Raw genomic sequence first — 115,343 nt, 5'->3', positions numbered from 1 at the left:
TTGTACATGGTGATGCGGCTATTGCTGGTCAAGGTCTTATATATGAATTGGTTCAAATGGCTAATCTTGATGGCTATAAAACAAATGGAACTATACATATAGTGGTAAATAACCAAATTGGTTTTACTACAAATTATTTAGATGCTCGTACATCTACTTATTGTACAGATGTTGGGAAAGTAACTTTGAGTCCGGTATTACACGTAAATTCTGATGATGCAGAAGCTGTAGTACATGCGTCGCTTTTTGCCTTGGAGTATCGTATGCGTTTCAATAGAGATGTATTTATCGATTTATTGGGGTATAGAAAATATGGTCATAACGAAGGTGATGAGCCTCGCTTTACGCAACCAAAATTGTATAAGGCCATAGCTAAACATCAAAATCCGCGTGATATTTATGCGGAGAAATTGTTGGCAGAAGGAGTTATTGAAAAAGACTATGTAAAAGGGTTAGAAGAAGAGTACAAGGCTTCTTTGGAAGAAGAATTGGTAGATTCTCGTAAAGAAGATAAAACGGAGATAACTCCTTTTATGGCGGATGAATGGAAAGGCTTTGCCAACGTTCGTGAGTGGGAAATGATGGAGAAAGTAGATACCACTTTCGATAAAAAAGAACTTACCAAAATTGCCAAGGTCATTACGGAGCTTCCAAAAGATAAAAAGTTCTTGCGTAAGGTTGATAAGCTGATAAGAGATCGCAAGAAAATGTTCTTCGAGTCTGATAAGTTAGACTGGGCTATGGGTGAATTGTTGGCCTATGGTACATTATTGCAAGAAGGTTATGCGGTTCGTATGTCAGGTCAAGATGTGGAGCGTGGTACGTTTTCTCACAGACATGCCGTAATGAAGGTTGAAGAAAGTGAAGAAGAAGTAATCTTGTTAAATCATATTAGTGATAAGCAAGCTAAATTTCAGATATATAACTCATTATTGTCTGAGTATGGTGTAGTAGGTTTTGATTATGGTTATGCCATGGCCAGTCCTAATACATTAACGATTTGGGAAGCACAGTTTGGTGATTTTAGTAATGGTGCCCAAATTATGATTGATCAGTATATTTCGGCTGCTGAGGATAAATGGAAATTACAAAACGGTTTGGTGATGTTACTTCCACATGGTTATGAAGGACAAGGAGCAGAACATTCTTCTGCTCGTATGGAGAGATACTTACAGCTTTGTGCAAGAGACAATATGTATATTGCCGATGTTTCTACGCCAGCGCAGATGTTCCATATTCTTAGAAGGCAAATGAAAGTAAATTTTAGAAAGCCACTAATTATTTTCACGCCAAAAAGTTTATTAAGACATCCAAAAGCGATGTCTACGGTAGATGAATTAGCGTCGGGAGGTTTTCAAGAAGTTATTGATGATACTTCTGTTACGGTAAGCAAAGTAAAATCTGTTGTATTCTGTACAGGTAAATTTTATTATGATTTGCTAGCGGTAAAAGAAGAACAGAAAAGAGATGATGTGGCCTTGGTTCGTGTAGAGCAATTGTTCCCGGTTCCTTCTGAAAAGATGAAAGCAGTTATTGCAAAATATAAAAAGGCCGACGATTTGGTCTGGGCTCAAGAAGAACCAAGAAATATGGGTGCTTGGAGTCATATGATGATGCATTTTAGTGATGCGAATAAATTTAGAGTAGTTTCAAGAAGGTTCTATGCTTCTCCAGCTGCCGGTAGTTCTGTTCGTTCAAAAAATAGACATCAACAAGTAATCGATTATGTATTCGATAAGAGTAAGGATAATATGTCAAAACCAATGCCTAAACCAAGTAAAGGTTAAGGATTGGTTGTTCAAATAGTTAAGATAACACAGCAAATAAGTATAGCATGATATTAGAAATGAAAGTCCCATCTCCGGGCGAATCTATCACCGAAGTAGAAATTGCGGATTGGTTGGTTGAGGATGGTGATTACGTTGAAAAAGACCAGGCCATTGCCGAGGTAGATTCAGATAAGGCTACATTAGAACTTCCTGCTGAGGAAAGCGGAATAATTACATTGAAAGCTGAGGTAGGTGATGCTGTTGCCGTTGGTGCCGTAGTTTGTTTGATTGATACTGACGCAGCTAAACCGGCTGGTGACAGTGCTGAAAAAGATGTGGCGGAACAGAAGAAAAGTGAGCCTAAGAAAGAAGAGGCTAAAGCACCACAACCTGTTCAGGCTAAAGAAACTTACGCTTCTGGTGTAGCTTCTCCTGCTGCTAAAAAAATATTAAGTGAAAAAGGCATCGATTCTTCTGCTGTAAAAGGAAGTGGAAAAGATGGTAGAATCACTAAAAACGATGCTGTAACTGCTGTTCCTTCAATGGGTACACCTACAGGAGGAAATAGAGGGGAGTCCCGTTCAAAACTATCTATGTTGCGTAGAAAAGTTGCAGAGCGTTTGGTATCCGCTAAGAATGAAACTGCTATGCTTACGACTTTTAACGAAGTTGATATGTCGGCTATTTTTGAACTTAGAAATAAGTATAAAGAAGATTTTAAAGCTAAGCACGGTGTTGGTTTAGGTTTCATGTCTTTTTTTACTAGAGCTGTAGTGCGTGCATTAGAAATGTATCCATCAGTGAATTCTATGATAGATGGTAAGGAAATGATTTCTTATGATTTCTGTGATATCAGTATTGCCGTTTCTGGACCAAAAGGATTAATGGTACCTGTTATTAGAAATGCAGAAAACTTAACTTTCAGAGGTGTTGAAGCAGAGGTGAAGAGATTAGCTATTCGTGCTCGTGAAGGTGAGATTACTGTTGATGAAATGACCGGAGGTACATTTACGATCACCAATGGAGGTGTTTTTGGGTCTATGTTATCCACACCAATTATCAACCCACCTCAAAGTGCTATTTTAGGCATGCACAATATAGTAGAAAGACCCATCGCTAGAGATGGAGCTATCGCTATTGCGCCTATTATGTATGTGGCCGTGTCTTATGATCACCGTATTATTGATGGTAAGGAATCAGTAGGGTTCTTGGTAGCTATAAAAGAAGCATTAGAAAATCCAGAAGAATTATTGATGGATGGTAATGTAAAAAGAGCTTTAGAGATGTAGAATTACAACTCTTTAAAATACGGCCCCAAAGATTTTTAGCGTAGTTGCACTAAAATCTTTGGGGCTTTTTTATGGGGTATATTAATAGGATACGACCTTTGGAGTTCTGCAGGAACTACATTTTAAGGTAAACGCAATACTTGTCATAGTCAATAACTGCTTTTGCTTTTTTTAATACATCGGCGCCTATGATGCCGTCAACTGGCAAAGTATTATGAGCGGTAAGGGCTTGATTTACGTGAACAAGGTCAAAAAGTACGATTTTCAATTTTTTCTTCTTCCAATTGCCAATTTTAATCTTGTTTTTCGTGGATATTAAAGTTTCCATGTCAGTGGCTCCCGCTCCAGCAGCTTTTATTTCTGAAACTTCTGAAGCCAGTCCAAATTGCTCTATTTTATCAATTCCGATACAGGTGTTAGATGCTCCGGTATCTAAAATAAATCGTCCGGGAACACCATTTATTTTGGCTGATATTTCAAAATGATCTGTTTGAGTAAGTTTTAGGGGGATTTGGGTATATTTTTTTTTCCAAAGAAATTTTTTCAGAGAAGACATGTATTCTTTTTATCAAAGATAAGGCTATTTTTGCAGCATGATATTAACAGATACCCATACCCATTTATACAGTGAAGCCTTTGATGAAGATAGGGCAGCGGCCATTGAGAGGGCAATAGCTCTTGGTGTTAAGCGGTTTTTCATTCCAGCTATAGATTCAACTTATACGGAATCTATGTTTGATTTAGAGAAGTCTTTTCGGGACAATATTTTTTTAATGATGGGCTTGCATCCTACGCATGTAAAAGAAAATTATAAAGAGGAATTGAGGCATGTAAAAGAGATGCTTGAGCAGCGAAAATTTTATGCTGTAGGTGAAATTGGCATTGATCTATATTGGGACAAAACTTTTTTGAAAGAGCAGCAGGAAGCCTTTCGTGCGCAGATACAGTTGGCTAAAAAGTACAAATTACCTATAGTTATTCATTGTCGTGATGCTTTTGATGAAGTATTTGAGGTTTTGGAAAGTGAAAAGGGAGCCGATTTGTTCGGTATTTTTCATTGTTTCACTGGTGATGTTGAACAAGCAAAAAAAGCGATATCTTATAACATGAAACTTGGTATTGGGGGTGTTGTTACATTTAAGAATGGAAAAATAGATAAATTCTTAGCGGAAATTCCAATAGAAAATATTGTTCTTGAGACGGATTCACCTTATTTAGCACCAGTTCCTTACCGTGGAAAACGAAATGAAAGTGCATATCTTGTAAATGTTGCAGAGAAACTTGCAGATATTTATGATATTTCTGCTGAGGCTGTAGCGGATTACACTACGATGAATTCAAAGAAAGTATTTGGAATTTAAAAACGCTCAGTTGCACTCAATTATTTTAGTAAAAAATTAAACATTCTAGGTTTGACAGATAAAAGTAGCATCCTTTTAATATATACCGGCGGTACTATAGGTATGGTCAAAGATTATGAATCTGGCGCGTTAAAGGCTTTTAATTTTGATAAACTGCTTAAAAATATACCGGAGCTTAAGCTGTTGGATTGTCATATTAATTCGGTTTCTTTTGATGTGCCAATAGATTCGTCTAATATGAATCCTGCGCATTGGGCTGAAATAGCAACTATTATTGAAGAAAATTATGATACTCATGATGGTTTTGTTGTATTACATGGCAGTGATACAATGAGTTATACGGCATCTGCTTTAAGTTTTATGCTAGAAAATTTAGGGAAACCCGTTATTTTTACCGGTTCTCAATTGCCTATTGGGGATTTGCGAACAGATGCAAAGGAAAATCTTATTACCTCAATTCAGATTGCTGCTTTGCAGCATAATAAAAAACCTGTGGTGCAAGAGGTAGGCCTCTATTTTGAGTATAAATTGTATCGTGCCAATCGTACTACAAAAATTAATGCGGAGCACTTTCAGGCATTTGCCTCACTTAATTATCCTGAATTAATAGAGTCTGGGGTATACTTAAAGGTTAGTGAAGAATATTTGTTACCTTATGTGAAGCGTAAAAAGTTCAAAGCACATAAACATATGGATACCAATGTGGCTATCCTGAAGTTGTTTCCCGGTATTGGTCCGGCTGTTTTGCAAGGTGTAGTCAGTATTCCGGGTTTAAAAGGACTTATTTTGGAAACATATGGTGCAGGAAATGCTCCAAATGAGCCTTGGATGATCAATATTCTCAGAAAGGCAAAAGAAAATAACATTCATATTATTAATGTTACGCAATGTTCAGGAGGCAGCGTTTCTATGGGTCGCTATGAAACCAGTAAGCAGTTAGAAGAATTGCAAGTAATTAATGGTAAAGACATTACGACTGAGGCTGCTGTTGCTAAGTTAATGTATCTTCTGGGTAATAATGTTTCGGTCAAATTGTTTAAAAGTATATTTGAGACTTCACTACGTGGTGAAATTCAAGAAAATTAGCAGTTTTAATTTCATCAACTAACATTTTTTTTGTTATTTGGCCACCCCGTAAAAAAGGTGATCTTGTTTAGTTAGTTTATTGTTTAAACTAAAGGATAAGTGAAATTTAGAGAGGTGGCCGAGTGGTCGAAGGCGCACGCCTGGAAAGTGTGTATACACCAAAAGTGTATCGAGGGTTCGAATCCCTTCCTCTCTGCAGAACAAAAAGATTTTTCAGTATTAATTAGTTTAGACTGGAAATATTTGTAAGTTTAGTTTTTATATGCAAAATAGAAGTCTGTGCTTGATTATGTCAGGCAGAGGCACTGGTGTAACAGCCCGTTTCGATGTCATGACCCCTATTTGGGCCCCACTTCTCCGATGCAACGAAGTTTTACTTTTTTTATTGTGATTTTTTTTTATCTTTAACCCTATTAAATAACTAATTTAAGTTTGAACAAATGAAAAAATTATCCTCTATCCTAGCCGTGGGCGGGTTGTTTGTAATGAGTACAAATACTGTTAACGCAATGGCAACTACAGCAACAATGATGCAAGATGCACCTGCTGAAGCCGAAGTAGGTTTTACACAGATGTTGAAAGAAATGTTTATACAAGGTGGTGCCGGCTTTATGGGTATTGTTCTTTTGTGTTTGATTCTTGGTTTGGCAGTTGCAATTGAAAGAATTATTTATTTAAACATGGCAACCACTAATACTGGTAAGCTAAAACAACAAGTAGAAGATGCATTGGCCTCGGGTGGTGTTGAAGCTGCTAAAGAAGTTTGTAGAAATACAAAAGGTCCTGTTGCTTCTATATACTATCAAGGTTTGGATAGAGCAGGAGAAAGTATCGAATCTGCTGAGAAAGCTGTTGTAGCTTATGGTGGTGTTCAAATGGGTCAATTAGAGAAGAACGTTTCTTGGTTAGGCTTATTTATTGCTGTTGCGCCTATGCTTGGTTTCATGGGTACGGTAATTGGTATGATTCAGGCCTTCCAAAAGATTAGTGCTGTTGGTAACCTTAGTGCATCTCTTATTGCAGGTGATATCCAGGTTGCATTATTAACAACTGTATTTGGTCTTATTACTGCTATTATCCTTCAAATCTTTTATAATTACATCATTGCTAAAATTGATAGCATTGTTAATGATATGGAAGACTCTTCTATCGTTTTGATAGATATGTTGGTGGATCACAAAAAATAAGTCGCACACATAATACCTTAAATTATGCACAAAATTGTAAAGATTATTTTGGTTGTTGTGGGCTTAATAGGCGCTGCCTTGTGGTTCATGCTTCCAGAGGCTGAAATGCCGGCTGCTGAGGCAGCCAATAATGGGGCTCTTAATGCAATGTTCGCTATTACATGGTTGCTTTTAGGCGTAGCTGTAGTTTTTAGTGTGGCGTTTGCCCTCAAGAACCTTTTGTCAAATCCTGCGAATTTAAAGAAAAGTCTTTTTATACTAGTTGGTTTTCTTTTAGTTGTCGGAATTGGTTTTGTTATGGCTAGCGGTACAGATGTTAGTATCGAAGAAATGGCAAAAAGAGGCATAGAAACCGATGAATCTGAAATTAAGAAAATCGGTGCTGGTCTAAATGTATTTTTCATATTGACTCTTGTAGCTGTAGGAGCTATGCTTGCGGGTGGTGTGAAAAAAATGATTAAATAAATAAAGAACTAAATTATGTCTAGAAGAGGAGGACCAGCAGAGGTAAACGCCGGATCAATGGCAGACATAGCATTCTTGCTACTTATATTTTTCTTGGTCACAACGACCATTGAGACTGATGCAGGTTTAGATCGTATGTTGCCACCTATTGAGCCGCCTACGGAAGAACCGCCAGTTATTAAGCAGAAGAATATATTTACGGTTAATATTAACCGTAATGGTCAGTTGTTAGTTGAAGACGAGCTTATCGATATCAAAAAGTTACGAGAGAAGGCTATGGCTTTCTTGGATAACGGAGGAGCCCCATCAGGTTCTGCAGATTACTGTAGCTACTGTAAAGGTAAAAGACTGTCCGAGTCATCTGACAATCCAGCAAAGGCTATTATATCTTTGAAGAACGATCGTGAAACAAAGTATAGTACTTATATTACAGTTCAGAATGAATTGGTAGGTGCTTACAACGACCTTAGAAATCGTGAAGCACAGCGTTTGTATAAGAGAAACTTTACTGATATGGAAGCAGAATATCTTAATCCTGAGACCGAACCTAGTAGAAAAGAGGATCTCAAAGAAAAGGTTAAGCGGATTCAAGAGTTGTTTCCACAGAAGTTGTCAGAAGCTGAGACAGGTACAAGTAATTAATAAGAGCTAAAACAGAATATAATATGTCAAAGTTTGCAAAGAAAAAGGATGCCGGTTTACCAGCTGTGAACACTGCATCGTTACCTGATATTGTATTTATGCTTTTATTCTTCTTTATGACCGTAACGGTTATGAAAGATAGCTCTTTGAAAGTAGAGAATACTTTGCCAAATGCTAGTGAGACCAAGAAATTGGAAAAGAAGGATAGGGTTATATACATTTATGTTGGGCAACCAACTTCACAGTATAAAGCTCAATTTGGAGAAGAAGCTAGAATTCAATTGAATGACAAATTTTCATCTCCTAACGAAGTTGGTGATTACATTTTATCTGAAAGAGCAAAGAAGCCGCAGGAAATTCAAAACGTTTTGACTACAGCTTTAAAAGTAGATAGGAATGCGAATATGGGATTGATATCCGATATTAAGTTGCAGTTAAGAGAAGTAAATGCACTTAAAGTCAATTATACGACTTATGATGGTGATGCTTTCAATAACTTGCAGTAGTAGTTCTTAAACTTGTAAGTACAAGCGCCTCGGAATTTTTTCCGAGGCGCTTTTTATTTGCTTAATTTTGACTTTATGATGCGTTATTTATGTGGATTACTTTTTTTGTGCTGTACAGGTGCAGTTGCTCAGTCTGGTATTGATTCAACGAATGTTGACTCCAAGTACTTAGAGGATCAGTTCTATATTGGAATCACTTATAACTTTCTTCTAAATCAACCCGAGGGTGTAAGCCAACGTAATCTTTCCTATGGTCTACAGGCAGGTTTTATAAAAGATATTCCATTAAATCAAAGCCGGACTACCGCTATGGGTATTGGTGTAGGTTACGGTGTATATTCTTATTACTCCAATCTTATGGCAGAGGAGACATCCTCCGGTAATTTATATAGTATTCTTGAAGATGATGATTTCAATAGGAATAAGGTAGAAACACATATGCTAGAGGTTCCTTTTGAATTGCGTTGGAGAAACTCTACGGCATCTGAGTATAAATTTTGGAGATTATACGCCGGAATGAAATTGGGTTACGTATTTGGAGGGCGATCAAAGCTGGTGCCTACTGATTCAGGAAAAGTATCATTTTATAATGAAGACATTAGAAGTTTTCAATATGGATTGACCTTAAATTTTGGGTATAATACTTTTAATCTTCATGCGTATTATTCGTTAACTAGCCTTTTTAATGATAATGTTGTGGTCGGGTCGGAAAGCCTGAATGCGAAAGCCCTTAGAATTGGACTCATTTTTTATATTTTGTAGTTTAATCTTGGCAAAAGAACTATCTACAACCAGAAACGGACGGTAAGTAATTGGGAGAGAAGACCAATGAAGAGGCCAAGGACAACTTCAATTGGTGTATGTGATTTCAAGTACAATCTGGAAGTGGCTACAAGTCCCGTTAGTAAAGTAAAAATACTTAAACCTAGAGTTATGTTCACTTCAAAGTGAATACTCATTGCTACTAAAAACATGAGAAGACTTCCCATGCCCATAACGTGAATGCTCACTTTGAACTTCAAGATTAACAGTAATAATGTTGTTAATGCCGATATGATCAGGCCAATAAAGTAGAAATGTAGCTCAACAGTATTTGAATTTGGTATAACTTTATAGATAACAAATAGGAGTAATATAATATGAATATATAACGGGTATCTGCGTTCCTTTACCGTGGACATAAAAATACTTTGCGCCATGCCTAAATTTCTTAGTATAAAATAAGCAATTATTGGAATGATTACGGTAAGGATGAAAGTAGGTAAAATAGTGGTGCCTTGAATGGCTAAAGGACTATATTTTGGTGTAATTAGAAAGTAGGCTAGAGTGCCTGCTATCGGGATGAACAAAGGGTGGAAAATATAGGATATAACCTTTAGAAAAACCTTCATTAAATTTGTTTGCGCAATCTTGCAACGGGAATGTCTAGTTGTTCTCTGTATTTTGCGACAGTTCTTCGTGCTATGGGATATCCTTTTTCTTTAAGTATAGCTGCTAATTTATCGTCTGTAAGTGGCTTTTTCTTGGACTCTTCGCCAATCACTGTTTCAAGAATCTTCTTGATTTCTTTTGTTGAGACATCCTCACCTTGGTCGTTTTTCATCGATTCTGAGAAGAATTCCTTGATTAATTTGGTACCGTAAGGAGTGTCAACATATTTGCTATTGGCAACTCGCGATACCGTTGAAACATCCATCTGAATCTCGTCTGCAATGTCTTTTAGGATCATTGGGCGAAGATTGCGTTCGTCACCGGTAAGAAAGTACTCGGATTGGTAATGCATAATGGAGTTCATTGTAATGAACAAGGTCTGTTGCCGCTGTCTAATAGCGTCTATAAACCATTTTGCAGCATCTAGTTTCTGCTTAATAAAAAGTACGGTATCTTTCTGTGATTTTGATTTTTTCTTAGCGTCCTTATACCCTTTTAGCATGTTGTTGTATTCTCTAGATACATGCAATTCTGGAGCATTTCTTCCATTTAAGGTAAGTTCTAATTCTCCATCTACAATGCGAATGGAAAAATCAGGAACTACATGCTCTACTACACGGTTGTTTCCAGAATAAGAGCCACCTGGTTTTGGGTTTAATTTTTCAATTTCAGAGATAGCATCTCTTAACTGTTCTTCTGAAATATTGTATTTCTGAATAAGTTTCTTGTAATGCTTTTTTGTAAACTGTTCAAAAGATTTTTCAAGAATAGTAATGGCTAGTTCAATATTGGGAGTTGCCTCTTTCCGTTTTAGTTGAATTATAAGGCATTCTTCAAGTGAGCGTGCAGCAACACCGGGAGGATCTAACTTTTGAACTAATTTTAAAACCTTTTCTATGGTTTTTTCTTCGGTGTAGATATTTTGGGTAAAAGCAAGGTCATCAGTAATATCTGCAATAGGCCTTCGGATATAGCCGCTTTCGTCTACACTACCCACTAGAAACTCTGCAATGCTCCATTCTTCATCATTTAGATAAACCGTGTTAAGTTGGTTTAATAAATATTGATTGAATGAAGTTCCTGCAGCATATGGTACATTCTTTTCCTCATCGTCTGCACTGTAGTTATTGGTTTTGGTGCGGTAATCCGGAATTTCATCGTCACTTAGGTAGTCATCAATGTTAATATCATCAGTAGCGATAATCTCACTGTCAGATTCGTTGCTATCATCATAAGAGTCCTCAAACTCATCATCAATTGAGTCTGACTCCTCTTTCCCGCCTTCCAATGCTGGGTTCTCTTCCAGTTCTTGCTTAAGTCGTTGCTCAAATGCCTGTGTGGGCAATTGAATCAACTTCATAAGCTGTATCTGCTGTGGAGATAGCTTCTGTGATAATTTAAACTGTAAGTGTTGTTTTAGCATTGAGATCTAATATAGCTTGCCTTCTAAGTTAACGAATTCTAGCTAAAATTCTGCATTTTGAGGCGTTCGTGGGAATGGGATGACGTCGCGAATATTACCCATGCCGGTAGCAAAAAGCACCAAACGCTCAAAACCAAGTCCAAAACCACTATGAACAGCGCTACCAAACTTTCTAAGGTCTAGGTACCACCAAAGTTCTTCCTCGTCAATACCTAATGCGGCCATTTTTTCTTTTAAGACGTCTAAGCGTTCTTCTCGTTGTGAGCCTCCTACTATTTCCCCAATACCTGGGAAAAGAATATCCATAGCGCGAACGGTCTTTCCGTCTTCGTTTAGACGCATGTAGAATGCTTTAATCGTTGCGGGATAGTCAAACAAAATAACAGGACACTTAAAGTGTTTTTCAACTAAAAAGCGTTCGTGTTCACTTTGTAAGTCCGCTCCCCATTCATTAATAGGGTATTTGAATTTTTTCTTTTTATTGGGTTTGCTATTTCTTAAAATGTCAATAGCCTCTGTATAGGTAACTCTTTTAAAACTGTTTTCCGAAACAAATTTAAGCTTTTCGATTAACGGCATTTCGCTTCTTTCGGCCTGAGGTTTAGTTTTCTCTTCGTCTAAAAGTCGTTTTTCTAAAAACTGAAGGTCGTCTTGGCAGTTCTCTAAAACATACTTAATGACGTTTTTTATAAAATCTTCGGCAAGATCCATATTGTCGTTAAGGTCAAAAAAGGCCATTTCTGGCTCTATCATCCAAAACTCGGCTAAGTGTCTAGAGGTATTACTGTTTTCCGCACGAAACGTTGGTCCAAAAGTATAAACCTTACCTAATGCCATAGCATAGGTTTCAGCTTCCAATTGACCAGAAACGGTCAGATTGGTTTCCTTTCCGAAAAAATCTTCCTTATAATCAATATTTCCATCCTCAGTTAATGGAGGATTTTTGCTATCTAGCGTACTTACCTTAAACATCTCTCCGGCACCTTCGGCATCAGAACCGGTAATGATGGGAGCATGAAAATAGTTGAAGCCGTTTTGTTGAAAATATTGGTGAACTCCAAAAGATAATGCGGATCGGACACGCATTATCGCAGCAAATGTATTGGTCCGTATGCGTAAATGTGCTTTCTCTCTTAAAAACTCTAACGAGTGCTTTTTAGGTTGAATTGGGTACGTTTCCGGATCAGCACCACCATGAATCGTAAGACCGGTTACTTGGATTTCTACTTTTTGACCCTTGCCTTGGCTCTCTACCAAAGTTCCGGTAATTTTTACAGCGGCACCCGTATTTACCTGTTTTAGAACATCCTCATCAAATGACTCAAAATCTACAACACACTGTATGTTATTAATAGTTGATCCATCGTTTAGAGCTATAAAACGATTGCTTCTGAATGTTTTTACCCATCCATTTATGGTTACTTCTTGTAATAAGAGGTTTTCTGAAAGTAGTTCTTTTACGCTGTAAGAGTTCATTGTAGTCACTTGAAAATTGATTGCCAAAGATAAGTTTTTGATAAAAAGAATCAATGCTTATGACTGGTTAAATCAACCTCAATTTTCTCCTACTTCGTCTTCGCCTTGCGGAAGAATGTCTATTTGTGGTTTTTTTAATATTTTTTTACTTGCAATATTCCTTTCCAAGGATAGTAATAACGATGGTAAAAGAATAAGATTAGCCAACATAGCAAACATTAATGTGGCCGAAACTAGTGCGCCAAGTGCTACAGTACCTCCAAAGTTTGAAATGATAAAAACGGAGAAACCAAAGAAAAGAACAATTGAAGTATAGAACATACTTACCCCTGTTTCACGAAGCGAAGCGTAAACAGATTTCTTAATTTGCCATTTGTTTGCAATAAGTTCTTGCCTGTATTTTGCCAAAAAGTGAATAGTATCATCTACCGAAATTCCAAAAGCAATACTAAATACCAAAATAGTAGAAGGTTTAATAGGTACGCCTACAAAGCCCATAATACCTGCAGTTATGACCAGAGGAAGCAAGTTTGGAATCAATGAAATTATAATCATTCTAAACGACCTAAAAAGATAGGCCATAAATAGCGCAATCAAGAAGATTGCAAAAGCCAATGAGAGGATTAGATTTTTTACCAGATATTTTGTGCCTTTCAGAAATAAAAGCGCACTTCCCGTCATATATACATTGTAGCGGTCTGGAGGGAAGATTTTGTTTATATTTTCATTAAGCCTTTCCTCAATTTGCTCCATACGGTCCGTTTTCACGTCCTTCATAAAAGTGGTGATTCGGGCAGTCTGACCGGTACTGTCTACAAAGTTTTTAAGCAGGTTGCCGTTTCCATCAGAATTTTGGGCAACTTTCATTATAAAGTTGTTTTCTTGGGCAGTGGGTAATTGATAATATTTGGGTATGCCGTTATAAAAGGCCTGCTTTGAATACTTAACTAAGTTTACGACCGAAATAGGTTTTGAAAGCTCGGGTATATCCGTAACGACCTCGCTTAATTGGTCTAAGCGTTTTAAATTGGCAGGTTTCAAAACACCTTTAGGTTTTTTAGTATCCACGACTATTTCAATAGGCATAATACCATCAAATTCTTTTTCGAAAAAGCGAATGTCTTTAAAGAACTGGGCGTTCTTGGGCATATCTTCTATAGGGCTTCCGGAAATTTCTATTTGGTAAATACCAATAATACTGGTGATAAGAAGAATCAAAGAAACGATGTAGACAGCAATCCTGCGGTGTCTAACTATATGTTCCATCTTATTTACAAAGGCATCTATCCAGCGTTTGTTAAGATGCTTTAAATGTCTTGTTTTTGGAAGGGATAAAAAGCTGTAGATAATAGGTATTATCAAAAGTGATAGTATGAAAATACCAATAATGTTAATGGAGGCTACGATACCAAATTCCTTAAGTAGCTTGCTATCCGTGATTATAAAAGTGGCAAAACCAGACGCTGTAGTCATGTTTGTCATCAGCGTAGCGTTACCTATTTTAGATATTACACGTTGTAGAGAAAGAGCTTGATTCCCATGTTTTTTAACTTCTTGCTGGTATTTATTAATCAGAAAGATACAGTTGGGGATACCTATAACAATAATGAGAGGAGGGATTAAAGCAGTAAGTACTGTTATCTCATACTGTAAGAGACCTAGAATACCAAAAGCCCACATTACTCCAATGATTACAACACACATGGATATAAGGGTGGCTCGGAAACTCCTAAAGAAGAAAAAGAAAATTAGAGAGGTGACTCCAAGAGCTGCCAAAATGAACTTTCCTATTTCATCAATGATGTTTTGGGAGTTCATGGTTCGGATGTACGGCATACCGGATACCCGTACATCTAACCCTGTTTCTGCCTCAAAATTGTCAATAAGATGGTTAAGGTCTTCTAGAATGAAATCTTTGCGGACACTGGTGTTGATGATGTCTCCATCCATATTTGCTATGGTCCTAACCGTTCCCGTTTCTTTATTGAACAGGAGATTGTCGTAAAAAGGTAGGTCTTTAAATAGATGATTTTTTATGCTATCTATTTCTTTCTTGGTCTTTATTTCAGAACTAATGAGAGGTTCAAGAATGAACTTCTGATTTACGTTATCTTTTTTAAGTTCTTGAAGATTATCTAAAGAGAGAACAAAATCTACTTCAGGAAAAGCGGCAAGTTGCTTACTGAATTTGTTCCATCTGTTAATATTGGTAGGGGTGAAGAGTGTAGAATCATGAATTGCAAATACAATGGCATTACCTTCTTCGCCAAACTGATCTAAGAAATCCCGATATTCCAAGTTAACAGGGTGGTCGTCTGGTAATAGATTTGCCTGGGTATTGCTGAAGCGCATATTTTTCCATTGCATACCCAAGAAAACGGTGAATGCAGCAATTAAAATAAGTATCAATATGCGGTTACGGAGAATTATGCTTGCTGTTTTCTCCCAAAAACCTTGTTTATGTTTGGCTGCCATCGTTCAATTTTTCCGAGCGCAAAGGTATATAATGATTAGGTGTGTTCCTAAAATGTGATATTTAATTAACTTATTGGTGCTGAATAAAAAAAAGCAGCCATGTGGGCTGCTTTTTTATTTTAAGAGAAAATCTAAAACTAGATTTTCATTATCTCTGCTTCTTTGACAACCAAGAATGCGTCTATTTTCTTGATATATTTATCTGTAAGTGCTTGAATATCGACTTCAGCATTTTTTTGTAAATCTTCTGAAACGTCTTCAAGGTCGCGAATTTCTTTATTGGCATCTTGGCGAGCACTACGGATACCTACTTTAGCATCTTCAGCTTCGGCTTTAGCTTGTTTTGTTAATTGAATTCTTCTTTCCTCGGTCAGTGGTGGTACATTGATGATTACGAAATCACCATTGTTCATAGGGTTGAAACCTAAGTTAGAATTCATGATTGCCTTTTCAATCTCATGTAACATGTTCTTCTCCCAAGGTTGTACGGAAATAGTACGACCATCAGGGGTGTTTATATTCGCTACCTGAGATAAGGGCGTCTGTGATCCATAATATTCTACCATAACGGAAGAAAGCATTGCGGGGCTTGCTTTTCCAGCACGTATTTTAACAAATTCCTTTTCTAAATGCCTCATTGCAGCATCCATGCTTTCCTTAGAGGAGTCAAGTATAAACTGTATATCTTCGTTCATAATTCAAATATAATATGCAAATAAAAATAAATTAAGGTTAGATATTTACGACTGTGCCAATATTTTCACCTTCTATTAACTTCATTAGGTTACCTGTTTTGTTCATGTCAAAAACTACAATAGGTAGTTCGTTCTCTTGGCTCAAGGTAAAAGCAGTGGTGTCCATTACTTTTAGACCCTTTAAAAGTACATCTGCAAAAGAGATAGTATCAAATTTAGTCGCGTTCTTATCTTTTTCGGGGTCTGAAGTATAGATTCCATCTACACGAGTACCTTTAAGAATTACATCGGCTTCAATTTCTATAGCGCGTAAAACGGCTGCAGAATCAGTTGTAAAATAAGGGTTTCCTGTTCCTCCTCCAAAAATAACAACTCGGCCTTTTTCTAAATGACGCATGGCACGTCTTCTAATAAAAGGTTCGGCTACCTCATTAATTTGAATAGCAGATTGTAATCTTGTTTGCACACCTTGCATTTCAAGCGCACTTTGCAGAGCAAGACCATTTATAACCGTAGCAAGCATGCCCATATGGTCTCCTTGAACACGATCCATACCTGTGGCGGCACCTGTGAGGCCTCTAAAAATATTTCCGCCGCCTATAACTATGGCAACTTCAATACCTTTTGCTGCTACATCTTTAATTTCTTCAGCATATTCCGCTAGGCGTTTGGAGTCTATTCCGTATTGCTTTTCACCCATTAAGGCTTCACCGCTTAATTTTAAGAGAATTCTTTTATATTGCATGGCTAGTATTTCGTTGAGGCAAAAATAATCAAAAAATATTAGGGTTTGTTTTTGAAACCGCAGATAAAGTTAACCTTAATTATTTCCTAATAATGATGTGGTATTCTGTTAAATTTTATAATCTTGCAACCCCTTCAAAAACTAGGGTATTACTTACAATAAAGTATTAAAATATATACAATGAGAAAATTACCCTTACTTGCCTTTGCTATACTAATAGCTAGTTGTGGGGCAACAAAAACTGCTTTAACAGCTGATAAGACACCAGTATTGGCTACGTTGGATTTGAAAAATGTAGTAGATGATAAAGTTTCTGTAACAGTAGATCCTGGTGCTTTTACAACAGATGAAGTTTCATTTTACATACCTAAAACTGTACCTGGCACGTACAGTACCGATAACTATGGACAGTATATAGAGGGGTTTAAAGCTTTTGATTATGATGGAAAAGAACTAGCTTTTTCTAAAACAGATGACAATACATGGAAAATTTCCAATGGAACAAATCTGGATAAGGTTACTTATTTTGTGAATGATACGTATGATACGGAAGGCGAAGTAAAGAGCAAGGTTTTTTCTCCGTCAGGAACCAATATAAATGCAGGAAAGACTTTTATGCTTAATCTGCATGGCTTTGTAGGGTATTTTAATACCTTAAAGGAAGTACCCTACCAATTATCCATTACAAGACCTGCAGATTTAATAGCGTCAACATCTTTAACTACTAAAAAGTTAGAAACATCAGTAGCTAACGTTGATGTCTTTACGGCTAACAGGTATTTTGATGTGATTGATAATCCAATTCTTTATGCGAAACCAAACACGGAGACCTTTGAGATAAATGGAATTACGGTAACATTAAGCGTGTATTCGCCAACCGGAATTTATTCGGCTTTGAGTTTAAAAGACCGAATGGAAAAAATGATGGGTGCTCAGAAGACTTTTTTAGGTGATATTGATGGCACCAAAATATATAATATTCTATTATACTTATCTACTATGGAAGCAGATGATGCTTCTGGTTTTGGAGCTTTAGAGCATCATACTTCTACTGTAGTTGTATTGCCTGAGGCAATGCCAAAGGAAAGGTTGGAGCAGGCTATGGTAGATGTAGTTTCTCATGAATTTTTTCATATTGTTACTCCGTTGAGTGTACACTCTAAAGAAGTTCAGTATTTTGATTTTAACGATCCTAAAATGTCTCAACATTTATGGATGTATGAAGGAACAACGGAATATTTCGCTAATCTTTTTCAAATTCAGCAAGGTCTTATTGATGAAGCTGAGTTTTATCAACGGATGATGGATAAGGTCAATAATGCAAAATTATATGACGATGCAATGTCCTTCACTGAGATGAGCAAAAATATATTAGAAGAGCCTTATAAAAAGAACTATGCCAATGTATATGAAAAAGGAGCTCTTATTAATATGGTATTGGATATTCAGTTACGTGAGTTGAGTAATGGCGAAAAAGGAGTGCTTTGGTTAATGAAGGAACTAACAAAAAAGTACGGGAACAATACTCCTTTTGAAGATGATAAGTTGATTGATGAAATTGTATCCATGACTTATCCTGAAATCCGCGGTTTTTTCGATACTTACGTTATTGGTAATACACCTATTAATTATAATGATTATTTGTCTAAAGTAGGCTTGAAAGCTGATTTAGTAGAGCAGGAAACAGGTTATTTCTTAAACGGTGAAGATCCTTTTATTGATGTTGACCAAGGTGATGAAACCATTGTTTTTGTGCGAAAAGGAATAGAGCTTAATAGCTTTTTTAAAGATTTGGGAGCCGTAGGTGGTGATGTTATCAAAAGCATTAATGATGAGCCTGTAACCTTAGAATCTATACGTCCTATTATTGGTAAGAGTTTTGGCTGGTCTCCGGATACTGAGATTAAAATGACAGTTAAACGAGGTGATGAAGAGATTGAACTAGAAGGAAAAGTAGGTAGTCCAACTTTAAATGTTGAAACTATCACCTCTGTTGAAAATGCTAGTGCTGAAGCAATAAAATTGCGAGAAGTCTGGATGAAAGGGTAGTGGTAAAAAGAAAATGTAAAGGATAAAAAAACCGTCATACTTAAGTATGGCGGTTTTTTATTTGCAATACTCAAAAAAGTAAATGCATTAAAAAATAAAACCGCACTAACGATTAAGTTAATGCGGTTTCTATTGAATTAGATTGATATAGGATTATCCTACTGTCGCACGCTTAAAGCCTGTAACAGAAACATCTCCGTAAGAAGCAACGTATTTTGCAACGTTGATTTTCTCATCTTTGATGAAATTTTGGTCCAATAAACATTGTTCTTGATCTAAAGTAGTGTTATCAGAAACAAATCTTTCTATTTTACCGGGAACAATTTTATCCCAGATTTGCTCTGGCTTGCCTTCAGCTTTCAATTGTGCTTTCGCATCTTCTTCAGCTTGAGCCATAACTTCATCAGTTAATTGAGCCATTGAAATATATTTAGGAACGTTTTTAAGCGTTTTTCCTAAACGACCAAGTTCTTCGTTGTCTTTTTCAATAACAGCAATTCTAGCTTCTGTTTCAGCAGCAACGAAGGCAGGATCAAAATCTTTGTAAGACAAAGTTGTTGCACCCATTGAAGCTACTTGCATAGAAACATCTTTTGCAAGAATTTCAGCAGAATCTACTTTAGATGATAGACCAACTAAAGCAGCAATTTTGTTAATGTGAACATAAGTCCCAACATAAGGAGCTTCTAGTTTTTCAAAAGCGGTGATTTCTAATTTCTCACCAATAACTCCTGTTTGCTCAATTAATTTTTCAGCAACAGTCATTCCTCCAAAATCCGCTTCTAAAAGAGCTTCTTTAGAATCACAGTTTAAAGCTATATCAGCAATTTGATTCGCTAGTGCTAAAAAGTTTTCGTTTTTTCCAACAAAATCAGTTTCACAACCTAATACGATTGCAACACCAACTGTTTGGTCAGCATTCAATTTAGAAACTGCAGCACCTTCAGATGAATCTCTGTCGGCTCTTTTTGCAGCTACTTTCTGTCCTTTTTTACGAAGACCTTCAATTGCTTTGTCAAAATCTCCTTCAGCTTCAACTAAGGCATTTTTGCAGTCCATCATTCCTGCGCCTGTAGCTTTTCTTAATTTATTTACTTCTGCGGCTGTAATTTTTGCCATCTTGTGTCCTATTTTTCAATTTGCTCTAAGATAGAGTGAATTCTCAGCGCTATCTTAAAGCAAATGTTATGTTATTATTTTATTTACTATAAGGTAGAATAGAAATTACTCTACACCTCCTTTAGTATTGTCTTGCCATACTTTAAGTTCATCCCAATTACCATCGGCAGCCATTTTAGCTTGCTTTGGCCATGAAGTTGGATCAAGGTGTGCCATTCTAGAACTTGCCTCAGTAAGGATTTCTTTGATTTTTTCTGGATTGCCTTCAGCTAATTTAGCGTAAGAATCAAAACCAGCGTTAACCAATGCTTCAGCGGCTTTTGGGCCAATACCTTCTACTTTAGTAAGGTCAACCGGTGTGCTATCTGCTGCTACTGCTTCTTTTGTAGCCTCAACATTTACTGTAGGTTCAGGTGTTTTAGCAACAACTGGTGCAGGTTTAGTATCTACTGCTTCTGGAGTAGGTTTAGCAGCAGCTTTTTCTTTTTTCTCAGCTTTAGGCTCATCAGAACCTTCTTTGCCTGATTGTTTTTCAGATTTACGCTCAGCAAGACCTTCTGCAATTGCATTGGTTACCTCTGTCATGATAATATCGATTGATTTTGAAGCATCATCGTTAGATGGAATCAAATAATCAACATCTCTTGGGTCAGAGTTAGTATCTACCATTGCAAAAATAGGAATGTTCAATTTCTGAGCTTCCTTAACAGCAATGTGCTCACGCATAGTATCAACAATGAACAAAGCGCCAGGTAGACGTGTCATTTCAGAAATAGAACCTAAGTTTTTTTCTAGTTTAGAACGAAGACGATCAACTTGTAGACGTTCTTTTTTAGACAAAGTCATGAATGTACCGTCTTTTTTCATACGGTCAATAGTTGCCATTTTCTTTACCGCCTTACGGATAGTAACAAAATTGGTCAACATACCACCAGGCCATCTTTCTGTGATGTAAGGCATGTTTACGTTTGCTACTTTCTCAGCAACGATATCTTTTGCTTGTTTTTTTGTAGCTACGAAAAGAATTTTTCTTCCAGATGCGGCAATTTTCTGAAGGGCCTCATTAGCCTCGTCTAATTTTGCAACTGTTTTGTAAAGATTGATAACGTGAATACCGTTACGCTCCATGTAGATGTAGGGCGCCATGTTAGGGTTCCACTTTCGTGTAAGGTGACCAAAATGTACACCTGCTTCTAATAACTGTTTTACTTCGACTTTCGCCATTTGAATTTAGTTTACGTTCTTATGAATTGGCAATGCCTAAGTGGTATTCCTTTAAAAAAGGAAAGCCTCAAGCATTTAGATGCTAAACTATCGGTGCCTTTAAACATGAGATGTTCTTAGGTCTCCCGAATAACTATTCTCTAAAAGAAAATAGTATTTAATTTATCCGCTTAGAGCGAACTTTCAATGAACTTTGATTAAAAAATATAAAAAATGATACCCACCAAAGGGCGGGTATCGATATAATCGTATTGTAATATTAACGTTTAGAGAACTGGAATTTCTTACGGGCTTTCTTCTGACCGAATTTCTTACGTTCTACCATTCTAGGGTCACGAGTTAATAAACCTTCTGGTTTAAGAACTAGTCTGTGCTCCTCGTCAATCTCACACATAACTCTAGAAAGAGCTAAGCGTATAGCTTCTGCTTGACCAGTAATACCACCACCGTATACGTTTACACTTACATCGTAAGCTTCTTCGTTTTCGGTAAGAGCAAAAGGTTGTTTAACCTTGTACTGAAGAGTCGCTGTTGGGAAATAATCGTTAAGATCTCTCTGGTTTACGGTAATGTTTCCTTTTCCTTCTGAAACATACACACGAGCAACCGCTGTCTTTCTTCTGCCGATTTTATGAATGATCTCCATTACTTAAATTCTTTTAAATTGATAACCTGTGGTTTTTGTGCTTCGTGATCATGAGCAGTTCCAACAAAAACTTTAAGGTTTCTGAAAAGTTCAGCACCTAGTCTGTTTTTTGGAAGCATTCCTTTAACCGCTTTTTCTACGATTTGCTCAGGTTTCTTGGCCAAAAGCTCTTTCACAGAAGTCGCACGTTGGCCACCAGGGTAACCTGTGTAACGCAAATAGGTTTTATCATCCCATTTGTTTCCGGTCAAATTGATTTTCTCAGCATTGATAACAATCACATTATCACCACAATCAACATGAGGGGTGAAATTTGGCTTATGTTTTCCTCTAAGCATTTTGGCGACTTTAGAAGCCATGCGGCCTAAAGTCTCTCCTTCTGCATCAACTAATAGCCATTGCTTATCAACGGTTGCTTTATTGGCAGAAACGGTCTTATAACTTAATGTATCCACTACGGTTACTTTTTAATTAAACACTTCAATCCCGTTAAACGGGCTGCAAATGTACACTAATTCTATTGAAAAACAAGTGGTGTTTCACTATTATTTTTAGTTAAAAACGCTCTTGTTCAATTTCTTGGGCGAATTTAGATAAAAACTAAGACTTAGAACGAATGTTTCTTGGTAATTGAGAATTATTTGATGCAATAGTAGTGAGGAGAGGTATCTTATAATCCAATTCAGATTATACCTTATTATATGGAATACATCAAAAAGCTAAAAGTATTATAGCGCTTTATTGTTTGTAAAATTTGGTATGAACTTTTTGTTCATTAGAATGTATGGTAATAATGTATGCTCCAGAATCAAGTGAAGATACAGGAATGCTAATTGCGTTTCTACGAATCTCCCAAGAATGGGAAAGTACAGTGTTACCGTAAATATCCATTATAGATATATCTGCTTTAGATGTATTTTTTAGGCCTAGAAGATTTACTACATTACTTGCAGGGTTTGGAAAGACCTTTACTTTTTTCTCTAAAGACACAGTTGTGTTGTGACCAATACTACGTTCTGTGCCATCCTGTGCTTGGCTGTTACAGACGAAAAAAAGAATGATAAAAAGTGATGCTAATATTTTCATTGAGTAAATTATAACCCTATTTGATATAATATAGGACCGTAAAAATACCTCTGAAAAGCCCGTTCAACGAATAATTGTTGTGAAACAGCGGGTTTTGTATGTCAATGCGCCTCCAGCCAATCTTGCCCAATACCAACTTCTACGTCTAATGGCACCGATAATTTGTAAGCATTCTCCATTTCAGATTTTATGACACCTTTTAACTCATCTAATTCCGGTTTGAAAATATCGAATACCAATTCATCATGTACCTGTAAAAGCATTTTGGATTTGTAGTTGCCTTCATCAAGTTTTTTATGGATGTTAATCATCGCAATCTTTATAATATCCGCAGCACTACCCTGTATAGGTGCGTTAACCGCATTACGTTCTGCAGCTCCACGTACTATGGCATTACTTCCGTTGATATCTTTTAAATAACGTCTTCGGCCTAAAACGGTTTGTACATAGCCATTATCTCGAGCAAAATTTACTTGATCGCTCATGTAGCTACGAAGCTTTGGATAGGTTTTGTAATAGGTGTCAATAAGCTCTTTGGCTTCCGAACGGGATAAGTCGGTTTGGTTGCTCAATCCAAAGGCGGAAACTCCATAAATGATTCCGAAGTTAACGGTCTTGGCATTGCTACGCTGCTCTCGGGTAACTTCTTCAATAGGCACATTAAATACTTTTGAAGCAGTAGAAGCGTGAATATCTTCGCCATTTTTGAAAGCTTCAATCATGGTGGTTTCTTCGCTTAATGCAGCAATAATCCGTAATTCTATTTGGGAATAATCCGCTGCCAATAAAATATAATTTTCGTCACGAGGTACAAAGGCTTTTCGGACTTGGCGACCTCTTTCCGTGCGAATCGGAATGTTCTGTAGGTTTGGATTGTTACTGCTCAATCGGCCGGTAGCGGCTACAGTTTGCATATAATCCGTATGTACTCTTCCTGTTGTTGGTTCTACTTGTTCTGGCAATGCATCTACATAGGTGCTTTTTAGCTTTGCTAGCCCTCGGTAATCCAATACATTTTTAATGATTTCATGGTCCTTAGCTAGATAAGAAAGTACATCTTCGGCTGTAGAAAACTGACCTGTTTTGGTTTTTTTAGGCTTATCTACCAATTTCATTTTGCTGAAGAGAATTTCGCCTAGTTGCTTTGGTGATGCTATATTAAACTCTTCACCAGCTGCTTCATAGATTTTTTCTTCCAGATTTTTTATATCGTTATTAAGGTCTTCGGAAAGGGAATTCAAGAATTTCTCATCTAGATTGATGCCTTCTAGTTCCATATCCGCCAAAACGTGTAGCAATGGTATTTCAATATCTTTAAAAAGCACGTCTGTCTTTGCTTCCGCAAGCTCAGGTCTGAAGTGTTCAGCCAATTGATAGGTAACATCGGCATCTTCTACTGCGTATTCTGTTTGCTTTTCCAAGGGAACATCGCGCATGTTCAATTGGTTCTTGCCTTTTTTTCCAATGAGTTCGGTTATTGAAATAGGGGTGTAGTTCAAATATGTTTCTGAAAGTACATCCATATTGTGGCGCATATCAGGATTAATAAGGTAATGCGCCAACATAGTATCAAAGAACATTCCTTTTACTTTAATAGCATACTTATCTAAAACCTTGATATCATATTTGAGGTTTTGACCTATTTTTTCAATGTTTTCTGCCTCAAAGAAAGGGCGTAAAATTTCTATAAGTTCTTGGGCTTCTCCCTTGTCTTCTGGAAATGGAATATAATATCCTTTTGTGGCCTCCCAAGAAAAAGCAATACCTACAAGTTGGGCCTCCAACGGATTTAACGAAGTGGTTTCCGTATCAAAACAAACGGAAGTCTGTTTCATCAAATTTTGAACAAATAGTTTCATGGCCATGCTAGGAGCCACACTTTGGTAAACATGAGATATGTCCTTAATCGTTTTTCTACTAGAGCTGTCTGTTATTGTAGCAGCACTTGCTCCATCGCCACCGAAAAGAGAGAATTGTCCGCTACCGGCAGATGATGATGTTACTGCTTCTTTTTTTGCGGTATCAGTGCTAGTTACTTGTGTCTGGGGTTCTGCTTCTCCCGAAAATATTTTTATGAACTGATCTTTTAACCTTCTAAATTCAAGTTCTTCAAAAATGACTTGTACTTTCTCGCTGTCGGGAACGGACATTTCGTAATCTTCTGCATTGAAGGTAACATCGCATTCGATACAAATGGTAGCAAGCTTTTTGGAAAGAAGACCTAGTTCCTTATTATCTTCAACTTTTTCTTTCATTTTACCTTTCAGCTTATCGGTATTAGCTAAAAGGCCTTCCATAGAGCCAAATTGTTCAATAAATTTCTTAGCGGTTTTGTCACCAACCCCCGGTAATCCCGGTATGTTATCACTCGCATCACCCATCATTCCCAAGTAATCAATTACCTGTTCGGGACGTTCCACGCCAAAACGTTTTTGTATTTCTGGAATTCCCCATATTTCTATACCGTTACCCATTCTTGCTGGGCGATACATGAATATGTTTTCCGAAACCAACTGACCAAAATCTTTATCAGGAGTAACCATGAAAACTTTGTAATCTTCTTTTTCAGCTTGTTTTGCCAAGGTGCCAATAATGTCATCTGCTTCCCATCCTTCAAGAACAACAGATGGAATATGCATGGCCTTGAGTATGTCTTGTATATAAGGTACGGCAATTTTTATGGCATCAGGTGTCTCATTTCGGTTTGCCTTGTACTCCGGAAATAATTCTGTTCGCTCGGCGCTTCCTCCTTTATCGAAGCAAACAGCCAAGTGGTCAGGTTTTTCACGTTTGATAACATCAAAAAGTGAATTCATAAAACCCATAATAGCGGAAGTGTCCATACCCTTAGAATTTATTCTTGGGTTTTTTATAAGGGCATAGTAACCCCGAAAAATAAGTGCGTAAGCGTCTAGTAAGAAAAGTCGTTTTTGTTCTGGCATTTTATAGTTTTTCAAAAGGTTCCAAAGCTAGTTAAGTTTTTGAACTCTTTTTAATGTTTTAAGATTTGATATAAATTTTTTGAGGATTATCTATATGATCTTATATTATATACCCCCTAATATATGAATGTGGAGTGAATGCACAATAAAAGCTATTTTCCTTTTTTGTAAAAAGTTATAAATTAGATGCGGAAAAATTTGTGATTACTTTTGCATAATATCCTTCATTCTAGGGTCTCTAGTTTAAGAATTCCAAAAGAGTTCGGAACGTGAAAGTTGGGTCTTTCAGTACTGGTAACTACCCAGCTAATCCATTTTATAGAAACTTTATTATCGGCGTTACTGTAATATTCACCTCTATATAATCCGGTGTTTAAAAATCCATCGTCTTTATAAATACCCAATGTACGAAGCGATTCTAAGCTTATTGACCCTTCTACTGTATAGCCTTTTGAATGTTGTGATGCTTTCAAGACAAAATCATTGGTAGGCCAATCCCAATCTAAATCAATATTGTTTTTATAAAAATCCGCATCTGAATCTAAATGTCTTCCTAGTGCATCCATTTCAAGAGAATAATAGGGTTTGGTTTCATCGTCAGGCTTAAAGAATATTTCAACACGGTCTGATTTAGCAGTATCTAATTCTTCAATACCTCTTTGTTGGGTTATTATCTCATGATCTTCAACGTAGTAAAGAAAATATAAATGAGTAGTTGACCATAAGGCCTTAAAATTGGTTTCAGGTAAATTTTTGGGTTGGTATTGATTTGAAAAATCACTAAGTACTATGGCATTCTCCCATTCCTTGGCAGAACCATCTCCGGTAACTAAGAAATCATTGGGAGTTTTACGAACTACGTAGGTTTTGGTTTGCGCCAATATTGGTAAATAACATAACAGCATAAAACCTAACAAATATTTCATGAATTCATGTTTACCAATATTTTTATATTCTCATCCAATTTTGCCATAATATATAAATACAGTTTTACTCCTTCTTGTAAAAAGAATTAACTGGGGTATTTACATGTTCTTCTTCAGAGTATGACCGATATGTGAATCCTGAATGAACACAATAACCACCAGTTTCTCCTTTTTTATTAATAGCTATAAACCCGATCTGAAAATCATCTCGGCCTTTATTCTTGGCCATAATACGCTCTACACCTTCCTTACAAGCTTCTTGGGGAGATTTCCCTTGTCGCATTAATTCAACAATAAGAAAGCTGCCTACCGTGCGAACAACCTCTTCGCCTACACCTGTTGCAGTAGCTCCGCCAACTTCATTATCAACAAAAAGTCCAGCTCCAATAATTGGGGAGTCGCCTACTCGGCCAGCCATTTTATATCCCATACCACTTGTGGTACAAGCACCGGAAATATCGCCGTTAGCATCAATGGCGAGCATACCTATGGTATCATGGTTCTCAATGTTAATAATGGGTTTGTATTGTGAGGTCTTCTTCCATTCCATCCATTCTTGTTTTGATTTTTCGGTAAGAAGATTGGTTTTTTTAAATCCCATTTCATAAGCAAATTGTTCTGCACCTTTTCCGGCAAGCATGACATGTGGAGTTTCTTCCATAACCTTGCGAGCAACTAAAATAGGATTGGCAATATTTTGCATGGCCAGTACAGCACCACAATTACCATCTTTGTCCATAATACAGGAATCCAAAGTAACATTGCCGTCCCGGTCAGGTCTTCCGCCAACACCAACGGTTTGGTTGTCTACATCATTCTCTTCTACCATTACTCCTTCGGTTACGGCATCTAATGAAGAGCCGCCATCTTTTAATACGTCCCATGCTTTTGAAGATGCATTAAAAAAATCCCAAGTACATATTACTATAGGTTTTATGGGTGTTATTTCATTCGTTGATAGGGCGGGAGATATATTGTTTTGGGCAGCCAATAAAGGAGCTGAAATTAGACCGGCCGTTGCGGCGGTCGAATTTTTTAAGAACTTTCTTCTTTGCATGGTCTTGAGATTTCTATTTTAGGTGTAGTTTTAAAATGCCACTTAGGCATTAAATATAAGTAAAATGCTAGTAGAAGTCTGTGCCAATTCCTTGCAATCTGCATTAAATGCTCAAAAGGCTGGTGCCCACCGTATAGAGCTTTGCTCTGAACTTGCTGTGGGTGGAATTACTCCATCATATGGTTTGTTAAAAAGCGTGCGTGAGCGAATTTCAATCCCTATTCATATTTTGATACGCCCGCGTAGTGGAGATTTTACCTATCCTGCCGATGAGTTGAAAATTATGAAGGAAGATATTGCCTTATGTGTAGAATTGGGGTTTGAGGGAATTGTTTCAGGTGTTTTAAAAACGGATTTTTCGTTGGATATAGACCGAACGGAAGAGCTGATTAAAGCTTCCGGGAACTTAAAGTTTACTTTTCACAGGGCATTTGATTGGGTGAAAGAGCCTTTTGAAACCTTGTCCCAATTGGAAGCTTTAAATGTAGATTATATATTAACGTCAGGGCAACAAAAATCCGCTCCTGAAGGATTAGACCTTTTGAACAGGCTTCATAAGAAAGCTTCAACATGTACTATAATGCCTGGTGGAGGAGTGAGACCAACCAATGTTATGGATTTTAAAAATGGAGGATTCAAGGCTGTTCATCTTTCGGGAACAAAATTTTCAAGAACCTTGCCCAATACTAGTAAGGTTTCCATGAATTCTTCTTCCTTTTTGCGAGACACAGAAATTGCCGTAACCGACTCAGAAACAATCGTGAATATAGTAAATAGGGTTAAATAAACTCTAAATGGGGTGATCCTCATACCAGATTAAAATACCTTTGTATCTATGCTACGTTGGATTATATTTGTTATCGCTTATTTTGTGTTGGGCCTCTATACTTTGCAGGCTCTAAAAACCGTAACCAGATACCCTTGGGTATACTACCTTTTTATAACGGTAGCTGTTGTGGTACTTGGGAATTTTATCTATCAATTTACATTTGGAGAGGAAGAAGGAAGGGTGCTTAGTAGGCCAAAAAGCTATGCTTTTGGATTTTTGTTAACCGTTCTGTCTTTTGAGTTAGTGACTATTTTGTTCTTGTTTTCGGAAGATATATTCAGGTTTTTATCAAGTGTTTATTATAAATTTTCAGGAGAATCAAAGCAATTCACCTTCCCCGAACGCAGGAAATTCTTAAGTATGATTGGTCTTGGTCTGGCGGCAATTCCTTTTGGTGCCTTACTTTATGGGATGTACAAAGGGAAGTATAATTTTAAGGTTCTTAAATATAATTTGGAGTTTGATGATTTGCCCGATGGTTTTGATGGCTATCAAATCACCCAAATATCCGATGTACATAGTGGTAGTTTTGATAATAGAAAGAAGATTGAATATGCTATTGACCTTGTGAATAAGCAGAAAAGTGATGTTATTCTTTTTACCGGTGATTTGGTAAATAATATGGCTACCGAAATGGAACCTTGGGCGGACCTTTTTGCAACTCTTGATGCGAAAGACGGTAAGTTTTCAATTTTAGGAAACCATGATTATGGAGATTATGTAGATTGGGATACAGAAGAGGCGAAGCATCAGAATTTAGAGGATTTGAAAACCCTTCAACGTAATATAGGTTTTGACCTCTTATTGAACGAAAACCGATATTTAAAGAGAGGCGATGATAAGATTGCTTTAGTAGGTGTAGAAAATTGGGGTCGTGGCGGCTTCAAAAAAGCAGGTGACCTTAAAAAAGCAGTTGCTGATATTAATAAAGACGATTTTAAAATACTGATGAGTCATGACCCATCTCATTGGGAAGATGTGGTATTGCATGATGAGTATCATTATCACCTTACATTAAGCGGCCATACACATGGTATGCAGTTTGGTATTGAAATACCTGGTTGGATAAAATGGAGTCCTGTAAAATGGCGTTATAGATATTGGGCAGGTATATATAAAGAGCTGGGTCAGTATATAAATGTCAACAGAGGTTTTGGCTTTTTAGGGTATCCGGGTAGAGTTGGTATTTGGCCTGAGATAACGGTAATTACGCTTAAAAAGAAAGCTTAACACGATTTTAACGCCTCCAAAAGTCTATAAAATTGGGGCTATAGGTGGCAATTTAACAATTTTTCTTACTTTTGGCTCCTAACCCAATAACTACTTATGTCAAAGTTTGGTGAACTAATAGATTTAAAAATTCCTGTTCTTTTGGATTTTTATGCGGATTGGAACGAGCAATCTAATGCAATGCATGCCGTTCTACGCGATGTAGCTGCTGCCTTAGGTGATAAAGGCAAGGTTATAAAAATTGATGTAGATAAGAATAAAGAGCTTGCCCAGGCACTTCGTGTTAAAGGGTTGCCTACTTTAATGATTTACAAGAAAGGCGAAATGGTATGGCGCCAGAGTGGTGAGCAAGATGCTAATACGCTTATTGGGATTCTAAACGAATACCTATAGTGCTTTAATAATATTATTTCTCATGAAGTCTCAGGGTAATTTTATCCTCTTCATATTAAAATAAAAAAAACGCCGCTACATTCATTATGTAGCGGCGTTTTTTAGTTCGCTTAAATGCGGATGAACTTAATTGGTGCTTGGTACTAGAGTGGTATCCAATGTCTTTTCCTCTGTGGTAGCGGCATCTATAGCAGTGGTGTCCGAAATAGAAACGCTATCTTCTAAGTCAGGGTTTTGACTAGGCTCCATATCATCTTCCTTTAGAATATTATCTTTATAGAAGTGCTGAAACTTGTCTATATATTCATTGAATATTAAGGTTTCTTTCTCAGCCATATCACGATCATTATTGCCTATTAGGATATCTATGTTTCTTCTATATCCTTCCATGTCGGCTATGATTTCGTCTATTTTCTCGTACTGCTCTTCCAAAGGAATACCTGAGTAGTAATCCAGACGATCTTGGTAGATGTATTTTAATTTTCCAAAAAGCTCTCGTGCTTTTGTTGTTTCGCCAACTTTGTAATAACCATCAACAAAAGGTTCAACAAAGGTGTAGTATCCAAAATCTTCTACCGGAAGGTTTTTAATAGAGATGTCTATGATGTTTTTTGCCCTCTCTATGTCATCTTCTTTCAATAGCTGCTCAAGTAGTCTAGCTAAGTTGCTACGGTAAGACAGCCCTTGAATACGCGTTTGCGGATCATGGTAGATGTCTTCGCCAGAGTTACCCCAATCCCAATTGGTGACTACGTCGTACATTAGGTCAGAATCTATACGGCCCATTTCAAAAGAATTTCTTCGTTCTGTTTTAATCGGTACCAATTTGTAGGCCATTCCATCTAATTGTAAATAGTCTTTCATCCAAATAAATTCGGCATCATCAAAACTACCTCCAGAGAAGTAAATAGGGCGTTTCCAGTCATTATTAGCTATGATGTCTAACATCATCATGCTCTTTTTGGTAATTGCGCTTTTAGGTAGGTCAATATCTATATAGTCAACGATTAACGCAGAATCCTTCTCTTTTACCAGTCCACTTTCTAGAACATTCTTTTTGTTTACCGGTATACGGAGCAGGTTCGTAGGGTAATAAACAATGTTTTGGCTACTTTCGGAATAAGCATCTAAATCAATGTTCTCTTGCCTTTCTAAAATGTATTTCAATTTCGTCTGGGGATTGTCACTATCTACCCACTTTATGAAATCTTGAATAGACCAACGGCTTTCAGATATTTTTTTGTTGAAAAGTGGATCTACCGTTTGGTAGTATAGTACGTCACGAGATCCCCAACGGTACTTGTCGTGGGCAATTTGTGAAGGTATGGCTTCGCTCTCGTAAGCCTTTCTCTTCATCTGGTCTATATACCAATCTGTTTCAAAAAGGCTGGTACAGATAATACGCACATCTGTCCGATAACCCTCAATTTCTTGAGCATACCAAAGCGGGAAGGTATCATTATCTCCAATAGTAAAGAGTATAGCGCCAGTATCTTCTTGGCAAGAATCTAAATAAGCTTTAGCCGATGAATTAGCGGTAAAACGATTAGATCTATCGTGGTCATCCCAGTTCTGTATTGCCATTACCGTAGGAACGGCCAAAAGGCAGGTTATAGTTACTGCTGGTGCCAATATTTTTGGAGTGAGGTATTTTTTAAGTTCATCAAAAAGGCCATAAACCCCAAGACCTATCCATATTCCAAAAACATAAAAAGAACCAACGAGCGAGTAATCTCGCTCACGCGGCTGAAAGATGTATGGATTGGTATAAAATTGTATAGCGAGACCAGTGAATAAAAAGAATATTAAAAGTACCCAAAACTGTTTTGGGTTTTTACTTATTTGAAACAAGATGCCCACAATACCTAATATAAGGGGTAAAAAGAAATAAGTATTTCTGGCTTTGTTATTCTTAACTTCATCAGGTAAGTTGTCTTGGCTCCCCAAACGAGGGCTATCAACTAAGTCAATTCCGCTGAGCCATTCTCCGTTTCCGTTGTAGCGACCTTGAACGTCATTGTTTTTTCCTGTAAAATTCCACATAAAATAACGCCAGTACATGTATCCAAACTGAAATTGCACCATGTACTTTACGTTTTGCCAAACTGATGGTGGCTGTACTTCAATGTAATCACTAAACCTTCTTAGGAAGCTAATATATTGTTCGGCATCTATTTCGCCATTGGCAAAACCATCTTTTACTTGGGATACCGCTTTTCTTAGCTCTTCATTAGATTGTGTCATCTTAAAATCTAATGGGCCAAAATACCGCATGTAATTTTCTGCATTCTGACCGCTCCACATACGTGGTAAAAAGCCAATATGTTTAGGGTCATCTCCCGGTATGGCTCCTTTGTAGTAATTTACAATTACGTATTTACCTGTTTTTTCGTCTTTTTCATATTTAGGGGCCTCGTCTTTGTCTTCGCCACCTGCTCCAAAAGTATTGGAGTAGTAGGTTCCGTAAACGGGACTGTCAACACCTGGGTATTGTTCACGATTGTAATAGGCTAGCAAAGCACGTGCGTCTTCTGGGTTATTTTCGTTAATGACTACTCTTGCATTTGCACGAATAGGAAGCATCATCCAAGAAGAAAAACCTAAGAATAGAAACATCAAACAAAGAACAATGGTATTTGCTATTTTAAAATTATTCTTTCGGGTGTAGTTTAATCCAAAATAGAATGCGGCTATAAATATGAGCCCCATAATTATAGTTCCTGAGTTGAATGGAAGACCAATATTGTTGATAAAGAAGACTTCTGCCCAACCAAAAAGGTTTAAAACATAGGTTAGCGAGAATTTGTAAACCAACATTAATACCGCAATTACGGCAATATTCGCAATTAGAAAGTTCTTTACGGTCGTTGTTTTGTACTTTTTAAAATAGAAAAGTAATCCAATTGATGGTATGGCTAAAAAGCCCATAAACTGAACACCAAAAGTAAGTCCCACTACATACGAAATAAGAACAATCCATTTGTTTCCTCTCGGGTTTTCAAGATCATCTGTCCATTTTAGACCTAGCCAAAGCAATAGAGCCATGAGTAGGCTAGCTGTGGAGTAAACTTCTGTCTCTACTGCGTTAAACCAAAAACTATCAGAAAAGGTGAAGGCAAGAGAACCAACAATACCGCTACCAAAAATGGCGATAGCCTTACTATTCGTTATAACATCATCTTTACTTTTTATAAGTTTTTGGGTAAGATTGGTAATCGTCCAAAACATAAAAAGAATAGTAAATGCGCTTGATACACCAGAAACGTAGTTCACCATGCGAGCCACTTGATCGGGTTCAATAGCGAACATTGCAAAAAAGGCGCCGATCATTTGAAGCAACGGTGCTCCGGGTGGGTGACCTACCTGAAGTTTTGCCGAAGTGGCAATGTATTCACCGGCATCCCAAAAGCTGTTCGTGGGTTCAACAGTGATTGCATAGGTAATTAGGGCTATAAAAAAGACGGACCATCCAAGAAGATTGTCCCATTTTTCGAAGTTCTTTGAAAACATGTACTATGAGGTTTAACCAATGCGGCGAATTTACTAATTAATATAGATATGGATGGTCATTTTTGATAAACCTTTAACAAGCTCTTTGTAAGATGAATATAGATTTGCACACAGTTACCGCCTTGTGAGCTGGTCTTGCTGGATAGAAATGAATTTATTTGTTAATTTTATAATGCTGGAAATCTGTGAGTTGTGAGGATTTTGATTTTTTGTTGTAAAAAATGTTTGTGTAAACAAAACTTTGTTTTAAATTTGCACGCTCAAATGCTGAACTTGTTTCAGCGATATTTACGGTAATGGCCTATGGTGTAATTGGCAACACAGCTGTTTTTGGTACAGTCGTTCTAGGTTCGAGTCCTAGTAGGCCAACAGAAATTTTAAAACCCGATACTGCAAAGTATCGGGTTTTTTGTTTTTCACACTAAATAGGAGTGTTGTCCAGTCCTGTGCCTTCTATCTCTCCGGGAGTGTCTTCCTTATTTTTTATGGTTTCTTCGTTTAGTTCTGTTTCTAGAGTTTCGGAGTTATGTTCGTTAAGTTGATCTTCGGCTTCATTACGGGCTAAAATTTCTTCATCAATCTCATCTAGCATCGTACCCATTTTCTTTTTGTCCCGTATCATGGCCCAGGTCATAATTAAACTTGTGGCAATAATAACAAACAACAGAATTCCAGATTCAAACCCTGCAACTTCTGCTTCTGTGGGAATAGCATAGAACAATAATATGGTAATCAACCCTCTTGGGGCTATAAAAGCCTGTGGTAAAATATCTTTTCCGATAAAAATTCTTAAAATAAGGAACCGAATAACATATATAGATGCGATAATCAGAATACTCACCATAGCAACATTAAGACTCATAAGCGAGGCAAGTACGATTGTAACTCCAAAAATCACGAAGAAAAAAGTACGGACTACAAACGCTGTTTCTAGGGTAATGATATGTAGTTCGTGAAAAACCTGTTGCATTTTTTCCTTTTCAAGAAAAATGGCGGTCTTACCGGGAAAAAACAATTTTACGTTCGCAATCACCAAGCCAAATATCAAAATTATGATAAGTGAGGAGAGGTGCATCTTTTTCCCAATAGCATATAAAAGAAGTAATACGGCTATTAATAAAAATTGTTTAGCCTGACTTTTAATTTTCTGAAAAATGAGTACTAGTGCATAACTGGCAATTATGGCAATAACTATGGTTAGGACAATGTTTCCTGCAAAAGCAACGGGCCCAGAATCAGTTTCAGGGTCTAGTCCTCCTGTAAGGAAATAGAACATCATAATACCCATGATGTCTGAAAAGGTACTTTCGTAAATATGGAATTCCTTCTTGTCCTCCTTTAGGCTACTGACACTGGGGATGATTATAGCGCTCGATAGAATGGAAAGGGGGGTGGCGTATAGCCATGCGGACTGCATAGTCATACCGTCAATAAACTGATAAAGTACTAGGGCGGCTACCCAGGCAGAAGCAACAAGACCTATAAGGGCAATAGCCATAGATTTAAGTATGGGTATTAGTTTTTCGCGTTTTAGCTCAAGCTCTAGGGCGGCTTCAAGTACAATCATAATCAATCCAACAGTACCTATTATCTCTAAAGTGCCACGAAGATTTTTCTCGAAGTCTATTTCGGTTCCAATAACATATTTAAGACCAAATTGAAGGGCAACACCCAAAACAATTAGCATGAGAACGGACGGGATGTTGGTTTTTTTTGAGATGCCGTTGAACCAAAAAGAGATAATGACTATGGCGGAAGCGCCAATAATCATATTATAAGATGAGAGTATTTCCATGGTTATTAGTTTGGTTGAGATGTTTAAAAGTACTATTAAATCGTTAATTTAGCATGAATTGATATGATATAGAACTCTTTAGGTGAATCGGATATTGCGGGAAACAAAAAAATTGTATATTTGCGGGACTGAAAGGATATAAAAGTATTCATGAGGGGACAATTTAGTCCTCTTTTTTATTTCTAAATGTTATGTTGAAGAGTAAGGTTGAAACCCTTTTAAGTGATGCCCTGGAAGAAGATGGCTCATTGTTTTTAATCGAATTTTCGATGTTAGCGGACAATACCATTAGGGTGGTTTTGGATGGTGATGAAGGGGTGACAGTGCAAGATTGTGTTAGAATTAGTCGGGCAATCGAGAATGAATTAGATCGAGAGGAGTATGATTTTTCGTTAGAGGTTACTTCCTCGGGAGCGGCATCCCCACTAGTAATGCCAAGGCAGTACGTAAAGAATATTGGTCGAAAGCTTGCGGTAAGAACCCAAGGGGGTGAGTTTGAGGGGAATTTAACCGGAACTAACGATGAAGGTATTGTGCTGGAATGGAAGGCACGGGAGCCCAAACCTATTGGAAAAGGGAAAGTTACAGTTCAGAAAAAAGAGCAAATCAATTTTTCTGATATTAAAGAAGCAAAAGTCATTTTAAAATTTTAAAGGTAATAGTAGCATAATGGAAAATATTGCACTGATTGAGTCTTTTTCGGAATTTAAAGACGACAAATACATAGATAGAGTAACCTTAATGGCCATTTTGGAAGATGTTTTCCGAAGTGCTCTTAAGAAGAAATTTGGTTCTGATGACAATTTTGACATCATTATCAACCCTGATAAAGGTGATTTAGAGATTTGGAGAAACCGTATAGTTGTAGAAGATGGTGAGGTAGAAGAGCCAAACGAAGAGATATCACTTACGGAGGCACGTAAAATTGAGCCGGATTTTGAAGTTGGTGAAGATGTTTCTGAAGAGGTGAAGCTTATAGATTTGGGAAGAAGAGCTATTTTGGCGCTTCGTCAAAACTTGATTTCAAAAATTCACGAGCACGATAATACAACCATTTACAAGCACTTTAAGGAACTTGAGGGTGAGATTTATACTGCAGAGGTGCATCATATTCGTCATAAAGCAATTATTTTGTTAGATGATGAGGGTAATGAGATTATTTTACCAAAAGATAGACAGATACCATCTGACTTCTTTAGAAAAGGAGATAATGTTCGTGGTGTAATCGAGAGTGTAGAGTTAAAGGGTAGCAAACCAACGATTATTATGTCTAGGAGCTCTCCTAAATTTTTGGAACAATTATTTTTTCAAGAAATTCCAGAAGTTTACGACGGTCTTATTACAGTCAAAAAGGTTGTTCGTATACCAGGTGAAAAAGCAAAGGTTGCTGTTGATTCATATGATGACCGTATTGATCCTGTAGGAGCCTGTGTAGGTATGAAAGGTTCTAGGATTCACGGGATAGTTCGTGAATTGGGTAATGAAAATATTGATGTTATCAATTGGACTGCCAACCCGCAGTTAATGGTGACTAGGGCGTTGAGTCCTGCAAGAGTGTCTTCTGTGAAGTTGAATGACGAGAAGATGACGGCGCAAGTCTACTTAAGACCTGAAGAGGTTTCTAAAGCTATTGGTCGTGGTGGGCATAACATTCGATTAGCTGGTCAGTTAACTGGTTATGAGATAGATGTGTTTAGAGAAGGTGTTGAGGAAGATGTTGAGTTGACAGAGTTTAGAGATGAGATTGATGCTTGGATTATTGAAGAATTCAAGAAAATAGGATTAGATACAGCTCGTAGTATTTTAGAGCAAGATGTAGCTGATTTAGTAAAACGTACCGACTTGGAAGAGGAAACTATTTCAGAAGTTGTGCGTATTCTGAAAGAAGAATTAGAAGATTAGCTATGAACTCGTCACGGGTTTTAATACTTTAGCGGAAAATTCTGCTAATGTGTTGGATTGTAAAACCCCATTGGAGTTCTGTATATTAGCAAGGATTAAAGAGAATTAGGAGAAAGTATTTATGGCAGACATTGCAAAAATTAGGCTTAATAAGGTCCTCAAAGAGTTTAATATTTCTTTGGATAGGGCTGTTGATTTTCTTGCCTCAAAAGGGCATGATATCGATGCGCGACCTACTACAAAGATTTCCGATAAGGTTTACGAAGTACTTCAAGGAGAATTTCAGACCGATAAGAGCAAAAAAGTCGCCTCCAAAGAAGTAGGTGAAGAAAAGCGTAAGGAAAAAGAGGCTTTGCGATTGCAGTTAGAGCAAGAGCAAGAAGATAGACGTACAGCTAGAGAAAAACGTGCTGCTGAGGCGGAGAAAACTCTGGTTGGCAAAGTTGAGCTTCAGGGGCCTAAGACAGTTGGCAAAATTGATCTTGATGCTGATAAGAAGCCTAAAGTTGATGCTACTACTGATCCCGTTGAGGAAAAAGTAGAAGAAGTAGAGAAGATAGAGAAAGAAGTTGTCGCCGAGGTTGAGAAACCAAAAGAGGTAGAGCAACCAAAGAAGGTAGAACAGAAACAACAACCTGTTGTTGAAGATAAGCCTGCTAAAAATATAGTTGAAAAGCCTAAGGTCATTGCAAAAATTGATCTTGATGCTGTTAAGAAACCAAAAGCTAAGCCAGCTCCCGTTGAGGAAAAGCCTAAAGCTCCTGAAGAAAAGAAAGTAGAGCAGGTAAAAACCGAAGCTCCTGCGGCAGAAGCGTCAACAGAAGAAGGTTCTGAAGATAAAAAGGATGATGGTGTCTTAACCACAAAATACAAGAAACTTACAGGTCCTAAGATTACGGCTAAAATTGACCTTTCCCAGTTCAATAAACCTAAGAAGAAGAAAGAAGATGCTAAGGCGGGTTCTGATTCTAATGCTGATCGTAAGAAGAGAAGAAGACGTATAGTAAGTAGCCCTGGTAGTAATGCCAAGCCTAATGCACCAAGACCTCGTGGTACTGGTCCAGCAGCTAGGAAAAGTCCAGGTGGAGGAAATTCACGTTTTGGAGCTCCTAAGGTAGAGCCTACTGAAGTAGACGTACAAAAACAGATTAGAGAGACCTTAGAGAAATTACAGGGTAAATCTAAAAAAGGTAAAGGAGCTAAGTACAGAAGAGATAAAAGGGATCAACACCGTCAACAAACGGAAAAAGATCTTGAGCAGCAAGAATTAGAGAGCAAAGTGTTGAAGGTTACAGAGTTTGTAACCGTAGGTGAGGTTGCTACTATGATGGAAGTTTCTACAACCGAAATTATTTCGGCATGTATGTCTCTTGGTATTATGGTTACGATGAACCAACGTCTAGATGCTGAAACTTTATCTATTGTTGCGGAAGAGTTTGGTTTTGAAGTGGAATTTGTTACAGCAGACCTTGAAGAGTCTATAGAAGTTGAAGCAGATGCTCCGGAAGATTTAAAGCCACGTGCACCTATTGTCACAGTAATGGGGCATGTAGATCACGGTAAAACATCTTTATTGGATTATGTTAGACAGGCTAACGTAATTGCAGGAGAAAGTGGTGGAATTACACAGCACATTGGTGCTTATGGTGTTACGCTAGAAGGTGGTCAGAAAATTACATTTTTGGATACACCAGGTCACGAAGCCTTTACCGCTATGCGGGCAAGGGGTGCTCAGGTTACGGATATTGCGGTTATTGTAATTGCTGCGGATGATTCAATCATGCCACAGACGAAAGAAGCAATTAGCCATGCGCAAGCAGCGGGTGTGCCAATTGTATTTGCAATAAACAAAATTGATAGACCGGCAGCGAATCCTGAGAAAATTAAGGACAGCTTAGCGCAGATGAATTTGTTGGTGGAAGATTGGGGCGGTAAGATTCAATCACAGGATATTTCAGCAAAAACTGGTGAAGGAGTAAAAGAATTACTTGAAAAAGTATTGCTAGAAGCTGAATTATTAGAGCTTAAATCTAACCCCAATAAGAGAGCTAACGGTACTGTTGTTGAAGCATTTTTGGATAAAGGACGTGGTTACGTCTCTACTATATTAGTTCAAGGCGGAACCCTTAAAATTGGTGATTACGTTTTGGCGGGTACCAATAGTGGTAAAGTTAAGGCCATGCAGGATGAACGTGGAAATATCGTTAAAGAAGCTGGTCCAGCTACACCAATATCTATTTTAGGTCTTGATGGTGCGCCACAAGCAGGTGATAAGTTTCATGTACTTGAGGATGAGAGAGAAGCTAAACAGATTGCTACCAAGCGTTCGCAATTGCAACGTGAGCAGTCAGTTAGAACTCAACGTCATATTACTCTAGATGAAATTGGAAGAAGAATTGCTTTAGGTGACTTTAAAGAGCTGAACATTATCTTGAAAGGTGATGTTGATGGATCTGTTGAAGCATTAACCGATTCTTTCCAGAAATTATCTACAGAAGAAATTCAAGTTAATATTATACATAAAGGTGTTGGTGCTATTACCGAATCTGATGTGTTGCTAGCTTCTGCGTCTGACGCAATTATTATCGGCTTTAATGTAAGGCCAATGGGTAATGCTAGAGATGTAGCAGAGAAAGAGGAAATTGATATCAGAATGTACTCTATTATATACGATGCTATTAATGACCTTAAAGACGCTATGGAGGGAATGCTTTCTCCAGAGATAAAAGAGGAGATTACTGGTACTGCAGAGATTAGAGAGACCTTTAAAATATCAAAAGTTGGTACAATTGCTGGTTGTATGGTTACAACAGGTAAGATATACCGTTCTGCAGGAATGCGTCTTATACGAGATGGTGTTGTTGTTCATACTGGAGAGCTATCTTCTTTGAAACGTTTCAAGGATGATGTTAAGGAAGTAGCCAAAGGTTATGATTGTGGTCTTCAGGTGAAGAACTTCAATGAAATAATGGAAGGAGATATTGTAGAGACTTTCAGAGAAGTAGAGGTTAAAAAGAAGCTGAAGTCTAAATAAACCTAGGTTTAGAATACGATTGAGAGCTTATCTAATAATAAATTGTAAAAAAAAATCGACCTTAACGGGTCGATTTTTTTGGTTTTAATAACATGGCGTCAGGATATTTTTTCCGGACTTCTTTAAATTTTCTTTCGGCATCTAACTGGTTTTGGAATCTACCCACTCTAACTCGATATGTGGGGGAATCAAAATCAATTTTGGAGGGAAGGTCTGGAAAATCTTGCTCCACATTATTTTGGAGATTTTGTGCTTTGCTGTAAGAGCCAAAGCCGACTTGAATGCGATAATAATCCGAACTTTCGTTTGAAGTCTTGTATATTTCGATTAAATCCGTGATTTTTTCGTCTTGTTCAATGTTAATTTGGCCTTGTTGGGCATAACTAAATGTTAAAGACGCCATGGTGAAACTAAGTACAAAAATTGTCTTCATTGTAGTGAAATAATTGGGTTTTAATATTTTATGCAAAAGTAGTTTATTCGTAAGTAATCAATAGAGCCGCGTTTTATTTAGAATAATTATAAATTGTGCATTATAGATCCGTTAACATTTTCAAAATAAAGTCTAATGCTTATTTTTGCCTTCGATTTTAGCACTGATAATAACAATATAAGTATTTCTCTAAATGAAATTATCGTGCCAAAATATCGATAGAAATAAGATTCATATGAAAAAGGTTCCGTACCGCCATTCGATTTCTAAGGTTTTAGGTGTAACTCTATTTGTTTTCCTGTTATTTTCCGTTTCTATATCTGCTCAAGAAGACGGTGCTGCAGACGAAGCTGCTACTGAGGCTGCTGGTGCGGGAGATCCTGCAAAAGGGAAAGCGCTATTTAATCAAAACTGTGCTGCTTGTCACGCTTTGAATCGTAAAATGACCGGGCCGGCTCTAGCTAATGTAGAGACTAGGTTGTCCGACGATGAAGGTTTAGATCGTGAGTGGTTATACAAGTGGATTAAAAACAGCCCAGGTTTAATTGCTTCGGGAGATGCTTATGCTAAAAAGGTGTACGCTGAGTACAATCAAGCGGCAATGACTCCTTTTCCAACGTTTTCTAATGAGGATATAGATAATATTTTAGCTTACACGGCTGCTCCGCCAAAAACAGCTGCTCCGGCCGCTGCTGGTGAAGATGCTGCAGCTGCTTCGGGCGCTGCTGCTTCAGGAGGAATATCAAACGAAGTTATTTTGGGTGCTCTTGCACTTGTGTTTGCACTTTTGGTTGGGATGTTGTTCTTGGTGAATAAAACCCTTAGAAGAATTGCAGAGGCAAACGGAGTTGTTTTAGAAGATGAAGCGTCTGCAAAACGATTGCCTTTGTGGAAAGCTTTTGCTAAAAATCAGTTTTTAGTTTTGGTAACCGTTATTTTTCTATTATTGGGTAGTGCTTATTTTGCTTATGGTTGGATGATGCAAGTTGGTGTTGATCAAGGCTATCAGCCAATACAGCCAATTCATTATTCTCACCGTATTCATGCTGGTGATAATAAAATAGAATGTAAGTACTGTCACTCTTCTGCGCGGGTATCTAAGACTTCCGGTATTCCTGCACTTAATGTGTGTATGAATTGTCATAAATCAATTTATCAAGTTGCTGACGAGACCTTGGAAGAAGGTAAGCGTGAGTATGGTGTTGATTATAACAAAGAGATTAAGAAGTTATATGCCGCTGTAGGGTGGGATGAGGAGAATCAAAAATATACAGGTGAAAGCAAGCCGGTTGAATGGGTGCGTATTCATAATTTGCCAGACTTTGCATATTTTAATCACTCTCAGCACGTAAGTGTTGCTGGAATTGAATGCCAGCAGTGTCATGGTCCTGTAGAGGAAATGGAGGTTATGTATCAATTCTCTCCTTTGACTATGGGTTGGTGTATTAACTGTCACCGTGAGACTGAAATTAAAGTTGAGGGTAACGCATACTACGATAAAATTCATACCGAGCTTTCCAAGAAATATGGTGTTGAAAAGTTGACGGCCGCACAAATGGGTGGTTTGGAATGTGGAAAGTGTCATTATTAATCGAACTAGAAAGTAGCTAATTACATAAAAACGTATGGCATCAAACAAAAAATATTGGAAGAACGAGGCGGAGTTAAATCCGAACGATTCCATTGTTGAGACGCTAAAGCAGAACGAGTTTGTTGAACCGATTCCTGTAGATGATTTTTTGGGTGACAAAGAAAGTCTATCCGCTACATCTACTAACAGAAGAGATTTCCTCAAGTACGTAGGTTTTAGTACAGCAGCCGCTTCATTGGCTGCCTGTGAAGGACCTGTGCATAAATCTATTCCTTATGTTGTTCAGCCGGAAAATATTATTCCTGGTGTTGCAAATTTTTATGCGACTACTATAGCAAACGGTTTTGATTTTGCAAGTATTCTTATAAAGACAAGAGAAGGTCGTCCAATTAAAGTTGAAAATAATAAAGATGCTAAAGTAGCGGGTTCTGCAAATGCTAGAGTTCAGGCATCTGTACTTTCATTATATGATAGTACGCGCTTACAGGGTCCCATGGCAAATGGTGAGCCTACTGAATGGTCTGTTTTAGATGCGGCCGTTAAAGCAAAGTTGGGAAGTCTTAAAGGCTCAGGTCAGCAAATTGCATTGTTGACTCAAACTTATGCTAGTCCTTCTACGGATAGACTAATTGGTGACTTAAAGGCTGAATATAGTAATGTAAACCATGTGGTTTATGATGCTATTTCAGAGGATGCAGCGGCTAGTGCTTTTGAAGCAAAATACGGTGAGCGTGCATTGGCAGATTACGATTTTGAAAAAGCTGAACTTATAGTTTCTTTCGGAGCGGATTTCTTAGGGGATTGGCAAGGTGGTGGCTATGATGGCGGTTATGCAAAAGGTAGAGTGCCTAAAAACGGTAAAATGTCTCGTCACGTACAGTTTGAGGCGAATATGAGTTTGAGTGGTGCCAATGCTGATAAGCGTGTGCCTTTAACTCCAATGCAACAGAAAATAGCTTTGGCTCAGTTGTATGCTAAGTTAAACGGAACAAGTGTTGGTGGTGAACTTTCTGAGAATGTTCAAAAGACTATTGACGACGTTGCTGCTGAAATACGAAAAAATAAAAGTGGAGCTGTAATTGTTACAGGTCTAGATGATATAAACGCCCAAACGGTTGTGCTTGCAATAAACGAAATGTTGGGAAGTAAAGCATTTGATGCTGCTTCTCCTCGTTATGTTAGACAAGGTAATGTTATGGCGGTACAGAAGTTGATTTCTGATATGAAAGCGGGCAAAGTTGGTGCGTTATTAGTAGATGGTGTCAACCCTATGTATACTTTGCCAAATGCGGCAGATTTCAAAGAAGGTGTTGAGAAAGTAGGTCTTTCGGTTGTGTTTTCTAATAACTGGAACGAAACTACGGAAGTTGCTCAGTATACCGCATCTGCTAACCACTTCCTAGAATCATGGGGTGATACTCAGATCAAGAAAGGGCAATACAGTTTGGTTCAACCAACTATTAAAGAGCTTTTTGATACAAGACAGTTTCAAACAGCTTTATTAACTTGGTTAGGTAGCGATAAATCATACTACGAATACGTAAAGGAAACTTGGACTCAGTCAATTTTGGCTGGTAACGATTGGAACAAAGCACTTCATGATGGTGTTTATTCTGCTGCAGGTATGACTTTGGCTTCTAGTACTGATGCTGATCCTGAGAATACAGTTTCTGCTGAAGTAGATAAAGAAGCTGTTGATGTTGTAGAGGAAGTTGTTGCGCAATCAGGAATTCCTATTGCAACCGCAATTAATAGCTTGGTTAACGCTACAAGTGGTGGTGGTGTTGAGCTTACTTTGTACTCTAAAACGGGTATGGGTGCTGGACAACAAGCAAATAACCCTTGGTTACAAGAATTCCCTGATCCTATTACTAGAGTATCTTGGGATAACTATGTTACTGTTTCTAAGGCAGATGCAGAGCGTTTAGGTTTTGTAAACGAGCATGTGGCTAACGGTGGTTTAGATGGTAGTTATGCCAATGTTACCGTAAATGGTGTTGTAGTAAATAATATTCCTGTAATCATCCAGCCAGGTCAAGCTATTGGTTCTATCGGTCTTTCTTTCGGTTACGGAAGAAAAGTTGGTATGAAAACTGAGATGCAGACTGGTGTAAATGCTTATCCTTTATATCAAGACTTTAATAGTGTGCAAGCTGCAACTATAGAGAAGGCTTCTGGAATGCATGAATTTGCATGTATTCAGTTGCATAAGACTTTAATGGGTAGAGGAGATATCATTAAGGAGACTACCTTAGAGATATTTAATACAAAAGATCACGCAGAATGGAACGAGCAACCTGTGGTGTCATTAGACCATCAAGAGGTTCCTGCTACATCTGTAGATTTATGGGATAGTTTTGATCGTTCTATCGGTCATCACTTTAACATGTCAATAGACTTAAATGCATGTACCGGTTGTGGTGCTTGTGTTATTGCTTGTCATGCAGAGAACAACGTTCCGGTGGTAGGTAAGGAAGAAGTTAGAAAGAGTAGGGATATGCACTGGTTGCGTATCGATAGATATTATTCTTCAGAAGATACTTTTGAGGGAGATAATATCAAGAAAGATGAATTTGATGGTTTAACAGGTGATAAAGGTTCTTTAAGTGGCTTTGGTGAGTTGGAGCATCCAGCAGCTAATCCGCAAGTAGCTTTTCAGCCAGTAATGTGTCAGCACTGTAATCACGCACCATGTGAAACGGTTTGTCCGGTTGCGGCAACATCACATAGCCGTCAAGGTCAGAATCATATGGCGTATAACCGTTGTGTAGGTACAAGATACTGTGCTAACAACTGTCCATACAAAGTTCGTAGGTTCAACTGGTTCTTGTATAACAACAATGACGAGTTTGATTACCACATGAACAATGACTTGGGCAAGATGGTATTGAATCCTGATGTAAACGTTCGTTCAAGAGGGGTTATAGAAAAATGTTCTATGTGTATTCAGAAGACTCAAAAGTCTATCTTAGATGCTAAAAGGGATGGACGTCTTGTTAAAGATGAAGAGTTTCAGACAGCGTGTTCATCTGCATGTGGTACAGGAGCAATAGTCTTTGGAGATGTTAATGATAAGGAAAGTGAAGTTTCCGAATTGGTAGAAAGTAACCGTATGTACCATTTATTGGAGCATGTGGGAACTAAACCAAATGTGTTCTATCATGTTAAGGTTAGGAACACGATCGAAGCATAAAACCGTATTTAAGTAAACAACTATAATAGAATTATATGGCGTCGCATTACGAAGCACCTATACGAAAGCCCTTAGTTGTCGGGGATAAAGGCTACCACGATGTTAGTGTGGATATTGCCGCTCCGGTTGAGGGTAGGGCCAATAAGCATTGGTGGATTGTGTTTTCCATTGCCTTAGTGGCATTTCTTTGGGGTGTTGGTTGTATTATTTATACAGTCTCTACCGGTATTGGAACATGGGGTTTGAACAAGACCGTGAACTGGGCTTGGGATATTACCAACTTTGTTTGGTGGGTAGGTATCGGTCACGCGGGTACTCTAATATCCGCTGTACTATTATTGTTCCGTCAAAAATGGAGAATGGCTATTAACCGTTCAGCGGAGGCTATGACTATTTTCTCTGTTGTTCAGGCGGGTCTGTTCCCAATTATTCACATGGGTCGTCCTTGGTTGGCGTACTGGGTATTACCTATTCCTAACCAATTTGGTTCACTATGGGTGAACTTTAACTCACCGTTACTTTGGGATGTATTTGCAATTTCAACTTATTTATCTGTATCATTGGTTTTCTGGTGGACAGGTTTGCTTCCTGATTTTGCGATGATTCGTGATAGAGCGGTACTTCCTTTCCAAAAGAAGATATATGGTCTCTTAAGTTTTGGATGGAGTGGTAGAGCAAAAGATTGGCAGCGTTTTGAAGAAGTATCATTGGTTTTGGCTGGTTTGGCTACGCCACTTGTACTTTCTGTACATACCATTGTATCTTTTGACTTTGCAACTGCAGTAATACCAGGATGGCATACAACTATATTCCCTCCATACTTTGTTGCTGGTGCAATTTTCTCTGGATTTGCAATGGTGAACACGCTTTTGATTATCATGCGTAAAGTGTGTCATTTAGAAGATTATATTACTGTTCAACATATTGAGTTAATGAACATCGTTATCATGTTAACAGGTTCTATTGTAGGTTGTGCTTACATAACAGAACTTTTTATGGCTTGGTATTCTGGTGTAGAGTACGAACAATACGCATTCTTGAACAGAGCAACCGGACCTTACTGGTGGGCATATTGGTCAATGATGACTTGTAATGTATTCTCTCCACAGTTTATGTGGTTCAAAAAATTACGTACGAGTATCATGTTCTCATTTGCAATTTCTATTGTAGTGAACATAGGTATGTGGTTTGAACGTTTTGTAATTATCGTTACTTCGCTTCACCGTGATTACCTTCCATCTTCTTGGACGATGTTCTCACCAACGTTTGTGGATATAGGAATCTTTGTAGGTACTATTGGATTCTTCTTTGTATTGTTCTTACTGTACGCTAGAACGTTCCCGGTAATTGCTCAGGCAGAGGTTAAATCTATTTTGAAATCGTCTGGAAGCAAGTACAAGAAATTGAGAGATGCGGGTCAGCCATTATATCAGATTACTAAATTAACTGAAACGACTACAAAAGAGGAAGTTATTACTGATGATGTTTTGATGGGTGAAGTTGTTCCTCAGCAAGATACTAGCGAAAGTGTATCGGAGCTTTTAAGTACTATCGGTAAATTTGATGCTACTAAAGAGACGGCAGATAATCTTAAAGAAATTAAAGGTGTTGGGCCACAGATGGAAGCAACTCTTAATGGAATTGGAATTTTCACTTTTGCCCAGGTAGGTAGAATGACCAATAAAGAGTATGATTTGTTAGATTCAATTACCGAATCGTTCCCAGGTAGGGCGCAAAGAGATGATTGGGCAGGTCAAGCAATATTATTAAACAATAAGAAACAATAGCTATGGCATCTAAAGCGATACATGCATATTATGATGATGATGACGTGCTAATGCTTGCCGTTAAACGGGTAAAGGCAGCCAAGCATCACATCGAAGAAGTTTATTGTCCATTTCCTGTTCATGGTTTGGACAAAGCCATGGGTCTGGCTCCAACACGTATTGCCATAACATCTTTCATTTATGGCTGTATTGGTCTTTCTGTAGCTACTCTTATGATGAATTATATCATGATAGAGGATTGGCCTCAGGACATTGGTGGTAAGCCTAGTTTTAGTTACATAGAGAATATGCCGTCTTTCGTTCCAATTATGTTCGAACTTACGGTATTCTTTGCGGCTCACTTAATGGTAATTACCTTTTATATGAGAAGCCGTCTGTGGCCTTTTAAAGAAGCTGAAAATCCAGATGTTCGTACTACTGACGACCATTTTTTAATGGAAATCGATATTCACGATAATGAGAAAGAATTGAAGGATCTGTTGTTGGATACAGGGGCAGTAGAGATAAACATAGTTGAAAAAACCAGTCATTAAATATGAACAGTTTTAGCAAAATAGGAATCGTTTTTGGGTTGCTACTGTGTGTTACGGCATGTGCCGATAAGAACAGTCCCAACTATCAATATATGCCTAACATGTACGAACCGGTAGGTTACGAGGCTTACGGAGAGGTAGGTTTTCTTCCAAATGGTCAAGAAGCTATGGTTCCACCGGCAAATACAATTTCACGTGGATGGATACCTTATGGGTATGAAAATACACCTGAGGGTAAAGAGTTGGCAAGAATTCAAAGTAGCCCTTTAGATTCTTTGAATATGGAGGAAGATTTGGCCGTTGGTGGTCAGTTGTATACCATATATTGTGCTATTTGCCATGGAGATAAGGGAGATGGACAAGGTACACTGGTTAAGAGAGAGAAGATTTTGGGAGTTCCGAAATATTCAGATCCAGCCAGAAACATTACAATTGGTACTACTTACCATACCATTCATTACGGATTGAACTCTATGGGTTCTTATGCATCTCAGATGAATACAAAAGAGATGTGGCAAGTTTCAGAGTACGTGATGAAATTGAAACAAGACTTAACTAAATAATACTTAGAAAAGGGATATGTATACGTTTTCAAACAAATTAAAGATCGGTTCCTTTATTTTAATGGCTCTTGGGATACTAGGTATTGCTATCGGATTCATATCGGCACCTAGTACAGTTGAGGAGGCAAAAGCTATAGTTGCCAGTCATGGTGATGGGCATGGAGATGCACATGGTGCTGTTGATGCCCATGAGGTTACTGCTCATGAAGTTTCTGCGGGAGCTCATGGAGAAGCAGCGGAAGCACATGGAGAGTCACATGATTCTTCGCACGACGAACATCTTTTACATCAATTACAGAACAAGCCATGGGCAGCATTATATGTAGCCGCATTCTTTTTCTTTATGATTGCTTTAGGTGTATTGGCTTTTTATGCAATACAGAGGGCGGCCCAAGCGGGTTGGTCGCCATTACTTTTTAGAGTAATGGAAGGCATAACGTCTTATTTGGTACCTGGTGGTATCATTGTGTTTGTGATTTTAGCGTTGTCTATGTTTCATATGAACCACTTGTTTGTTTGGGCAGATGCAGATGTTGTTGCAAATGATCATCTTCTACAAGGGAAGTCAGGTTACTTAAACCCTACGTTCTTTTTGATTCGTGCAGCTGTGTTTTTAGGAGGATGGATATTTTACAGAGAATACTCTAGAAAATTATCATTAAAACAAGATGAGTCCGATGACAACTCTAGTTTTAAATTGAATTTCAGAATATCTGCTGCTTTCTTGGTGTTTTATTTGATTTCAGAATCAATTATGTCATGGGACTGGATTATGAGTGTTGACCCGCACTGGTTCAGTACATTGTTCGGATGGTATGTGTTTGCTAGTATGTTTGTATCGGGAATTACTGTAATTGCCATGGTAACTATATACTTAAAGTCTAGAGGGTATTTGCCAGATGTTAATGATAGCCATATACACGATTTAGCTAAATTCATGTTCGGTATCAGTATTTTTTGGACGTACCTTTGGTTCTCGCAATTTATGTTGATTTGGTATTCAAACATTCCTGAAGAGATTACCTACTTCATAACAAGAATAGAAGATTATAGATTACCATTCTTCGGAATGATTGCAATGAACTTTTTGTTCCCTGTATTACTTTTAATGAATAGCGATTACAAACGTCTTAATTGGTTTGTTATTATGGCAGGTGTTGTTATTCTTGGAGGGCACTACATGGATATTTTCAATATGATTATGCCATCAACGGTAGGTGATCAGTGGTTTATAGGTATTCCTGAAATAGGAGCTGTACTTTTCTTTGCAGGCTTATTTATTTTCTGGGTGTTCCGTGCTTTAACAAATGCACCTTTACAACCTAAACGGAATCCGTTTATTGAAGAAAGCAGACATTTTCATTATTAGTATTTTTAACGTATAATAGTAGAACATACGATGACTACATTATTGACTTTAGTGGTTTTGGCCCTTGTCGCGATAGCGATATGGCAAATGACGAAGATTTTCGAATTGTCACAGCTCAAGGCCGAAAATTCTCAAATAGCCAACGATTCGGATAACAAAACGAACGGATACCTTCTGTTTGCTTTTCTTATCTTCATCTATGGAATTACAATTTTCAGTTTCTGGAAATATTCTAAATTCTTGCTTCCTGAAGCAGGTTCTGCACATGGTGCCGAGTATGATTCCTTAATGTTGGTGTCTTTTGTTATCATCTTTATGGTTCAAACACTTACGCAGGGACTATTACATTATTTTGGTTATAAATATCGTGGTGTAAAGGGTAATAGAGCTCTTTTCTTTGCAGACAGTGATCGTTTGGAATTTATATGGACTATCATTCCAGTTATTGTTTTATCAGGTCTTATTCTTTGGGGTTTGTACACTTGGACAACCATTATGGATATCAACGATGACGATGATCCTTTAATTGTGGAGCTTTATGCGCAACAATTTAACTGGACAGCCAGATATGGTGGTGAAGATAACGTTCTTGGTAAAGCTAATGTTAGAATGATTGATATAGACAAAGCCAATGTTCTTGGTTTAGATGAATCTGATACGTATGCGGCCGATGATATTATTGTTAAAGAGCTTCATTTACCTGTAGGTAGAAAAGTAAACTTTAAAATGCGTTCTCAAGATGTATTACACTCTGCATATATGCCCCATTTTAGGGCTCAGATGAATTGTGTTCCAGGTATGATTACGCAATTTTCTTTTACACCTATATTTACTACGGAACAGATGCGACAGAATCCGGATGTAGCAGATAAGGTAAAACGTACCAATGTAATCAGAGCTGAAAGAGCAGCAAATGGGGAAGATAATTCAGACCCTTGGGAATTTGATTATATTCTTCTTTGTAATAAAATATGTGGAAAGTCTCACTACAACATGCAAATGAAGATCATTGTAGAGACGCAAGAGGAGTATGATGCTTGGATAGCCGAACAGAAAACCTTCGGGCAAAATGTGATGGGTCAAGCATCAACAGATGAATTCAAGAATATTGAGTCCGCTACAGCTAGTCATTAATACGCACTAACGTATTAGTAAGAGGTAGTCGGGAGGAGCTTTAAAAGAAAATTTTAAAATTAAAGAATAACAAATATGTCTGTTACTGCAAATGCACAGGTTGATGATCATGCACATGACGATCATGAGCATCACCACAAACAAACCTTTGTAACCAAATATATATTTAGTCAGGATCATAAAATGATCTCTAAACAGTATTTGATTCTTGGTGTATTCGTTATGGGGGCAATTGGTATTGCAATGTCTCTTTTGTTTCGTATGCAATTGGCTTGGCCTGGAGAATCTTTTTCTGTTTTCGAAGCTTTATTGGGTAAATGGGCACCTGAAGGTGTTATGGATGCTGACGTGTATTTAGCATTAGTTACTATACACGGAACTATCATGGTATTCTTTGTATTAACTCAAGGCTTGAGTGGTACATTTAGTAACCTCCTTATTCCGTTGCAGATTGGTGCAAGAGATATGGCATCTGGTTTTATGAATATGCTATCCTTTTGGATGTTTTTCGTTTCATGTGTCATAATGTTATCTTCCTTGTTTTTGGAAGCTGGTCCAGCTGCTGCAGGATGGACAATTTATCCTCCATTAAGTGCTTTACCTATGGCTCAACCAGGTTCTGGTATGGGTATGACGCTTTGGTTGGTAGCAATGGCAATATTTATTGCTTCATCACTTATAGGGTCTTTGAATTACGTGGTAACGGTAATTAACCTTCGTACGAAAGGGATGTCTATGACAAGATTACCTTTAACTATTTGGGCATTTTTTGTAACAGCTATTATTGGTATTATATCATTTCCAGTATTATTGTCAGCAGCATTATTGTTGATAATGGATAGAAGTTTTGGTACATCTTTCTTCTTGTCCGATATATTCATACAAGGTGAAGTTTTACATTACCAAGGTGGTTCTCCCGTATTATATGAACACCTTTTCTGGTTTTTGGGTCACCCTGAGGTTTATATTGTAATCTTACCAGCAATGGGTATTGTATCTGAGGTAATGGCAGTAAATGCTAGAAAACCTATTTTTGGATATCGTGCAATGATTGCCTCTATTTTGGCAATTGCCTTCTTATCTACAATTGTTTGGGGTCACCATATGTTTATCTCTGGTATGAACCCGTTCTTAGGATCGGTATTTACATTTACTACATTATTAATTGCTATACCATCTGCAGTAAAAGCCTTTAACTGGATTACTACACTTTGGAAAGGTAACCTACAATTGAATCCGGCCATGCTGTTTTCAATAGGTATGGTTTCTACCTTTATTACTGGGGGTCTTACGGGTATTGTGTTAGGTGATAGTACATTAGATATTAATGTTCATGATACCTATTTTGTAATTGCTCACTTCCACTTGGTAATGGGTATATCTGCACTATACGGGATGTTTGCTGGTATTTACCACTGGTTCCCTATAATGTTCGAAGGTAAAATGATGAACAAGAACTTAGGGTATATCCATTTCTGGATTACTGCTGTTGGATCGTATGGTATATTCTTTCCAATGCACTTTGTTGGTATGGCAGGGGTTCCAAGACGTTACTATGAGAATACAGCTTTCCCAATGTTTGATGAATTGACAGATATTCAAGTATTGATGACCGTGTTTGCAATAATTACGGCTAGTGCACAACTTATATTTGTGTTTAACTTTGTAAGAAGCATTTTCTACGGTAAGGTAGGGCCTAGAAATCCATGGCAAGCAACTACTTTGGAATGGACTACTCCACAAGAGCATATCCATGGTAACTGGCCTGGTGCTATTCCTGAAGTTCACCGTTGGGCTTATGATTATAGTAAGGTAGATGAGAATGATGAGTATATTATTCCAGGACAGGATTTTGTCCCTCAAACATTGCCTTTACAGAAAGATGAAGAAGAGCTTCAGCATTAAATTATAGATTAACTCAAATAAAAATGCCTAACTTTTATAGTTAGGCATTTTTTTTGATACATTTATTTGAGATCATTTCCGGATAAGAACAATAAAAGATACATTCGCAGATTATAAGTTATTAACCTAACCCACTTGTACCAAAGACACTATACCATGAAAATATCAGTTTTTCTATTTGCTTTAATAATTTCGTTTCAAGCCTTTTCTCAACGAAAACCAAAAATAAAGGGGAACAAAGAAGTAGTAGATGTATACCAAGAATTACCACCTTTCCATGCTATTGAGTTACGAGATGATCTGGAAATAAGGTTACACGACTCTACGGAAGAAGGTATAGCAATTACTGCAGATGATAATCTTATAGATGTTCTTAGATTTAAGGTAGAAGATAGTGTTTTACAAATTAGCTCGTTTTATAATATTACCCGAAAGAAGAAGTTGGAAATTACGGTTAATTATATTTACCTTGAATCTATTACGATGTATGATGGGGAGATAGATATGGATGGAGCTATTACTTCAAAAGACCTTTATGTAGATATGCATGAGTCATCCAAATTGAACTTGAATGCAGATGCAGAAGTTTTCAATATTAATATGGAAGGGAACAGTTCAGGAGAATTTAATCTAAGAGGTCAAGAAGTTAACATGGTACTTAAAGATAGGGTGGATGTTAAAATATTTTCGAATAGTGATTTGAGTAATGTTAAAATGTACAAAAATGCAACGGCAATACTCGAAGGGACTACCTATGAATTATATGTCAACCTTTTAGAAAATTCAAAAATGAAAGGCGAGAAGTTAGAAGCAGAAGCTATTTATCTAACTATAGAAGAATCTGCAAGTGCTTATGTGAGGCCTGTCAAAACCATACAACTTACCTCTAGTGGTAGCGCTAAAACACATTTGTATGGAGAATCCAAAATTGAAATCATTGATTTCTTAGATACTTCAGAGTTACTTAAAGAAAAGTAGTTATGCCAAATTATAGCTTAATTTGCTATAGGAGCACTCATACAGTACTCGGGAATACCAAAACCATCAACCAGTACCTCAATATGAGGTCTTAGCTCGGTACATAAGCGTTCTACTCGTTGGCGTATAGCCTTTGATTTGGTTCCGCCAATATAACCTTGTTCTAGATACCACTCTGCATCTTGTCGTATAGTACGTAACGCATGAAGCGTACCTAACTTCTGAAATAAAGCACGATTCTTATCATCTTCTATAGTTTCTACAAAGTCACAATATGTAGTATAGGCCAATTCGTTACTGTAGGCTTTTCCTAAGGCAACTAAATGACTTTGTACTTTTAAAAAGGCTTGGTATGAGGGTACTCCCTTTTTGATATAATCTCGTATACGCATAGCCAATGAATAGGTAAGGCGTCTCGTATGGTAATCAAAAGCGTGTTTATGAAACTTAGGATTGTACAGATGGTCTTTATCTATCTTGTTCGTGTAAATAGGGTTAATGGTCGTTAACTTATCATTTATCTGCATACCTAGTATTTTCAGTACGGCAGAGAACCCAGCGCTATTAAACTCAGATTTAAAGTCAGATAGAACTCCCTTTGCAGCCAATAATAGCAATACCGTATTATCACCTTCAAAAGTGGTAAAGATGTCTACATCGCCTTTTAGGTCTGCTATTCTATTTTCTAAAAGGTATCCTTTTCCGCCACAAGCTTCACGACATTCTTGAATGGTATCGTTGGCGTACCAAGTAATTATGGACTTTAGTCCAGCTACTTGGGTTTCTACTTTTCGCTTATCTGGTTCAGACGGGTCGCAATACTGTTGCATCATCTTGTCTAGAGTAACATGATACACATAGGCGCTAGCCACTAAAGGTGTGAGACGCAATTGATGCGTAGGGTAGTCCATTAAAAGGTCTTCTTGCACTTTTATGCTGTCATTAAACTGTCTTCGCTTTAATGCGTGTTTAATAGCAACGGCTAAAGAGAATTTGGCGCCTCCTAGACCTGCTCGTGCTACACAGATTCTTCCGCCAACCAGAGTCCCCAGCATGGTAAAGAAGCGCTTATTTGGGTTTTTGATGTCAGAATAATAGGTGCCATCTTCTTTGATGTCTCCGTATTTGTTTAATAGATTTTCTCTGGGTACAGCAACTTGGTTAAACCATATTTTACCATTGTCAACTCCGTTTAGACCCAATTTGTAACCATTATCTTCTATAATTACACCTGGTAGAAGCTCGTGCTTCTCATTTCTAAGCGGAACAAGAATAGCATGTACGCCTTCGTTTTTTCCGTTGACAATAAGTTGGGCGAATACCGAGGCCATTTTGGAATGCAATGCATTTCCAATATATTCTTTGTTGTCGTTTTTTCCTGGAGTGTGAATAACGATTTGGTTTGTCTTGTTGTCGTACGTTGCAGTTGTTTTAATACCACGTACATTGGAACCATGACCCGTTTCAGTCATGGCAAAACAACCCAAAAGTTCGGTCTTGCCTGTTTTTGCTAAGTACTGGTCGTGGTGTTTTTTGGTTCCTAATTTTTGTATACTTCCGCCAAAGAGTCCAAATTGAACACCGAATTTTATAGACAGGCTACCATCAACAAACATCATATTTTCGAACATGTAGGCGTAGCCTTCCATATCGTTGGTCCCGCCATATGCTTCTGGGTATGCCATGGCGCCATAGCCTTTATCAGCTAAGAATTTTACTTGGTTTAGAACAACCTCCCTAAAGTCTTCTTTGTTTCTATGAACATCCCATTTAAAAATAGGGTCTGCAAGCACCTTTCTAAAATAATCAACCACTTTTACATGCTTTCCTTTTAAAATAGTATCAATCTCATCTGCATTATAAAAGTCGGAGGTAGCTTCATGGGCTACTTCCACATCAAAAAGATGATTGTAGTGGTTAGGTTGAATGCCTAGCTGTATTTCAATATATTTTAATTGTTCGTTAAATGGACATTCACCTTTGTAATGGGAAACTACTTTTTGACTGAACGCTGCTAAAGGGTACGTTTCACTTTCAACCAATTTTACGGCCGAGTTAGAAATTGTTTGTTTCCATTTTTTTAGTTCTGAATTTGCAGGTGGATTATTCGTGTCAAGCCATTCAAGCAATTGCGCCCGACTTTTTTCGGACAAGGTTTTATCTGCATCTATAGCATTTTGTACTACATTAATTTCTGATGCCGTAAGCAGGTCGTCAGACCAAATGACATAGTAGAAAGGAATGTATTGAAGTATTTCTGAAGAGTAAGTGGAGTCTTGCATGGAATGAAATTACGAAAATTATTTTCACAAAAAGTAGGTTTCTAGCCAAATAGGAAACGATAGATTAGGGTCATGAAGTATAGTGGGCTTGTTTCTTTTTCTGCTATCTTTGTTTTGATATGAACGAGTACTTAGACGCCGAAGGGGAGAATTTTACTCCTGAGGAATTTGATATAGAAAGAGCTTTACGCCCCATAAGTTTTGATGACTTTACGGGTCAAGAGCAGGTTTTGGAGAATTTAAAGGTTTTTGTGGAAGCGGCCAACCAAAGGGGCGAAGCGTTAGATCACACTTTGTTTCATGGTCCTCCTGGTTTAGGTAAAACCACTTTGGCACATATTCTGGCGAGTGAATTAGGAGTGGGAATCAAAATTACTTCTGGTCCTGTTTTGGATAAACCAGGAGATCTTGCGGGTCTTCTTACAAATCTCGATGAACGCGATGTTCTTTTTATAGATGAGATCCACCGGTTGAGCCCGATTGTAGAAGAGTACCTGTATTCTGCCATGGAGGATTATAAAATTGATATCATGATTGAGTCGGGTCCTAATGCCCGGTCAGTACAGATAAACCTTAATCCGTTTACGCTTATAGGAGCCACCACCCGATCAGGGTTGTTAACAGCGCCTATGCGTGCACGATTTGGTATCCAAAGCCGTTTGCAGTATTATTCTACTGAGTTGCTTTCTACCATTGTTGAACGTAGTGCAGAAATATTGAAAGTAGAGATTAATCAAGATGCAGCTATTGAAATTGCAGGTAGAAGTAGGGGAACACCTAGAATCTGTAATGCCTTATTAAGAAGGGTTCGGGATTTTGCACAGATCAAGGGTAACGGAAATATAGATATGGAAATCTCCAAGTACAGCCTTAAAGCTTTGAATGTTGATGCGCACGGTTTGGATGAGATGGATAATAAGATCCTAACGACAATAATAGATAAATTTAAAGGAGGACCAGTGGGTATAACTACGCTGGCAACGGCAGTTTCTGAAAGTGCTGAAACTATTGAAGAAGTCTATGAGCCTTTTTTGATACAACAAGGTTTTATCATGCGAACACCACGTGGACGCGAAGTAACCGATTTGGCCTATAAACACCTAGGAAGGCTCAAAGGAGGGGTGCAACCCGGGTTGTTTTAATATGAACTCCAAAGAGAAATACTCAGAACTTATTAAGACCGAAGCCAAACGCCTCGGTTTTTTGTCTTGTGGTATTTCCAAAGCCGATTTCTTAGAAGAGGAAGCACCTCGACTTGAAAAATGGCTCAATAATAACATGAACGGCGAAATGTCGTACATGGCCAACCATTTTGATAAACGACTAGATCCGCGTTTATTGGTAGATGGCGCTAAGTCCGTTATTTCTTTGTTGCTCAATTATTATCCTGAAGAATTACAAGGAGGCGAGACGTATAAAATATCTAAGTACGCTTACGGCCACGATTACCACCACGTTATTAAATCAAAATTGCGTGAACTTCAAAATTTTATCTCTGATAATATAGGCGAGGTAGGGGGTAGGGCTTTTGTAGATTCTGCTCCCGTACTGGATAAGGCATGGGCTGCAAAAAGCGGATTGGGTTGGATGGGTAAACACAGCAATTTACTTACCCAGCAGGTGGGATCCTTCTATTTTATTGCCGAACTTATTGTTGATTTGGATTTAGAATATGATACTCGTGTTACGGACCATTGCGGTACATGTACCGCCTGTATAGATTCTTGTCCAACGGAGGCCATTGTTGAGCCGTATGTGGTTGACGGAAGTAAATGTATTTCTTACTTTACCATAGAGCTTAAAAACGAGATTCCTACGGAGTTTGAAGGCAAGTTTGATGATTGGGCCTTTGGTTGTGATGTATGTCAAGATGTGTGTCCGTGGAATCGTTTTTCTAAACCTCATAAAGAACCATTGTTCAATCCACATCCTGAACTGCTGTCTATGTCGAAAAAAGATTGGGAAGAAATTACCGAGGATGTTTTTAGAAAGGTTTTTCAGAAGTCTGCCGTAAAACGAACAAAATTTTCAGGTTTACAGCGAAACATAAAGTTTTTAAAATAGTTGTTCGCTCTACGAAAACGATAGAGTTAGTCATCTTTAAGATTTTCCTGTTAAGTTCTTTCCGGTGGAGGATTTATTATCCTATATTGTTAGGTAGTTTTTAGACCAAAACCAACTTCGAATGAACTTTATTAAAAAACCTAGCTTAAGTTTTTGGCAGATTTTCAATATGAATGTAGGCTTTTTAGGCATTCAGTTTAGTTTTGGACTTCAGCAAACTGCAATCAATCCTGTTTTCCTGTTTTTAGGTGCTTCAGAAGATATGCTGCCTATTTTAAATATAGCCGGACCGGTAACCGGTTTAATAATTCAACCTATAATAGGTGCTATATCAGATAAGACCTGGTCACCTCGTTTTGGTAGGCGTAAGCCGTTTTTCTTGATTGGGGCCATTATAGGAAGTCTCTGTTTATTCGCATTTCCATTAAGTCCAGCGTTATGGTTCGCCGTAGGTCTACTGTGGATTTTAGATGTAGGGAACAATATGGCTATGGAGCCTTACCGTGCTTTTGTAGGTGATAAATTACCTGAAAAGCAATTAAGTCTTGGGTATCAAATGCAAAGTCTATTTGTAGGTGCTGGTATTGTTTTGGCTAATGCCTCAATTTTCTTATTTCAAGATTGGTTCAGTGTAGATGATGTTGTTGATGTGGCGGGTTCCATTCCAAAATGGTTGTACTATTCCTTTTTTATTGGTGCCTTCTTATCAGTAGCTACCATCCTTTGGTCGGTATTGAAAACACCTGAAATTCCACCATCAGAAGAAGAATTCGAAGAGATAAAGGCACACAAGGCCATGTCATTTGGTCAACGGTTCAATATGCCGTTCGTAGAGATAGCAAAAGCAATAAAAGAAATGCCTTCTTTTATGTGGAAACTTTCTGTAGTTTACCTTTTTCAGTGGTACGCCCTTTTTGTGTATTGGCAGTTTATAACTCCTTTGTTTATGAGTACAATGGGTTTTAATCTTTCGGAAGCCGCTGCTCAATCTGCAAAAATGAGTACTACCTACAATATTACAACTATGATTGTGGCGCTGGCTTTGGTTCCATTAGCCCTTAAATATGGAAGTAAAAAAATCTATGCGGCAAGCTTACTGGGAACCGGTCTTGCACTTTTTGCTATTCCGTATATTTCCGATTCAATCTATGTATTATTTCCAATGGTGCTCTTTGGTATAGGATGGGCCGCCATGATGGGTATACCTTATACTATGGTTGCCAAGATTGTTCCACAAGACAGGAGAGGGGTGTATATGGGTATTTTAAATATGATGATTGTCATTCCCATGGGAATAGAAACGGTAACTTTTGGACCTATCTTTAAAAACCTTCTAGGAGGTAATGCCGTGAACGCTATTTTATTTGCAGGTACGTTTTTTATTCTCGCCAGCGTATTTTCATTACGGTTAAACGTAAAAGCTGATAAGGAGGTATAAATTGTTTAAAACCTGATTTTGTAATGCAGCGAATCGGTATCTTGGAAATTTATACGGTTCACGTACTATACTTATCCGTTGAATACCCTTAAATTTGTTTTCTAAAATCTAATGGACTTATGGGCAATGAAAAACTGAGAAGGGAAGCATTGATATATCATGCTAAACCGCAGCCTGGAAAAATAAAAATCGTTCCTACAAAACCGTATTCTACACAACGCGATCTGGCTTTGGCCTATTCGCCAGGTGTAGCAGAACCTTGTCTTGAAATTGCGAAGGATAAAGAGAATGCATATAAGTATACGTCTAAAGGTAACCTTGTTGCTATCATATCTAACGGTACGGCTGTTTTGGGTCTGGGAAATATTGGTCCAGAAGCCTCTAAACCTGTTATGGAAGGTAAAGGTTTGTTATTCAAGATTTTTGCTGATATAGACGGGATTGATATTGAAGTTGATACTGAAGATGTAGATAAATTCGTTGAGACCGTAAAAATGATAGCTCCAACTTTTGGAGGAATCAATTTAGAAGATATAAAAGCCCCGGAAGCTTTTGAAATAGAAAGAAGGCTAAAAGAAGAGCTTGATATTCCGGTAATGCATGATGATCAGCATGGAACGGCAATTATTTCTGCCGCAGCATTGCTAAATGCCCTTGAATTATCTGAAAAGAAAATGAGTGAGGCACGGATTGTAATAAGTGGCGCTGGTGCCGCAGCGGTATCTTGTACCAAATTGTATAAAGCTTTTGGTGCCAAAGCCGAAAATATTGTCATGTTAGACAGTAAGGGGGTTATTAGAAAAGATGCTGAAAATCTATCTGCTTCTAAAAAAGAATTTGCTACAGATAGAAAAATAGATACGCTTTCTGAAGCAATGGTAGATGCAGATGTATTTGTAGGATTATCTATTGCTGATATCGTTACGGCTGATATGTTACTGACAATGGCCAAAAACCCTATTGTGTTTGCCATGGCTAACCCTGATCCAGAGGTAAGTTATGATTTAGCAGTAAAGACCCGTAAAGACATCATTATGGCTACAGGACGGTCTGATCATCCTAATCAGGTGAATAATGTACTTGGTTTTCCTTTTATTTTTAGAGGCGCTTTAGATGTTCGTGCTACAACTATTAACGAAGAGATGAAAATGGCCGCTGTAAAAGCATTGGCCGATCTTACCAAGCAACCTGTTCCAGAGCAGGTAAATATTGCTTATGGGGAAACTAGGTTGACTTTTGGTAAAGAATATATTATTCCAAAACCTTTTGATCAACGTTTGATAGCTGAAATTCCACCAGCCGTAGCTAAAGCAGCAATGGATAGTGGTGTGGCTAAGAACCCTATTGATGATTGGGGCCGATACAAAGAGGAATTGTTACAGCGTTCTGGTAATGATAATAAGGTAGTGCGTTTGTTGCACAACCGGGCCAAAATGAATAAAAAACGTATTGTTTTTGCAGAGGCCGATCATTTGGATGTACTTAAAACAGCACAGATCGTTTATGAAGAAGGTATTGCAGAACCTATTCTTTTAGGACGAAAAGAAGTTATTCTTGAGCTAAAAAAGGAAATAGATTTTGATGCTGATATAGAAATTTTAGACCCGACTTCTAATGAGTTTGATGAAAAACATATTCGCTACGCGACCAAGTTTTGGGAAAGTAGAAAAAGAAGTGGTACTACACTTTATAGTGCTAAAATAAGAATGAGACAGCGTAACTACTTTGGTGCTATGATGGTGCTTGAAGGTGATGCGGATGGAATGATTTCTGGATACTCAAGAGCCTACCCAACAGTAGTAAAACCTATTTTTGAAGTTATAGGGAGAGCTTCGAACGTTAAAAAGGTATCTACGGTAAACATCATGATTACAGATAAGGGACCTTTGTTCTTGTCCGATACTTCTATAAATATTGATCCAAACGCAGAAGAGATCGCTGAAATAGCACAGAATGCAGCTAATGTTGCGGCTACTTTTGGTTTTGAACCTGTATTGGCGTTATTGTCTTATGCAAACTTTGGTTCATCTAGCCATCCTCATGCTAAAAAAGTAAGAGAAGCGGTTCGTATTTTACATGAAAGAAATCCTGATTTAATCGTTGATGGTGAAATCCAAACAGATTTTGCATTAAATAAAGAGTTATTACAGAGTCAGTTTCCTTTTTCTAAACTTGCTGGTAAAAAAGTCAATACCTTGATTTTTCCTAACCTGGAAGCGGCAAACATTACTTATAAATTATTGAAAGAATTGAACCAGGCGGATAGTATTGGCCCAATCATGGTTGGTTTAAGAAGATCAGTTCATATCCTTCAATTAGGGGCAAGTGTAGATGAAATGGTAAATATGACGGCGGTTGCGGTTATAGATGCCCAAGAAAGAGAAAAAAGAAAAAAAGCCAAATCAACAAAGGCTTAATAATAGTATTCGTCCGGCTGTAATGGCCGGACAAAATAACTCCTCAAAACCACACCGAACATGATAACCCACCTCAAAGGCAAACTTGTAGAAAAGAATCCAACATATGTAGTAATAGAATGTGCTGGAGTGGGCTATTTTGTTAATATTTCTTTGAATACTTTTTCTAAGATAGGGGATTCAGAAAGTATTAGTTTATTCACCCATCTACAGGTGAAGGAAGATTCACACACGTTATTCGGTTTTTCTGAAAGGTCGGAACGTGAAATTTTTCGTCTTTTATTATCGGTTTCCGGTATTGGTTCAAGTACGGCAAGAACCATGCTTTCTTCATTGGAACCCGCTCAAATTAGGGATGCTATTGCCAATGGGGACGTGCCAACAATTCAGTCTATCAAAGGCATAGGAGCCAAAACTGCCCAACGAGTAATTCTAGACCTTCGTGACAAGATTTTAAAAGTTTACGATATAGGCGAAGTTTCCGCACTTGCGAACAATACTAATAAAGAAGAAGCGTTATCTGCTTTAGAGGTTCTTGGCTTTGTAAGAAGACAAGCCGAAAAGGTAGTTGATAAAGTACTTACCCAAGATCCCTCGCTCAGCGTAGAGAACATAATTAAACTTGCGCTTAAAAATTTATAACAAGTTTGAAAACAGGGGCCAAACTATTTCTTAAATCACCATTTAAGCTTACACTCCTATTTTTATTTTTGATTGTTTCCTCCAGTATATCGTATGCTCAAGAAACCGAAAATGAAGATAGGGAAGAGCAAGAAGTGGATTCTGTAAAGACCGGTTTTTCTTTGGGTAAACTCAAAATGGAAAATCCGGAAAGTATTGTTTCTAAATACGATTACGACACAAACCTTAACATGTACATCTATTCTGAGAAGGTAGGTGATTTTGATATTGGGTATCCTGTAATTCTAACACCGGAACAGTATTATGAACTAGTACGTCAAGAGGGAATTAAAGGCTACTTTAAAGAAAAGTCTGATGCTTACTCAGGTAAAAAAGAAGGTAGTGAAGAGGCTAGAAAAAACTTACTTCCTAACTTTTATGTAAACAACAACTTCTTTCAATCTATTTTTGGAGGTAATACTATAGAGGTAATACCACAGGGTTCTGTTGCAATGGATTTAGGGGTTATCTGGCAGAAGAACGACAATCCTTCTTTATCCCCAAGAAACCGTACCAATCTTTCTTTTGATTTTGATCAACGTATAAGTTTGAGTATGCTAGGCAAGATAGGAGAGCGATTACAGGTAACCGCAAACTACGATACAGAAGCCACTTTCGATTTTCAGAACATTGTAAAATTAGATTACACACCTACTGAGGATGATATTATACAGTCCATTGAAGTAGGTAACGTAAACATGCCGCTTAACAGTTCTTTAATTACTGGGGCACAAAGTCTTTTTGGGGTTAAAACTCAGCTTCAATTTGGTAAAACTACCGTTACAGCAGTGTTTTCAGAGCAACGTTCACAAAATAATACTGTTGTTGCACAAGGTGGTGGTACAGTTAATGATTTTTCTGTTTCAGCTCTGCAATATGATGAAGACAAGCATTTCTTCTTATCACAATACTTTAGGGACAATTACGATGCGGCTTTAGTCAACTATCCTTATATAAGAAGTCAAGTTCAGATTACGCGTTTAGAAGTGTGGGTTACCAACCGTAGCCAACAAACTTTAAACGTTCGTAATATTGTAGGTATTCAGGATTTAGGTGAATATGATCCCTTAGTTGCGGGAGATGAAACCACTAGAATTGGCCAAAATGCTCCTGCATCATTTTTTAAAACTAATACAGGACAGCCAAATCAATTGCCACGAAATAACGCAAACAACTATGATCCATCTTTAATTGGTAAAGGGGGAGCGCTAACAACAAGTATTCGTGATGTAGCCACTATAGAACAGGGTTTTAATGTGTCAGGGTACTTGCCTAATCAAGGTTTTGATTACGCCTATTTAGAAAATGCTAGAAAATTAGAACAGAGTAGAGATTTTCAATTTAACTCGCAATTAGGTTATATCTCATTGAACCAACGTTTAAGTAATGATGAGGTTTTGGCTGTTGCATTTCAATATACCTATAACGGTAAAGTTTATCAAGTAGGGGAATTTGCCAATGGGGGACTAGATGCCACTACGGTTTCGGGAGCTATTGATAATCCTATAATAGAAAACAACACGTTGATTCTCAAATTACTGAAAAGTAATATCACCAACGTATCTGATCCTATCTGGGATTTGATGATGAAGAACATTTATGCTACGGGTGCTTTTAGATTGAGTGAAGAAGATTTTAAAATGAATATTCTTTATTCCAACCCAACACCAAGAAATTATATTACTCCGGTAGAAGATTTTCCAAACCAAACAGATGGCGGCAAACCTCTTCAAGAGCGTATACTGCTAAATGTTTTTAATTTTGATAGGTTGAATGCCTATAATGATGTGCAATCTGGTGGTGATGGATTTTTTGACTTTGTACCTGGTATTACCGTAGACACACAAAACGGCCAGATTATTTTCACCAAAGTAGAGCCTTTTGGTGAGTATTTATTTAATCGTTTAGGTGGTGTTGAAGATTATAAAACGGAAAGTACGTATAACACTAACCAAAAAAAGTATGTATTTAGAGATATGTACGTGCAGACCAAATCAGCTGCTTTACAGGATCCTGAAAAAGATAAGTTTTTACTTAAGGGTACTTATAAATCAGAGGGAAGCAATGGTATTCCTATAGGTGCTTTTAACGTGCCAAGAGGGTCGGTTCGTGTTACCGCTGGTGGAAGACAATTGCAAGAAGGTATTGATTATACCGTAAATTATCAGGCGGGTACGGTTCAGATTCTTGATCCGAGTTTAGAAGCTTCAAATACTCCAATTAATATTTCGGTAGAAAATAACGCTGTATTCGGTCAGCAAACACGTCGTTTTACAGGCGTGAATGTAGAACATCAGTTTAATAAGAATTTTGTCTTGGGGGCCACTTTATTGAATTTAAATGAACGGCCACTAACACAAAAGTCCAATTTTGGAGTAGAGCCTGTAAACAATACCGTATTTGGTTTCAATGGAAATTTCTCAACAGAAGTTCCTTTTTTAACCAGGTTGGTAAACAAACTTCCTAATATAGATACAGACGTGCCGTCTATGCTTTCGGTTCGTGGTGAAGTAGCGTGGTTAAAGCCTAATTCACCTAAAAATGCTGATTTTCAAGGAGAAACAACCACCTATTTAGATGATTTTGAAGGAGCTCAGGCGCTGATAGATATTCGTTCTTCTTTGGGCTGGGCATTAGCAAGTACTCCTGTGGAATTTTTAGACGCACCCACGCAAAAGGGATTGGAAACTGGTTTTGGTAGAGCTAAAACGGCTTGGTATAGTATAGATCCCGTTTTTTATACCAATCAAAGACCTTCTAGTATAAGTGATAACGATATTTCAACAAACGCAACAAGAAGAATATTTATAGATGAGGTTTTTCCACAGGTTGAAGTAGCGCAAGGGCAGACACGCCAACAGACTACATTAGATTTGGCATATTATCCTGAATTAAAAGGACCCTATAATGCAAATGCTAATTTTAATACAGAAGGGCCCAACCAGAAATGGGGTGGTATTATGCGATCGTTGAGCAGTACTAATTTTGAGCAAGCCAATGTAGAGTTTGTACAATTTTGGGTGATGGATCCTTATTTGGAAGGAACCGCTACTAGCCAAGGTGAATTGGTTTTTAATCTAGGTAATATTTCCGAAGATATTTTATCTGATGGTCTCAAACAATATGAAAACGGATTACCTATTGATGGGCAGGGGAGTATTAAGCCAGAAGATCCAATTTGGGGCCCGGTTCCAGCAACACAGGCTTTAGTGTATGCTTTTGATGTAGATGAAAACAGTCGTGGCCAACAAGATATAGGTTTTGATGGTCTAGATGATGCAGCTGAAGCGGCTATTTATGGTAATGACAATCCTGAAGATCCAGCTTTGGATAACTATGAGTATTTCTTGCAAAGGGAAGGTGGTATTTTAGAGCGTTACTTGAATTTTAACAACCCACAAGGGAACTCTCCGGTAGAAGTAACTAATGATAATAGAGGGTCTACAACATTGCCAGACGTTGAGGATATTGATCGTGACCTTACCATGAATACGGTAAATAGTTATTATGAATATAGAATTCCTATTAAACCCAACACGACTATTAATGATAAATATGTAACTGATATTCGTGATTCACTGGTGCTTTCAGGAACGAGAATCCCAAATGAAAGTACGGTGCGTACACGATGGATTCAGTATAAAATTCCATTAAGTGACTTTACTGATGCAGTAGGAGGTATCACAGATTTCCGTTCGGTAAGCTCTTTACGTATGTACATGACGGGCTTTTCTAGCGATGTACTTTTGCGTTTTGCAACGCTTGATTTGGTAAGAGGGGATTGGAGAACGTATACGAAGACACTTGACATAGATAATGATGATCCGGAAGATGACGCTACTACTTTAGATGTAAACGCTGTAAATATTCAAGAAAATGAAAGCAGGACACCAATTCCCTATGTTCTGCCACCAGGTGTTCTTAGAGAACAATTGAATAATAATAATACAATTATTCAACAGAATGAGCAGTCACTGTCGCTGGTAGTGGAAAACCTAGAGTCGCAAGATTCAAGAGGTGTTTTTAAAAACCTTGAGATAGATGTGCGCCAGTATGAGAAATTGAAAATGTTTATACATGCTGAGAAAATTTTAGAGACCGATAATTATGATGTTGAAGAACCTTTGATTGGTTTTCTTAGAATTGGAACAGATTTCTCGGAAAACTTCTATCAACTAGAGATACCATTGGAGTTTACACCTTTTGGAGCTAGTTCCGAAGAAGCTATTTGGCCAGATAATAACCAAATGGAGATTGTATTGGCAGATCTTAATAAAGTGAAGTCGAAATGGATAGCAGGAAGTGACCTTAGTCAAATAAGGTATTTTGAAATTATTGATGGTGAGGCAGAACTGGTGGAAGACCCACTTTCTGCAAGAACTCCAGGTAGGTTGCGTATAGGTATTCAAGGTAACCCGTCTTTGGGAAGCATCCGTAGTATGATGGTGGGTGTAAAAAATGTTAGTAGGACTCCCGCAAGAGGTGAAGTTTGGTTTAATGAATTACGTTTGGCCGGTTTGGATAATGAAGGTGGATGGGCGGCTTTGGCTGCGGTAGATGCCAATTTTGCAGATTTTGCAAATGTTTCAGCAACGGGTAGTACTAGTACCTCCGGTTTTGGTGCTATTGATCAAATGCCTAATGAACGCGCTCGTGAAGATGCTCTTTCTTACGATTTAGTAACCAATGTGAACCTAGGTCAATTGCTTCCAAATAAATGGGGAATTCAGCTTCCGTTTAACTATGGTATATCTGAACAAATGATAACCCCAGAGTTTGATCCCGTTTATGATGATTTAAAATTGCAGGATAGGATTGATGCTGCGGATAATCCTGAAGACGCGAAAGCCATTGAGGAACAAGCAGAGGATTACACCAAACGAACGAGTATAAACTTTATCGGAGTCCGTAAGGATAGAGGAGAAGAGGCAGATGCTAATTTTTACGATGTAGAGAATTTCACTTTTAATTATTCGTACAACGAAACCAATCATAGGGATTTTGAAATTGCTTCTTTAGAAGACCAGAACGTTGCAACAGGATTTGTATACAATCACAATTTTAAACCTGTTGAGGTAGCTCCTTTTGCTAAAAACGATTCTTTATTTACTAGTCGCTATTGGAGATGGTTAAAAGAATTGAATCTTAGTTTATTGCCAACAAGTGTATCTGTTAACTCTAATATAGAAAGGCAATTTAGTCAACAACGTTTTAGGGATGTTGTGGAAGAAGGAGTAGATAAATTAGACTTGCCAACATTGCGCCAAAGAAATTATCAGTTTAACTGGCAGTACGCGGTAAACTATAGCCTTACCAAATCACTGCGTTTAAATATGACGGCAAGTAATAACCATATTGTTCGTAATTATTTTGAAGACCCTTCAGACCCCGATTCCGCTATTGATCAAACGTTGGGCCTATGGGATGGTTTTTGGGACTTGGGAGAACCAAACAGGCATGCACAACAGTTAGAGTTAAACTATGAACTTCCATTTAGCAAGATTCCGTTACTGGATTTTATAAATTCACAATACAGTTATACCAGTAACTTTGACTGGCAACGTGGTGGTGATGCCCTAAGAGAAGTGGCATTAGAAGATATCAATACGGTTCAGAATGCTAGTACGCATAATATTACTGCAAATCTAACCATGCAAAAGTTCTATGACATGCTTGGTCTTAAAAAACGCAGTGGCAAATCAGCTGCGCCTAAAGGACCAATAAGGAAAGATAAAGCCGGAAATCCGACACCAGGAGAAGAGAAGACTAAAAAGAAAAGTGGCGGTCTTTTTAATACAGCAGTAGATGTACTTACCATGGTAAAACGTGTGAACGTAAACTATAATGAGAGTAGAGGTAAGGTATTACCAGGATATACCCAGTCTGTTGGTTTTGTAGGGTCGTTAAAGCCTTCAGTAGGTTTTGTATTCGGTAGTCAGGCAGATGTGCGTTTTAATGCAGCAAGAAAAGGATGGTTGACTGGTTTTGAAGAATTCAACGAGCAGTATATTCAAAATGTAAACAGACAGTTAAATATTACAGCTACGGCGCAACCAACCAAGGATTTAACCATAGATTTATCTGCGGATAGACAGTATTCCAACAGCTATCAAGAGAATTTTAGTGTAATACGTAACGTAGACGGGTCATTAGAGTATAACAACCTTTTAGGAAATAACTACGGTAACTTTAGTATATCTACCGTTATGATCGGTACCGTTTTTAATAAGAGTAGTGAGTTTGATTCAAAGACTTTTGAGCAGTTTAAACAGAACCGTCTTATTATAGCCAATCGTTTAGTTGCGGATAGAGGCGAGACTTTGGCTTTAGATCCTGATACTGGTTTTCCTGAAAAATATGGAAAAACGCAACAAGATGTGTTGCTTCCCGCTTTCTTTGCGGCCTACACTGGGCAAGATGCAGAACGCGTAAATTTAGATGCTTTCCGTCAAATACCTATTCCAAATTGGAATCTAAAGTTTACAGGACTTATGCGTAATAAGTGGTTTAAGAAAAGGTTTCAGCGTTTTTCTTTGAGCCATGGATACCGTGCGGCTTATAGCATTAATTCTTTTCAAACTAATCTTGAAAAAGTACAGTTAGAAAATGATGGGCTATCCACCTTAGATCCAGATACAGGTGATCAAATGTCCGATCTTATTTTAAATAACGTTGTCTTAAATGATGAGTTTAATCCTTTGGTACGTCTAGATTTTGAAATGAAAAACTCGGTAAGCATCTTGGCAGAGATGAGAACCAGCAGAACCTTGGCACTTAGTTTTGATAACAACCTTATGACCGAAATGAACGGTAAGGAATATACTGTTGGTTTAGGGTATCGTTTTAAAGATGTGAAGTTTGTAACTAATATTGGTGGAAATAAAACCCGCTTAAAAGGAGATTTGAACTTAAAAGCCGATGTTACGTTAAGGGACAATATTACTATTATTAGAAACTTAGATATAGATAATAATCAGATTACTTCAGGTCAAAACTTACTATCTATTAAGTTTACTGCAGATTACGCGCTAAGTAAAAATTTGAATGCCTTGTTCTTCTATGATCATTCGTTCTCTCAGTTTGCTGTATCTACTGCTTTTCCGCAGACAACAATCAACACTGGCTTTACTATTAGGTACAATTTCGGTAATTAATTTATCGCTCCCTAAAATTACGGAAACAGTTGTCCAGGGTCCTTTATATTAACTTATAGTGTATTTCCTTATCAACTTGGCCGTGTTTTTTTGAATACTCCTTCAGAAAACAATACATTTGTTTTCATAAAAATAAGACCATGAATATACCTACAGAATTAAAGTATACAAAGGACCACGAATGGATCAAGATAGATGGTGATATAGCCACTGTTGGCATAACTGATTTTGCTCAAAGTGAATTGGGTGATATCGTTTATGTTGAGGTAGAGACCGTAGATGAAACTTTGGATAAAGAAGAGGTTTTTGGAACAGTTGAAGCAGTAAAAACGGTTTCAGATTTATTTCAGCCTTTAAGTGGAGAAATCATTGAGTTCAATGAAAAACTGGAAGATGCTCCTGAAAGCGTAAATTCTGATCCTTACGGAGATGGTTGGATGGTTAAGATTAAGATTAGTGATGCTTCTGAAGTAGCCGGTCTTTTGTCCGCTGATGATTATAAATCGCTTATTGGTGCTTAAAAAGCATAAGTATACAATTGCATTTGTTAGTTGGATGGTGTTTGTAACATTTTCTAGCTTAGTTTCTTTTAAGGGTACTGATGCTGCAAACATAGATATCCCAAACCTAGATAAGGTAGTTCACTTTTCCTTTTACTTTGGTGCGGCCTTTCTAGCTGTGTTTTTTATTAGAGAAGTGACCAAAGGAAGTATGTCTCTACGCAAGGCGGTTTTATTTGCTTTAATTGGGGCTATCGGTTATGGTATAGTTATTGAGGTATTGCAGTATAGTTTAACGGCAGATCGCCATGGCGATATTTTTGATGCATTGGCAAATAGTGTGGGTGCAATCATAGGGTCATTAGCCGTAAAATCCTTTTTTTCTAAGGAAAGGTGGTTAAAATGGAGGAATTAGTTGCTTGTTAAAGAATTATTTAATTAAATTAGCACACATTAAAATACAAAATTATGGAACCGAAAAAGAACCCGAAAGCAGATGTAGGCCGCAGTAGTGGACTTTATTTTGTTATTGGCCTAGCAGTTACAATGGGATTAGTGTACACTGCATTGGAGTGGAAAACGTATGATAAGACCAATGATTACGATATTTCAATGAATGTTGATGATGAATTGGACGAAGAGGTTCCTATGACGGAGCAAATTAAGACGCCACCGCCACCACCGCCACCAGCGGCTCCTGAAATTATTGAGGTTGTTGAAGATGAAGAAGAGGTTGAGGAAACTGTAATCGAATCTACTGAAACTAGTCAGGAAGAAGAAATTATAGAGGTAGAAGACGTTATGGTCGAGGAAGAAGTGGAAGATGTAGATGTTCCTTTCGCGGTTATTGAAGATGTGCCTATTTTTCCAGGTTGTGAAAGTGAGTCTGATAAAAGAGCTTGTTTTCAGAAAATGATGCAGAAGCACATTGGTAAAAACTTTAGATACCCAGAAATTGCTCAGGAAATGGGTGTTCAAGGTAGGGTTAGTGTAATGTTTACTATTCAGAAAGATGGTAGCATTGGTAACGTTAGAATGCGTGGACCGGACAAAAACCTAGAGAAAGAAGCTGCTCGTATTATTAGTAAGCTTCCTAAAATGACACCAGGTAAGCAACGTGGTAGAGCTGTAAGGGTTCCATTTAGTATTCCTATTACTTTTAAGTTGCAGTAAGCTGTAGCATTATAATATATAAAAAACCCGTCTACTTAGTAGACGGGTTTTTTTGTGCCATATAGTTTAGTGTTAGCCGCATTGTTTTTGAAGTCTTTGCGCCGTATAATATAAAGATGTCCAATTGGTTGCAGAAATAGAGGTTGAAAGCTATCTTTGCGGTTCGAAAAAAGATGCATGAAGACTGCGGTGAATACGGCAACAGCTCCTACTTTGGCGCTGGCAATGGCCGATTTTAAAGAGATTACAAAAGCTAGGCTGGCTATTAGTGTGGTTTTTTCTTCTTTGGCTGGTTATTTACTGGGCGCACCTCAGATTGAGGTTGTTTCCCTTTTATTATTGGCTTTTGGTGGTTATTGTATGGTTGGGGCTTCTAATGCCTACAATCAAATCATTGAAAAAGATTTAGATGCGTTAATGAAGCGTACGGAAAATAGACCTATACCTGCTGGTAGAATGTCTGTTAATAAAGCGCTGTTCTTAGCTATTTTGCTAACCGTATTGGGTGTTGTATCACTGTATATATTGAACCCTAAAACGGCTATGTTCGGGGCAATTTCTATATTTCTTTATACAAGTTGTTATACGCCTTTAAAGACCAAGACGCCTTTAGCGGTTTTTGTTGGGGCTATTCCGGGAGCCATCCCATTTATGTTAGGGTGGGTTGCCGCTACAAATGAATTTGGTATTGCACCGGGTACTTTGTTTATGATACAGTTCTTTTGGCAGTTTCCACATTTTTGGGCTTTAGGCTGGATGTTGGATGATGATTACAAAAGGGGAGGTTTCAAAATGTTACCTACTGGAAAAAAGGATAAGGGTACAGCGTTACAGATTATAATGTATACCATTTGGATGTTGGTTATTTCTGTGGTTCCCGCATTTGGAATAACAGGCAGATTACAACTTTCAATTCCTGCGGCGGTTATTATATTTTTGATGGGTATGGTTATGTTGATCTTTGCATTTCTATTGTATGAAAAGCGCGATAATGTTACTGCCCGAAAATTAATGTTGGCTAGTGTTAGTTATATTACGCTAATGCAAGTGGTTTACGTAGTAGATAAGTTTATTTAAATATGATCATGGATTTAACTAGAGGGACGGGGAAAGAAAAGAACGATAGGGCTAAGAAAATGATGCTCTGGTTCGGTATTGTAAGCCTTATTATGGGCTTTGCGGGTTGGACTAGTGCCTATATTGTAAGTAGTTCACGTGAGGATTGGATTAGTGATTTACATCTGCCTAGTTCTTTCTTTATAAGTACAGCTTTAATTATTTTAAGTAGTATTACCTATATAATGGCTAAAACGGCTATCAAAAGAGGGAATTCTTCCATGGGAACCAAATGGCTGTTGGCCACTTTGGGTCTGGGTATTGCGTTTATTGTATTCCAGTTTAATGGTTTCTCTCAAATGATAGCTACAGGCTATTATTTTACAGGGCCAACAAGTAATATTAAATTATCTTACGTTTTCTTGATTGCAATGGTGCATATTGTGCACGTGGGAGCAGGTATTATAACGTTATTAGTAGTTTTATATAATCAAATTAAGGGTAAATACTCCCCTCAAGAATATTTAGGAGTAGAACTAGGATCAACATTTTGGCATTTTTTAGACCTGTTATGGGTTTATTTACTGGCATTTATGTACTTCGTAGGGTAATAAAATTAAATAAAGTTGGTTTTTCATGTGTATAGTGCTTTCACAATACACATGAAAACTATAAATTTGTGCAAAATCTAACCATACTACAAAATATATGGATTCAACGGTAACAACTGGTACGGCGGAAGAAAACGTTTGGGGTGGCGGAAATCGTCCCCTAGGAGCATCATATGGTAAATTGATGATGTGGTTCTTTATCGTTTCCGATGCATTAACCTTTTCAGGCTTTTTAGCGGCTTACGGCTTTTCAAGATTCAAGTTTATAGAAATATGGCCGATTGCGGATGAGGTTTTTACCCACGTTCCTTTCTTTCATGGTAATTACCCCATGATTTATGTGGCCTTCATGACATTCATTCTTATTATGTCTTCGGTAACTATGGTGTTAGCCGTAGATGCAGGACATAAAATGAAGAAAAATTCCGTTATCTGGTATATGTTCTTTACTATTATTGGTGGTGCAATTTTCGTTGGCTCTCAGGCTTGGGAATGGGGAACCTTTATAAAAGGAGATTATGGTGCCGTAGAAACTAAAGGTGGAAGAATTTTACAATTTGTAAATGCTGAGACCGGTGAACGCGCTGCAATTCGTGATTTTGCCAAGACTATATCTGGTGATCGCGCAGTTCACGAGAATAGTAAGGGTGTTTGGTTTTATGGCGAGGGTTCCTTGCCTAGTTATTCCTTCAACGAGGTTGTGGAAGGTTTTAAGGCTAATCCTAGTATTCTTATCCGTACTGAACAAATTGTTCAGGAAGGAGAACACGAGGGGCACAAGACCTTACTTAATAGAGAAGAGTCTTTGAAGAAAATCAAAGATGGTAAATTGGTAGTTGAAGGCGCTAACTTAATTCGTAATGAATACGGTAGCCGTTTGTTTGCGGATTTCTTCTTCTTTATAACAGGTTTTCACGGTTTTCACGTTTTCTCTGGAGTAGTTATTAACGTAATCATATTTTTTAATGTGATTTTGGGCACCTACGAAAAAAGAGGCCATTATGAAATGGTGGAAAAAGTAGGGCTTTATTGGCACTTTGTAGATTTAGTGTGGGTATTTGTATTCACCTTCTTTTATCTTGTATAACTCTTATTTTTCGGAAAAACGATATATAACGCATTTGAGATTAATATAATATGGCACACGCACACAAACTAGAGATTTTTAGAGGACTATTGAAATTTAAGTCCAATACCCAAAAAATCTGGGGAGTACTTATATTTTTGTCCATTATTACAGCTGTAGAGGTAGCATTAGGTATTGCAAAACCTAGAGCATTAACACATGCTCATTTTGTGGGGATGAAGTTAATTAACTGGGTATTTATTATCCTTACTTTGGTTAAAGCTTATTATATTGCTTGGGACTTTATGCACTTACGTGATGAAAAAAGCTCATTAAGAAGAGCAATAGTATGGACTCCTATATTTCTTGTAGCCTATTTATTGTTCATCCTTCTTTTTGAAGCAGATTATATATATAATGTTTACAAGGATGGTTTCATACAGTGGAATTTCTAAGTAAGATTATCTTAATAAATTAACAGCATACTAAGACGGTTTCACAACCGTCTTTTTTATTTTTGTAGTTGTCGTAAATTTGGTGTTTAGCACTTCTTTCTTATGAAGGTGAAAAAATATTTGGTCTTAATTACATTGTTCATTTTGCCTATCGTGGCATATTTATTTTTTGCTTCTGGTATTACCAACTTTGGAAAACTTGCCATATTAACCAATGGTGTAGATGACGTTGTTAATATGGATGGTGATGCTACGTTTAAAGACAATATTACTGTTTTAGGTTTCTTAGGGAATGATCCTAATAACACCAATGGCAATGCGTTTAACCTTAACCAAAAAATCTACAAGCGTTTTTATGCATTTAAAGATTTTCAGTTCGTAATGGTTATGCCAAAAGGGATGGAAGAGGAAGCTGCAGAGTTAAAAAAAGAGTTGGGTCTATTGGTAGACATGAGCAAGTGGAATTTTGTTTTTGGTGATGAAAAACAAATTAATGATTTTTTCAACTCCTTAAAAACTGACATTCAGCTAGAGGATGATTTAAGCACGCCCTACGCTTTTATAATAGATAAAGACCTAAGTCTTAGGGGTAGGTCAGAAGACGAGGAAGAGGCTACTCTTTATGGTTTTAATGCTACATCTGTATCCGAGCTGAACAATAAGATGGTAGATGATGTAAAAATCATATTGGCGGAATATAGATTAGCGCTAAAAAAGAACAGTGCGGATAGGCAAAAGTAATAAGGGTTTTTGATTTGTAAACTGAAATGAAGAAGTATACATACGTTTGGGTGTCTTTAGTAATACTGGTTTTCGGAATTATTTTTGTGCCGAAAATAGTAGATCGGATTTCTAGCGGAACAGTGGTAGAGAACGACCGGTTAAATATTGAGCACGCAAAAAGTACATTGTCTTATATAACTTTAAATGGCGAGCAAAAACGTGTTCCTTCATTTAACCTAATCAATCAAGATAGTTTAACGATATCTAATGAAGACTATAACGGCAAGGTGTTCGTTGTTGAGTTTTTCTTCACCAGTTGCCCTTCTATTTGTCCGGTAATGACCGAAAACCTTGTGACTATACAAGATGAATTTAAAGATAATGAGGACTTTGGGATAGCTTCGTTCTCAATAACTCCAGATTTTGATACACCAACGGTTTTAAAGGCATATGCGGAAAAGTATGGCATTGCAGATTTAGATTGGCACCTATTGACTGGTGATAAAGAGCAAATTTATGATTTAGCCAATAACGGATTTAATATTTTTGCTGCTGAAATGCCTGATTCACCAGGAGGTTTTGAACATTCAGGATTGTTTGCATTGGTTGATAAGAAAGGGTATCTGAGGTCAAGAGCGGATGAATTTGGAAACCCAATAATTTATTATCGGGGTGCCATTACTGAGAAACAAGGTGAAAATGACCATGGAGAAACAGAACAGATTTCAATCTTAAAAGAAGATATTAAGCGATTATTGGCAGAATAGATGGAGGATACAGTAGCTAAAGAAAAGAAGTTTAACAAATTAATCACAATAGTATCTATTGTAGTGCCAGTAGTAGTGGCCATACTGTTTGGAGTAAAAATACCAAATGTAGAAAGACTTGGTTTTTTACCTCCAATCTACGCTTCTATAAATGGACTAACCGCTATTCTATTACTTGTTGCCGTATGGGCCATAAAAAATGGAAAAAAAGAATTACATCAGAATATAATGACAAGTTGTATTGGCTTATCGCTTCTATTTTTACTGATGTATATTGGCTATCATATGACTTCAGAGTCTACTACTTACGGGGGTGAAGGAGCAGTACGTTATATCTATTTCTTTATTTTGATTACTCATATAATTCTTTCCATAGCTATTATACCTTTAGTACTCAAAACATATGCCTTTGCGTACCTTAAGAAATTTGAAAATCATAGAAAGTGGGCCAAAATTACATTTCCTATTTGGTTATATGTAGCGGTTACCGGAGTTGTGGTGTACCTTATGATTTCGCCTTATTATGTTAGTTAAAAGAAGGTGATAAGAAGTTTAGTTTTTGAATGAAGTAGAATGAAAAAGACCTTATTTGCAATACTGATTTTAGTTATTTTATTTTTGCCTCAAAACATAGAAGCACAATGTGCCATGTGCCGTGCTTCTCTTGAAAGTAGTGGTGATGTAAAGGCCGCAGAGGGTATAAACAATGGCATTGTATACTTAATGGCGTTACCGTATATTCTTGTTGGAGGGCTCTTTTATTTCGTCTATAAGAAGATGAAAAATAGGTCTGCAGAAGAAGTTTAACACTTTTTTTTCTGTTCTAGTGTAACAAAACCTTTTTACATTAGTCTTGTAGTTGTGCGATATCCCCAATCGCGCTCATCAATCAATCAAAATCAACTACATGTTCGACATCGAAAGGTGGCAGGAAATCTTTGATACTATTCGCAAAAATAAGTTGCGAACATTTCTTACAGGGTTATCCGTAGCATCAGGAATTTTCATTCTCGTTATTTTATTAGGTTTTGGCGAAGGTTTTCGCAATGGTATCGCTCATGAGTTTGAGCAAGATGCTGCAACCAGTGTATGGGTGTGGCCAGGTACAACTACTAAAAAATACAAAGGTCTTAATCCGGGTAGAAATATTCAGTTAACTAATGCTAATTATGAGTTCTCGGCTAAATTGCTTGAGGATGATATTCAATTTAAATCACCCAGGATTTTTGTTCGCGATGTTTCCGTTACTTATGGTAATGAGGCGCTTGTGTATCAAGTTCAGGGTATTTCCTCTCAATTCCAGTTCATAGAGAATGCAGGAATGTTCGGCGGAAGGTTCTTGAATTACCAAGACGAAACAAGTAGAGCGAAAGTAGCTGTAATCGGGAAGAAAATTGCTGATGATGTTTTTACGGATATCGATAATCCAGTAGGAGAATTCATTAAAATATCCGGACTTCCATTTAAAATAATCGGAGTATTCAATGAAACTGAAGATCGGGAAGAAGAACGTATCTACATACCGGTAACCACTGCACAAAGTACTTTTAATGGTGGTGATAAAATAAATAATTTGGGGTACACGCTTCCGCCTTCAGATAATTTTGAGGAAGTAGTCGCTAAATCCATCAAATTCAAGAACAGTCTTCAATCGTATTTACAACAAGCCCATACCGTTGCTCCAGATGATACCAATGCCATTTTTGTATGGAGTGCTATGGAGGAAGCCAAGCGGTATTATAGTCTAACGGATAACATTGCACTGTTCTTCTGGTTCGTGGGTATTTGCACCATTATAGCGGGCGTGGTAGGTGTTAGCAATATTATGCTAATTGTAGTACGTGAGCGTACTAAAGAGATTGGCATACGAAAAGCGCTTGGTGCCAAACCTTGGTCTATAGTAGGTATGATTTTACACGAGTCTATATTTATTACCTCTATTTCTGGCTTTGCAGGACTCATTTTTAGTATGGGTTTATTAGAGTTTGTGGGTCCGCATATTGAAGTAGATTATATCATGAATCCATCTGTAAACTTTACTGTTGCTATTTCAACGGTTTTTGTATTGGTATTGGCCGGTGCTGTTGCGGGGTTTTTTCCGGCATGGCGTGCAGCCAATATTCATACTATTGATGCATTACGGGACGAATAAAAATATAACAGAACTAACTTGACTTTATAAATCATGTTTAATAGAGATCGTTGGAAAGAAATTTTGGAAGTACTAACCAGTAATTGGTTCAGAACCGTCTTGACCGCCTTTGGTGTGTTTTGGGGTATATTCATTTTAATCCTATTGCTTTCTGCAGGAAAGGGACTGGAAAACGGTATCATGCAAGACTTTGGTGATATTTCTACCAATACCATGTTCATGTGGTCTAGAAGTACAACCAAATCTTATAAAGGCCTTCCTAAGGGTAGAAGTTTTCTCTTTAAGGTTGAAGATGTGCAAGCGATAAGAGATAATGTGCCTGAATTAAAGTTTATTTCTCCAAGAAATGAGCTAGGTGGTTTTAACGGTGCTAATAATGTCGTCCGCGGAATAAAGACAGGTGCTTATAATGTCTATGGAGATTATCCTGAAATTAGTAAACAAGACCCTATGACCATGACGTCTGGTAGGTTTTTGAATTATAATGACATCAAGGAAAAACGAAAAATAGCGATTATAGGTGAGGGTGTACGAAACGGACTCTATGACAAGGATGAAGATGTGCTTGGTACGTTTATAAAAATACAGGGTGTCAATTTTATGGTGGTCGGTACATATAAAAAGAAAAGTAATGATGGCGATGGAGAAGAAGGGCAGAAACAGATTTTTGTGCCATTTACTACGTTCTCCCAAGCTTTCAACCGTGGTAATGATGTAGGTTGGATGGCTATTACTGCAAATGACGGTACTTCCATAACAAGTTTAAAGGATAAGATAATGGGCGTTGTCAAAGAAAATCATAAAGTACACCCTGATGATCAGCGTGCCGTGGGACACTTTGATCTTTATGAACAGTTCCAAAGGGTTCAGAGCTTGTTTGGAGCATTACGTTTTATAGCTTATTTCGTTGGAATTTTGGTTCTACTCTCAGGTATTATTGGGGTAAGTAATATTATGCTCATTGTGGTAAAGGAACGAACTAAAGAAATTGGCATACGTAGAGCTTTGGGTGAGGACCCTTGGTCTATTAAATTGCAAATCCTAATGGAGTCTATTTTCTTGACTATTATATCCGGTATGGCAGGTATTACTCTAGGTGCGCTCTTTATTTATGGCGTAAACGCCTTGTTGGATATGAACGGCCCGGTAGATATGTTCATGAATCCTAGTGTAAGTTTAGGGGTGGTAGTTGGTGCATTATTAATTCTTATTTTTTCTGGTCTTTTGGCAGGTTTCATCCCTGCTCAAAGTGCTATTAAAGTAAGGCCAATAGATGCCCTTAGAACTGAATGATTAGAATTTTAGTATTGAATAGAAATAAAAATCACATAGAATAACATCAATCAATCATAAAAATGAAAAAATCAGTAACCAGAATCGTTCTTTTGTTCATAGTCGTGGCCTTTGGCGGATCAATGTATTATCTATATCAAAAGAATGCGGAAGACCCAGTCGTCTACGAAACGGAACAAGCCTCCAAAAAGAACATTGTAAAGAAAACGGTAGCTACCGGAAGTATACTTCCGTTGGAAGAAGTACTTATTAAACCTAATATTTCTGGAGTAATAGAAGAGGTATTTGTTGAAGGCGGGGACTATGTAAAGTCAGGTGATCTACTATGTAGAATAAAAGTAGTACCAAACCTAAATGCACTTAACGATGCAAGAAATAATATTGATGAGGCTAAAATAGGTTTGGATGATGAGCTTAGAAACCTGGAGCGTCAAAAGGGTCTTTTTGGCAAGGGCGTGATTTCTAAAGTAGATTTAGAGCGTGCCGAGGTGACATACAACCAGGCCAAGCAATCTTATGCCGCTGCCAACAAACGGTATGATATTGTTAAAACAGGTACCACAAAGGGCTTTGGTAACGCTGCAAACACACAAATTAGGGCTACCGTTAGTGGTATGGTTCTAGAAGTTCCTGTGGAAGTGGGTAATCAAGTTATTGAAAGCAATAATTTCAACGAAGGAACTACTATTGCCGCTATTGCAGATGTGGATAAAATGATTTTTGAAGGAAAGGTAGATGAAAGTGAAGTAGGGAAAATCAAAGAGGACTTACCGTTGGAAATTACAATTGGAGCTTTAGAAGGAAAAACGTTTGATGCTATTTTGGATTACATTGCCCCAAAGGGAAAAGAAGAAAATGGAGCTATTCAATTTGAAATAAAGGGCACCATGAAAAAGCAAGATTCCGTATTTATTCGTGCGGGACTAAGTGCTAATGCCTCGGTAATTTTAGGTAGGGCAGATAGTGTTTTGGCTATAAAGGAAGCTTTGATACAGTTTGATGATGTTACAAAAGAACCTTTTGTTGAAATAGAGAACGGCGATCAAAAGTTTGAACGAAGAGCTATAGAATTGGGTATTAGTGATGGAATTGATGTGGAAATAAAATCAGGAATAACCGAAACAGACAAGATTAAGGTCTGGAATGCCATAGAGAAAGAGGAAGAAGAAGGATAATTTAATATTTAACAGAAAATTTGGAGTCCATCTTGTAACAATTCGGCAACTTACATGTCATATTGCCAAATTGTTTTGAAAATTCTAATATAATTAACAAAACTACCATGATTGAAATTAAAGATCTTCACAAGTCCTACAAAATGGGTAGCAACTCATTACATGTCTTAAAAGGATTAAATTTTAGTATTGACGAGGGAGAACTAGTGGCTATCATGGGTTCGTCTGGGTCTGGTAAATCAACCCTATTAAATATTTTAGGAATGCTAGATGAAGCAGATTCCGGATCATATACTTTAGACGGTGTTCCCATCAAAGATTTAAATGAAACCAAAGCGGCCAAGTACCGTAATAAATTCTTGGGTTTTGTATTTCAGTCTTTTAATCTTATCAACTACAAAAGCGCCATGGAAAATGTGGCCTTACCTTTATATTATCAAAAAGTACCAAGAAAAGAAAGGGAAGAGAAGGCTTTAAAATACCTAGCGCAGGTAGGTCTTAAAGAATGGGCTACGCACTTACCAAATGAACTTTCTGGTGGTCAAAAGCAACGTGTTGCAATAGCCCGTGCTATGGCGGCAGAGCCAAAAGTATTGCTGGCAGATGAGCCAACAGGTGCTTTAGATAGTAAAACTTCGTATGAGGTAATGGACCTTATTCAGAATATTAATGATAAAGGGAATACCATTCTTGTAGTAACGCATGAAGAAGACATAGCCCATATGTGCAAACGTATTGTACATTTAAAAGATGGTGTCATTGTGGAAGATAAAAAAGTAGAACAGGTTAGGGCCGCTCAGTATGTTAAATAGAGACAACTGGAAAGAAATATTCGAAACCATCCAGAAGAACAAACTTCGTACATTTTTGTCGGGGTTTACTGTTGCTTTAGGTATTCTAATTTTTGTGGTGCTATTTGGTTTCGGTAATGGTTTGATCAATACTTTTGATGATTTTTTTGGAAACGATGCCACTAATGTATTTTATGTCTTTCCGAGCAGAACAACAATGCCTTACAAAGGATATAAGTCAAACAGAGTAATAGAGTTTGATAATAGTGACTTAGCCGATATTGAGAAGAATTTTCCTTTGTTTCTAGAATATATTAGTCCAAGGATAACAAGGCAGGATACCGTTAGTTATTTGAATGAATCAAATAGCTATAGAACACTGGGAGTAGGGCCAGCTCATCAATTCAGTGAGATGACTATTATTATGAAGGGGCGTTATTTGAATAATCAAGATATCAAAAACAAGACTAAGTATGCAGTTATTGGCAGACTGGTAGAAGAAGACCTATTTGGAGCCAAAAATTCGCTTGGCAAATATATTGATGTTGGTGGAAGCTCTTTTAAGGTTATTGGAGTGTTTCAAGATGATGGTGGTGATAATGAAGAACGCATTGTTTACGTTCCTTATACTACACTGCAACTGATTGAAAAAAACACGGATAAAATTGACCAAATGGTTGTTGGTTTTAAACCACAAATAGGATATGCAGGCGCTATGGCTTTTGACAAGAGTCTTGATCAGTTTATCAGGTCTAAAAAATTCATCAGTCCTAAAGATCAAAATGGAATCTTTATTAGGAACGTAGCAGACCAATTGCAGCAGAACCAACAGTTTGCCCGTGTGTTACAAATCATAGTAGGTTTTGTAGCCTTCGGAACCATCATTGCCGGTATAATTGGTATCAGTAATATTATGGTATTTGTTGTAAAAGAACGAACTAAGGAACTCGGTATTAGAAAAGCACTTGGGGCCACCCCCAAAGCAGTTATAGGAACCATTTTATTGGAGTCCGTATTTATTACAACGGTTTCCGGTTTTATAGGTATGCTCATAGGGATTGCAATTTTAAGTTCTTTGGGCGATAAACTGAAAGACTTTTTTATTACCAATCCATATATAGATACGAGCGTTGCGATTGCGGCCACATTTGTTCTTATAATTTTTGGTGCAATTGCGGGCTATGTTCCGGCAAGACGTGCTGCCCGTATTAAACCCATTGTAGCCCTAAGAGACGAATAATATGCGATTTATATTCGATAGAAATACTTGGCAAGAGATTTTTGGTTCCATCAGTAAGAACAAGATGAGGACTGTGATTACCGTAGTAGGTGTTCTATGGGGAATCTTTATTTATATAGCACTTTCTGGTGCTGCTAAGGGTATGGACAATGGTTTTGAGAGTATGTTCGAGACTATTGCTAGAAATAGTATGTTCGTTTGGGCTCAAAACACGAGTATGCCCAATGAAGGATACAAGACAGGAAGGCAAATGCAGTTGAAGCTGGATGATGCAGTAATGATACAAAATCGTATTCCCGAGGTAGAATATATAGCACCACGTAACGTGCGAGGCTTTTTTGGTTCTGCTCCTGCAAATATTGGACGTAATAACAAAACTGGAAGTTACTCGCTTTTTGGGGATTTTCCTGCATTTACCAAAATTGCGCCTAAGAAAATTTACGACGGCGGTCGTTTTCTCAATGACAAGGATATTGAGCAGTCTAGAAAAGTTGCGGTAATAGGAGAACGTACACAAAAAGAACTTTTTGATAAGGATGAAAACCCAATTGGGGGCTATTTCAAAATTGATGATGTCTTTTTTCAGGTCATAGGGGTCCATAAATTTGAACAAAGTGGAGGTTTTGGAGGAGATGGCGATATTTTCATTCCTTTTTCGACCTTCAAAAAATTGTATAATACAGGTGATGACGTCGGTTGGTTTTCTATTGCGGCCTATGATAATGCAGATGTAATCAAAGTTGAAGAAAATATAAAGAGTTTATTAAAGAATATTCACCATGTACATCCGGATGATGACCGTGCTTTTGGTTCGTTCAACTTGGGAGAGCAGTTCAATAAAATAGTTGGCTTTGCAGATGGTATTACCTTTTTGTCATTGATCGTTGGTATTGCCACAATATTTGCGGGCGTTATCGGTATCGGGAATATTCTGTTGATTTCGGTAAAAGAACGAACCAAAGAACTTGGAGTACGAAGAGCCTTAGGTGCTACACCTGCCGAGGTACGAAATCAGATTATCTTAGAATCGGTATTCTTGACCGTTATTGCGGGAATCATGGGTATTATTCTTGGAGCGCTTGCATTGGCGGGAATTAATAGTGCTACTCAAGATATTGACTTTCCATACACTAATCCAACAGTGCCTATACCTTTCGTAATTGGCGCATTGGTTATAATGGTAGTGCTAGGAACTTTAATTGGCCTTATACCTGCTCAAAGAGCCGTGAGTATAAAACCAATTGATGCCCTTAGGGAAGAATAATAAGAAATTTTGTAACAAAACGGAAAACAACAAAACCAATAGACAACAAATACACCTGAAAAAATGAACAAGATCGTAAAATATATCTTAATTGGTATTTTGGTGCTAGGCGCTTTATGGGCCGCGGCCTTTTTTATAAAATCGAATAGTAAAGACGCAGTTACTTACGAAACAGAAACGCCGTTTATAACTAATATAGAAAAGAAAACCGTGGCAACCGGTAAGGTGGTTCCTGAGGATGAGGTTGAAATTAAGCCTCAGATTTCCGGAATTATTCAAAAGATTTTCATGGAAGAGGGTCAGAAAGTAAAGTCAGGTGATTTAATTGCTACTATTAAAGTGGTGCCAAACGAGCAAGCGCTGAATCAATCTAGAGGTAGGGTGCGAAATGCCGAGTTGGCCTTGAACAATGTGAAGATAGAGTACAACAGAAACAAATCGTTGTTTGACAAAGGGGTCATCTCAAGTCAAGACTTCAACACCTTACAGTTGCAGTACGATCAAGGTATACAGGAACTTGCAAATGCCAAAGCGGATTATCAAATTATTCGCCAAGGTTCCGCAGGTGGTTCTACAAGTGCTAATACCAATATAAGGGCTACGGTAGATGGCACTATTTTAGAAATACCAGTAGAAGAAGGTGATCAAGTTATTGAGAGTAATAATTTTAATGACGGTACTACCATTGCTTCAATTGCGGATTTAAGCAAGATGATTTTTGAAGGTAAGGTAGACGAAGGCGAAGTGGCCAAACTAGAAATAGGTACCCCCTTAAAAATTAGTTTAGGTGCGGTAGAAGGTGCCGAGCTGGATGCCAAATTGCGATTCATTGCCCCAAAAGGAATAGAAGAAACAGGAGCCGTACAATTTAAGATTGAAGGTGATGTAGAGGTTAAGGAAGATATTTTTCTTAGAGCAGGATATAGCGCCAATGCTTCATTGGTTTTAGAGAAAAAGGATGATGTTTTGGTCATACCTGAAGCTTTATTGCAGTTTGATAAAAAAACAGACGAACCTTATGTTGAGGTTGAAACTGGTGATCAGGAGTTCGAAAGAAAAGATGTTGAAATAGGGATTTCAGATGGAGTAAACGTTGAAATCGTTTCTGGCCTAACGGAATCGGATAAAGTAAAAGTTTGGAGTAAGACAGAGCCTATTAAAAAAGGAGAGGACGAAGAAGAAAAGGAAGAGGCAGATAGTGAAGAGTAACAATCATCAATCATAATCAAAAAATCAAAACATGAATTTTAAACTAACAGCATTGCTGCTCTTATTTTCTATTGGAGCGGTTAGCGCACAGCAGAAAAATTGGACGCTGCAGGAATGCGTAGAGTATGCGGTAGAACACAACCTTTCCGTAGAACAGTATGAATTAGACTTGCAGAATGCACAAATTGATAAATCTGACGCAGTAGGTGCAATGTTGCCCGCGGTCAATGCTTCTTCAAGCGTTACGGGTAGTACTGGGCTTTCATTTGACCCGACAACCAATCAACCGGTAACTACTACGATTTTATCAGCAAGTGGAGGGATAACTTCTTCGTTGACACTTTTTGACGGGTTGCGAAACCTTCATCGTTTGAATCGGGCTAAGTTGAATGCGATATCCAATCAATATCGCTTAGATGACCTTAAAGATGATATTCGTTTAAACGTAGCCAATTCCTATTTACAGATACTTTCTAACAAAGAAACTTTAAAAGTATTTGAGGCGCAATTTGCCGTATCGGAACAGGATTTAAAACGGTCAAAGGAATTGGTAGATGCAGGGGTACTGCCTAATGGCGATTTACTGGAAATAGAAGCTACATTGGCAAATCTGGAACAACAGATTGTAAACACTCAGAACCAAGTGCTAATTTCCCGTATCAACTTGGCGCAGTTGCTTCAAATTACGGATTACGAAAATTTTGATGTTTTGGAAGGCGATTTTCAAGTACCTCCTTCTGAGGTTCTTACGAAGTCACCAAAGGAAATTTTTGCTGAAGCCTTAACTTTTAGGAACGATATTAAGTTTTCTCAATCAGGAATAGATTTGGCTAATAAAGATTTGGATATCGCCAAAGGTGCTGTTTATCCTTCTTTGGGAGCTTTCTTTAATTACAATACAAGATATTCTGACCAAGGAGGTTTTGATAGTTCTACGGGTAGTTTAGTACCTGCTGAAAGTTTTTCAAATCAGTTATGGATCAATGATGGTATATCTTATGGTGCGCAGTTAGATATTCCAATCTTCAATGGCTTTGCAGTGAAGAACAACATTAAAAGGTCTAAAATTAATGTTGAGAAAGCAAAACTACAGTTAGAGCAGGATAAATTGAATTTAGAGACGAACATTAACCAAGCTTATGTAGATGTAACAAGCTTTTCTAAAGCATATGATGCAGCTCAAAAAACTTTGGACGCAAGACGTTTGGCTTACGATTATTCAAAAGAACGTTATGATGTAGGCCTTATGAATGCTTTTGATTTTAGTCAGGCGCAATCTAGAGTAGACAATGCAGAGGCAGATTTGATTAGAACTAAATACGATTACATTTTTAGACTTAAAGTATTGGAGTTTTATTTTGGCTTGCCATTAGAGTTGAATTAAGAGTTTACAGATAGAAAATAGAAAACCTGCTTAGTGCAATAGTAAGCAGGTTTTTTTATACGCTAATTTCAACCTTCTCATGTATCTTTGCAGCCGTATGAGCATAATATTAAACTTAGAAACGGCAACTACCAATTGTTCGGTGAGTATTGCCAAAGAAGGACGGATTTTAGCAATTAAAGAGCACGATACGCCTAATTATTCACATTCGGAACAACTACATGTCTTCATCCAAGAAGTGCTTAAGGAAGTAAATATAGATGCTTCTGAATTAGATGCTATTGCAGTTAGTAAAGGTCCGGGTTCGTATACAGGTCTCCGTATTGGCGTTTCCGCTGCTAAAGGATTATGCTTTGCTTTGGATATCCCTTTAATTTCAATTGCAACGCTTAGTAGTATGGCAGCCCAAATAATATCATCAGATATTGATTATATCATTCCTGTTTTAGATGCACGCCGTATGGAAGTGTATTCAGCAGTATTTGATAAAGATAAAAATGAGGTAAGAACTACAGAAGCCGAAATTATTGAAGAGAATTCTTTCTCTGAATATTTAGAAAAGGGAAAAGTGATTTTGGTGGGTAGTGGTGCAGAAAAGTGTAAAACAATGCTGTCTCATGCTAATTTTAGTTATAATACGACCATTGTGCCTTCGGCCAATGAAATGGTTCAGTTATCATATAAAAAATTCAAAGCGGGCGAATTTGAAGATGTCGCCTACTTTGAACCTTATTATTTAAAAGACTTTATGTTGCAACAGAAGAAAAAAAAGTAATTCTGTTTCCGATATAGTCTATGCCTTTAGGGTTTGACCTTTCATATTTAAATCGCGTTGTGGGAAAGGTATTTCAATACCAGCTTCGTCAAATCTTCGTTTTGTTTCTTCTATTATAAAGAAGTGAGCTGCCCAAAATACCGAGTTCTCTGCCCAAAAACGTAAACTAAGGTTTACAGAGCTGTCTCCCAAACCATCAACATATACTTCCGGCTTAGGGTCTTTTAATACGTTCTCATTATTCGCACAGATATCAAGCATAATATCTTTGGCAACTTTAATATTAGAACTATATCCTATACCAACTTTAATATTATCACGTCTTGTAGGCATGGCGCTATAGTTTACCACATTATTGTTAGATAATTGTCCGTTAGGAATAATCGCTAATTGGTTACCGAACGTAGAGAGTTTTGTATAGAAAATAGTAATCTCTTTTACTGTTCCATCTACATTTTGAGCCGAAATAAAATCTCCGATTTTAAAAGGTTTAAAAAGTAGAATAAGTACACCTCCAGCAAAATTGGAAAGTGAGCCCTGCAGAGCCAAACCAATGGCCAGACCAGCTGCACCTATTATGGCAATTAGTGATGATGATTTAACTCCCAATTGGGTGATAACCAAAACAAAAAGTAAAACCTTAAGTGCTATATTAATAAAACTCTGTAGAAAACTTTCTAAAGCTAAGTCGTAATCTTTCTTTTCAAAGAATTTACGTACCATTTTATTAATAAAGCGGACTATCCATAAACCAATGATTAAAATGATAAAGGCCATTATTAGGTCTGGTAAAACTTTCCATACCCAATCTATGGCTTTGTCTATATGTTCTTGATAATTTGCAAATTCTTCCATTCATATTTTATTTAAGTGCGCAACATACTAATTACACGGGCCTCAATCAAGCTGAAACCATTAAACTATTGTTAATGGAACTCCTATGAATCGAATGGGTCAACACTTTGTTCGTATGTGCTCAAAACGCAATGGATACTCTTAATATTTCAATGGGCAGCACATTATTTTTTCAGAAGATTAATGGTCAAAAAAAAGCGCCGCAAGATATTGCGGCGCTCTCTACTAAACTGTTTTTCGTGTTTATTTGATTTCAAAAGTAATTTTGACGTTCACACGATAATTGTCCATTTTCCCATCTTTTACGGTAGCACTTTGCTCATTGATGTAAACCGACTTTATATTCTTTACTGATTTAGAAGCTTGAGCAACGGCTTGTTTAGCTGCATCTTCCCAGCCTTTATCAGAGTTTGCCAATACTTCTATTACTTTTAGAACTGCCATAATAATTTATATTTTATAGTTTCCTTGAAATTACAAAATTATTGGACAGGTTTGTTGATTCTAAGCCAGTAAAAATTAGCTCATTACCCATTTACAGCTACAACTTCGTTTACTTTGTCTCCCATCATATTCTTCAACATGGTCTCAATACCATTTTTTAAAGTGAAGGTAGAAGAAGGACAACCACTACATGCTCCTTGTAGAATAACGTTTACAGTCTTGCTTTTTTCTTCGTACGATTGAAAGAGAATATTCCCGCCATCGCTTGCAACTGCAGGTTTTACATATTCCTCAAGAATATCTACAATTTGTTGAGAAGTATCGTCCAAATCAGCAGCTGGTTGACTTGGAGCGGAACTATCTTGAGCTTCTTCTTTTGTTTTAGCTATTGCACTTTCGGAAACAGCTTCATTACCATCGGCTAGATACTCACGTATGTGTTCGCGCAATGGCATGGTAACGTCTTCCCATTCAGCAACGTCGTATTTGCTAACAGAAACATAATTAAGGTCAAAGAAAACTTCTTTAACAAACGGAAAGCTAAATAACTGTTTAGCTAATTCAGAATTTTTGGCCTCATCTATATTCTTAAACTCAAAAGCGCCAGGAACAATAGGTTTGTTCGCTACAAATTTCATTACTGACGGGTTTGGGGTAACCTCTGCGTAAACTGTAATGGCAACTTTTTTAGAAGTTTCCTCTTCTTCGTTAACAATAGGTTCATCAGCATTTAAGTACTCAACCAACTGTTGGGCAACTTCGTCTTTTACATCATCCCATTCAACAATATCAAAACGCTCAAGTCCTATAAAGTTTCCAGAGATATATACCGTTTTGATAAACGGAAGATAAAAAAGTTGCTGGGCCAAAGGTGATTTTTTGGCTTCGTCTATATTTTTAAACTCGTAGTTCTTGTTTTTCGTTAAAAAGTGATTCGTCTCAAATTTTAGAATCGCAGGGTTGTTGGTTTTAACAACCGTAATTGTATACTCCTTCATGGTGTCAAAATTTTTGTAAAAATACAACCTATTTTTGAACAGTCCGTATTGATTTGTCTATATAATAATGTTGCGTTTCAACCGTTATACCTTATATTTAGTCGATAAAATAATCATCCTCTATATCCAACAGATGAAATACCGTTTACTGCTCTTGCTTGCATCCCTTTCCTTTGCATTTCAATCTACCGCACAAGAAGGGATACCTGTATATTTTGATTATTTATCGGATAATTACTATTTGGTTTATCCATCAATGGCCGGTATTAGTGAAGGGGGGAAAATAAGGGCTACTGCAAGAATGCAATGGTTTGATGTAGATGATGCTCCAAATTTACAGACCATAAACGCTAATTTTAGAATTGGAGAAAGTAATAGTGGGGTAGGAGCTATCATTTTTAATGATGCTAACGGGTACCATTCACAAACAGGAGTAAAGGTTACATATGCCCATCATTTAAAATTGGGTGGTGACGGACGAAACTTAAATCAACTTTCATTTGGTTTAAGTCCTACCTATCTACAAAGTAGTTTAGATGAGTCAGAATTTCGTTCAGATGTACTGGATGATGCTATTTCTGGTATAAAATTGAGTGAAGGCTATTTTAATGTAGACTTGGGTTTTTCATATAACTTAATGGAATTTTATGCCCATGTAGCGGTAACCAACCTATTAGGTAGTGAGCGTAGTCTATATCGTTATGGAAAGGGAAATGATCAAATTCCTGTAATTGATAATTTAAGAAGGTATTTGTTCTCGGTAGGGTATGTTTTTGGTAAACAAGAGTGGCAATTGGAGCCTTCGGTTTTATTTCAGTTGAGTGAGTTTACTGAAGAAAAAACAATTGACTTGAATGCGAAAGTCTACAAAGATGTAGATTTTGGACGTATTTGGGGAGGATTATCATATAGAAGAAGTTTTGAAGGTGGGCAATTTGCAACCGCAGATAGCTTTGGAGAACAACGCTTGCAATTGATTACTCCTATAGTAGGAGCCAATGTTGGAAACTTTATGGTTTCGTATAACTATTCTTATCAGTCGGGCGATATTCGTTTTGATAGTGGTGGATTTCACCAAATAACATTGGGTTATGATTTTGGTCAAAAAGAACGTAGATATGATTGCTATTGTCCTTCGGCGCAATAGGTATTTGAAAATACAAACAAACAAAAAAAGCATCCCGAAATTTCGGGATGCTTTTTTGTTTGAAGTAAAGTGGTGACTATTCTTCCCACTTATAATCTTTTTTTGCAGCTTGCTTTTTTATTGCTTTTAACATAGCATTTTCAAGCTCTCCTTTTTCTCCTTCTTTCTGTTGTTCGGCAATAAATTTTTCGCGTTTTGCATTTAATGTTTGAATCTCTTTCTGTATTTTACTTCGGTCAGATTTTTTTTCTTGGATGTAGGATTCCATTTCGGTCTTTGATTTACCTTTTAATTCTTTCGGTAATTCATCTTCTTTAATTGTTGCAACATCAAAATTTTCATCGTCAGAAGCATCTACCAAGTCCCAATTTTTATTTTTGTAAAGTCTAGAACTTTTGCTCACCGCCCGCTTTACCGCTACCGCCTCTTCTAGTTCATAGGCATTAGAATCCTGGGTACGTTGTTTTTCCATTTTTGCAATTCCCATGGTGCCATAGGAGATGTAGGTCTTATTTAATTTTGAGTTTAGTTGTATGATGACATCATCATAAGGCGTATCAATATGAACTACTTTTCTATTGTGATCAATAGCAATGTATTCGCCTCCGGTTAGTGTAGCACCATTTTTCCAATCAGAACTAATTCCTTGCTCATAGTTTCCGCAGTAAATAGTGTTAACTACAATGTCTTTTTCTTTGGCATTGGTAACTGCATCCTTGTAATTTAACTTGCCTTGTGTAAAAGGTTCATTGCCTGCAATAAAAATCATTTTAAGGTTATCTGGGTTTTCTCCCCAATTCAATTGTTTTAATGAGGTATGGATAACTTCGCCGCAATACTCCTCTCCACCATTCGTGGTTAATGAGAATAGTTTCTCAGATATTTCGTCTAAGTCTCCGCTAAAATTTAAAACCTGTTGAATGTATCCTTCTCTTGAAGATAGATTGTCGTTACCATATTGGTAAAGCGCAATTTGTAGTTCCGGTCTTTGCTCGTTTCCGCATTTGGCATAGGTAAACTTATTTACAATATCCCAAAGCTGCGATTTGGCCTGATTGATAAGGCCATCCATACTATTACTGGTATCTAGTAACAAGGCAATCTTTACTGTGTTAGTTTTTGGTTTTTCGTTATTTGCTGTTGTAAATGATTGAGCCAGTACCGCTTCTGTAGTTGCTTTTTTAGGTTTTAACTCGCAGCCGTACATGCCAGTTAGGGCGAATGACATAAAAGCTAATCCAAGAATCTGTCGTGTGTTTTTCATAATTGTTTTTTTTTTTTTTTGATGCTCTATTTAGAGATGATTAATTTGTTTGTATTTATCGTTGTTGATGAGGTAAAAGTAGAGGCAACTTATTTGCTGTAAAACCTATTTTGAGGGAAGTGGCGTTTTAAAAGAGGGAACGTTCCTTTTGAATGCGTGAAGCCTTTAGAAAGGGTAATTTTTTAAGGGATTAGGTATAAAAGCAGTTTTTTAGTGCCGCATAATTCAACTAAGTTTACGTTGTACAACTAATTAGATGCAATCAATTCGCTACATATTGTTTTTCCTTTTTATAGGATGCTGCACAATGAACTCTTGGGCGCAAAGAGAGGTTGGTCGTAGTAAAATGGCCATGCCTCAAAATAACCTGCATCAAGTTTATTTAGATTCTGCCAATACCTATAAACAAAGTGATATTGAAAAGAGTATTGATTATATCACCAATTCCATAGCAGTTCTTGGGAAACGGGCGGATAAAAAGTCGCTTGCGGAATCTTTGGTGGCTTTGGGCGAGGTATATAGATATCACAATCAATATGATTTAGCAATTACCAATTATGAAGATGCATTAGAAGCCTATAAGTCTACCCGAACAACCTTGCTACTAGCGGAAGCTTATATTCTTAATAAACAGTTTTCAGAAGCCGAAAAAGAACTTCAGCCTTTATTAAAAATTGAAGGTCTTAAACCTTCTCAGAAAGTAAGTTTAAATGAGAACTTGGGAGATGCATATAGGGGATTGGGGCTAGTTGAAAAAGCGGTGGCATTTTATGAAGAAGGACTTGTAGTTGCCAGAAAGAATCAAATAACCCCTAAGCTTGCTGATCTAAATTCCAAAATTGCCGACACCTATGCTCAAGACGATAAATTAGTAGAGGCAGGTGCGTACTACAATAGTTCTCTTCAGCTTACCGAAGGTCTAGAGCCTAAGCGTGCCGTACAAGAAAAAGAGAAAGTTGCTGATTTCTATAATCAGAAAAGCCAATACGGAGCAGAAATTGAATTGCGTAAAAAAAGTCTTAATGAGCTAAAAACCCTTCCAAAAGGAAGAACTACCAAACGAGAAGCGCGAGGAGATTTTGATAGCATTACTTCTCAGCGTATCAATTACAAAATAGCCAATGCTTATATAGCTCAGGACAAGTATGACGAGGCTATTCCGTATTTGAAAGAGAGTATAGAAGAGGCAGGTTCTGAAAACGATTTGGTGGTGCAAAAAGATGCGACGCGTAAACTTTCGGAGGTTTTTGTATATAAAGGAGACTATCCTAAGGCTTTTGAGAGTTATAGAAATTACGTGTCTTTGGTAGATACCTTATATGTGCGAAAAGAACAAGAAATATCTAGGGCAGCCAGATTTAACCGAGAGATTTCGTCCAAGCAAAACCGTATTTCTGGTCTTGAGCAAGAAAGGGAACTATCCCAAAGTAAGTATGACCTGGCATTGACCGAACAGGAATTGATACAAGAGAATAACAAACGCCAAAAATGGATTATCTACTCCCTTATTTTTGGTATGATATTGCTGGGTCTGGCGGCATTTTTCTTTTACCGTAGTAATCAGCAGCAAAAATTGGCGAACAACCTCTTGGCTTTGAAATCCTTGCGTTCGCAAATGAATCCGCATTTTATTTTTAATGCACTTAACTCGGTAAATAACTATATAGCCAAGAGTGATGAACGTAGTGCGAACAGATTTCTTAGTGAATTTTCAACCTTAATGCGTTCGGTGTTAGAGAACTCAGAGGAAGATTTTATTCCGCTTGCTAAAGAATTAGATTTGTTGGAGTTGTATGTGAAGTTAGAGCATTCTCGTTTTCCTGCTAAGTTTGATTATGAGCTGAATGTAGATAAAAGCATAGATGTTTCAACTTTTGAAATTCCACCTATGTTACTTCAGCCTTATATAGAAAATGCTATTTGGCATGGACTTCGATATAAAGAAGAAAAAGGCTTTTTAAAAATCGATGTAAAACCAAAAGGGACAACATCAATAGAAATAACCATAACGGATGACGGTATTGGGAGAAAAAAATCGGCAGAACTAAAAACTCAGAACCAAAAGAAACAGAAATCAAAGGGTATGGGGAATATCAAAAAACGAATTGCCATTCTAAATGATATGTATAAGAATAAGGTAGATGTTACTATTTCTGACCTTACTGTAGATGGTTCAGGAACAAAAGTGCTCTTCGTTCTCCATAAAGATTAATGAGATTCTATTCTATTTAAAAACCTGCTATGAAATTGAATGCCATAATTGTAGAAGACGAAGCCAATAGCCGTGAAATATTGCGGAACTATTTGGGTAAATACTGTGCCGATGTAAATTTGGTAGGAGAAGCGGCGTCAATTCAAGAAGGGCTTGAGCTTATTCAAAAGCACGATTTGGACTTAGTGTTTTTAGATGTAGAGATGCCTTTTGGGAATGCCTTTGATTTATTGGATCAATTGCCTGACCGTACTTTTGAGACGGTTTTTGTAACGGCTTATAATCAATACGCTTTGGATGCTTTAAACAGCCATGCAGCCTATTACCTTATGAAGCCTATAAATATTGATGAATTGATTAAGGCCGTTGGTTACGTGCAGGAAATCAAGTATAAAGAAAACCAACTGGCCGATACCATGTTGCAGCCAAAACTAAAGTCGGTAGAGGGAAAAATAACTTTACCACAACAAGATGGTTTTCAGGTGCTTAACGTCTCTGATATTCTTTACTGCCAGGCCGATGATAATTACACCGAGATTTATTTAGAAAATAAAAAGATTTTAGTGAGCAAGACTTTAAAGTATTTCGAAGACGCGCTTGCCGGTTTTTCGTTTGCCCGTATTCATAAATCGTACTTGGTAAATGTGAACGAGGTAGTAAAATACAGAAAAGGAAAGGGAGGGAGTGTGGTGGTCTCTAACGGAAAAGAGTTATTGGTCTCGGCCTCAAAGAAGAAAGACTTTTTAGCGTATTTTTAAAAGCTCGGAATTAAGATAAAACGAATTAAGATGATAAAAACGATTAACGGGAAAACACCACAATTTGGTGAGGATTGTTTCATTGCAGAAAATGCTACGATTGTAGGAGAGGTGACGATGGGCAATCAATGTAGTATCTGGTATAATGCCGTACTTAGGGGAGATGTACATTTTATTAAAATGGGCAATAAAGTAAATGTGCAAGATGGTGCCATAGTGCATTGCACGTATCAGAAATCGCCAACTACCATTGGCAATAATGTCTCTATAGGACACAATGCTATTGTTCATGGGTGTACCTTAAAAGATAATGTGCTCGTAGGTATGGGAAGTATAATTATGGATGATTGTATTGTGGAAAGTAATAGTATCATTGCTGCTGGCGCTGTGGTAACAAAAGGAACTCATGTGCCGGCCGGAAGTATATTTGCGGGGACACCAGCTAAGAAAATAAAAGATATTAGCCCGGAACTCAGTTCAGGAGAAATTGATCGTATAGCAAACAATTACGTAATGTATTCCAGTTGGTTTAAAGAGTAGGAAACGGTACTTGAGACTTGAACTTAATTTGCTATTTTTGCACGCACCAAAAAACGAAAAATAATGAATGCATATATATTTCCCGGACAAGGGGCGCAATTTGTTGGTATGGGTCTAGACCTCTATGAAAAATACCCATTGGCACAACAGCTTTTTGAGCAGGCAAATGAGATTCTTGGTTTTGCTATTACAGATATTATGTTTGAAGGTACGCCCGAAGACTTAAAGCAAACCAAGGTTACCCAACCGGCCATTTTTTTACATTCGGTTATTTTGAGTAAGGTAATGGGCGATAGTTTTAAGCCGGATATGGTTGCAGGCCATTCATTAGGTGAGTTTTCTGCCTTAGTAGCTAATGGCTCCTTAGGTTTTGAAGATGGATTAAAATTGGTTTCTCAACGTGCTTTGGCTATGCAGAAAGCATGTGAACTTCAGCCAAGTACAATGGCAGCGGTTTTAGGACTAGAAGATGCTATAGTAGAGAAGATATGTGAGGAAACCCCAGGTATTGTGGTAGCAGCAAATTATAACTGTCCTGGACAATTAGTAATTTCAGGAGAGGTAGAAGCTATAGATGCAGCTTGTGTTAAAATGAAAGAAGCAGGCGCTAGAAGAGCTTTGGTACTTCCTGTAGGTGGTGCATTTCATTCGCCTTTAATGGAGCCTGCTCGTGAAGAGTTGGCGGCAGCAATAGAGAATACAACTTTTGCAACACCTAAGTGTCCAGTTTACCAAAATGTGACGACTGTTGCGGTTAGTGATGCTGTTGAAATTCAGAAAAATCTAATTTCTCAATTGACTGCACCCGTAAAATGGACGCAAAGTGTGGAAAATATGGTAAAAGATGGAGCTTCCCTGTTTATAGAGGTAGGTCCAGGAAAAGTGCTGCAAGGCCTAGTTAGAAAAATAGCTCCAGAGGCAAAAAGTCAATCTGCAGATATCCCAAGTTGATGTTTCATCCGTATATGATGTAGTTCGTCCATAAAACCTTGATTTAACCCCAGAATTACGGTAGTGGACATTTTTTTTAGTAATATTGACGCCCATTTAGCCACGACCTACTTTATTTGCTGTGAATTGAATCTTTGTTCAAAGGACAGTTATGAAATTGAAAAAGAAAAAAGTTTGCTTTTCCCACAGTTTAAGAGCACAAGGAAGAGTTGTTTTATTATTTGTATTGTTTTTGGGTTTTAGCTTTGCTGCTAGTGCTCAGACAGTCTCTATTGCACGTACTACGCCCACAGAACCTGTAGAAGGGGCTGCCGGTGTTGGTGGTTCGTATACAGTTACTAGAGCCGGAGGTTTTTTATTGCCTACCACTGTTACGCTAAGTATTACGGGCACAGCTACCCCTGACGTGGATTACCAGGCTCTCACCCTTTCTTTTACTTTGACCGCTGTAGCCCCTAGTGAATCTTTTGATATCAACATAAGTGAAGATGAATTAATTGAGCTAGGTGAGACCATTATTATTACGATAAGCAATGTTAGTACTGGAACTATTAGTCCGACTGCTAATACTGTTACTTTTACCATACAAGACAATGATACGGGTACTTTTACCTTGACGACTCCAGAACCTAATGCAGCTGAACAAACTACGGTTAGGGGGCGCTATTTACTTACGCTAGACAAGGAGAACGCTACTGGAACAACAATTACAATACCATACACTTTAGGGGGTACTGCAACGCCTACTTCTGATTATACAACAACAGGTCAAGTTGGTCAATTTACGTTTCCTTCAGGTCAAGCTGCTAGAGCTTTAAATATTAATGTTATAGATGATGCCATTGTAGAGCCCGACGAAACGGTTACTTTAACATTAGGAGCTCCTAGTAATACAGCGAAGTTTAACTATGTGGCCACACCACTTGCTCAACGAACAGTTACAATAGAAGATAATGATTGTGCAGCGGGGGATGTTGCTCCTGTTCTAAATGCAACTACAGCAGCATTTTGTGACGATTTCACGACGGACTTAGATTCATACTATGATGGGGCACGACCTACAGGGGCGGTCCTAATATGGACTACCAATAATACAAATCTATTATTGCAATCAGATTGGGCGCCTAGAACAGGGCTTAGTCCTGTAAGTGCTCCTGGAACTTACTATGCTTTTTTCTGGGATGAACCTAATGATTGTCCTAGTCCATCTTCAGCCATAACTATTACGCAGAGTTTGTCGCCATCTGCAGGTACTGTATCCTCATCGCAAACTGCATGTAATAATGCAACTAATGAGTTTGGACCTATTTCTATAGACCTTAATAATGCTAGCGTAATTACAGGCCAAGATGCAGGTGCCTGGGCATGGACTTCTGGTCCAACAAATATTGCTCCTGTAGGAGCAAATGCTACCGTAAATTTTAGCGGGCAAGCTGCGGGAGCTTACGTTTATACTTTTACTACAAATGGTGCAGTAGAACCATGTACTAATAAATCAACAACAGTTACTATTAATGTAGCTAATTGTGATCCATGTACCGCAGGAAATGCTGCCCCAGTATTAGATACAACTGTCCAGCGAACGTTTTGCGATGATATTACATCGTCTTTAAATGACTACGCTCCTAACAGTGGCCCAAATGCCAGCGTATTGCGTTGGGCAACGGATAATTTAGATCTGGTAGGGAGTTTTGTTCCAAATAATAGGATAAACGATCCATTACCAGGTACATATTATGGGTTCTATTATGATGCCGTAAATAATTGTCCGAGTCCATCATTAACGTTAACATTGGTTCAAAATTCGACACCTGAAATTCTTGGGACTCCAACTGGAGATAGTAGATGTGGGCCAGGAGAGGTCACACTTACGGCTACTGCTACGCAAAATGCCACCTATAACTGGTATACAAGTGAGACTGGCGGTGCTTTAGTTGGAAATGGAGCAATCCTTACTATTAGTGCTTTAACGAGTACAACATCTTATTATGTAGAGGCAGTATCTAATACCTGTAGGTCATTTCCACGAGTTAAAGTAGATGCTGTTATTTTACCTCCTGTAAATACAGGTGCACCAGAAAATGCATCGTCTTGTAATGACGCTGCTTTTGGTACTACCACCTTAGATTTAGATACCACTTTTTCTACAGCGGCAAGCGCAGGTACATGGGCTTGGTCTTCAGGGCCTGCTAATGTAACTCCTGATGGTGAAAACGTGGTAGATTTTCAAGGTTTGGCAAATGGCACATATGTTTTTGCTTATACAACTACAGGTGCGGAGGCACCCTGTGTTAATGAAACGGCTGAGGTTAGTATTTCTGTTAGTAGTTGTGATACTGATGATGATGGTGATGGCTTATTTGGTGGATTGGAATCTAGCCTTGGTACTGATCCTAATAATGCGGATTCTGATGGTGATGGTGTAGATGATGGTGTTGAAGTTGGTGATGATACTGCCAATCCTTTAGATACTGATGGAGACGGAATAATTGACGCTTTAGAGTCCAATGTTTTGGATACGGATAGCGATGGTGTTTTTGATCAATTAGATCCAGGCAACAATAACGCATGTATTCCAGATAGTTCAAATGGACTTTGTGATACAGATGAAGATGGTATTACTGACGGGCAAGAAGAAGCAGACGGTACTAATCCTTTAGATGCTTGCGACCCTGATGTCAATAATGCAAATTGCGACCCGACACCTATAGACCTAGAAGTAATAAAGACAGTTGATAAGGAAGCGGCTGTTGCGGGCGATGAGGTTATTTTTACACTAACAGTTAATAATCTATCTGATCGTGTTGCTCGAAATGTTACGGTAGGCGAGATGCTGGAAACAGGTTTTGAATACAAATCACACAGCGCGGCGGATGGTAGTTATGATTTAGCTGCTGGCGAATGGACAATTGCTGAGATTCCGGTAAACGGAACAACCACTTTAACTATCACTGTTGATGTGTTGGACGGAGGTCCTTACACGAACGTAGCCGAACTTTTACAATCGTTCCCAGTAGATAGTAACCCTGCAAATGATAGTTCAGAAATCACTTTAAACATTGCTCTTCCGGAAGGTGTTGACTTAGTTTTGGAGAAATTTGCGCGCATTGTTAAAGAAGGAGATACACTAGGTATTCGACAACCGTATGAAAACTCAGATAGAGTTAACCCGTTAGTAGGTCAAGAAGTAATTTTTACAATTAGGGTAACGAATAATTCTAATGAAGATGCTATTTCTAATATCCAAGTACGAGATACTATTTCTTCAAGAGGAGATAGTGGCTTTGTTTATATAAGCAGCATAGCAGATAAAGGGGAGTACTCATCTGAGACCGGAATCTGGGTCATACCGGAATTGATTAGAAATGAAGTTGCTATTCTTGAAATAAGAGTAGGACTTCCAATAGAGGGTACTTTTGAGAATAGTGCTGAAATTATACGGTCCTCTCCGGTTGATAGCGAAGACAAATACGCTAATAATACAGACACGGCTATCGTAAATGTTTCAGCAAGGACCGAAGCGGAGTTAGGAATTATTTACAATCAGTTCTCTCCAAATAACGATGGGACTAATGATGTACTGAAAATAAATAAGGAATTCGGGTCTACTACGATAGATTTGGTTTACGATATCAAAATTTTCAATAGATACGGAAAAGTAATTTTTGAAGGCGATCAAATGACCGATGAAGTTATTTGGGATGGAATGTGGGAAGGTAAAGAATCACCTGACGGCACTTATTTTTATATCCTAAACGTAACGCTACAAGAAGAAGTAGAAGGTTTTGATACCAATACCACTAAAAAAGGCTGGATTCAGCTCATAAGATAAATAGGATAATGCAGTATAGAACACTAAAATCCTTTTACGGTTACATCTGCTTTACTATAGGTGTATTGTTCATTTCGGCAAATAGCTTTGCTCAAAAGGAACCTCAGTATACGCAGTACATGTATAACATTGGTAGCTTTAACCCTGGTTATGTAGGCTCAGTTCAGAATCCTGAAATAGCAGCTTCCTATCGTGCACAATGGTTAGATGTTGACGGTACACCACGTACCATTCGTTTAGGAACCAACATACCTTTCGCCAATGAAAAAACGGGACTTGGTCTTAATATTATTAGCGATCAACTAGGACCATCTACACAGACGTATGTAGAAGTGGCGTATTCGTACCAGTTTAATGTTTCCGACAAGGCAAAACTTTCCTTTGGAATGGATGCAGGAGGTTCTTTTTTGAATGTAGATTTTTCAAAAGGTACTTTCGAAAACCCAGGGGAACCAATATTAGGACGTGAAAACATTTCTAAATTTTATCCTACTATTGGAGCTGGTTTCTTTCTGTACGAGGATGACATTTGGTATCTAGGGGCTTCTATACCTAATTTTTTGACGGATGGTATATACAACGATGATGTAGCTACAATTATAGAAGACAAATTACAGTTCAACTTTATAGGGGGTTACGTCTTTGATGTTTCCGAAATGTTGAAGTTCAAACCTGCATTTTTGTTGAACTATATTAACGGAGCACCTTTAAATACCAATCTGAGCGCTAACTTTATGTATAACGATAAGTTTACCATGGGGGCATCTTACCGGTTGGGAAGTGCAGTTAGTGGCCTTGTAGGGTTTCAAATAACCAATGGTAGTTTTATTGGGTATTCGTACGATTATAACACGAGCCCATTAGGTGAGTTCAGTAGTGGTTCACACGAAATAATCCTTAAGTTTTATTTAGGTAGAGGAGATGGTTCTGGCGGAAGTAGCAAGAGCTTAAAAGGGAAGCCAAAACAAATTGATACGCCTAGATTTTTCTAATATTAGACTATGAAATTCAGAATCTTCATATTATTTTTTACGTTGGCCATAGGATTTTCTTACGGGCAAGAGGTGACATCTAAGGCCGATAATTATTTTTATAGTTATGCCTACGATGATGCTATTATTGAGTATAACAAACAAATGCAACAGGGTAAGTTCATTACTAATAATCAGCTTTTGAACTTAGCGGATTCTTACTTTAAAACGGGAGAGTACAATAAAGCCTCAAAATTATATCTTGATATTAATAAGAACGATACTATAATGTCTGCGCATCGTTTTAATAAGATGTTACAAAGTTTGGCTAAAATTTCCGAGCAAGATAGAGTTAAGGCATTTTTGAAATCTAAGAGTAATTCACTTGAAAGTGAATTGGTGGAAAATGCTGAATTTAACTACCTTTTGTTCGATAAGAAAGAAACGGAGGCCGCTGGATTTTTTATTTTCACCTTAACTGGTAATAGCGAGTTTTCGGACTTTTCTCCTGCGTTTCATGATGATAAATTGTTATTCAGTAGTGGGCGAAAGAGCAAATCAAAACGTATTTATGGTCCTTCTGGGGAATCGTATTTGGATATTTACGAAGCTGATATAGAAAAAGGGGGCAACATAGGTTCTGTAAACGTTTATAAAGGTGTGCCTGACTCTCCTTTTCATAAATCCACACCTTTCTATTCCAGTACAACTGGAGGTACATACTATGTGCTTTCTAATGCCAAAGGTAAAAACCTGGCTTTTGATGAAAAAGGAAAGAACGCATTGGCTATTGGTATGGCTTATGAGGGCGGGCTCTTTAGGTTTTTACTGAAGGATTTGAGTACGTCTTTTTATTATCCGTTCTATGATGAAGAAAATGAGCGATTATATTTTGCCGCTAATTTTGATGATAGTTATGGTGGAACTGACCTGTACTATGTAGTGACCAATAATGGTCAGGTAATGTCAGAGCCTATAAATATGGGTCCAAGAATAAATACGCCAGGTAATGAGATAGCGCCTTATATTTACGATAATAGCCTCTTCTTTTCATCAGATGTTTTTTATGGTGTTGGAGGAATGGATGTATATCGTAGTAATATACAACCTGATAATACTTTTAGTATTCCTGTAAATCTTGGTGAGGGAATAAATTCAAAATATGATGAATTCGGTTTTATCATACGACCTGGTGAGGGTCATGAATTAATGGGTTATTTTTCATCCAATAGACCAGGTGGCAAGGGTAATGATGATATCTATGGTTTTAAAGTAGCGGCCAAACCGGGTCCGCGTACGCTTATTTTTAAAGGAAAGGTTGTGAAACCTCCGTATGATGAGGCAATTGCTGATGCAGAAGTACGAGTTCTAGATAATAGTGGTAGTGTTCTTGTCGAAATGGTAACTAAAGGAGACGGTAGCTATCAAGTAGAAATACCCTATACGGATATAGTTTCAATGGAAATAATCAAAGATGGTTATTCAACTTTTAGAGAAACATATAATCCTAAGGAATTGGAGGAGTTGCAGAAAGCACCCTTACAGGTGCAACTAGCTTCCTTAAGTGATATTGTCAAAGAGAAGGAAGGGAAAAAGGTATTGAACGTAAATAATTTCTTCTTTGAAACAGGTAAGAGTAATGTTAATATAGCAATGACTTCAGAGTTGGATAAGGTTGTAGATGCTATTAAGAAATTCCCTAAGCTTAGGATTTCAATTGAGACCCATACGGATAGTAAGGGCGGGAGTAGTTCTAACAAACGGATATCCGAGAAACGCTCAGAGGCTATTAAAGCTTATCTATTGGCAAACGGTGTTTCAAGTGAGAACATAACCAAGGCCGTAGGTTACGGAGAAGAAAAAATTATCAATAACTGTACGAATGGTGTGTATTGCCTAGATTTTCTTCATAAGCAGAATCTTAGAACACTTTTTGTCATTGATAATTATGACGCTATTAGTCAATAAGTTAAGTGTTTATTAAAATTTTTATTCAAAAATTAATACCGATAAATAGAAAATAGAGATTTAAATAATATGCCCAAGAATCATTGCTTAAAATGATTCTTGGGCTTTTCTATACCCGGTATTTCTTTGGTTGTTCTCTTTTTTAAATTTTTATACCCTAATACTGGATTACTAAAGAAGCAGTTGTCACTAACAATTTCTCTATATTAGGATTAAAGAAATTCAGCACAATAAAGTTTACTCTGAAAACAACAGGAATATGCTAACTTTATTAGAATCTTTTTATGAAGTCATTTAGGTATTGTGCATCATGTCAATAGCTGTCATGAAAAGAGTTGAGGAATACATCCGAACTAGTATTTTTAAAATGAGCTTTAGTTTTGACAGGTAAGACAGATTACGGCCGCCAGAATAAGTCTTTTAAATGGAAAAGAGATGTTATTTTATTTCAACCTCTTCACCAAAAAACTTAGGTTGGATGTTGAGGGCCAAGTCAATGAAAACTTTGACTCTTGCTAAATATTCACGTAAGTGAACTTTAAGGCCTTGTGTGCCAATTATGCTCTTTGCATTATAACCAATAGCATTTAAGCCTTTTTTTTCAGCCAAATAGATAGCTCTTTGGTTGTGAAATTCCTGTGAGATTACGGTAACATTATTTAGTCCAAAAACCTCTTTGGCTCTCACCATGGAGTCTAAGGTTCTGAAACCTGCAAAATCTAAAAAGATTTTTTCAGATGGAATACCTTTGGCTATTAAGTCTTTTTTGAAAGTATTGGGTTCATTATAATAACGAGTGCCGTTGTCACCACTAACCAATACAAAGTCTATTTTTTTAGCTTTGTAAAGTTCTATGGTGGCATTTATGCGATAAGTGTAGTAAGGATTTGGAAGTCCCCCGATCAATTTTTTTGAAGTTCCTAGTACCAAGCCCACTCTATTTTTAGGGATTTCATTTGGATTAGAAAAGGTTTTCCCTTTCGCAGATGAGCTTATGATGAAATCACACAATAAAATAAAAAGAAAAAGGACAAGCACAAGGACTCCACCAATTTTATAGTACCTTTTTCTCATATGATTTTTTAGTAAGCTATAAATATAGGTAAAAGAAAGTCTATGTGAATCTTCTATTAGATAAGCTCGTTTAACTCTTTTTCTAACTTTTGAATTTCTGAACTTATGGAAAGATGACTGTTGTTTGGAACTAACTCCAATTTAGCAGCCATTTGATTAGCTTCAAATAAGATGTTACTTAGTCTAATATTAAAATTGCGAGCTTTCTCATATTTTCTTCCATCTGAGTTACCATAATAAGAAGATTGAAACTTCTGTTTCAATAAGTAAAGTTTCTCCACTAGTTTATCCGTAGTATTGGTGGTTTTTGATTTTTGTGTAAAGTTCGAGGCCATATTGCTTCAATTAAGGTCAAAGTACCATTTCTGGGTGCTTTTCGTGGTTAATTTTTTGCTTTGGTATACAAACAAGAACGGTATAAAGTCTAAAACACACTGATTTTTTCGATAAAATGTAAGAGATTTCTGGTATCACGGCATTTTAGCAGGGTTAGGTTATTCATTAAACTGTACCGTAAGCTTAGTAGCTTTGTGTTTGCATATGCTTTTTAGTGAGGCTGCTCTTCCTTACCCAATTCAACAGCACGGTCAAAGGCAGCGAAAGCAGCTTCTTTAATCAGTTCGCTTACATTGTTGTCGTCCATAGAATCTAATGCAGCTTGTGTTGTGCCACCCTTGCTAGCTACACGGTCCATCCAAGAGTTAGGGCTCAAATTATTCTGATTGAACAGCTCAATAGCTCCTGTAAAGGTTTCGCTTACCAAAACACTGGATACCTTTTTAGAAAACCCCATTTGTAAAGCGGCCTCCATCATACTCTGCATAAAATAGAATACATAGGCAGGGCCGCTACCAGAAATGCCTGTAGAGGCGTCTATAAAGTTCTCATCAAGCACTCTAATAGATTTTCCAGTGGTATCTAAAAGATTCTCTACAGTCAACAGTTCAATTCTTGAAATCTCATTGGATGCTGTGTAAGAAGTAAGACCTTTGCCAACTTTTGCAGGTAGATTAGGCATAGCACGAACAATCTTGCTCAAACCTGTTTGTTCTTTTATGGTATCTATGGTGATACCTGCCATAATGGAAATTATTATTTGTTCAGAATTAATTAGTGGTTTAATGGTTTCGAACAACTTAGCAGAATGGTAGGGTTTTACCGCAATAAAAATAATATCTGCTTGTGGAACACATTCCTCTAATTTTTCAAATGTATCAAAGTGTGCTATTTCATTCAGTTCTTTCAGTTTCTCTTCGGAACTGTCTAAAACCATAATATTTTTTTTCTTGAGTAGTTTGGATTTAGACATGCCTTCTGCATAGGTTAAGCCCATATTTCCGGCACCGATTACTAATACTTTCATGAATTTATTTTAAAAGGTTACTTATAAATTGCAAAGATAGGTCTTGTATTATAGTTTAGATAAACAGTTGGCAATCCTCATAGTTCTTTATTTTTCCGTAATAGGTCTTCCTGTACTTCTGAACGGTATTAATGGGTAGCCCTATAAAGTAACGCTTTATAGAAGTTACCTTGGTAGTTAACGGTCCCATATTTATGCTGTAATGTTTCTCTGTTGTTGTTTTTCTCTTAATATATAATAGCTTCATAAAAATTGTTTAGCAAGTAACATATCATAATCAATTGCTATCGCAAGTATAGGGTGTTAAGGTTTTGTTATTGTAGTCTTTTGGGGTTGCTATTTCATTATTATCAGGTCGAATATGGTTTTCCCGTACAAATTTCGACCACGATGAAGAAGTTGCTAAAAGTTTTTTTCGAGGAGGATTATAGCTAACAATATGATGCTTTACTCTTAGACTTTCTAACGCTTGATTAATTGGATAAATTACAAGTTTACTTTTTTACGCTATCATATAGTCTAGTCATTTCAATTAAAGGATTATGACCTAAATAATCTTTACAGGGTTCGTTTTTCTCTGTTTGTGGTTTTCGCAAAACATCTTTAGGGCTTCCTCCCAAAGGATGATAGAATTCCCATATGGTTCCAGTCTTTTCAAATTGTACTGAACTTTGGTCCAATGCTTTTTCCATAAGTATCTTTGTTGCATCTTCTCTTCCATATTGGGTACAGCCACGGGCAATCCAATAGGTCATGCTGTTCCAAGATGGTCCGCGCCACATTCTTAATTCAAATTTAGGGTCGCGTTTGCCAACTGTTGCAACTGGGTGCGCCGTGTTAAAATAGGAACTATCTAAAAGGTAATCATCTATTAATCTATCTGCTTGTTCTTGAGTTGCTACCCCAAATACAATAGGAAACAACGTCTCAAAAGCTAAACTTCTAAGTGAAGGGTCTTTCATTGCCCAAGAATCAAAAAACAAACCTTCTTCTTCTGAATATAATTCGGTTTGAATAAATTTCTTTAAATTCTCTGAACGCTTTTCAAAGTAGGTGTTGTCCAGATTTAGTTCTTTAGACCATTTGCTTGCCATCTGGTACATAAAATAAACATGGCAGGTGGCATCGATACATGCGAATTTTCCATCTTTTGTATCGTCAAACCGTATTCCTTCGTCTATTCCGCTTTCCCACTCCTTAAGTAGAATGTCATTGTAAAAGAAGCCTTCTCCTTCTGCTTTTCGATTATTTTCAAACCAAGTGATTTGTCTAATTAATGGGGAGTAAAAATGATTTATTATGGAATCGTTTCCTGTAACTTTCCTGTAATCTTCTACTGCAAATGGCCAGAATGGAGGGTGTCCTATCTTTTTATCCCAAGTTACACTGTCCGATTCTGCATTTGGCATCCAAATCGACCCAGGAATTAAACCGTCTGCTTCTTGGTTTTTAATATTGTTGAACATTTGTTTAATAGCATGTTCTGGATGAGAGTTGACCACATCAATGGCTTGGTTAACAATATCCCAATGCCCAAATGCAGGTCCGTAAATATATCCTGGTCCAATTTCTTCCCATTCGTGTTCAAAGGGCCATACAGCTTCGTGTGTACTTTTTTTATGTAATTCGGCTACATATTGTAACATAGGTCTCCATTCGGGCTTGCCTATGGTGTTTGCTTCTGTTATTAGTTGCTCCCAGCCTGTGTCTTTATTTTGTTTTTTGATTTCTTGTTCTGAAGGTTTATCGGTACAACTCCAAATTGCAATACTGATTGCTAGTAACAAAAAAAATCTTCTTGGTAATCTCATTGCTATTTTGGCTGTTAGCATGCTTAAATGTTTAAATTGACATTGTCGGTCCGGAAAAGCAATTTAAGAAATTGAATAGGATTATAGGTGTTTTTCTATAGTTAGTACATGGGAAGATAAAATGAATGTTCATTTGAGGCTTAAAACCAAAAAACCCTTGAAAATCGTAAGATTAACAAGGGTCTAAAGTACTCGAGACGGGACTTGAACCCGTACGGACTAATGTCCATTGGATTTTAAGTCCAACGTGTCTACCAATTCCACCACTCGAGCCGCTATTGGTAAAGTCTTTAACAAAAAAACGCCGTCATGCAGCGTTAATATGTTGAGCGTAAAAGTGCTCTTTGAGCGAAAAACGGGATTCGAACCCGCGACCTCCACCTTGGCAAGGTGGCGCTCTACCAGCTGAGCTATTTTCGCGTATTGTAATAAGGTAATGAACGTGACATCTTTCACAGATGCGGATGCAAATTTAATACAATTCTCTAAAACTCAAAGAATATTTATATGAAATCTTAAAAATAAAAAAACAGCACTTTTTGTTGTCCAAAAATTATGAGGTTGCCTTCTTGTTTTTTGTTAATAATCGCTTTATTTCATTCAATTTCATAAGAGCTTCAACGGGTGTTAAGGTGTTGATATCGAGATAGGTGATTTCTTCTTTTATCTGCAAGAGCAATGGGTCATCCAAATTAAAGAAGCTTAGTTGCATCTCATCTTGGGCACTGTTTAATTTATCGGTCAGCTCTTCGCTGGAGTGCGATTTTTCAAGTTTTTTGAGAATTTTATTCGCTTTATGGATGACTTGGGAGGGCATTCCCGCCATTTTAGCCACATGAATACCAAAACTATGTTCGCTTCCACCTTCGGTCAATTTCCGAAGAAAAAGCACATTGTCTTTCAATTCTTTCACTGAAACGTTAAAATTTTTGATGCGCTCAAAGGTATTACACATTTCATTAAGCTCATGATAGTGTGTGGCAAAAAGTGTTTTGGCTCTTGCAGGATGCTCATGAAGATACTCACTAATGGCCCAAGCAATAGAAATACCATCGTAAGTGCTTGTTCCTCTTCCAATCTCATCTAGTAGGACCAAACTACGTTCGGATAGGTTGTTCAGAATAGAAGCGGTCTCATTCATTTCCACCATAAAAGTAGATTCACCCATAGAAATATTATCACTCGCGCCAACACGGGTAAAGATTTTGTCTACATAACCTATTTCAGCAGCTTCTGCAGGTACAAAAGAGCCCATTTGAGCCAAAAGTACGATAAGTGCCGTCTGCCTAAGAATAGCGGATTTACCACTCATGTTAGGACCGGTGATCATTATAATTTGTTGCTCGTCTCGGTTTAGAATTACATCATTGGCAATATAGGCCTCGCCCAATGGTAATTGCTTTTCTATAACGGGGTGTCTACCATTTTTAATATTGATTTCGGTAGAGTCGTTAATGTTTGGTTTTGAATAGTTGTTCTCTTTGGCAAGTTGAGCAAAACCACAAAGACAATCTAACTGAGCAATTTGTTGAGCGTTATTTTGAACTGGAGCAATATATTCTTGTGCCCAAACCACCAATTGAGAAAACAGTTGTTGCTCAAGATTAAGTATACGTTCTTCTGCTCCTAAAATTTTGGCTTCGTATTCCTTAAGTTCCTCTGTAATATAGCGTTCTGCATTAACTAAGGTTTGCTTGCGAATCCACTCTTCGGGCACTTTGTCCTTATGTGTATTACGGACTTCAATGTAATAGCCAAAAACATTGTTAGAAGCTATTTTAAGAGAAGTAATGCCGGTGCGTTCAGTTTCGCGTGTCAACATTTTATCTAAGTAATCTTTACCTGAAAATGCCAATCCGCGAAGTTCGTCCAGCTCATCAGAATAACCATCGGCAATAGTTTTGCCTTTTGGAATATGGACGGGAGCTTCCTCATTAATCATTTCCTTAATCTTGCTGCGTAACATGTCGCATGCATGTAGTTGGTCGGATATCAGTTGTAAAGACTCATCATTACTTTGTGCCGTGAGTTGTTTTATAGGAATAATAGCTTCCAGTGAATTTTTGAGCTGTACAATCTCTTTTGGATTCACTTTTCCGGTAGCAACTTTAGAAATGAGGCGTTCCAAATCGCCCATTTGTTTGATACGTTGCTGAATTTTTAACAGAGAATCATCATGATCTCGCAAATAGGAAACTACCTGGTGCCGTCGGCTTATTTTTTCAGTGTTCTTTAACGGGAGTGCCAGCCATCTTTTAAGCATACGCCCGCCCATAGGAGATAAGGTCTTATCTATAATACTTAAAAGTGTTACCGCATTTTGGTTGTTGGAATGGTAAAGTTCTAAGTTTCTAATGGTAAAACGGTCCATCCAGATATGTTCTTCCTCGGCAATACGTTTTAGGCTGTTTATGTGTTGTAGCTGTCTATGCTGTGTTTCCGATAGGTAATGCAAAACCACGCCGGATGCAATAATACCATGGCCTAGATGGTCAACACCAAAGCCTTTTAGTGTGCTAGTTTTAAAATGATTGGTAAGGGTCTCTAGGGCGTAATCGTTTTGAAAAACCCAGTCTTCCATATAAAAAGTGTGGAACTGTTTCCCGAAAACATCTAGAAATTCTTTTTTATGTTTTTTTGAAACCAACACTTCGTTGGGAGCAAAGTTTTGTAAGAGTTTATCAATTTGTTCTTCCGTACCTTCAGAAGTGAGAAATTCACCTGTAGAAATATCAACAAAAGAAACACCAAGTAGTTTTCTTCCAAAGTGAACGGCACAAAGAAAGTTATTGGTCTTGGCATTTAGAATATCATCGTTCATAGCAACGCCGGGAGTAACCAGTTCCGTGACACCCCGTTTCACGATAGTTTTGGTCATTTTTGGATCCTCCAACTGGTCGCAAATAGCAACCCGCTCCCCAGCTTTCACCAATTTGGGCAAATAGGTGTTGACTGAATGGTGAGGAAAACCCGCCAATTCAGTGCGCTCACCACCATTGTTACGGTGGGTGAGTATAATCCCCAAAATTTTTGAAGCTCTTACGGCATCTTCACCAAAAGTTTCATAAAAATCGCCTACACGAAACAATAATAAAGCATCAGGATACTTCGTCTTGATGGTATTGTACTGTTTCATTAAAGGCGTTACCTTTTTTGTTTTTTCTGGTTTTCCCAAAGCGATAAGAATAGTTTAATTTTACGACGAAAGTCTGTAAAACGAAAGTACTATTTTTTCAAGGGAAGATAAACCATTGTTGATATTTGAGGATAAGTTTATCTTCAGCGTTTTACCATATCAGAAACATTAAAAACAACCCCTCCAAGGGAAACTATAGCATGCGTAAACTTAAGAACGAAGAACTGAACCGATTAGATATTGAAGCTTTTAAAGAGGCTGATAAGTCGCCCATTGTCATTATAATGGATAATATCCGGAGCTTAAATAATATAGGGTCGGTTTTTAGAACTTCCGATGCTTTTTTAATCGAAAAAATATACCTCTGTGGCATTACTGCGCAACCACCGCATAAAGACATTAGAAAAACAGCTTTGGGTGCTACTGAAAGCGTAACATGGGAACATAAAAAAAGTACGGTTGATTTAGTGAAATCGTTGACCGCAGATGGTTATACCATCTTGGCTATTGAGCAAGCGGAAAATGCCATAATGCTTAATGAATTAGAAATAGACCCGGCCAAAAAGTACGCCTTAGTTTTTGGTAATGAGGTAAAAGGAGTGTCCCAAGAAGTGGTAGACGCCAGCCATAGTGTAATAGAGATTCCACAATACGGTACTAAACACTCCTTGAATATTTCGGTGAGTGCAGGTGTTGTCGTTTGGGATTTATGGTCTAAAATGAATGCACTAAAAGCCTAGTTGGGTAAATGAATGGCGAATTTGGTTATCTTATCAATAATGGTGTCGTAATCGTCTTTATTACCAACAAAATCAAGGTCGCCCATTTCAATAATTAGGTTGTTCTGTTCAGGATATCCTTTGATGAAATCAAAATACCCTTGGTTAATCTTTTGAAGATAATCAGGAGCAATCTTTTTTTCATAATCTCTACCTCTTTCCTTAATGTTTTCTAACAAACGTTCAGTGGTTTGGTAAAGGTATACGTATACTTTGGGCTTTTTCACCTCTTTATACATGAGGTAGAATAGTTTCCGGTAGAGTTCAAATTCCTCTGCCTGTAATGTAATACGGGCAAATATGAGGGATTTATAAATGTCATAATCACTCACCATGAACTTCTTAAATAGGTCATATTGAGAGGTGTCATCTGTAAACTGCTGGTATCTATCTGCTAAGAAAGACATCTCCAAAGGAAAAGCGTAACGGTGTTGGTCTTCGTAAAATTTTGGAAGAAATGCGTTGTCTGCAAAACGCTCTAATACCAATTTACCGTTAAAATCTTCCGATATCTTATTTGCCAAAGTTGTTTTACCGGCACCAATGTTCCCTTCAATAGCTACAAAGTTTATATGCGCAAAAAGGTCGGCTCTGTTTCTATGTAATTTAAAAGGGGTGCGTTCCAACTTCCCTTTGTCGCGACATTCTTGCACAAGGTTCCGTGTATCTTTATTTAAAATGGGATGATAGAACTGAGGGGCAATATCACCCAAAGGTTTTAATACAAATTTGCGGTACGTAAGCTCAGGATGCGGAATAATTAAGTTATCAGAAATGAAAACTTCCCTTTCGTAATATAAAATATCAATATCAATTAATCTAGGGTGGTACCCATCTTCGCCTGATCTTATCCTGCCTAACTTAGTCTCAATATCCAATAAGGTTCGCAAAAGTTCTTGCGGAGCCATAATTGTTTTAAGGGATATGCAAATATTCATGAAGTCGTTAGACTCAAAACCCCAGGAGCTTGTTTGATACACATGGGATATCTTTTGCACTTCTCCGGCAGCATTGTTTATAGCAAACAATGCGTCCTGTAAGTTGTTCAAAGTATCACCAAGATTACTTCCAAGTGATAGGTATACTGTTTTGGGGTTGCTCATAATATATAACAAAGAAACAAAAAGTAGAGGTGAGTTCATTATCTTTGGGTGAAAATACTAACTCAATTTTCATGAAATTCTTAAGAAATCTTTTGGCGGCCATTATCGGCTGCCTTATTGCTTTTGGAGTTATTTTAATAATGATCGTTATTTTTGCCGGTATTGTAGGCAGTTCTGAAGAGTCGGTTTCCATAAAGAACAACTCCATTTTAGAGCTCCAACTAAAATTACCTATTAGTGATTACGTAGGCGATAATAGTATGGATCCGTTTACAGGGGCCTTCATGGAGCAATCGCAAGGTCTAGATGAGATTTTACAGGCTATTACTGTAGCAAAAGATGATGATGATATCAAAGGCATAAGCATCAATAATAACTTTGTGATGGCCGGTCTTGCCCAGACGCAGGCAATTAGAAAAGCACTAGAAGGCTTTAAAGAAAGTGGTAAGTTCATCTACACGTATGGAGATTTTTATATGCAGAAAGATTACTACTTGGCCAGTGTTGCCGATTCTGTATTTATAAACCCAGTAGGAGGATTGGATTTTAGAGGCTTGTCTTCAGAAGTATTATTCTTTAAAGATTTACAGGAGAAAACAGGCATAAAGATGGAAGTCATACGCCACGGAAAGTATAAGAGTGCTGTTGAGCCTTTTATTGCTAACGAAATGAGTGAGGCTAACCGTACACAGATTAACGAATTAATTGGTTCGTTGTGGAATTCTATGGTTGATGATATTTCTAAGGGAAGAAGCATTTCTTCTACCGATTTGAATATCATTGCAGATACCTTAGGAGGTAGAACTCCAGAATTTGCCAAAGAAACCGGACTGTTAGATGATGTTATTTTCTTTGATCAATACGAACAGAAACTTAGAAATGCTATACATCTTGAAAAGGAAGATGATTTAAATATTGTAGAGTTACAGGATTATGTAATCCGTTCGAACAAAAAAGTAATTAAAAGCGGAAAAGATAAGATAGCCGTTGTTTTTGCGCAAGGCGAAATATTATATGGGGAAGGTGGACCGGATGTTATTGGTCAGGGTATAATCAATGAAGCTATTATTAAAGCAAAAGAGGACGATGATGTAAAAGCAATTGTACTTAGGGTGAACTCTCCTGGAGGTAGTGCTTTAACTTCCGATATCATTTGGAGAGAGATTGTATTGGCAAAAGAAAAAAAACCTGTAGTGGTTTCCATGGGTAACGTGGCGGCTTCCGGAGGATATTATATTGCTGTTGGTGCAGATAGGATATTTGCAGAACCTACTACGGTTACCGGCTCTATAGGTGTTTTTGGAACAGTGCCAAATTTAACTGAGCTTGCTGCTGATATAGGTGTTAATGCAGAACAAGTGGGTACGAATAAAAACTCAGTAGAATATTCCGTTTTTGAACCCATGTCTAGCGAATTTAGAGGTTATGTTCAAGAAAGTATTGAAAGTACTTATGATACTTTTTTACAACGGGTTTCTCAAGGGCGTAATATTAGTATGGCAGAAGCAGATAGTCTAGCGCAAGGACGCGTATGGAGTGGGGTAGATGCAAAACGTATTGGTCTTATAGACGAATTGGGTAATCTGGAAGATGCCATTGCAGAAGCTGCGAAAATGGCTGAATTGAGTGATTATGGCATAAAGAAATTTCCAAAATATAAAACTGGTATAGAACGTTTATTGGAAGATTTAGGCGGTGCCAGTGCTAAAGTGAAGCAAGATTTTATAGAAGAAGAAATTGGTTCTGAAGCGTATTCCATTTTAAAACAGGTGAAATCTGCGATGGAGCAGGAGGGAGTGCAGGCACGTATGCCTTTTGTGCTTGATATTAAATAATAATCTGGTTATAACTTTTTTAAAATAAAAAGAGCCCGTTAATAGCGGGCTCTTTTGGCATACGTACTTGTTATTTTACTAGATTAATTTCTACCCTTCTATTTTGAGCCCGACCATCTTTGTACATGTTGGAGGCAATAGGTTTATCTTCTCCATGACCAATAGCTGTTAAACGAGAGCTGTCAATTCCTTTTTCTATTAAAAAGTCCTTAACCGAAATAGCTCTGGATTCAGATAGCTTTTGATTCGTAGATTTGCTACCTACGCTGTCTGTATGGCCTTCTACCGTAAATTTAGCTTCAGGATACTCTTTAAGAATGCTCATGATGTCTACCAAAACACTTGTGGATTCTGCTTTTATACTCGCTTTTCCAGAGTTAAAAAGAATAGTTTTAGCGTAATCGTTCAGTAGTTTTTGAACTTCTTCGGTAACTTCAGGAGTTTCTGGACAACCATTGTTAGCAACGGTTCCCATTTCATTAGGACATTGGTCGTTTTTGTCTAAAACACCATCACCATCTGTATCTGGCCAAGGACACCCTTGGTTTTCTGCTGCTCCAGGTTGGTTAGGACATTTATCATCTTCATCAAGTACATCATCGCCATCAGAATCAACTAATGGGCAACCATCGTTCAATACTTCGCCTGCTTCTTCAGAACACTTATCCTCTTTGTCAATAACCTTGTCACCATCGGTATCAGGCCACGGGCAACCGTTGTTTTCAATTGGGCCAAATTCATCAGGGCAATCGTCTTTTCTGTTTACTATACCATCGCCATCTCTGTCTTTAGGTTTTCCTTGGTATACCGGTATTTTCAATCCCGCATAAACGTCGGCCGCTTTTGAGTTGTCA

92 protein-coding genes and 4 tRNA genes (2 of these 96 running past the window's edge) are annotated in these 115,343 nt (G+C 37.5%); 63 read left to right on the top strand and 33 right to left on the bottom strand.

The features are described 5' to 3' along the window. Both IWB64_RS03205 and odhB read left to right on the top strand, forming a co-directional pair. Nucleotides 1-1,787: the 3' portion of a 2-oxoglutarate dehydrogenase E1 component gene (locus IWB64_RS03205; protein WP_194532641.1), read on the top strand. Its footprint begins 1,027 nt before the window's first position; only the last 1,787 of its 2,814 coding nucleotides appear in the window; its start codon lies off the left edge, out of view; the stop codon is at nucleotides 1,785-1,787. Nucleotides 1,788-1,834: 47 nt separating this feature from the next. Beyond that, a complete protein-coding gene (gene odhB, locus IWB64_RS03200) occupies nucleotides 1,835-3,058 on the top strand; it encodes a 2-oxoglutarate dehydrogenase complex dihydrolipoyllysine-residue succinyltransferase (RefSeq protein WP_194532640.1) in 1,224 nt (407 codons plus the stop codon). Between the two features lie 115 nt (nucleotides 3,059-3,173). Here the strand turns inward: odhB and IWB64_RS03195 are convergent, their stop codons facing one another. Beyond that, entirely contained in the window at nucleotides 3,174-3,614 is a 441-nt protein-coding gene (locus tag IWB64_RS03195) for a retropepsin-like aspartic protease family protein (RefSeq protein WP_194532639.1), read from the bottom strand. A gap of 37 nt (nucleotides 3,615-3,651) precedes the next feature. Between IWB64_RS03195 and IWB64_RS03190 the strand changes: the two genes are divergently transcribed. The 8 genes from IWB64_RS03190 to IWB64_RS03155 all read left to right on the top strand — a co-directional run bounded on the left by IWB64_RS03190 (nucleotide 3,652) and on the right by IWB64_RS03155 (nucleotide 9,067). Beyond that, on the top strand, nucleotides 3,652-4,419 hold the full coding sequence (locus IWB64_RS03190) for a TatD family hydrolase (protein ID WP_194532638.1): 768 nt from the start codon (nucleotides 3,652-3,654) through the stop codon (nucleotides 4,417-4,419). Between the two features lie 51 nt (nucleotides 4,420-4,470). Then, entirely contained in the window at nucleotides 4,471-5,505 is a 1,035-nt protein-coding gene (locus IWB64_RS03185; protein ID WP_194532637.1) for an asparaginase, read from the top strand. 108 nt (nucleotides 5,506-5,613) lie between these two features. After that, a tRNA-Ser gene (locus tag IWB64_RS03180) sits at nucleotides 5,614-5,701 on the top strand. Nucleotides 5,702-5,945: 244 nt separating this feature from the next. Beyond that, on the top strand, nucleotides 5,946-6,692 hold the full coding sequence (locus tag IWB64_RS03175; RefSeq protein WP_194532636.1) for a MotA/TolQ/ExbB proton channel family protein: 747 nt from the start codon (nucleotides 5,946-5,948) through the stop codon (nucleotides 6,690-6,692). A 24-nt stretch (nucleotides 6,693-6,716) separates the two neighbouring features. Next, on the top strand, nucleotides 6,717-7,157 hold the full coding sequence (locus IWB64_RS03170) for a hypothetical protein (protein ID WP_194532635.1): 441 nt from the start codon (nucleotides 6,717-6,719) through the stop codon (nucleotides 7,155-7,157). 15 nt (nucleotides 7,158-7,172) lie between these two features. Then, nucleotides 7,173-7,799, top strand: coding sequence for an ExbD/TolR family protein (locus IWB64_RS03165; RefSeq protein ID WP_194532634.1), 627 nt, complete (start codon nucleotides 7,173-7,175; stop codon nucleotides 7,797-7,799). A 23-nt stretch (nucleotides 7,800-7,822) separates the two neighbouring features. Continuing rightward, nucleotides 7,823-8,305, top strand: coding sequence for an ExbD/TolR family protein (locus IWB64_RS03160; protein ID WP_155594835.1), 483 nt, complete (start codon nucleotides 7,823-7,825; stop codon nucleotides 8,303-8,305). Between the two features lie 75 nt (nucleotides 8,306-8,380). Further along, nucleotides 8,381-9,067 carry a porin family protein gene (locus tag IWB64_RS03155; protein ID WP_194532633.1) on the top strand — a complete coding sequence of 229 codons (687 nt, stop codon included), beginning with the start codon at nucleotides 8,381-8,383 and terminating at the stop codon, nucleotides 9,065-9,067. Between the two features lie 23 nt (nucleotides 9,068-9,090). Here the strand turns inward: IWB64_RS03155 and IWB64_RS03150 are convergent, their stop codons facing one another. The 6 genes from IWB64_RS03150 to pyrH all read right to left on the bottom strand — a co-directional run bounded on the left by IWB64_RS03150 (nucleotide 9,091) and on the right by pyrH (nucleotide 16,550). Further along, nucleotides 9,091-9,696, bottom strand: coding sequence for a phosphatase PAP2 family protein (locus tag IWB64_RS03150; protein ID WP_194532632.1), 606 nt, complete (start codon nucleotides 9,694-9,696; stop codon nucleotides 9,091-9,093). Next, complete coding sequence (gene rpoN / locus IWB64_RS03145) at nucleotides 9,696-11,159, bottom strand: RNA polymerase factor sigma-54 (protein WP_194532631.1); 1,464 nt, start codon at nucleotides 11,157-11,159, stop codon at nucleotides 9,696-9,698. The genes IWB64_RS03150 and rpoN overlap by 1 nt, the downstream gene beginning before the upstream one ends. Nucleotides 11,160-11,201: 42 nt before the next feature. Next, on the bottom strand, nucleotides 11,202-12,635 hold the full coding sequence (asnS, locus tag IWB64_RS03140; RefSeq protein WP_194535788.1) for an asparagine--tRNA ligase: 1,434 nt from the start codon (nucleotides 12,633-12,635) through the stop codon (nucleotides 11,202-11,204). Between the two features lie 78 nt (nucleotides 12,636-12,713). Then, nucleotides 12,714-15,110, bottom strand: a complete 2,397-nt coding sequence (locus IWB64_RS03135; protein WP_194532630.1) for an efflux RND transporter permease subunit — start codon at nucleotides 15,108-15,110, stop codon at nucleotides 12,714-12,716. A gap of 137 nt (nucleotides 15,111-15,247) precedes the next feature. Further along, nucleotides 15,248-15,805 carry a ribosome recycling factor gene (frr, locus tag IWB64_RS03130; protein WP_194532629.1) on the bottom strand — a complete coding sequence of 186 codons (558 nt, stop codon included), beginning with the start codon at nucleotides 15,803-15,805 and terminating at the stop codon, nucleotides 15,248-15,250. Nucleotides 15,806-15,842: 37 nt separating this feature from the next. Beyond that, nucleotides 15,843-16,550, bottom strand: coding sequence for a UMP kinase (gene pyrH, locus IWB64_RS03125; protein WP_155594829.1), 708 nt, complete (start codon nucleotides 16,548-16,550; stop codon nucleotides 15,843-15,845). Nucleotides 16,551-16,730: 180 nt separating this feature from the next. Here pyrH and IWB64_RS03120 point away from each other — a divergent pair, with 180 nt between their 5' ends. Beyond that, nucleotides 16,731-18,599 (top strand): M61 family metallopeptidase, encoded by a 1,869-nt coding sequence (locus IWB64_RS03120; RefSeq protein ID WP_194532628.1) that lies wholly within the window; start codon nucleotides 16,731-16,733, stop codon nucleotides 18,597-18,599. A 153-nt stretch (nucleotides 18,600-18,752) separates the two neighbouring features. Here IWB64_RS03120 and tsf read toward each other — a convergent pair whose 3' ends face one another. The 8 genes from tsf to IWB64_RS03080 all read right to left on the bottom strand — a co-directional run bounded on the left by tsf (nucleotide 18,753) and on the right by IWB64_RS03080 (nucleotide 27,599). Continuing rightward, nucleotides 18,753-19,718, bottom strand: coding sequence for a translation elongation factor Ts (tsf, locus tag IWB64_RS03115; RefSeq protein ID WP_194532627.1), 966 nt, complete (start codon nucleotides 19,716-19,718; stop codon nucleotides 18,753-18,755). Nucleotides 19,719-19,823: 105 nt separating this feature from the next. After that, complete coding sequence (rpsB, locus tag IWB64_RS03110) at nucleotides 19,824-20,942, bottom strand: 30S ribosomal protein S2 (protein WP_194532626.1); 1,119 nt, start codon at nucleotides 20,940-20,942, stop codon at nucleotides 19,824-19,826. Nucleotides 20,943-21,201: 259 nt separating this feature from the next. Further along, nucleotides 21,202-21,588: a 30S ribosomal protein S9 gene (gene rpsI / locus IWB64_RS03105; protein WP_155594825.1), complete on the bottom strand. Its 387-nt coding sequence runs from the start codon at nucleotides 21,586-21,588 to the stop codon at nucleotides 21,202-21,204. Continuing rightward, entirely contained in the window at nucleotides 21,588-22,043 is a 456-nt protein-coding gene (rplM, locus tag IWB64_RS03100) for a 50S ribosomal protein L13 (protein ID WP_162524431.1), read from the bottom strand. The genes rpsI and rplM overlap by 1 nt, the downstream gene beginning before the upstream one ends. A 283-nt stretch (nucleotides 22,044-22,326) precedes the next feature. Further along, nucleotides 22,327-22,674, bottom strand: a complete 348-nt coding sequence (locus IWB64_RS03095) for a T9SS type A sorting domain-containing protein (protein ID WP_194532625.1) — start codon at nucleotides 22,672-22,674, stop codon at nucleotides 22,327-22,329. Between the two features lie 101 nt (nucleotides 22,675-22,775). After that, nucleotides 22,776-25,616 (bottom strand): DNA polymerase I, encoded by a 2,841-nt coding sequence (gene polA, locus IWB64_RS03090; RefSeq protein ID WP_194532624.1) that lies wholly within the window; start codon nucleotides 25,614-25,616, stop codon nucleotides 22,776-22,778. 224 nt (nucleotides 25,617-25,840) lie between these two features. Beyond that, nucleotides 25,841-26,542 carry a carbohydrate-binding family 9-like protein gene (locus tag IWB64_RS03085; RefSeq protein ID WP_194532623.1) on the bottom strand — a complete coding sequence of 234 codons (702 nt, stop codon included), beginning with the start codon at nucleotides 26,540-26,542 and terminating at the stop codon, nucleotides 25,841-25,843. Nucleotides 26,543-26,606: 64 nt separating this feature from the next. Continuing rightward, entirely contained in the window at nucleotides 26,607-27,599 is a 993-nt protein-coding gene (locus IWB64_RS03080; RefSeq protein ID WP_194532622.1) for an isoaspartyl peptidase/L-asparaginase family protein, read from the bottom strand. 64 nt (nucleotides 27,600-27,663) lie between these two features. Between IWB64_RS03080 and IWB64_RS03075 the strand changes: the two genes are divergently transcribed. The 3 genes from IWB64_RS03075 to IWB64_RS03065 all read left to right on the top strand — a co-directional run bounded on the left by IWB64_RS03075 (nucleotide 27,664) and on the right by IWB64_RS03065 (nucleotide 30,051). Then, on the top strand, nucleotides 27,664-28,386 hold the full coding sequence (locus IWB64_RS03075) for a copper homeostasis protein CutC (RefSeq protein ID WP_194532621.1): 723 nt from the start codon (nucleotides 27,664-27,666) through the stop codon (nucleotides 28,384-28,386). 48 nt (nucleotides 28,387-28,434) lie between these two features. Beyond that, nucleotides 28,435-29,658 (top strand): metallophosphoesterase, encoded by a 1,224-nt coding sequence (locus IWB64_RS03070; RefSeq protein ID WP_194532620.1) that lies wholly within the window; start codon nucleotides 28,435-28,437, stop codon nucleotides 29,656-29,658. Between the two features lie 96 nt (nucleotides 29,659-29,754). Continuing rightward, nucleotides 29,755-30,051, top strand: a complete 297-nt coding sequence (locus tag IWB64_RS03065) for a thioredoxin family protein (protein WP_155594819.1) — start codon at nucleotides 29,755-29,757, stop codon at nucleotides 30,049-30,051. Nucleotides 30,052-30,177: 126 nt separating this feature from the next. Here the strand turns inward: IWB64_RS03065 and IWB64_RS03060 are convergent, their stop codons facing one another. Then, a complete protein-coding gene (locus IWB64_RS03060) occupies nucleotides 30,178-33,561 on the bottom strand; it encodes a glycosyltransferase family 117 protein (RefSeq protein ID WP_194532619.1) in 3,384 nt (1,127 codons plus the stop codon). Nucleotides 33,562-33,858: 297 nt separating this feature from the next. Between IWB64_RS03060 and IWB64_RS03055 the strand changes: the two genes are divergently transcribed. Beyond that, nucleotides 33,859-33,930: transfer RNA gene (locus IWB64_RS03055), tRNA-Gln, on the top strand. Between the two features lie 52 nt (nucleotides 33,931-33,982). Here the strand turns inward: IWB64_RS03055 and IWB64_RS03050 are convergent. After that, a complete protein-coding gene (locus IWB64_RS03050) occupies nucleotides 33,983-35,356 on the bottom strand; it encodes a cation:proton antiporter domain-containing protein (RefSeq protein WP_194532618.1) in 1,374 nt (457 codons plus the stop codon). 191 nt (nucleotides 35,357-35,547) lie between these two features. Between IWB64_RS03050 and rimP the strand changes: the two genes are divergently transcribed. From rimP to infB, 3 genes are all read left to right on the top strand, one after another. Then, nucleotides 35,548-36,009 (top strand): ribosome assembly cofactor RimP, encoded by a 462-nt coding sequence (gene rimP, locus IWB64_RS03045; RefSeq protein ID WP_194532617.1) that lies wholly within the window; start codon nucleotides 35,548-35,550, stop codon nucleotides 36,007-36,009. 16 nt (nucleotides 36,010-36,025) lie between these two features. Beyond that, nucleotides 36,026-37,258, top strand: a complete 1,233-nt coding sequence (gene nusA, locus IWB64_RS03040; RefSeq protein WP_155594815.1) for a transcription termination factor NusA — start codon at nucleotides 36,026-36,028, stop codon at nucleotides 37,256-37,258. 121 nt (nucleotides 37,259-37,379) lie between these two features. Beyond that, nucleotides 37,380-40,292 carry a translation initiation factor IF-2 gene (gene infB / locus IWB64_RS03035; protein WP_194532616.1) on the top strand — a complete coding sequence of 971 codons (2,913 nt, stop codon included), beginning with the start codon at nucleotides 37,380-37,382 and terminating at the stop codon, nucleotides 40,290-40,292. Nucleotides 40,293-40,353: 61 nt separating this feature from the next. Here the strand turns inward: infB and IWB64_RS03030 are convergent, their stop codons facing one another. Continuing rightward, entirely contained in the window at nucleotides 40,354-40,725 is a 372-nt protein-coding gene (locus tag IWB64_RS03030) for an SPOR domain-containing protein (RefSeq protein WP_194532615.1), read from the bottom strand. Between the two features lie 235 nt (nucleotides 40,726-40,960). On the opposite strand from IWB64_RS03030, the gene IWB64_RS03025 reads away from it, so the two are divergent. The 9 genes from IWB64_RS03025 (at nucleotide 40,961) to IWB64_RS02985 (ending at nucleotide 53,778) form a co-directional block, all read left to right on the top strand. Beyond that, nucleotides 40,961-42,316, top strand: coding sequence for a cytochrome c3 family protein (locus IWB64_RS03025; RefSeq protein WP_194532614.1), 1,356 nt, complete (start codon nucleotides 40,961-40,963; stop codon nucleotides 42,314-42,316). A 34-nt stretch (nucleotides 42,317-42,350) separates the two neighbouring features. Next, on the top strand, nucleotides 42,351-45,509 hold the full coding sequence (locus tag IWB64_RS03020; protein ID WP_194532613.1) for a TAT-variant-translocated molybdopterin oxidoreductase: 3,159 nt from the start codon (nucleotides 42,351-42,353) through the stop codon (nucleotides 45,507-45,509). Between the two features lie 35 nt (nucleotides 45,510-45,544). Beyond that, nucleotides 45,545-47,296 carry an NrfD/PsrC family molybdoenzyme membrane anchor subunit gene (gene nrfD / locus IWB64_RS03015; protein ID WP_194532612.1) on the top strand — a complete coding sequence of 584 codons (1,752 nt, stop codon included), beginning with the start codon at nucleotides 45,545-45,547 and terminating at the stop codon, nucleotides 47,294-47,296. A 2-nt stretch (nucleotides 47,297-47,298) separates the two neighbouring features. Further along, the gene (locus IWB64_RS03010) at nucleotides 47,299-47,829 is read left to right on the top strand and encodes a DUF3341 domain-containing protein (protein WP_155594810.1); all 531 of its coding nucleotides are present in this window, start codon (nucleotides 47,299-47,301) and stop codon (nucleotides 47,827-47,829) included. Nucleotides 47,830-47,831: 2 nt separating this feature from the next. Beyond that, the gene (locus IWB64_RS03005) at nucleotides 47,832-48,392 is read left to right on the top strand and encodes a c-type cytochrome (protein WP_194532611.1); all 561 of its coding nucleotides are present in this window, start codon (nucleotides 47,832-47,834) and stop codon (nucleotides 48,390-48,392) included. 16 nt (nucleotides 48,393-48,408) lie between these two features. Further along, nucleotides 48,409-49,761 carry a quinol:cytochrome C oxidoreductase gene (locus IWB64_RS03000; protein WP_194532610.1) on the top strand — a complete coding sequence of 451 codons (1,353 nt, stop codon included), beginning with the start codon at nucleotides 48,409-48,411 and terminating at the stop codon, nucleotides 49,759-49,761. 30 nt (nucleotides 49,762-49,791) lie between these two features. Then, nucleotides 49,792-50,895, top strand: a complete 1,104-nt coding sequence (locus IWB64_RS02995) for a cytochrome c oxidase subunit II (protein WP_194532609.1) — start codon at nucleotides 49,792-49,794, stop codon at nucleotides 50,893-50,895. A 75-nt stretch (nucleotides 50,896-50,970) separates the two neighbouring features. Beyond that, nucleotides 50,971-52,800, top strand: coding sequence for a cytochrome c oxidase subunit I (locus IWB64_RS02990; protein ID WP_194532608.1), 1,830 nt, complete (start codon nucleotides 50,971-50,973; stop codon nucleotides 52,798-52,800). A gap of 156 nt (nucleotides 52,801-52,956) precedes the next feature. Beyond that, nucleotides 52,957-53,778, top strand: a complete 822-nt coding sequence (locus tag IWB64_RS02985; RefSeq protein WP_194532607.1) for a GIN domain-containing protein — start codon at nucleotides 52,957-52,959, stop codon at nucleotides 53,776-53,778. A gap of 17 nt (nucleotides 53,779-53,795) precedes the next feature. Here the strand turns inward: IWB64_RS02985 and IWB64_RS02980 are convergent, their stop codons facing one another. Then, nucleotides 53,796-56,060, bottom strand: a complete 2,265-nt coding sequence (locus IWB64_RS02980) for an acyl-CoA dehydrogenase family protein (RefSeq protein WP_194532606.1) — start codon at nucleotides 56,058-56,060, stop codon at nucleotides 53,796-53,798. Between the two features lie 119 nt (nucleotides 56,061-56,179). Between IWB64_RS02980 and ruvB the strand changes: the two genes are divergently transcribed. The 26 genes from ruvB to tsaB all read left to right on the top strand — a co-directional run bounded on the left by ruvB (nucleotide 56,180) and on the right by tsaB (nucleotide 87,448). After that, entirely contained in the window at nucleotides 56,180-57,202 is a 1,023-nt protein-coding gene (ruvB, locus tag IWB64_RS02975; RefSeq protein ID WP_194532605.1) for a Holliday junction branch migration DNA helicase RuvB, read from the top strand. A 1-nt stretch (nucleotide 57,203) separates the two neighbouring features. Further along, nucleotides 57,204-58,124 carry a tRNA epoxyqueuosine(34) reductase QueG gene (queG, locus tag IWB64_RS02970; RefSeq protein WP_194532604.1) on the top strand — a complete coding sequence of 307 codons (921 nt, stop codon included), beginning with the start codon at nucleotides 57,204-57,206 and terminating at the stop codon, nucleotides 58,122-58,124. A gap of 121 nt (nucleotides 58,125-58,245) precedes the next feature. Beyond that, nucleotides 58,246-59,562 (top strand): MFS transporter, encoded by a 1,317-nt coding sequence (locus IWB64_RS02965; RefSeq protein ID WP_194532603.1) that lies wholly within the window; start codon nucleotides 58,246-58,248, stop codon nucleotides 59,560-59,562. 119 nt (nucleotides 59,563-59,681) lie between these two features. Then, on the top strand, nucleotides 59,682-61,979 hold the full coding sequence (locus IWB64_RS02960; RefSeq protein ID WP_194532602.1) for an NADP-dependent malic enzyme: 2,298 nt from the start codon (nucleotides 59,682-59,684) through the stop codon (nucleotides 61,977-61,979). A 60-nt stretch (nucleotides 61,980-62,039) separates the two neighbouring features. Continuing rightward, nucleotides 62,040-62,621, top strand: a complete 582-nt coding sequence (gene ruvA / locus IWB64_RS02955) for a Holliday junction branch migration protein RuvA (RefSeq protein ID WP_194532601.1) — start codon at nucleotides 62,040-62,042, stop codon at nucleotides 62,619-62,621. Nucleotides 62,622-62,626: 5 nt separating this feature from the next. Beyond that, nucleotides 62,627-69,814 (top strand): T9SS outer membrane translocon Sov/SprA, encoded by a 7,188-nt coding sequence (sov, locus tag IWB64_RS02950; RefSeq protein ID WP_194532600.1) that lies wholly within the window; start codon nucleotides 62,627-62,629, stop codon nucleotides 69,812-69,814. A gap of 140 nt (nucleotides 69,815-69,954) precedes the next feature. Beyond that, on the top strand, nucleotides 69,955-70,335 hold the full coding sequence (gene gcvH / locus IWB64_RS02945; protein ID WP_194532599.1) for a glycine cleavage system protein GcvH: 381 nt from the start codon (nucleotides 69,955-69,957) through the stop codon (nucleotides 70,333-70,335). Then, on the top strand, nucleotides 70,328-70,729 hold the full coding sequence (locus IWB64_RS02940; protein ID WP_194532598.1) for a VanZ family protein: 402 nt from the start codon (nucleotides 70,328-70,330) through the stop codon (nucleotides 70,727-70,729). The genes gcvH and IWB64_RS02940 overlap by 8 nt, the downstream gene beginning before the upstream one ends. Before the next feature lie 53 nt (nucleotides 70,730-70,782). Further along, nucleotides 70,783-71,487, top strand: a complete 705-nt coding sequence (locus IWB64_RS02935) for an energy transducer TonB (RefSeq protein ID WP_194532597.1) — start codon at nucleotides 70,783-70,785, stop codon at nucleotides 71,485-71,487. Nucleotides 71,488-71,664: 177 nt separating this feature from the next. Beyond that, nucleotides 71,665-72,564 carry a heme o synthase gene (gene cyoE, locus IWB64_RS02930; protein WP_194532596.1) on the top strand — a complete coding sequence of 300 codons (900 nt, stop codon included), beginning with the start codon at nucleotides 71,665-71,667 and terminating at the stop codon, nucleotides 72,562-72,564. A gap of 8 nt (nucleotides 72,565-72,572) precedes the next feature. Beyond that, nucleotides 72,573-73,154, top strand: coding sequence for a cytochrome c oxidase subunit 3 (locus IWB64_RS02925; protein ID WP_194532595.1), 582 nt, complete (start codon nucleotides 72,573-72,575; stop codon nucleotides 73,152-73,154). Nucleotides 73,155-73,251: 97 nt separating this feature from the next. After that, nucleotides 73,252-74,241: a cytochrome c oxidase subunit 3 gene (locus tag IWB64_RS02920; protein ID WP_194532594.1), complete on the top strand. Its 990-nt coding sequence runs from the start codon at nucleotides 73,252-73,254 to the stop codon at nucleotides 74,239-74,241. A 50-nt stretch (nucleotides 74,242-74,291) separates the two neighbouring features. Further along, nucleotides 74,292-74,675, top strand: coding sequence for a cytochrome C oxidase subunit IV family protein (locus IWB64_RS02915; protein ID WP_194532593.1), 384 nt, complete (start codon nucleotides 74,292-74,294; stop codon nucleotides 74,673-74,675). Between the two features lie 102 nt (nucleotides 74,676-74,777). Next, nucleotides 74,778-75,416, top strand: a complete 639-nt coding sequence (locus tag IWB64_RS02910) for a hypothetical protein (protein ID WP_226975791.1) — start codon at nucleotides 74,778-74,780, stop codon at nucleotides 75,414-75,416. 26 nt (nucleotides 75,417-75,442) lie between these two features. Further along, nucleotides 75,443-76,165 carry an SCO family protein gene (locus IWB64_RS02905; RefSeq protein ID WP_194532592.1) on the top strand — a complete coding sequence of 241 codons (723 nt, stop codon included), beginning with the start codon at nucleotides 75,443-75,445 and terminating at the stop codon, nucleotides 76,163-76,165. Continuing rightward, a complete protein-coding gene (locus IWB64_RS02900; RefSeq protein ID WP_194532591.1) occupies nucleotides 76,166-76,699 on the top strand; it encodes a DUF420 domain-containing protein in 534 nt (177 codons plus the stop codon). Nucleotides 76,700-76,738: 39 nt separating this feature from the next. Next, nucleotides 76,739-76,972 carry a hypothetical protein gene (locus IWB64_RS02895; RefSeq protein WP_194532590.1) on the top strand — a complete coding sequence of 78 codons (234 nt, stop codon included), beginning with the start codon at nucleotides 76,739-76,741 and terminating at the stop codon, nucleotides 76,970-76,972. Nucleotides 76,973-77,072: 100 nt separating this feature from the next. Beyond that, nucleotides 77,073-78,317, top strand: coding sequence for an ABC transporter permease (locus IWB64_RS02890; RefSeq protein ID WP_194532589.1), 1,245 nt, complete (start codon nucleotides 77,073-77,075; stop codon nucleotides 78,315-78,317). Between the two features lie 33 nt (nucleotides 78,318-78,350). Then, the gene (locus IWB64_RS02885) at nucleotides 78,351-79,610 is read left to right on the top strand and encodes an ABC transporter permease (protein ID WP_194532588.1); all 1,260 of its coding nucleotides are present in this window, start codon (nucleotides 78,351-78,353) and stop codon (nucleotides 79,608-79,610) included. Between the two features lie 62 nt (nucleotides 79,611-79,672). After that, entirely contained in the window at nucleotides 79,673-80,785 is a 1,113-nt protein-coding gene (locus IWB64_RS02880) for an efflux RND transporter periplasmic adaptor subunit (protein WP_194532587.1), read from the top strand. Nucleotides 80,786-80,892: 107 nt separating this feature from the next. Further along, the gene (locus IWB64_RS02875) at nucleotides 80,893-81,597 is read left to right on the top strand and encodes an ABC transporter ATP-binding protein (RefSeq protein ID WP_155594780.1); all 705 of its coding nucleotides are present in this window, start codon (nucleotides 80,893-80,895) and stop codon (nucleotides 81,595-81,597) included. Continuing rightward, nucleotides 81,587-82,816 (top strand): ABC transporter permease, encoded by a 1,230-nt coding sequence (locus tag IWB64_RS02870; protein ID WP_194532586.1) that lies wholly within the window; start codon nucleotides 81,587-81,589, stop codon nucleotides 82,814-82,816. Before IWB64_RS02875 ends, IWB64_RS02870 begins: the two co-directional genes overlap by 11 nt. A gap of 1 nt (nucleotide 82,817) precedes the next feature. After that, nucleotides 82,818-84,080: an ABC transporter permease gene (locus IWB64_RS02865; protein WP_194532585.1), complete on the top strand. Its 1,263-nt coding sequence runs from the start codon at nucleotides 82,818-82,820 to the stop codon at nucleotides 84,078-84,080. Nucleotides 84,081-84,143: 63 nt separating this feature from the next. After that, a complete protein-coding gene (locus tag IWB64_RS02860) occupies nucleotides 84,144-85,289 on the top strand; it encodes an efflux RND transporter periplasmic adaptor subunit (RefSeq protein WP_194532584.1) in 1,146 nt (381 codons plus the stop codon). A gap of 31 nt (nucleotides 85,290-85,320) precedes the next feature. Continuing rightward, nucleotides 85,321-86,673: a TolC family protein gene (locus IWB64_RS02855; RefSeq protein ID WP_194532583.1), complete on the top strand. Its 1,353-nt coding sequence runs from the start codon at nucleotides 85,321-85,323 to the stop codon at nucleotides 86,671-86,673. Nucleotides 86,674-86,770: 97 nt separating this feature from the next. Continuing rightward, nucleotides 86,771-87,448, top strand: coding sequence for a tRNA (adenosine(37)-N6)-threonylcarbamoyltransferase complex dimerization subunit type 1 TsaB (gene tsaB, locus IWB64_RS02850; protein WP_194532582.1), 678 nt, complete (start codon nucleotides 86,771-86,773; stop codon nucleotides 87,446-87,448). An 18-nt stretch (nucleotides 87,449-87,466) separates the two neighbouring features. On the opposite strand, the gene IWB64_RS02845 is transcribed toward tsaB, so the two are convergent. The 3 genes from IWB64_RS02845 to IWB64_RS02835 all read right to left on the bottom strand — a co-directional run bounded on the left by IWB64_RS02845 (nucleotide 87,467) and on the right by IWB64_RS02835 (nucleotide 89,745). Continuing rightward, a complete protein-coding gene (locus IWB64_RS02845; protein WP_194532581.1) occupies nucleotides 87,467-88,303 on the bottom strand; it encodes a mechanosensitive ion channel family protein in 837 nt (278 codons plus the stop codon). Between the two features lie 243 nt (nucleotides 88,304-88,546). Further along, the gene (locus IWB64_RS02840) at nucleotides 88,547-88,747 is read right to left on the bottom strand and encodes a dodecin family protein (protein WP_155594773.1); all 201 of its coding nucleotides are present in this window, start codon (nucleotides 88,745-88,747) and stop codon (nucleotides 88,547-88,549) included. 83 nt (nucleotides 88,748-88,830) lie between these two features. Then, nucleotides 88,831-89,745, bottom strand: a complete 915-nt coding sequence (locus IWB64_RS02835) for a NifU family protein (RefSeq protein ID WP_194532580.1) — start codon at nucleotides 89,743-89,745, stop codon at nucleotides 88,831-88,833. Nucleotides 89,746-89,878: 133 nt separating this feature from the next. Between IWB64_RS02835 and IWB64_RS02830 the strand changes: the two genes are divergently transcribed. Beyond that, entirely contained in the window at nucleotides 89,879-90,892 is a 1,014-nt protein-coding gene (locus tag IWB64_RS02830) for a PorP/SprF family type IX secretion system membrane protein (RefSeq protein WP_194532579.1), read from the top strand. Nucleotides 90,893-90,968: 76 nt separating this feature from the next. On the opposite strand, the gene IWB64_RS02825 is transcribed toward IWB64_RS02830, so the two are convergent. Next, the gene (locus tag IWB64_RS02825) at nucleotides 90,969-92,156 is read right to left on the bottom strand and encodes a vWA domain-containing protein (RefSeq protein ID WP_194532578.1); all 1,188 of its coding nucleotides are present in this window, start codon (nucleotides 92,154-92,156) and stop codon (nucleotides 90,969-90,971) included. Between the two features lie 307 nt (nucleotides 92,157-92,463). On the opposite strand from IWB64_RS02825, the gene IWB64_RS02820 reads away from it, so the two are divergent. From IWB64_RS02820 to IWB64_RS02790, 7 genes are all read left to right on the top strand, one after another. Continuing rightward, nucleotides 92,464-94,368, top strand: coding sequence for a tetratricopeptide repeat protein (locus tag IWB64_RS02820; RefSeq protein WP_226975790.1), 1,905 nt, complete (start codon nucleotides 92,464-92,466; stop codon nucleotides 94,366-94,368). 29 nt (nucleotides 94,369-94,397) lie between these two features. Continuing rightward, nucleotides 94,398-95,126: a LytR/AlgR family response regulator transcription factor gene (locus IWB64_RS02815; RefSeq protein ID WP_194532576.1), complete on the top strand. Its 729-nt coding sequence runs from the start codon at nucleotides 94,398-94,400 to the stop codon at nucleotides 95,124-95,126. A 30-nt stretch (nucleotides 95,127-95,156) separates the two neighbouring features. Beyond that, entirely contained in the window at nucleotides 95,157-95,666 is a 510-nt protein-coding gene (locus tag IWB64_RS02810; RefSeq protein WP_194532575.1) for a gamma carbonic anhydrase family protein, read from the top strand. A 63-nt stretch (nucleotides 95,667-95,729) separates the two neighbouring features. Beyond that, nucleotides 95,730-96,617, top strand: a complete 888-nt coding sequence (gene fabD / locus IWB64_RS02805) for an ACP S-malonyltransferase (protein WP_194532574.1) — start codon at nucleotides 95,730-95,732, stop codon at nucleotides 96,615-96,617. Between the two features lie 151 nt (nucleotides 96,618-96,768). Beyond that, nucleotides 96,769-100,449, top strand: a complete 3,681-nt coding sequence (locus tag IWB64_RS02800) for an Ig-like domain-containing protein (protein ID WP_194532573.1) — start codon at nucleotides 96,769-96,771, stop codon at nucleotides 100,447-100,449. A gap of 8 nt (nucleotides 100,450-100,457) precedes the next feature. After that, a complete protein-coding gene (locus tag IWB64_RS02795; protein WP_194532572.1) occupies nucleotides 100,458-101,441 on the top strand; it encodes a PorP/SprF family type IX secretion system membrane protein in 984 nt (327 codons plus the stop codon). Between the two features lie 9 nt (nucleotides 101,442-101,450). Then, complete coding sequence (locus IWB64_RS02790; RefSeq protein WP_194532571.1) at nucleotides 101,451-103,388, top strand: OmpA family protein; 1,938 nt, start codon at nucleotides 101,451-101,453, stop codon at nucleotides 103,386-103,388. Nucleotides 103,389-103,826: 438 nt separating this feature from the next. Here the strand turns inward: IWB64_RS02790 and IWB64_RS02785 are convergent, their stop codons facing one another. From IWB64_RS02785 to mutS, 8 genes are all read right to left on the bottom strand, one after another. Continuing rightward, entirely contained in the window at nucleotides 103,827-104,462 is a 636-nt protein-coding gene (locus IWB64_RS02785) for a SanA/YdcF family protein (RefSeq protein WP_194532570.1), read from the bottom strand. A gap of 56 nt (nucleotides 104,463-104,518) precedes the next feature. Beyond that, nucleotides 104,519-104,797: a hypothetical protein gene (locus IWB64_RS02780; RefSeq protein ID WP_194532569.1), complete on the bottom strand. Its 279-nt coding sequence runs from the start codon at nucleotides 104,795-104,797 to the stop codon at nucleotides 104,519-104,521. 212 nt (nucleotides 104,798-105,009) lie between these two features. Further along, nucleotides 105,010-105,825 (bottom strand): pyrroline-5-carboxylate reductase, encoded by an 816-nt coding sequence (gene proC, locus IWB64_RS02775; protein WP_194532568.1) that lies wholly within the window; start codon nucleotides 105,823-105,825, stop codon nucleotides 105,010-105,012. Nucleotides 105,826-105,880: 55 nt separating this feature from the next. Next, nucleotides 105,881-106,072, bottom strand: a complete 192-nt coding sequence (locus IWB64_RS02770) for a hypothetical protein (RefSeq protein ID WP_194532567.1) — start codon at nucleotides 106,070-106,072, stop codon at nucleotides 105,881-105,883. Between the two features lie 247 nt (nucleotides 106,073-106,319). After that, complete coding sequence (locus tag IWB64_RS02765) at nucleotides 106,320-107,657, bottom strand: MGH1-like glycoside hydrolase domain-containing protein (protein WP_194532566.1); 1,338 nt, start codon at nucleotides 107,655-107,657, stop codon at nucleotides 106,320-106,322. A 168-nt stretch (nucleotides 107,658-107,825) separates the two neighbouring features. Next, nucleotides 107,826-107,909, bottom strand: a tRNA-Leu gene (locus IWB64_RS02760). A gap of 74 nt (nucleotides 107,910-107,983) precedes the next feature. Further along, nucleotides 107,984-108,056, bottom strand: a tRNA-Gly gene (locus IWB64_RS02755). A gap of 133 nt (nucleotides 108,057-108,189) precedes the next feature. Next, nucleotides 108,190-110,772 carry a DNA mismatch repair protein MutS gene (gene mutS / locus IWB64_RS02750; RefSeq protein WP_194532565.1) on the bottom strand — a complete coding sequence of 861 codons (2,583 nt, stop codon included), beginning with the start codon at nucleotides 110,770-110,772 and terminating at the stop codon, nucleotides 108,190-108,192. A 200-nt stretch (nucleotides 110,773-110,972) separates the two neighbouring features. On the opposite strand from mutS, the gene IWB64_RS02745 reads away from it, so the two are divergent. Next, entirely contained in the window at nucleotides 110,973-111,512 is a 540-nt protein-coding gene (locus IWB64_RS02745) for an RNA methyltransferase (RefSeq protein WP_194532564.1), read from the top strand. Here IWB64_RS02745 and folK read toward each other — a convergent pair. Then, nucleotides 111,509-112,654 carry a 2-amino-4-hydroxy-6-hydroxymethyldihydropteridine diphosphokinase gene (gene folK / locus IWB64_RS02740; RefSeq protein WP_194532563.1) on the bottom strand — a complete coding sequence of 382 codons (1,146 nt, stop codon included), beginning with the start codon at nucleotides 112,652-112,654 and terminating at the stop codon, nucleotides 111,509-111,511. The two genes, IWB64_RS02745 and folK, sit on opposite strands and share 4 nt — an antisense overlap. Nucleotides 112,655-112,725: 71 nt before the next feature. Between folK and sppA the strand changes: the two genes are divergently transcribed. Continuing rightward, nucleotides 112,726-114,489, top strand: a complete 1,764-nt coding sequence (sppA, locus tag IWB64_RS02735) for a signal peptide peptidase SppA (protein ID WP_194532562.1) — start codon at nucleotides 112,726-112,728, stop codon at nucleotides 114,487-114,489. A 70-nt stretch (nucleotides 114,490-114,559) separates the two neighbouring features. On the opposite strand, the gene IWB64_RS02730 is transcribed toward sppA, so the two are convergent. Next, nucleotides 114,560-115,343: the final stretch of a DUF5723 family protein gene (locus IWB64_RS02730; protein ID WP_194532561.1), read on the bottom strand. 1,316 nt of this gene lie beyond the right edge of the window; only the last 784 of its 2,100 coding nucleotides appear in the window; its start codon lies off the right edge, out of view; the stop codon is at nucleotides 114,560-114,562.

The organism is Zobellia nedashkovskayae (assembly GCF_015330125.1).
GTDB lineage: Bacteria > Bacteroidota > Bacteroidia > Flavobacteriales > Flavobacteriaceae > Zobellia > Zobellia nedashkovskayae.
Note: the sequence above shows the minus strand (reverse complement) of the source record. Positions and strands in the feature narration are given on the sequence as shown.

Bases quoted from the DNA above. Each gene is read 5' to 3' on its own strand.
- odhB (WP_194532640.1), top strand. From the start codon at position 1,835: ATGATATTAGAAATGAAAGTCCCATCTCCGGGCGAATCTATCACCGAA.
- IWB64_RS03195 (WP_194532639.1), bottom strand. From the start codon at position 3,614: ATGTCTTCTCTGAAAAAATTTCTTTGGAAAAAAAAATATACCCAAATC.
- IWB64_RS03190 (WP_194532638.1), top strand. From the start codon at position 3,652: ATGATATTAACAGATACCCATACCCATTTATACAGTGAAGCCTTTGAT.
- IWB64_RS03175 (WP_194532636.1), top strand. From the start codon at position 5,946: ATGAAAAAATTATCCTCTATCCTAGCCGTGGGCGGGTTGTTTGTAATG.
- IWB64_RS03170 (WP_194532635.1), top strand. From the start codon at position 6,717: ATGCACAAAATTGTAAAGATTATTTTGGTTGTTGTGGGCTTAATAGGC.
- IWB64_RS03165 (WP_194532634.1), top strand. From the start codon at position 7,173: ATGTCTAGAAGAGGAGGACCAGCAGAGGTAAACGCCGGATCAATGGCA.
- IWB64_RS03160 (WP_155594835.1), top strand. From the start codon at position 7,823: ATGTCAAAGTTTGCAAAGAAAAAGGATGCCGGTTTACCAGCTGTGAAC.
- IWB64_RS03155 (WP_194532633.1), top strand. From the start codon at position 8,381: ATGATGCGTTATTTATGTGGATTACTTTTTTTGTGCTGTACAGGTGCA.
- IWB64_RS03150 (WP_194532632.1), bottom strand. From the start codon at position 9,696: ATGAAGGTTTTTCTAAAGGTTATATCCTATATTTTCCACCCTTTGTTC.
- rpoN (WP_194532631.1), bottom strand. From the start codon at position 11,159: ATGCTAAAACAACACTTACAGTTTAAATTATCACAGAAGCTATCTCCA.
- asnS (WP_194535788.1), bottom strand. From the start codon at position 12,635: ATGAACTCTTACAGCGTAAAAGAACTACTTTCAGAAAACCTCTTATTA.
- IWB64_RS03135 (WP_194532630.1), bottom strand. From the start codon at position 15,110: ATGGCAGCCAAACATAAACAAGGTTTTTGGGAGAAAACAGCAAGCATA.
- frr (WP_194532629.1), bottom strand. From the start codon at position 15,805: ATGAACGAAGATATACAGTTTATACTTGACTCCTCTAAGGAAAGCATG.
- pyrH (WP_155594829.1), bottom strand. From the start codon at position 16,550: ATGCAATATAAAAGAATTCTCTTAAAATTAAGCGGTGAAGCCTTAATG.
- IWB64_RS03120 (WP_194532628.1), top strand. From the start codon at position 16,731: ATGAGAAAATTACCCTTACTTGCCTTTGCTATACTAATAGCTAGTTGT.
- tsf (WP_194532627.1), bottom strand. From the start codon at position 19,718: ATGGCAAAAATTACAGCCGCAGAAGTAAATAAATTAAGAAAAGCTACA.
- rpsB (WP_194532626.1), bottom strand. From the start codon at position 20,942: ATGGCGAAAGTCGAAGTAAAACAGTTATTAGAAGCAGGTGTACATTTT.
- rpsI (WP_155594825.1), bottom strand. From the start codon at position 21,588: ATGGAGATCATTCATAAAATCGGCAGAAGAAAGACAGCGGTTGCTCGT.
- IWB64_RS03095 (WP_194532625.1), bottom strand. From the start codon at position 22,674: ATGAAAATATTAGCATCACTTTTTATCATTCTTTTTTTCGTCTGTAAC.
- polA (WP_194532624.1), bottom strand. From the start codon at position 25,616: ATGCCAGAACAAAAACGACTTTTCTTACTAGACGCTTACGCACTTATT.
- IWB64_RS03085 (WP_194532623.1), bottom strand. From the start codon at position 26,542: ATGAAATATTTGTTAGGTTTTATGCTGTTATGTTATTTACCAATATTG.
- IWB64_RS03080 (WP_194532622.1), bottom strand. From the start codon at position 27,599: ATGCAAAGAAGAAAGTTCTTAAAAAATTCGACCGCCGCAACGGCCGGT.
- IWB64_RS03075 (WP_194532621.1), top strand. From the start codon at position 27,664: ATGCTAGTAGAAGTCTGTGCCAATTCCTTGCAATCTGCATTAAATGCT.
- IWB64_RS03070 (WP_194532620.1), top strand. From the start codon at position 28,435: ATGCTACGTTGGATTATATTTGTTATCGCTTATTTTGTGTTGGGCCTC.
- IWB64_RS03065 (WP_155594819.1), top strand. From the start codon at position 29,755: ATGTCAAAGTTTGGTGAACTAATAGATTTAAAAATTCCTGTTCTTTTG.
- IWB64_RS03060 (WP_194532619.1), bottom strand. From the start codon at position 33,561: ATGTTTTCAAAGAACTTCGAAAAATGGGACAATCTTCTTGGATGGTCC.
- IWB64_RS03050 (WP_194532618.1), bottom strand. From the start codon at position 35,356: ATGGAAATACTCTCATCTTATAATATGATTATTGGCGCTTCCGCCATA.
- rimP (WP_194532617.1), top strand. From the start codon at position 35,548: ATGTTGAAGAGTAAGGTTGAAACCCTTTTAAGTGATGCCCTGGAAGAA.
- nusA (WP_155594815.1), top strand. From the start codon at position 36,026: ATGGAAAATATTGCACTGATTGAGTCTTTTTCGGAATTTAAAGACGAC.
- infB (WP_194532616.1), top strand. From the start codon at position 37,380: ATGGCAGACATTGCAAAAATTAGGCTTAATAAGGTCCTCAAAGAGTTT.
- IWB64_RS03030 (WP_194532615.1), bottom strand. From the start codon at position 40,725: ATGAAGACAATTTTTGTACTTAGTTTCACCATGGCGTCTTTAACATTT.
- IWB64_RS03025 (WP_194532614.1), top strand. From the start codon at position 40,961: ATGAAAAAGGTTCCGTACCGCCATTCGATTTCTAAGGTTTTAGGTGTA.
- IWB64_RS03020 (WP_194532613.1), top strand. From the start codon at position 42,351: ATGGCATCAAACAAAAAATATTGGAAGAACGAGGCGGAGTTAAATCCG.
- nrfD (WP_194532612.1), top strand. From the start codon at position 45,545: ATGGCGTCGCATTACGAAGCACCTATACGAAAGCCCTTAGTTGTCGGG.
- IWB64_RS03010 (WP_155594810.1), top strand. From the start codon at position 47,299: ATGGCATCTAAAGCGATACATGCATATTATGATGATGATGACGTGCTA.
- IWB64_RS03005 (WP_194532611.1), top strand. From the start codon at position 47,832: ATGAACAGTTTTAGCAAAATAGGAATCGTTTTTGGGTTGCTACTGTGT.
- IWB64_RS03000 (WP_194532610.1), top strand. From the start codon at position 48,409: ATGTATACGTTTTCAAACAAATTAAAGATCGGTTCCTTTATTTTAATG.
- IWB64_RS02995 (WP_194532609.1), top strand. From the start codon at position 49,792: ATGACTACATTATTGACTTTAGTGGTTTTGGCCCTTGTCGCGATAGCG.
- IWB64_RS02990 (WP_194532608.1), top strand. From the start codon at position 50,971: ATGTCTGTTACTGCAAATGCACAGGTTGATGATCATGCACATGACGAT.
- IWB64_RS02985 (WP_194532607.1), top strand. From the start codon at position 52,957: ATGAAAATATCAGTTTTTCTATTTGCTTTAATAATTTCGTTTCAAGCC.
- IWB64_RS02980 (WP_194532606.1), bottom strand. From the start codon at position 56,060: ATGCAAGACTCCACTTACTCTTCAGAAATACTTCAATACATTCCTTTC.
- ruvB (WP_194532605.1), top strand. From the start codon at position 56,180: ATGAACGAGTACTTAGACGCCGAAGGGGAGAATTTTACTCCTGAGGAA.
- queG (WP_194532604.1), top strand. From the start codon at position 57,204: ATGAACTCCAAAGAGAAATACTCAGAACTTATTAAGACCGAAGCCAAA.
- IWB64_RS02965 (WP_194532603.1), top strand. From the start codon at position 58,246: ATGAACTTTATTAAAAAACCTAGCTTAAGTTTTTGGCAGATTTTCAAT.
- IWB64_RS02960 (WP_194532602.1), top strand. From the start codon at position 59,682: ATGGGCAATGAAAAACTGAGAAGGGAAGCATTGATATATCATGCTAAA.
- ruvA (WP_194532601.1), top strand. From the start codon at position 62,040: ATGATAACCCACCTCAAAGGCAAACTTGTAGAAAAGAATCCAACATAT.
- gcvH (WP_194532599.1), top strand. From the start codon at position 69,955: ATGAATATACCTACAGAATTAAAGTATACAAAGGACCACGAATGGATC.
- IWB64_RS02935 (WP_194532597.1), top strand. From the start codon at position 70,783: ATGGAACCGAAAAAGAACCCGAAAGCAGATGTAGGCCGCAGTAGTGGA.
- cyoE (WP_194532596.1), top strand. From the start codon at position 71,665: ATGAAGACTGCGGTGAATACGGCAACAGCTCCTACTTTGGCGCTGGCA.
- IWB64_RS02925 (WP_194532595.1), top strand. From the start codon at position 72,573: ATGGATTTAACTAGAGGGACGGGGAAAGAAAAGAACGATAGGGCTAAG.
- IWB64_RS02920 (WP_194532594.1), top strand. From the start codon at position 73,252: ATGGATTCAACGGTAACAACTGGTACGGCGGAAGAAAACGTTTGGGGT.
- IWB64_RS02915 (WP_194532593.1), top strand. From the start codon at position 74,292: ATGGCACACGCACACAAACTAGAGATTTTTAGAGGACTATTGAAATTT.
- IWB64_RS02910 (WP_226975791.1), top strand. From the start codon at position 74,778: ATGAAGGTGAAAAAATATTTGGTCTTAATTACATTGTTCATTTTGCCT.
- IWB64_RS02905 (WP_194532592.1), top strand. From the start codon at position 75,443: ATGAAGAAGTATACATACGTTTGGGTGTCTTTAGTAATACTGGTTTTC.
- IWB64_RS02900 (WP_194532591.1), top strand. From the start codon at position 76,166: ATGGAGGATACAGTAGCTAAAGAAAAGAAGTTTAACAAATTAATCACA.
- IWB64_RS02895 (WP_194532590.1), top strand. From the start codon at position 76,739: ATGAAAAAGACCTTATTTGCAATACTGATTTTAGTTATTTTATTTTTG.
- IWB64_RS02890 (WP_194532589.1), top strand. From the start codon at position 77,073: ATGTTCGACATCGAAAGGTGGCAGGAAATCTTTGATACTATTCGCAAA.
- IWB64_RS02885 (WP_194532588.1), top strand. From the start codon at position 78,351: ATGTTTAATAGAGATCGTTGGAAAGAAATTTTGGAAGTACTAACCAGT.
- IWB64_RS02880 (WP_194532587.1), top strand. From the start codon at position 79,673: ATGAAAAAATCAGTAACCAGAATCGTTCTTTTGTTCATAGTCGTGGCC.
- IWB64_RS02875 (WP_155594780.1), top strand. From the start codon at position 80,893: ATGATTGAAATTAAAGATCTTCACAAGTCCTACAAAATGGGTAGCAAC.
- IWB64_RS02870 (WP_194532586.1), top strand. From the start codon at position 81,587: ATGTTAAATAGAGACAACTGGAAAGAAATATTCGAAACCATCCAGAAG.
- IWB64_RS02865 (WP_194532585.1), top strand. From the start codon at position 82,818: ATGCGATTTATATTCGATAGAAATACTTGGCAAGAGATTTTTGGTTCC.
- IWB64_RS02860 (WP_194532584.1), top strand. From the start codon at position 84,144: ATGAACAAGATCGTAAAATATATCTTAATTGGTATTTTGGTGCTAGGC.
- IWB64_RS02855 (WP_194532583.1), top strand. From the start codon at position 85,321: ATGAATTTTAAACTAACAGCATTGCTGCTCTTATTTTCTATTGGAGCG.
- tsaB (WP_194532582.1), top strand. From the start codon at position 86,771: ATGAGCATAATATTAAACTTAGAAACGGCAACTACCAATTGTTCGGTG.
- IWB64_RS02845 (WP_194532581.1), bottom strand. From the start codon at position 88,303: ATGGAAGAATTTGCAAATTATCAAGAACATATAGACAAAGCCATAGAT.
- IWB64_RS02840 (WP_155594773.1), bottom strand. From the start codon at position 88,747: ATGGCAGTTCTAAAAGTAATAGAAGTATTGGCAAACTCTGATAAAGGC.
- IWB64_RS02835 (WP_194532580.1), bottom strand. From the start codon at position 89,745: ATGAAGGAGTATACAATTACGGTTGTTAAAACCAACAACCCTGCGATT.
- IWB64_RS02830 (WP_194532579.1), top strand. From the start codon at position 89,879: ATGAAATACCGTTTACTGCTCTTGCTTGCATCCCTTTCCTTTGCATTT.
- IWB64_RS02825 (WP_194532578.1), bottom strand. From the start codon at position 92,156: ATGAAAAACACACGACAGATTCTTGGATTAGCTTTTATGTCATTCGCC.
- IWB64_RS02820 (WP_226975790.1), top strand. From the start codon at position 92,464: ATGAACTCTTGGGCGCAAAGAGAGGTTGGTCGTAGTAAAATGGCCATG.
- IWB64_RS02815 (WP_194532576.1), top strand. From the start codon at position 94,398: ATGAAATTGAATGCCATAATTGTAGAAGACGAAGCCAATAGCCGTGAA.
- IWB64_RS02810 (WP_194532575.1), top strand. From the start codon at position 95,157: ATGATAAAAACGATTAACGGGAAAACACCACAATTTGGTGAGGATTGT.
- fabD (WP_194532574.1), top strand. From the start codon at position 95,730: ATGAATGCATATATATTTCCCGGACAAGGGGCGCAATTTGTTGGTATG.
- IWB64_RS02800 (WP_194532573.1), top strand. From the start codon at position 96,769: ATGAAATTGAAAAAGAAAAAAGTTTGCTTTTCCCACAGTTTAAGAGCA.
- IWB64_RS02795 (WP_194532572.1), top strand. From the start codon at position 100,458: ATGCAGTATAGAACACTAAAATCCTTTTACGGTTACATCTGCTTTACT.
- IWB64_RS02790 (WP_194532571.1), top strand. From the start codon at position 101,451: ATGAAATTCAGAATCTTCATATTATTTTTTACGTTGGCCATAGGATTT.
- IWB64_RS02785 (WP_194532570.1), bottom strand. From the start codon at position 104,462: ATGAGAAAAAGGTACTATAAAATTGGTGGAGTCCTTGTGCTTGTCCTT.
- IWB64_RS02780 (WP_194532569.1), bottom strand. From the start codon at position 104,797: ATGGCCTCGAACTTTACACAAAAATCAAAAACCACCAATACTACGGAT.
- proC (WP_194532568.1), bottom strand. From the start codon at position 105,825: ATGAAAGTATTAGTAATCGGTGCCGGAAATATGGGCTTAACCTATGCA.
- IWB64_RS02770 (WP_194532567.1), bottom strand. From the start codon at position 106,072: ATGAAGCTATTATATATTAAGAGAAAAACAACAACAGAGAAACATTAC.
- IWB64_RS02765 (WP_194532566.1), bottom strand. From the start codon at position 107,657: ATGCTAACAGCCAAAATAGCAATGAGATTACCAAGAAGATTTTTTTTG.
- mutS (WP_194532565.1), bottom strand. From the start codon at position 110,772: ATGAAACAGTACAATACCATCAAGACGAAGTATCCTGATGCTTTATTA.
- IWB64_RS02745 (WP_194532564.1), top strand. From the start codon at position 110,973: ATGCGTAAACTTAAGAACGAAGAACTGAACCGATTAGATATTGAAGCT.
- folK (WP_194532563.1), bottom strand. From the start codon at position 112,654: ATGAGCAACCCCAAAACAGTATACCTATCACTTGGAAGTAATCTTGGT.
- sppA (WP_194532562.1), top strand. From the start codon at position 112,726: ATGAAATTCTTAAGAAATCTTTTGGCGGCCATTATCGGCTGCCTTATT.